The 82,674-nt window shown below is 68.9% G+C and carries 89 protein-coding genes, 1 tRNA gene and 1 pseudogene (1 of these 91 only partly in view); 55 read left to right on the top strand and 36 right to left on the bottom strand.

The genetic code is table 11. The annotated features are described in order from the left end of the window. The 29 genes and pseudogenes from ASG40_RS20245 to rplQ all read left to right on the top strand — a co-directional run. Positions 1-100: pseudogene (locus tag ASG40_RS20245) on the top strand (EF-Tu/IF-2/RF-3 family GTPase); the annotation flags it as partial. Between the two features lie 88 nt (positions 101-188). Further along, the gene (rpsJ, locus tag ASG40_RS05070; protein WP_018044230.1) at positions 189-497 is read left to right on the top strand and encodes a 30S ribosomal protein S10; all 309 of its coding nucleotides are present in this window, start codon (positions 189-191) and stop codon (positions 495-497) included. Between the two features lie 50 nt (positions 498-547). After that, a complete protein-coding gene (rplC, locus tag ASG40_RS05065) occupies positions 548-1,291 on the top strand; it encodes a 50S ribosomal protein L3 (protein WP_055881762.1) in 744 nt (247 codons plus the stop codon). After that, positions 1,291-1,911, top strand: coding sequence for a 50S ribosomal protein L4 (rplD, locus tag ASG40_RS05060; protein ID WP_055881760.1), 621 nt, complete (start codon positions 1,291-1,293; stop codon positions 1,909-1,911). The genes rplC and rplD overlap by 1 nt, the downstream gene beginning before the upstream one ends. After that, the gene (locus ASG40_RS05055) at positions 1,908-2,204 is read left to right on the top strand and encodes a 50S ribosomal protein L23 (protein ID WP_055881749.1); all 297 of its coding nucleotides are present in this window, start codon (positions 1,908-1,910) and stop codon (positions 2,202-2,204) included. Before rplD ends, ASG40_RS05055 begins: the two co-directional genes overlap by 4 nt. Positions 2,205-2,230: 26 nt before the next feature. Further along, on the top strand, positions 2,231-3,067 hold the full coding sequence (rplB, locus tag ASG40_RS05050) for a 50S ribosomal protein L2 (protein WP_055881725.1): 837 nt from the start codon (positions 2,231-2,233) through the stop codon (positions 3,065-3,067). 5 nt (positions 3,068-3,072) lie between these two features. Next, positions 3,073-3,351: a 30S ribosomal protein S19 gene (gene rpsS / locus ASG40_RS05045; RefSeq protein WP_018044225.1), complete on the top strand. Its 279-nt coding sequence runs from the start codon at positions 3,073-3,075 to the stop codon at positions 3,349-3,351. 1 nt (position 3,352) lies between these two features. Beyond that, a complete protein-coding gene (gene rplV, locus ASG40_RS05040) occupies positions 3,353-3,739 on the top strand; it encodes a 50S ribosomal protein L22 (RefSeq protein ID WP_055881711.1) in 387 nt (128 codons plus the stop codon). A 10-nt stretch (positions 3,740-3,749) separates the two neighbouring features. Further along, positions 3,750-4,484, top strand: coding sequence for a 30S ribosomal protein S3 (gene rpsC, locus ASG40_RS05035; protein WP_055881707.1), 735 nt, complete (start codon positions 3,750-3,752; stop codon positions 4,482-4,484). Between the two features lie 39 nt (positions 4,485-4,523). Further along, entirely contained in the window at positions 4,524-4,937 is a 414-nt protein-coding gene (gene rplP, locus ASG40_RS05030; protein ID WP_055881703.1) for a 50S ribosomal protein L16, read from the top strand. A gap of 14 nt (positions 4,938-4,951) precedes the next feature. Next, positions 4,952-5,167 carry a 50S ribosomal protein L29 gene (gene rpmC / locus ASG40_RS05025; protein ID WP_055881700.1) on the top strand — a complete coding sequence of 72 codons (216 nt, stop codon included), beginning with the start codon at positions 4,952-4,954 and terminating at the stop codon, positions 5,165-5,167. A 10-nt stretch (positions 5,168-5,177) separates the two neighbouring features. Continuing rightward, complete coding sequence (gene rpsQ / locus ASG40_RS05020; RefSeq protein ID WP_055881697.1) at positions 5,178-5,441, top strand: 30S ribosomal protein S17; 264 nt, start codon at positions 5,178-5,180, stop codon at positions 5,439-5,441. A 225-nt stretch (positions 5,442-5,666) separates the two neighbouring features. Next, positions 5,667-6,035 carry a 50S ribosomal protein L14 gene (rplN, locus tag ASG40_RS05015; RefSeq protein WP_055881693.1) on the top strand — a complete coding sequence of 123 codons (369 nt, stop codon included), beginning with the start codon at positions 5,667-5,669 and terminating at the stop codon, positions 6,033-6,035. Further along, positions 6,035-6,352 (top strand): 50S ribosomal protein L24, encoded by a 318-nt coding sequence (rplX, locus tag ASG40_RS05010; RefSeq protein WP_055881688.1) that lies wholly within the window; start codon positions 6,035-6,037, stop codon positions 6,350-6,352. Before rplN ends, rplX begins: the two co-directional genes overlap by 1 nt. Continuing rightward, positions 6,345-6,911, top strand: coding sequence for a 50S ribosomal protein L5 (gene rplE, locus ASG40_RS05005; protein ID WP_055881686.1), 567 nt, complete (start codon positions 6,345-6,347; stop codon positions 6,909-6,911). Before rplX ends, rplE begins: the two co-directional genes overlap by 8 nt. A gap of 40 nt (positions 6,912-6,951) precedes the next feature. Then, on the top strand, positions 6,952-7,257 hold the full coding sequence (rpsN, locus tag ASG40_RS05000; protein ID WP_055881681.1) for a 30S ribosomal protein S14: 306 nt from the start codon (positions 6,952-6,954) through the stop codon (positions 7,255-7,257). 12 nt (positions 7,258-7,269) lie between these two features. Continuing rightward, positions 7,270-7,665, top strand: coding sequence for a 30S ribosomal protein S8 (rpsH, locus tag ASG40_RS04995; RefSeq protein ID WP_055881679.1), 396 nt, complete (start codon positions 7,270-7,272; stop codon positions 7,663-7,665). A 23-nt stretch (positions 7,666-7,688) separates the two neighbouring features. Beyond that, the gene (rplF, locus tag ASG40_RS04990) at positions 7,689-8,222 is read left to right on the top strand and encodes a 50S ribosomal protein L6 (protein WP_055881669.1); all 534 of its coding nucleotides are present in this window, start codon (positions 7,689-7,691) and stop codon (positions 8,220-8,222) included. A gap of 12 nt (positions 8,223-8,234) precedes the next feature. Then, positions 8,235-8,597 (top strand): 50S ribosomal protein L18, encoded by a 363-nt coding sequence (gene rplR / locus ASG40_RS04985; RefSeq protein WP_055881666.1) that lies wholly within the window; start codon positions 8,235-8,237, stop codon positions 8,595-8,597. Positions 8,598-8,693: 96 nt separating this feature from the next. Next, the gene (gene rpsE, locus ASG40_RS04980) at positions 8,694-9,281 is read left to right on the top strand and encodes a 30S ribosomal protein S5 (RefSeq protein ID WP_055881662.1); all 588 of its coding nucleotides are present in this window, start codon (positions 8,694-8,696) and stop codon (positions 9,279-9,281) included. Between the two features lie 10 nt (positions 9,282-9,291). Then, positions 9,292-9,498 (top strand): 50S ribosomal protein L30, encoded by a 207-nt coding sequence (rpmD, locus tag ASG40_RS04975; protein ID WP_055881660.1) that lies wholly within the window; start codon positions 9,292-9,294, stop codon positions 9,496-9,498. Then, the gene (gene rplO / locus ASG40_RS04970) at positions 9,495-10,001 is read left to right on the top strand and encodes a 50S ribosomal protein L15 (protein ID WP_055881657.1); all 507 of its coding nucleotides are present in this window, start codon (positions 9,495-9,497) and stop codon (positions 9,999-10,001) included. The genes rpmD and rplO overlap by 4 nt, the downstream gene beginning before the upstream one ends. A gap of 123 nt (positions 10,002-10,124) precedes the next feature. Then, entirely contained in the window at positions 10,125-11,462 is a 1,338-nt protein-coding gene (gene secY, locus ASG40_RS04965; protein WP_055881653.1) for a preprotein translocase subunit SecY, read from the top strand. A gap of 106 nt (positions 11,463-11,568) precedes the next feature. Continuing rightward, on the top strand, positions 11,569-12,171 hold the full coding sequence (locus ASG40_RS04960; RefSeq protein WP_055881650.1) for an adenylate kinase: 603 nt from the start codon (positions 11,569-11,571) through the stop codon (positions 12,169-12,171). Between the two features lie 205 nt (positions 12,172-12,376). Beyond that, positions 12,377-12,745 (top strand): 30S ribosomal protein S13, encoded by a 369-nt coding sequence (gene rpsM, locus ASG40_RS04955; protein WP_055881814.1) that lies wholly within the window; start codon positions 12,377-12,379, stop codon positions 12,743-12,745. 172 nt (positions 12,746-12,917) lie between these two features. Beyond that, positions 12,918-13,307: a 30S ribosomal protein S11 gene (rpsK, locus tag ASG40_RS04950; protein ID WP_055881646.1), complete on the top strand. Its 390-nt coding sequence runs from the start codon at positions 12,918-12,920 to the stop codon at positions 13,305-13,307. A gap of 44 nt (positions 13,308-13,351) precedes the next feature. Continuing rightward, complete coding sequence (locus ASG40_RS04945; RefSeq protein WP_055881641.1) at positions 13,352-14,236, top strand: MBL fold metallo-hydrolase; 885 nt, start codon at positions 13,352-13,354, stop codon at positions 14,234-14,236. Positions 14,237-14,329: 93 nt separating this feature from the next. Beyond that, positions 14,330-15,385 carry a DNA-directed RNA polymerase subunit alpha gene (locus ASG40_RS04940; RefSeq protein WP_156387560.1) on the top strand — a complete coding sequence of 352 codons (1,056 nt, stop codon included), beginning with the start codon at positions 14,330-14,332 and terminating at the stop codon, positions 15,383-15,385. Between the two features lie 148 nt (positions 15,386-15,533). Further along, positions 15,534-15,944, top strand: coding sequence for a 50S ribosomal protein L17 (gene rplQ / locus ASG40_RS04935; protein WP_055881632.1), 411 nt, complete (start codon positions 15,534-15,536; stop codon positions 15,942-15,944). 91 nt (positions 15,945-16,035) lie between these two features. Here the strand turns inward: rplQ and ASG40_RS04930 are convergent, their stop codons facing one another. From ASG40_RS04930 to ASG40_RS04890, 9 genes are all read right to left on the bottom strand, one after another. Continuing rightward, positions 16,036-17,904, bottom strand: coding sequence for a response regulator (locus ASG40_RS04930; RefSeq protein WP_055881629.1), 1,869 nt, complete (start codon positions 17,902-17,904; stop codon positions 16,036-16,038). Between the two features lie 2 nt (positions 17,905-17,906). Next, entirely contained in the window at positions 17,907-19,634 is a 1,728-nt protein-coding gene (locus ASG40_RS04925; protein ID WP_055881626.1) for a response regulator, read from the bottom strand. Further along, positions 19,631-20,683, bottom strand: coding sequence for a chemotaxis-specific protein-glutamate methyltransferase CheB (gene cheB / locus ASG40_RS04920; protein ID WP_055881811.1), 1,053 nt, complete (start codon positions 20,681-20,683; stop codon positions 19,631-19,633). Before cheB ends, ASG40_RS04925 begins: the two co-directional genes overlap by 4 nt. A 32-nt stretch (positions 20,684-20,715) precedes the next feature. Continuing rightward, entirely contained in the window at positions 20,716-22,977 is a 2,262-nt protein-coding gene (locus ASG40_RS04915) for a hybrid sensor histidine kinase/response regulator (protein WP_055881623.1), read from the bottom strand. Positions 22,978-22,992: 15 nt separating this feature from the next. After that, positions 22,993-24,663: a methyl-accepting chemotaxis protein gene (locus tag ASG40_RS04910; protein ID WP_055881621.1), complete on the bottom strand. Its 1,671-nt coding sequence runs from the start codon at positions 24,661-24,663 to the stop codon at positions 22,993-22,995. A 64-nt stretch (positions 24,664-24,727) separates the two neighbouring features. Continuing rightward, positions 24,728-25,336, bottom strand: a complete 609-nt coding sequence (locus tag ASG40_RS04905; protein ID WP_055881617.1) for a chemotaxis protein CheW — start codon at positions 25,334-25,336, stop codon at positions 24,728-24,730. Further along, positions 25,333-26,778: a CheR family methyltransferase gene (locus tag ASG40_RS04900; RefSeq protein WP_055881616.1), complete on the bottom strand. Its 1,446-nt coding sequence runs from the start codon at positions 26,776-26,778 to the stop codon at positions 25,333-25,335. Before ASG40_RS04900 ends, ASG40_RS04905 begins: the two co-directional genes overlap by 4 nt. Continuing rightward, positions 26,778-27,281: a chemotaxis protein CheW gene (locus tag ASG40_RS04895; protein ID WP_055881613.1), complete on the bottom strand. Its 504-nt coding sequence runs from the start codon at positions 27,279-27,281 to the stop codon at positions 26,778-26,780. Before ASG40_RS04895 ends, ASG40_RS04900 begins: the two co-directional genes overlap by 1 nt. A gap of 212 nt (positions 27,282-27,493) precedes the next feature. Continuing rightward, positions 27,494-28,213, bottom strand: a complete 720-nt coding sequence (locus ASG40_RS04890; protein WP_055881610.1) for an RluA family pseudouridine synthase — start codon at positions 28,211-28,213, stop codon at positions 27,494-27,496. Between the two features lie 41 nt (positions 28,214-28,254). On the opposite strand from ASG40_RS04890, the gene ftsY reads away from it, so the two are divergent. Then, positions 28,255-29,628, top strand: a complete 1,374-nt coding sequence (ftsY, locus tag ASG40_RS04885) for a signal recognition particle-docking protein FtsY (protein ID WP_055881607.1) — start codon at positions 28,255-28,257, stop codon at positions 29,626-29,628. Here ftsY and ASG40_RS04880 read toward each other — a convergent pair. Further along, positions 29,625-30,017 (bottom strand): type II toxin-antitoxin system VapC family toxin, encoded by a 393-nt coding sequence (locus tag ASG40_RS04880; protein ID WP_244480530.1) that lies wholly within the window; start codon positions 30,015-30,017, stop codon positions 29,625-29,627. The two genes, ftsY and ASG40_RS04880, sit on opposite strands and share 4 nt — an antisense overlap. After that, a complete protein-coding gene (locus tag ASG40_RS04875; RefSeq protein ID WP_055881604.1) occupies positions 30,014-30,247 on the bottom strand; it encodes a type II toxin-antitoxin system VapB family antitoxin in 234 nt (77 codons plus the stop codon). The genes ASG40_RS04880 and ASG40_RS04875 overlap by 4 nt, the downstream gene beginning before the upstream one ends. A 102-nt stretch (positions 30,248-30,349) precedes the next feature. Here ASG40_RS04875 and ASG40_RS04870 point away from each other — a divergent pair, with 102 nt between their 5' ends. Further along, complete coding sequence (locus ASG40_RS04870) at positions 30,350-30,961, top strand: septation protein A (RefSeq protein ID WP_055881602.1); 612 nt, start codon at positions 30,350-30,352, stop codon at positions 30,959-30,961. Between the two features lie 3 nt (positions 30,962-30,964). Here ASG40_RS04870 and ASG40_RS04865 read toward each other — a convergent pair whose 3' ends face one another. From ASG40_RS04865 to ASG40_RS04860, 3 genes are read right to left on the bottom strand one after another with little or no spacing between them, the layout of a single operon-like run. Next, a complete protein-coding gene (locus tag ASG40_RS04865; RefSeq protein WP_055881600.1) occupies positions 30,965-31,552 on the bottom strand; it encodes a DsbE family thiol:disulfide interchange protein in 588 nt (195 codons plus the stop codon). After that, complete coding sequence (gene ccmD / locus ASG40_RS20240) at positions 31,549-31,716, bottom strand: heme exporter protein CcmD (RefSeq protein WP_082523907.1); 168 nt, start codon at positions 31,714-31,716, stop codon at positions 31,549-31,551. The genes ASG40_RS04865 and ccmD overlap by 4 nt, the downstream gene beginning before the upstream one ends. A 5-nt stretch (positions 31,717-31,721) precedes the next feature. Further along, complete coding sequence (locus tag ASG40_RS04860; protein WP_055881597.1) at positions 31,722-32,516, bottom strand: heme ABC transporter permease; 795 nt, start codon at positions 32,514-32,516, stop codon at positions 31,722-31,724. Positions 32,517-32,783: 267 nt separating this feature from the next. Between ASG40_RS04860 and trpS the strand changes: the two genes are divergently transcribed. Beyond that, complete coding sequence (trpS, locus tag ASG40_RS04855) at positions 32,784-33,842, top strand: tryptophan--tRNA ligase (protein WP_055881594.1); 1,059 nt, start codon at positions 32,784-32,786, stop codon at positions 33,840-33,842. 3 nt (positions 33,843-33,845) lie between these two features. Further along, positions 33,846-34,538: a haloacid dehalogenase type II gene (locus tag ASG40_RS04850; protein ID WP_055881591.1), complete on the top strand. Its 693-nt coding sequence runs from the start codon at positions 33,846-33,848 to the stop codon at positions 34,536-34,538. Positions 34,539-34,685: 147 nt separating this feature from the next. Here the strand turns inward: ASG40_RS04850 and ASG40_RS04845 are convergent, their stop codons facing one another. The 9 genes from ASG40_RS04845 to dapF form a co-directional block, all read right to left on the bottom strand. Further along, positions 34,686-35,339, bottom strand: a complete 654-nt coding sequence (locus ASG40_RS04845; RefSeq protein ID WP_055881588.1) for a pyridoxamine 5'-phosphate oxidase family protein — start codon at positions 35,337-35,339, stop codon at positions 34,686-34,688. A gap of 214 nt (positions 35,340-35,553) precedes the next feature. Continuing rightward, positions 35,554-36,573: a ketol-acid reductoisomerase gene (gene ilvC / locus ASG40_RS04840; RefSeq protein ID WP_055881585.1), complete on the bottom strand. Its 1,020-nt coding sequence runs from the start codon at positions 36,571-36,573 to the stop codon at positions 35,554-35,556. A gap of 132 nt (positions 36,574-36,705) precedes the next feature. Then, entirely contained in the window at positions 36,706-37,341 is a 636-nt protein-coding gene (locus ASG40_RS04835; protein ID WP_055881583.1) for a glutathione S-transferase family protein, read from the bottom strand. Positions 37,342-37,360: 19 nt separating this feature from the next. Beyond that, positions 37,361-37,723 (bottom strand): type II toxin-antitoxin system PemK/MazF family toxin, encoded by a 363-nt coding sequence (locus ASG40_RS20235; RefSeq protein ID WP_082494402.1) that lies wholly within the window; start codon positions 37,721-37,723, stop codon positions 37,361-37,363. Then, entirely contained in the window at positions 37,707-37,946 is a 240-nt protein-coding gene (locus ASG40_RS20230; protein WP_082494401.1) for an AbrB/MazE/SpoVT family DNA-binding domain-containing protein, read from the bottom strand. Before ASG40_RS20230 ends, ASG40_RS20235 begins: the two co-directional genes overlap by 17 nt. A gap of 51 nt (positions 37,947-37,997) precedes the next feature. Next, on the bottom strand, positions 37,998-38,540 hold the full coding sequence (gene ilvN, locus ASG40_RS04830) for an acetolactate synthase small subunit (protein ID WP_055881580.1): 543 nt from the start codon (positions 38,538-38,540) through the stop codon (positions 37,998-38,000). Positions 38,541-38,563: 23 nt separating this feature from the next. Further along, complete coding sequence (locus ASG40_RS04825; RefSeq protein ID WP_055881577.1) at positions 38,564-40,339, bottom strand: acetolactate synthase 3 large subunit; 1,776 nt, start codon at positions 40,337-40,339, stop codon at positions 38,564-38,566. A gap of 291 nt (positions 40,340-40,630) precedes the next feature. Then, positions 40,631-41,875, bottom strand: coding sequence for a tRNA (N(6)-L-threonylcarbamoyladenosine(37)-C(2))-methylthiotransferase MtaB (gene mtaB / locus ASG40_RS04820; protein WP_055881574.1), 1,245 nt, complete (start codon positions 41,873-41,875; stop codon positions 40,631-40,633). After that, positions 41,876-42,790 carry a diaminopimelate epimerase gene (gene dapF, locus ASG40_RS04815; RefSeq protein WP_055881571.1) on the bottom strand — a complete coding sequence of 305 codons (915 nt, stop codon included), beginning with the start codon at positions 42,788-42,790 and terminating at the stop codon, positions 41,876-41,878. A 246-nt stretch (positions 42,791-43,036) separates the two neighbouring features. Here dapF and ASG40_RS04810 point away from each other — a divergent pair, with 246 nt between their 5' ends. Then, entirely contained in the window at positions 43,037-43,798 is a 762-nt protein-coding gene (locus ASG40_RS04810; protein ID WP_443136582.1) for a GyrI-like domain-containing protein, read from the top strand. 40 nt (positions 43,799-43,838) lie between these two features. Next, complete coding sequence (locus ASG40_RS04805; protein ID WP_443136584.1) at positions 43,839-44,609, top strand: endonuclease III domain-containing protein; 771 nt, start codon at positions 43,839-43,841, stop codon at positions 44,607-44,609. Positions 44,610-44,618: 9 nt separating this feature from the next. Here the strand turns inward: ASG40_RS04805 and ccmB are convergent, their stop codons facing one another. The 4 genes from ccmB to relB all read right to left on the bottom strand — a co-directional run bounded on the left by ccmB (position 44,619) and on the right by relB (position 46,471). Beyond that, positions 44,619-45,287, bottom strand: a complete 669-nt coding sequence (gene ccmB / locus ASG40_RS04800) for a heme exporter protein CcmB (RefSeq protein WP_055881798.1) — start codon at positions 45,285-45,287, stop codon at positions 44,619-44,621. Next, entirely contained in the window at positions 45,284-45,925 is a 642-nt protein-coding gene (ccmA, locus tag ASG40_RS04795; protein ID WP_055881569.1) for a heme ABC exporter ATP-binding protein CcmA, read from the bottom strand. Before ccmA ends, ccmB begins: the two co-directional genes overlap by 4 nt. A 70-nt stretch (positions 45,926-45,995) precedes the next feature. Further along, positions 45,996-46,073: a hypothetical protein gene (locus ASG40_RS22040; protein ID WP_244480531.1), complete on the bottom strand. Its 78-nt coding sequence runs from the start codon at positions 46,071-46,073 to the stop codon at positions 45,996-45,998. A gap of 173 nt (positions 46,074-46,246) precedes the next feature. Next, positions 46,247-46,471 (bottom strand): type II toxin-antitoxin system RelB family antitoxin, encoded by a 225-nt coding sequence (gene relB, locus ASG40_RS04785; RefSeq protein WP_156387559.1) that lies wholly within the window; start codon positions 46,469-46,471, stop codon positions 46,247-46,249. 293 nt (positions 46,472-46,764) lie between these two features. Between relB and acnA the strand changes: the two genes are divergently transcribed. After that, on the top strand, positions 46,765-49,476 hold the full coding sequence (acnA, locus tag ASG40_RS04780; protein ID WP_055881563.1) for an aconitate hydratase AcnA: 2,712 nt from the start codon (positions 46,765-46,767) through the stop codon (positions 49,474-49,476). Positions 49,477-49,648: 172 nt separating this feature from the next. Beyond that, on the top strand, positions 49,649-49,837 hold the full coding sequence (locus tag ASG40_RS04775) for a YegP family protein (RefSeq protein WP_055881793.1): 189 nt from the start codon (positions 49,649-49,651) through the stop codon (positions 49,835-49,837). Positions 49,838-50,134: 297 nt separating this feature from the next. On the opposite strand, the gene ASG40_RS04770 is transcribed toward ASG40_RS04775, so the two are convergent. After that, on the bottom strand, positions 50,135-51,232 hold the full coding sequence (locus ASG40_RS04770; RefSeq protein ID WP_055881560.1) for an AI-2E family transporter: 1,098 nt from the start codon (positions 51,230-51,232) through the stop codon (positions 50,135-50,137). Positions 51,233-51,577: 345 nt separating this feature from the next. Between ASG40_RS04770 and ASG40_RS04765 the strand changes: the two genes are divergently transcribed. The 14 genes from ASG40_RS04765 to ASG40_RS04700 all read left to right on the top strand — a co-directional run bounded on the left by ASG40_RS04765 (position 51,578) and on the right by ASG40_RS04700 (position 70,664). Next, positions 51,578-51,898, top strand: a complete 321-nt coding sequence (locus ASG40_RS04765) for an acyl carrier protein (RefSeq protein ID WP_055881556.1) — start codon at positions 51,578-51,580, stop codon at positions 51,896-51,898. Positions 51,899-51,948: 50 nt separating this feature from the next. Beyond that, positions 51,949-52,416 (top strand): 3-hydroxyacyl-ACP dehydratase FabZ family protein, encoded by a 468-nt coding sequence (locus ASG40_RS04760; protein ID WP_055881553.1) that lies wholly within the window; start codon positions 51,949-51,951, stop codon positions 52,414-52,416. Further along, on the top strand, positions 52,413-53,558 hold the full coding sequence (locus ASG40_RS04755) for a beta-ketoacyl-ACP synthase (protein WP_055881549.1): 1,146 nt from the start codon (positions 52,413-52,415) through the stop codon (positions 53,556-53,558). The genes ASG40_RS04760 and ASG40_RS04755 overlap by 4 nt, the downstream gene beginning before the upstream one ends. 154 nt (positions 53,559-53,712) lie before the next feature. Then, complete coding sequence (locus tag ASG40_RS04750) at positions 53,713-55,008, top strand: beta-ketoacyl-ACP synthase (RefSeq protein ID WP_055881789.1); 1,296 nt, start codon at positions 53,713-53,715, stop codon at positions 55,006-55,008. Then, positions 55,005-55,763: an SDR family NAD(P)-dependent oxidoreductase gene (locus ASG40_RS04745; RefSeq protein ID WP_055881547.1), complete on the top strand. Its 759-nt coding sequence runs from the start codon at positions 55,005-55,007 to the stop codon at positions 55,761-55,763. Before ASG40_RS04750 ends, ASG40_RS04745 begins: the two co-directional genes overlap by 4 nt. 8 nt (positions 55,764-55,771) lie before the next feature. Continuing rightward, positions 55,772-56,050 carry an SH3 domain-containing protein gene (locus ASG40_RS04740; protein WP_055881543.1) on the top strand — a complete coding sequence of 93 codons (279 nt, stop codon included), beginning with the start codon at positions 55,772-55,774 and terminating at the stop codon, positions 56,048-56,050. Positions 56,051-56,160: 110 nt separating this feature from the next. Then, a complete protein-coding gene (locus tag ASG40_RS04735) occupies positions 56,161-57,183 on the top strand; it encodes a zinc-binding dehydrogenase (protein ID WP_055881540.1) in 1,023 nt (340 codons plus the stop codon). A 78-nt stretch (positions 57,184-57,261) separates the two neighbouring features. Further along, positions 57,262-58,203 carry a lipid A biosynthesis lauroyl acyltransferase gene (locus tag ASG40_RS04730; protein ID WP_055881537.1) on the top strand — a complete coding sequence of 314 codons (942 nt, stop codon included), beginning with the start codon at positions 57,262-57,264 and terminating at the stop codon, positions 58,201-58,203. 160 nt (positions 58,204-58,363) lie between these two features. Beyond that, the gene (locus tag ASG40_RS04725) at positions 58,364-59,989 is read left to right on the top strand and encodes a B12-binding domain-containing radical SAM protein (RefSeq protein ID WP_055881534.1); all 1,626 of its coding nucleotides are present in this window, start codon (positions 58,364-58,366) and stop codon (positions 59,987-59,989) included. 530 nt (positions 59,990-60,519) lie between these two features. Further along, positions 60,520-61,038 (top strand): 50S ribosomal protein L10, encoded by a 519-nt coding sequence (rplJ, locus tag ASG40_RS04720; RefSeq protein WP_055881531.1) that lies wholly within the window; start codon positions 60,520-60,522, stop codon positions 61,036-61,038. A 63-nt stretch (positions 61,039-61,101) separates the two neighbouring features. After that, positions 61,102-61,476: a 50S ribosomal protein L7/L12 gene (rplL, locus tag ASG40_RS04715; protein ID WP_055881528.1), complete on the top strand. Its 375-nt coding sequence runs from the start codon at positions 61,102-61,104 to the stop codon at positions 61,474-61,476. A gap of 251 nt (positions 61,477-61,727) precedes the next feature. Continuing rightward, positions 61,728-65,852 (top strand): DNA-directed RNA polymerase subunit beta, encoded by a 4,125-nt coding sequence (rpoB, locus tag ASG40_RS04710; RefSeq protein WP_055881526.1) that lies wholly within the window; start codon positions 61,728-61,730, stop codon positions 65,850-65,852. 180 nt (positions 65,853-66,032) lie between these two features. Beyond that, positions 66,033-70,241, top strand: a complete 4,209-nt coding sequence (gene rpoC / locus ASG40_RS04705) for a DNA-directed RNA polymerase subunit beta' (RefSeq protein WP_055881522.1) — start codon at positions 66,033-66,035, stop codon at positions 70,239-70,241. 337 nt (positions 70,242-70,578) lie between these two features. After that, a tRNA-Leu gene (locus ASG40_RS04700) sits at positions 70,579-70,664 on the top strand. 18 nt (positions 70,665-70,682) lie between these two features. Here the strand turns inward: ASG40_RS04700 and cckA are convergent. The 7 genes from cckA to flgB all read right to left on the bottom strand — a co-directional run bounded on the left by cckA (position 70,683) and on the right by flgB (position 77,041). Continuing rightward, complete coding sequence (cckA, locus tag ASG40_RS04695; RefSeq protein WP_055881519.1) at positions 70,683-73,385, bottom strand: cell cycle histidine kinase CckA; 2,703 nt, start codon at positions 73,383-73,385, stop codon at positions 70,683-70,685. A 150-nt stretch (positions 73,386-73,535) separates the two neighbouring features. Continuing rightward, complete coding sequence (gene flhB, locus ASG40_RS04690; protein WP_055881516.1) at positions 73,536-74,603, bottom strand: flagellar biosynthesis protein FlhB; 1,068 nt, start codon at positions 74,601-74,603, stop codon at positions 73,536-73,538. A 44-nt stretch (positions 74,604-74,647) separates the two neighbouring features. Next, on the bottom strand, positions 74,648-75,412 hold the full coding sequence (fliR, locus tag ASG40_RS04685; RefSeq protein WP_055881503.1) for a flagellar biosynthetic protein FliR: 765 nt from the start codon (positions 75,410-75,412) through the stop codon (positions 74,648-74,650). Positions 75,413-75,442: 30 nt separating this feature from the next. Then, positions 75,443-75,709 (bottom strand): flagellar biosynthesis protein FliQ, encoded by a 267-nt coding sequence (gene fliQ / locus ASG40_RS04680; protein WP_055881501.1) that lies wholly within the window; start codon positions 75,707-75,709, stop codon positions 75,443-75,445. A gap of 90 nt (positions 75,710-75,799) precedes the next feature. Beyond that, complete coding sequence (fliE, locus tag ASG40_RS04675; RefSeq protein ID WP_055881499.1) at positions 75,800-76,117, bottom strand: flagellar hook-basal body complex protein FliE; 318 nt, start codon at positions 76,115-76,117, stop codon at positions 75,800-75,802. Positions 76,118-76,151: 34 nt separating this feature from the next. Further along, positions 76,152-76,562 (bottom strand): flagellar basal body rod protein FlgC, encoded by a 411-nt coding sequence (gene flgC / locus ASG40_RS04670; protein ID WP_055881496.1) that lies wholly within the window; start codon positions 76,560-76,562, stop codon positions 76,152-76,154. A gap of 56 nt (positions 76,563-76,618) precedes the next feature. Further along, positions 76,619-77,041: a flagellar basal body rod protein FlgB gene (gene flgB / locus ASG40_RS04665; protein WP_055881492.1), complete on the bottom strand. Its 423-nt coding sequence runs from the start codon at positions 77,039-77,041 to the stop codon at positions 76,619-76,621. A 231-nt stretch (positions 77,042-77,272) separates the two neighbouring features. Between flgB and ASG40_RS04660 the strand changes: the two genes are divergently transcribed. From ASG40_RS04660 to recA, 3 genes are all read left to right on the top strand, one after another. Further along, positions 77,273-78,706 (top strand): hypothetical protein, encoded by a 1,434-nt coding sequence (locus ASG40_RS04660; RefSeq protein WP_055881490.1) that lies wholly within the window; start codon positions 77,273-77,275, stop codon positions 78,704-78,706. Between the two features lie 139 nt (positions 78,707-78,845). Further along, positions 78,846-79,565, top strand: coding sequence for a flagellar type III secretion system pore protein FliP (gene fliP / locus ASG40_RS04655; protein WP_156387562.1), 720 nt, complete (start codon positions 78,846-78,848; stop codon positions 79,563-79,565). A 132-nt stretch (positions 79,566-79,697) separates the two neighbouring features. After that, the gene (gene recA / locus ASG40_RS04650; protein WP_055881484.1) at positions 79,698-80,789 is read left to right on the top strand and encodes a recombinase RecA; all 1,092 of its coding nucleotides are present in this window, start codon (positions 79,698-79,700) and stop codon (positions 80,787-80,789) included. Between the two features lie 79 nt (positions 80,790-80,868). On the opposite strand, the gene ASG40_RS04645 is transcribed toward recA, so the two are convergent. Beyond that, the gene (locus ASG40_RS04645; RefSeq protein ID WP_055881482.1) at positions 80,869-81,285 is read right to left on the bottom strand and encodes an MAPEG family protein; all 417 of its coding nucleotides are present in this window, start codon (positions 81,283-81,285) and stop codon (positions 80,869-80,871) included. A gap of 208 nt (positions 81,286-81,493) precedes the next feature. Here ASG40_RS04645 and alaS point away from each other — a divergent pair, with 208 nt between their 5' ends. Continuing rightward, a protein-coding gene (gene alaS / locus ASG40_RS04640) for an alanine--tRNA ligase (protein WP_055881479.1) crosses the window boundary here: on the top strand, positions 81,494-82,674 show its 5' portion. The gene runs 1,504 nt beyond the window's last position; the window shows 1,181 of its 2,685 coding nt (coding positions 1-1,181); the start codon lies at positions 81,494-81,496; the stop codon falls past the right edge of the window.

The following is an 82,674-nucleotide window of genomic DNA, read 5'->3' as shown; positions in this document are numbered from 1 at the left end:
CCTGATCGTGCCGGTGGCCATGGAAGAGAAGCTGCGCTTCGCCATCCGCGAGGGCGGTCGCACCGTCGGCGCCGGCGTCGTCGCCGCCATCAACGACTAGTCTCGCTTAGCGATCACGTCTGCTGAGGAACGACCGAGGGGCGGGTCCTCGCGCCCGCCCCTTTCTCGTCCCGCCAAGGTTTCAGGTCATGAACGGTCAGAATATCCGCATCCGCCTCAAGGCGTTCGACCATCGTATCCTCGATGCGTCGACCCGAGAGATCGTCTCGACCGCCAAGCGCACCGGCGCCACCATCCGTGGCCCGATCCCGCTGCCGACGCACATCGAGAAGTTCACCGTCAACCGCTCGCCCCACATCGACAAGAAGTCGCGCGAGCAGTTCGAGATGCGCACGCACAAGCGTGTGCTCGATATCGTCGATCCGACGCCCCAGACCGTGGACGCGCTGATGAAGCTCGACCTCGCCGCCGGCGTGGACGTGGAGATCAAGCTCTAAGTCCCGCAGGGATTTAGAGCTTACCGTTTCATCGCGCGAGGGAGATACCTATGCGCTCAGGCGTCATTGCACAGAAGGTCGGGATGACCCGCGTCTTTACGGATGCAGGCGAACATATTCCCGTGACCGTGCTCAAGATCGATCAATGCCAGGTGGTCGCCCACCGCACCGTCGAGAAGAATGGCTACGTCGCTCTTCAGGTCGGCGTCGGCAAGGCCAAGGTGAAGAACGTGTCGATGGCCGAACGCGGCCGCTTCGCGATCGCCAAGGTCGAGCCCAAGCAGAAGCTCGCCGAGTTCCGCGTGTCCGAGGACGCGATGATCCCGGTCGGGGCGGAAATCACGGCCGACCACTTCATCGCCGGCCAGTTCGTCGACGTCACCGGCACCACCACCGGCAAGGGATTCGCCGGCGGTATGAAGCGCTGGAACTTCGGCGGTCTGCGTGCCACCCACGGCGTGTCCATCTCGCACCGTTCGATCGGTTCGACCGGTGGCCGTCAGGACCCGGGCAAGACCTTCAAGAACAAGAAGATGCCCGGCCACATGGGTGTCGACCGGGTGACGACGCAGAACCTGCGCGTCGTCCGTACCGACCCCGAGCGTGGACTCATCCTGGTCGAAGGTGCCGTCCCCGGCGTCGCCGGCGGCTGGATCCAGATCCGCGACGCGGTGAAGCGCAAGCTCCCCGCCGACGTGCCGCAGCCTGGCAAGTTCCGTGAAAACGGTTCCTCCGCTGCTCCCGCCACAGAAGCTCCGGCTCCCGAGGCTCCCGCTTCCGAGGAGAATGCGTGATGAAGCTCGATATCACCACTCTCGACGGCGACGGCGCCGGCTCGGTCGACCTGGACGAGACCATCTTCGGGCTCGAGCCGCGCGCCGACCTTCTTCAGCGCATGGTGCGCTGGCAGCTCGCCAAGCGTCAGGCCGGCACCCACGCCGTGAAGAACCGCTCGGACGTGAACCGGACCCGCAAGAAGCTCTACAAGCAGAAGGGCACCGGTAACGCCCGTCACGGCGCCGCCTCCGCTCCGCAGTTCCGCGGCGGTGGTCGTGCGTTCGGTCCGGTCGTCCGCAGCCATGCCCACGACCTGCCCAAGAAGGTCCGTGCGCTCGCTCTCAAGCATGCGCTCTCGGCCAAGGTGAAGGCCTCGACCCTCATCATCGTCGACGACGTGACGCTGGCCGACGGCAAGACCAAGGGTCTCGTCGAGCGGTTCGGCAAGATGGGCCTGTCGAGCGCTCTGATCATCAGCGGGGCCGAGGTCGACGTGAACTTCGGTCGCGCCGCCCGCAACATCCCGATGATCGACGTGCTCCCCGTGCAGGGCATCAACGTCTACGACATCCTGCGCCGCGACAAGCTCGTGCTGACGCGCGCCGCCGTCGATGCGCTGGAGGCGCGTTTCAAATGAGTGCCGATCCGCGTCACTACGACATCATCGTCTCGCCCGTGATCACGGAAAAGGCGACGAACCTCACCGAGCAGAACAAGGTCGTCTTCCGGGTCGCGCCGAAGGCCACCAAGCCGCAGATCAAGGAAGCGGTCGAGCGTCTGTTCGACGTCAAGGTGGTGGGCGTGAACACGCTCGTCACCAAGGGCAAGAAGAAGATCTTCCGCGGTCTGCGCGGGCAGCGTTCGGACGTGAAGAAAGCGATCGTGACCCTCGCCGAGGGTGAGACGATCGACGTCACGACCGGCCTCTGAGACAGTCGGGTTAAGGATTACCACCGATGGCCTTGAAGACATTCAAACCGGTCACGCCGAGCCTTCGCCAGCTCGTGCTCGTCGACCGCCGTGAGCTCTACAAGGGCAAGCCGGTCAAGAAGCTCACCGAGGGCAAGTCGTCGTCCGGCGGCCGCAACAACCTCGGCCGCATCACGGTCCGCTTCCGTGGCGGTGGGCACAAGCGCACCCTGCGCAACGTCGACTTCAAGCGTCGCGAGCAGATGGGCGTGTCCGCCACCGTCGAGCGGATCGAGTACGATCCCAACCGGACGGCGTTCATCGCGCTGATCACCTATCCGGACGGCGTGCAGAGCTACATCCTGGCTCCGCAGCGCCTGTCGCCCGGCGACAAGGTGATCGCGGCCGAGCAGGTCGACATCAAGCCCGGCAACGCCGGTCCGGTGGGCAACATGCCGGTGGGCACCATCGTCCACAACGTCGAGCTGAAGATCGGCAAGGGCGGTGCCATCGCGCGCTCGGCCGGCAACTACGCCCAGATCGTCGGGCGCGACCAGGGCTACGTCACCCTGCGCCTGAACTCCGGCGAACAGCGCCTGGTCCACGGCCAGTGCTTCGCCAGCGTCGGTGCGGTGTCGAACCCGGACCACATGAACATCTCGCTGGGCAAGGCGGGCCGGAATCGCTGGCTGGGCAAGCGCCCGCACGTCCGCGGTGTCGCCATGAACCCGGTCGATCACCCGCACGGCGGCGGCGAGGGACGGACCTCGGGCGGCCGCAACCCGGTCACGCCCTGGGGCGTGCCCACGAAGGGGAAGAAGACCCGGTCCAACAAGCGGACCGACGTGTTCATCCTGTCCAGCCGTCACAACCGCAAGAAGTAACCATCATGGCACGCTCGCTCTGGAAGGGGCCGTTCATCGACGGCTACCTCCTCAAGAAGGCTGAGACCGCTCGCGGATCCAGCCGCAACGAAGTCATCAAGATCTGGAGCCGCCGCTCCACGATCCTCCCGCAGTTCGTGGGGCTCACCTTCGGTGTGCACAACGGGCAGAAGCACATCCCGGTCTATGTCTCCGAGGAAATGGTCGGCCACAAGTTCGGCGAGTTCTCGCCGACCCGCACCTTCCACGGTCACGCGGCCGACAAGAAGGCGAAGAGGCGCTGAGATGGGCAAGCAAGCCACCCCCCGCGCGCTGCCGGACAACGAGGCGAAGGCCGTCGCGCGCATGCTGCGTGTCAGCCCTCAGAAGCTGAACCTCGTCGCCCAGCTGATCCGCAACAAGAAGGTCGATTCGGCACTCGCCGACCTCGAATTCTCCCGCAAGCGGATCGCCCGCGAAGTCAAGAAGTGCCTCGAGAGCGCCATCGCCAACGCCGAGAACAACCACAATCTGGATGTCGACGACCTAGTCGTCGCCCAGGCGTTCGTCGGCAAGGCCCTCGTGCTCAAGCGCTTCCACGCTCGGGCCCGCGGCCGCGGCGCCCGCATCCTGAAGCCCTTCGCGAACCTCACCATCGTGGTGCGCGAAGTCCCGACCGCCGAAGCGGCGTGAGGAGGACCTGATGGGCCAGAAAATCAATCCGATCGGTCTGCGGCTCGGTATCAACCGGACCTGGGACTCCCGCTGGTTCGCCCAGAAAGGCGAATACGCCAAGCTGATGCACGAGGACGTCGCCATTCGCGCGTCGCTTATGAAGCAGCTCAAGCAGGCGGCGGTCTCCAAGATCGTGATCGAGCGTCCGCACCGGAAGTGCCGCGTCACCATCCACTCCGGTCGTCCGGGCGTGGTGATCGGCAAGAAGGGCGCGGACATCGAGAAGCTGCGCAAGCTCGTCGGCACCATGACCAAGGCCGACGTGACGATCAACATCGTCGAGGTGCGCAAGCCCGAGATCGACGCCACCCTGGTGGCGGACTCGATCGCGCAGCAGCTCGAGCGCCGGGTCGCCTTCCGCCGTGCCATGAAGCGGGCCGTTCAGTCGGCCATGCGTCTGGGCGCCGAGGGCATCCGCATCAACTGCTCGGGCCGCCTCGGCGGCGCCGAGATCGCGCGCCAGGAATGGTACCGCGAGGGTCGCGTGCCGCTGCATACGCTGCGCGCCGACGTCGACTACGGCACCGCGACCGCCTTCACGACCTACGGGACGTGCGGCATCAAGGTGTGGGTGTTCAAGGGAGAGATCCTCGAGCACGACCCGATGGCGCAGGACAAGCGCGCTCAGGAAGAGGGTGGCCGTTCGGGCGGACGCCGTGAGCGCGATGGCGAAGGCGGCCGCGGTCGTCGCGATCACGCCTGATCGCTACCGCCAGCCCAAGGAAGGTGTTGAGAGGCTGCCATGTTGCAACCCAAAAAGACCCGATTTCGCAAGCAGTTCAAAGGCCGCATCCACGGTGCGGCCAAGGGCGGCTTCGATCTCAACTTCGGTAGCTTCGGCCTGAAGGCCATCGAGCCGGAGCGTATCACCGCTCGCCAGATCGAAGCGGCCCGCCGCGCGATCACCCGCGAGATGAAGCGCCAGGGCCGCGTCTGGATCCGGATCTTCCCGGACGTCCCGGTCACGGCAAAGCCCACCGAGGTCCGCATGGGCTCCGGTAAGGGCGCTCCCGAGTTCTGGGCTGCCCGCGTGCATCCCGGCCGGATCATGTTCGAAGTCGACGGCGTGGCCGAGGACATCGCGAAGGAGGCCCTGCGCCTCGGCGCGGCGAAGCTCCCGATCCGCACGCGCGTCGTTCAGCGTATCGCTGACTGAGGGAGGAGGGGATCATGAAGTCGTCGCAGAGACAATCGGATCTGGCCGCCCTGTCGCCGGATCAACTGAACGACGAGCTGCTGAACCTGAAGAAGGAGCAGTTCAACCTGCGCTTCCAGGGCGCCACCGGCCAGCTCGAGAACGTCGCGCGGGTCCGTGAGGTTCGTCGCGACATCGCCCGCGTCCGCACGCTGCAGCGTCAGAAGACGCTCGGCCAAGCGCAGGCCTGAGGAGTACACCATGCCGAAGCGCGTATTGCAGGGCGTCGTCGTCAGCGACAAGGGCGAGAAGACCATTGTCGTGAAGGTGGAGCGTCGCTTCACCCATCCGGTGATGAAGAAGACCGTCCGTCGCTCCAAGAACTACCACGCCCACGACGAAGCCAACGTCGCCAAGGTCGGCCAGACCGTGTCGATCGAGGAGTGCCGTCCGTTCTCCAAGACCAAGACCTGGAAGCTCGTGGAGGCCGCACAGGCCGCCGCCGTCGAGGCTCCCGCCTCCTGAGGGCTTGCATCGAACGTCGGTTCCCTGTAGGCGACCGACCTTCGCATATGTTTTCGTGACGACGGATTCGTCCTCACTTGGCTGCGGTGACCGCGCCGGCGCTTCCTAGCGCCGATAGCGCGGTCCGACTAATGGACGGGGGCATCAGATCCCCATCAGGCGTCGTCCGCCGGACAATACCGTCCGTGTGCGGAAACCCGTCTGAAACAAGGAAAGGTCACTCTCGTGATCCAGATGCAGACGAATCTGGACGTCGCCGACAACTCTGGTGCGCGTCGCGTGATGTGCATCAAGGTACTCGGCGGGTCGAAGCGCAAATATGCCGGCGTCGGTGACATCATCGTCGTCTCGGTCAAGGAAGCGATTCCGCGCGGCCGCGTGAAGAAGGGCGACGTCATGAAGGCGGTCGTCGTCCGCACCGCCAAGGAAGTGAAGCGTGCCGACGGTTCGGTGATCCGCTTCGACAAGAACGCTGCCGTTCTGATCAACAATCAGAAGGAGCCGATCGGCACCCGTATCTTCGGACCGGTGCCGCGCGAGCTGCGGGGCCGCAATCACATGAAGATCATCTCGCTCGCTCCGGAGGTGCTGTGATGGCTGCCAAGGTCAAGAAGGGCGACAAGGTCGTCGTCCTCACCGGTCGCGACAAGGGTCGCTCCGGTGAGGTGGTTCAGGTCATGCCGAAGGACGACAAGGCTCTCGTGCGCGGGATCAACCTTGTCAAGAAGCACCAGAAGCAGACCCAGAACCAGGAAGGCGGCATCATCTCCAAGGAGGCCGCCATCCATCTCTCCAACATCGCGATCGCCGACCCCAAGGACGGTCAGCCGACGCGCGTTGGTTTCCGCATTCTCGACGACGGCCGCAAGGTCCGGTTCGCCAAGCGCTCGGGGGATCTGATCGATGGCTGAGGCAAATGTTGACGGCTACGTGCCGCGTCTGCGCAAGCACTACGACGAAGTCGTGCGCCAGAAGCTGATCGAAGAGTTCGGCTACAAGAACCCCATGCAGGTACCGACGATTGAAAAGATCGTCATCAACATGGGTGTCGGCGAGTCGACCGCCGATTCGAAGAAGGCCACCGTTGCCGCCGGGGACCTGGCGCTGATCGCCGGTCAGAAACCGGTCATCACCCGGGCCCGCAAGGCCATCGCGACATTCAAGGTTCGCGAGGGCATGCCGATCGGCTGCAAGGTCACCCTGCGCAAGGCCCGGATGTACGAGTTCATGGATCGTCTCGTGACGATCGCACTTCCCCGCGTCCGCGACTTCCGCGGCCTGAACCCGCGCTCCTTCGACGGTCGCGGCAACTACGCCCTGGGACTCAAGGAGCACCTCGTGTTCCCGGAGATCTCCTACGACAAGGCCGAGGCGACCTGGGGCATGGACATCGTGATCCAGACCACGGCCCAGACCGATGCTGAGGCGCGCGCGCTCCTCACGCAGTTCCGATTCCCGTTCCGGCAGTAAGAACCCCAGCGGTCCTTATACGCGGACACCGGAGACAGACATGGCAAAGAAAAGCTCGATCGAGAAGAACAACCACCGCAAGGTCCTCGTGAAGCTCTACGCGTCGAAGCGTAAGGCCCTTCTGGCCACGGCCAACAACGAGTCCCTGGAGATGGAGGAGCGCTTCGAGGCGCGCCTCAAGCTCGCGGAACTACCCCGCAACTCGTCCGCGACCCGTGTCCGCAATCGTTGCGGCATCACCGGTCGGCCCCGCGCTTTCTATCGCAAGATGGGCGTGTCGCGCATCGCGCTGCGCGAACTCGGCAACCAGGGTCTGATCCCCGGTCTCGTCAAGTCGAGCTGGTAAGGAGCACGTACCATGGTCAACGATCCCGTGGGCGATATGCTCACACGCATCCGCAATGGACAGCAGCGTCGGCGCAACGTCGTGCAGACGCCCGGCTCGCGCCTGCGCGCCAGCGTCCTCGACGTCCTCAAGTCCGAGGGCTACATCCGTGACTACGCCACCACCGATTATGGGAACGGCCGCACGGAATTCGCGATCGAGCTGAAGTATTACGATGGCCAGCCCGTCATCCGCTCGATCCAGCGTGTCTCGAAGCCCGGCCGCCGGGTCTACTCGTCGGTCGGCGAACTGCCCCGCGTCGCCGACGGTCTCGGCGTCACCATCGTGTCCACCCCGCAGGGCGTCATGGCCGACCACGAGGCGCGCGAGCGCAACGTCGGCGGCGAAGTGCTCTGCAAGGTGTTCTGATCTCGGACGAAGGAGGAAAGGCCATGTCTCGCGTAGGCAAGAAGCCCGTCCCCGTCCCGTCCGGTGTGACGGCGACGGTGAACGGTCAGACGGTGACTGTTAAGGGTGCGAAGGGCGAACTCGCGTTCGTCGTTCCCAACCTCGTGAACGTATCGTTCGAGGACGGCGCCGTCTCGGTGCAGCCCAAGGACCAGACCAAGCAGGCTCGCTCGCTGTGGGGCACCTCCCGTGCCCAGGTCGCGAACCTGGTCGAGGGCGTGTCGAAGGGCTTCGAGAAGAAGCTCGAGATCACGGGCGTCGGTTATCGCGCGGCGATGGCCGGCAAGGCGCTCAAGCTCTCGCTCGGCTACAGCCACGACATCGAGTATCAGATCCCGGCCGGCATCACGATCGTGACGCCCAAGCCGACGGAGATCGTGATCTCGGGGATCGACCGGCAAGTGGTCGGTCAGGTTGCCGCCGAGATCCGCGACTATCGCGGCCCCGAGCCCTACAAGGGCAAGGGCGTGAAGTACGCGGGCGAGTTCATCTTCCGCAAGGAAGGCAAGAAGAAGTAAGGGCCGGCGATCATGTCACGCAAAATCGATGCACTCGACCGCCGCAAGGCGCGTGTGCGCCGCGCGCTGCGGGCCGCGGCCAAGGGACGTCCGAGACTCTCGGTGTTCCGCTCCTCGAAGCAGATCTACGTTCAGGTGATCGACGACGCCGAGGGCAGGACCCTCGCCGCCGCTTCGAGCATCGACAAGGATCTGCGGACCGGTCTCAAGACCGGCGCCGATGTCGCGGCGGCTTCGGCCGTCGGCAAGCTCGTCGCCGAGCGTGCCAAGGCGGCCGGCGTCACCCAGGTGATCTTCGATCGCTCGGGCTACCTCTACCACGGCCGCGTCAAGGCGCTCGCCGAGGCGGCCCGCGAGGGCGGCCTGGAGTTCTGATAACGGCGGGAGGGACGGCATTCGCCGTCCCTCATCGAAACGATTCAAGCGAGCGGACCCCGCCGTCCGCGCCAGTGAGATGGGATCAACAACGATATGGCACGTGAACGGGAAGGCGGGGGCCGCGGCCGCCGCGACGAGCGCGAGGAGCGCGACAGCGAGTTCGTGGACAAGCTCGTCCACATCAACCGCGTCGCCAAGGTGGTGAAGGGTGGCCGTCGCTTCGGTTTCGCCGCCCTCGTCGTCGTCGGCGACCAGAAGGGTCGTGTCGGCTTCGGCCACGGCAAGGCACGTGAAGTGCCCGAGGCTATCCGCAAGGCGACGGAAGCCGCCAAGCGTGGTCTCGTCCGCGTGGCGCTCCGCGAAGGCCGGACTCTGCATCACGACGTCCAGGGCCGTCACGGCGCCGGCAAGGTGATTCTGCGCGCCGCACCCCAGGGTACCGGCATCATCGCCGGCGGCCCGATGCGCGCCGTCTTCGAGACGTTGGGCATGCAGGACGTGGTGGCCAAGTCGCTCGGCTCGTCCAACCCCTACAATCTCGTGCGCGCCACCTTCGACGCGCTGAAGAACGAGGACAGTCCGCGCGCCGTCGCGGCTCGCCGTGGCCTCAAGGTCTCGGCCCTGCAGGCCCGTCGTCGCGATGCGGACGCTTCGGACCTGTCCGAAGCGGCCGTGGCTTGAGGAGGGTCCGATGACTGGCAAGACTCTCCGCATCGAACAGATCGGCTCGCCGATCCGTCGTGAGAACGACCAGCGCGCGACGCTGATCGGGCTCAAGCTCAACAAGCTGCACCGGGTTTCCACCTTGGAGGATACCCCCTCCGTGCGGGGCATGATCCGCAAGGTTCAGCACCTCGTGCGCGTCCTCGACGACGCGGCCAGAGGGAGGGCATCATGAAGCTGAACGAAATCCACGACAACGTCGGCGCCACCAAGAACCGGATGCGCGTCGGCCGGGGCATCGGCTCCGGAAAGGGCAAGACCGCGGGTCGCGGCGTCAAGGGTCAGAAGGCCCGTACCGGCGTCTCGATCAAGGGCTTCGAGGGCGGTCAGATGCCGCTTCACCGTCGCCTGCCCAAGCGCGGCTTCAACAACCTGTACTCGACGGACCTCAACGAGGTGAACCTCGGGCGCATCCAGCAGGCCGTCGATGCCGGTCGCCTCGATGCGTCCGCCACCGTGGACATGGACGCCCTCGTGGCGGCCGGTATCTGCGCCCGTGGCCGTGACGGCGTGAAGCTCCTCGGCGTCGGCGAGCTGACGGCGAAGCTCGCCTTCACCGTCACCCGCGCCTCGAAGTCCGCCATCGCTGCGGTCGAGAAGGCCGGCGGTTCGGTGACGGTCCAGTTCGCGGATCGGGTCTCCACCCGCGGCAAGGCTGCCGACGCCACTGTTGCGTAGGACGGTCGCGGACCTTAAGTCGAAGCCTGGAGCGGCGGCCCGTGCGACCTGCGCGTGGCCGCCGTTTCGCTTCGTGGTGGGTGCTTCAGGCACCTGAACGATTGGTTTTCAGGAACCGGTGACATGGCCTCAGCCGCCGAGCAGCTTGCCGCGAACCTCAATTTCGGGGCGATCGCAAAGGCCGACGAACTCAAGAAACGCATCTGGTTCACGCTGGGTGCGCTCGTGGTGTTCCGGCTGGGCACCTACATCCCGATTCCGGGCATCGACCCCGAGCAGTTCGCGCGCAACTTCCAGAGCCAGGCCGGCGGCGTGCTCGGCCTGTTCAACATGTTCTCCGGCGGTGCCGTCGAGCGCATGGCGATCTTCGCGCTCAACATCATGCCCTACATCTCGGCCTCGATCATCATCCAGCTCCTGACGTCGGTGGTCCCGACCTTGGAGACGCTGAAGAAGGAAGGCGAGTCGGGCCGCAAGGTCATCAACCAGTACACCCGCTACCTCACCGTGGTGCTGGCGCTGGTGCAATCCTGGGGCATCGCCTTCGGCCTCCAGGGATCGAGCGCGGCGACCGATCCGGGTCCGTTCTTCATCCTGTCCACCGTGGTGACCCTCACGGGCGGCACGCTGTTCCTGATGTGGATCGGCGAGCAGATCACCTCGCGCGGCATCGGCAACGGCTCCTCGCTCATCATCTTCGCCGGCATCGTCGCCCACCTGCCCACCGCGATCATCGGCGCGCTCGAGCTCAGCCGTACCGGTGCCCTGTCCACGGCCGTGATTCTCGGGGTCGGCGTCGCGGCGGCCGCGCTCGTCTACTTCATCGTGTTCATGGAGCGCGCCCAGCGCCGCCTGCTGATCAACTACCCCAAGCGTCAGGTCGGCAATAAGATGTACGAGGGCCAGACCTCGTTCCTGCCGCTCAAGCTCAACACGGCCGGCGTGATTCCACCGATCTTCGCATCCTCGCTGCTGCTGCTGCCGGCCACCGTCGCGAGTTTCTCGGCCAACCAGAGCGGCACCGGCGTGCTGGCGACGCTCACCACCTACCTCGGCCACGGGCGGCCGCTGTACATGGTGCTCTACGCGGCGCTGATCATCTTCTTCGCCTTCTTCTACACGGCGGTGGTGTTCAATCCCGAGGAGACGGCCGACAATCTGAAGAAGCACGGCGGCTTCATCCCGGGCATCCGGCCGGGAGAGCGGACGGCGAGCTTCATCGACAAGGTCCTCACCCGGATCACGGTGATCGGCGCGCTCTACCTCACCTTCGTGTGTCTCGTGCCCGAGATCCTGGCCTCCTACGCATCGGCCAGCCTCGGCTTCGGCGGTACCTCCCTGCTCATCGTGGTGTCCGTGACGATGGACACCGTGGCGCAGATCCACGGGCACCTGATGGCTCATCAGTACGAGGGGCTGGTGAAGAAGGCGAAGTTGCGCGGCGCCACACGCCGACGCTAACGACCGTCAAAACCGCTGCCATAACCGCTGCGGCGGCGTCCGGGAGGCGTCGCCGAGGACAATCAAGAGGCCCGGCCTGCGGGTTGCTCACGAGGACACGACGCCCATGCGGATCATCCTGCTCGGACCCCCCGGAGCCGGCAAGGGAACCCAGTCGGCCCGCATCGTCGAACGGTTCGGCATTCCGCAGCTCTCCACGGGCGACATGCTCCGCGCGGCCGTCGCCGCGGGGACCCCGGTCGGATTGGAAGCCAAGTCGATCATGGAGAGCGGCGGCCTCGTCACCGATTCCATCGTCGTCGGCATCGTCGCCGATCGCGTCGAGGAGGAGGACGCCCGCGGCGGTTTCATCCTCGACGGCTTTCCGCGCACCGTCGACCAAGCTGCGGCCCTCGACAGGATGCTGTCGGACAAGGGTCTGGCGTTGGATACGGTGGTCGAGTTCGTGGTGGACGAGGATGCCCTCGTCGGCCGGATCGCCAACCGGGCGGCTGAGACCGCGGCCCGCGGCGAGCCGGTCCGCAAGGACGATACGCCCGAAGTCTTCAAGACGCGCCTGGCCGCCTATCGGGCCCAGACCGCGCCGCTGTCGGCCTATTACGGCAGCCTCGGCATGCTGGAGACTATCGACGGCATGAAGCCCGTCGACGACGTCACCACCGACCTGATGGCGATCCTCGACAGTCACGCGAAGGCCGCGTCGGCCTGAGAGCCTCGCGGCAACGGGTTGACACGTCAGCCCTGCCGCGTTAACGGACCGACCTTCGTCCACACGCACCATGGGTCCGGGGTACCTCATCGAGGGGCCGCGGGCCGATTTGTCGTTATGGACGGCGTGCAGGGGCCGGCCTCCACCGGACGCACGTCTTATCATCCGGGCCGGGTTACGCCCGATCGCCCCATGGAGAATGACCTTGGCCCGTATCGCTGGCGTTAACATTCCGACCAACAAGCGCGTCGTCATCGCGCTGCAGTACATTCACGGCATCGGCTCGAAGAAGGCCGAGGAGATCACGACGAAGGTCAACATCCCGGCCGAGCGTCGCGTCAACCAGCTCACCGACGCCGAGATCCTCCAGATCCGCGAGACCATCGACCGCGATTACCTGGTCGAGGGTGACCTGCGCCGTGAAGTCTCGATGAACATCAAGCGCCTGATGGACCTGGGCTGCTACCGCGGCCTTCGCCACCGCCGCAACCTGCCGGTCCGCGGCCAGCGCACGCACACCAATGCGCGCACCCGCAAGGGCAAGTCCAAGCCGATCGCCGGCAAGAAGAAGTAATCTTTCCCATCCGGGAGGCCTCGCGTCGCCGAGGCTTCCCGACATTGCGTCGGGCGTCCCGTTGCGGGGCTCCCGTCAGGCGGAACGGCGATCGGAGCCAGGCCGCCGAACCCGATGAAGAATCCCGAGCGCCTGGAATGACGGGCGCGCTTGAAGGACGAGAGACGAGAGCATGGCCAAGGAAGCAACCCGCGTTCGCCGCCGCGAACGCAAGAACATCGTGTCGGGCGTCGCCCATGTGAACGCTTCGTTCAACAACACGATGGTCACCATCACTGACGCTCAGGGCAACACGATCTCGTGGTCGTCCGCCGGTGCGATGGGTTTCAAGGGCTCGCGCAAGTCGACGCCCTACGCCGCCCAGGTGGCGGCCGAGGATGCGGCCCGCAAGGCCTCCGAACACGGCATGCGCACCCTCGAGGTCGAGGTTTCGGGTCCCGGCTCGGGTCGTGAGTCGGCCCTTCGCGCCCTTCAGGCCGCCGGTTTCACCGTCACCTCGATCCGCGACGTCACCGCGATCCCGCACAACGGCTGCCGCCCGCGCAAGCGTCGTCGCGTCTGAGGACGGTATCCAAAACCGCTCGAAGCCGAAAATCGAAGACGGAGATGCCCGTGGCGGGCGATGCCTCGAAGCCCCTTCCCGGCGTGTTGCGTTGGACGATCGGTGACCTCACGGTCACCGCCCTCAACGACGGATACCTGCAGGGGTCCCTCGATCTCGTCACGGGGATCGCCAAGGAGGATGCCGGCGCGCTGCAAGCGGCCGGCTTTCGCGCGAACGATCCCCGCATCACCCTCAACGCCTTCGTCGTCACCGGTGCCGGTCGTGCCCCGGTGATGATCGACACCGGCATGGGCGGGTTCGGCGGCGACACCCTAGGGCGCGTGCCGGCAGCGCTTGCCGTGGCCGGTGTTCGTGCCGAGGAGGTCGAGTCGATCCTCCTCACTCATCTCCATCCAGACCACGCCGGTGGTTTGATCGATGGCGACGGCGTGGCGCGTTATCCGAACGCCGAACTGGTGCTCCACGAGGCGGAAGCCGGGCATTGGCTCGACGAGGCAGCCCTCACGCGGGCCCCGGAGGACGCCAAGTCGTACTTCGAGGCGGCGCAGAAGGCGACGTCTCCCTATGCGACGCGTCTACGGACGATGACCGGGGGCGAGGTCGCACCCGGCATCACCGCGGTGCCGCTGCCAGGCCACACGCCGGGCCACACCGGCTACCGGATCGTCTCAGGGTCGGCGGCCCTCTTCATGTGGGCCGACATCGTCCACCTTCCGGCGATCCAGTTCATGCGTCCCGAGGCCGGGATGACGTTCGACGTCGATGGCGACCGGGCGCGGGAGACGCGCAGGCGCATCCTCGACGAGGTCGCCTCCGAGCGCAGCCTCATCGCGGGCGCGCATCTGGAGTTCCCCGCGCTGGGCTATGTCGCCCGTGACGGCGGCGGCTACAGCTTCGTGCCGGAGCTATGGGTGGCGGCACACTGACTTATCCCGTCCGCTCTCGGCGGACGGACCAGGATTTCGAGGCCCTCCCGCGCATCGCGACGCGCGTTCGGGCATCACACGTGGTCCCGCGTCATGGGGATCGCGACAGGTAGTGCGAGAGGTAGGACCGTGGTCATTCAGAAGAACTGGCAAGAGCTCATCAAGCCGAACAAGCTCCAGGTCTCGACCGGACACGACCCCAAGCGGGTCGCCACCGTCGTCGCCGAGCCGCTCGAGCGTGGCTTCGGCACGACGCTGGGTAACTCGCTCCGCCGCGTGCTGCTGTCCTCGCTGCAGGGCGCGGCCGTGACCTCGGTCCAGATCGACGGCGTGCTCCACGAATTCTCCTCGATCCCCGGCGTGCGCGAGGACGTCACCGACATCGTCCTCAACATCAAGACCATCGCGATCCGCTCGCAGACCGAGGCGCCCAAGCGCCTGACCCTGCGCAAGACCGGCCCCGGCGTCGTCACCGCCGGCGACATCGGTGCGGTCGGCGACATCCAGATCCTGAACCCCGACCTCGTGATCTGCACCCTCGACGACGGCGCCGAGATCCGCATGGAGTTCACCGTCGCCACCGGCAAGGGCTACGTCCCGGCCGAGCGCAACCGCCCCGAGGATGCGCCGATCGGCCTGATCCCGGTGGACGCCCTGTTCTCTCCCGTGACCAAGGTCAGCTACCGCATCGAGACCACCCGCGAGGGCCAGGATCTCGACAAGGACAAGCTGACGATGACCATCGAGACCAACGGCGCCGTGTCGCCGGAGGATGCGCTCGCCTACGCCGCGCGCATCATCCAGGACCAGCTCCAGGTGTTCGTGAACTTCGAGGAGCCCCGCAAGGAGGAGGCGCAGCCGCTCGCGCCGCAGCTTCCCTTCAACCCGGCCCTGCTCAAGAAGGTCGACGAACTCGAGCTCTCGGTGCGTTCGGCGAACTGCCTGAAGAACGACAACATCGTCTACATCGGCGACCTCATCCAGAAGTCCGAGGGCGAGATGCTGCGCACCCCGAACTTCGGCCGCAAGTCGCTCAACGAGATCAAGGAAGTGCTCGCCGCCATGGGCCTCCACCTCGGCATGGACATCCCCGGCTGGCCGCCGGAGAACATCGAAGACCTCGCCAAGCGCTTCGAAGAGCATTACTAGCGCGAATGGCGAGATGGCGAATGGCGAGTGGGGTAACCGAGCCCGGCTCGACCTTTTCGCCGCCTTCCATTCGCCATTCGCCATTCGCCTTATCAAGAACGACGGCCGTACCGTGGCACGGCGGCCGCTATAATCAGGAGAGCCAATCATGCGTCATGGATTTCGCGGTCGTCGCTTCAACCGCACCACCGAGCACCGCAAGGCGATGTTCGCCAACATGTGCGCCGCGCTGATCAAGCACGAGCAGATCATCACGACGCTGCCGAAGGCCAAGGACCTGCGTCCGGTCATCGAGAAGCTGATCACCCTGGGCAAGACCGACACGCTGCACGCCCGCCGCCTGGCGATGTCGCAGATCCGCGACGCCGACATGGTCCGCAAGCTCTTCGCGGTGGTCGGTCCCCGCTACAACACCCGTCCGGGCGGCTATTGCCGCATCATGAAGGCGGGCTTCCGCTACGGCGACAACGCCCCCCTCGCCGTGATCGAGTTCGTGGATCGCGACGTCGAGGCCCGCGGCAAGGATTCCGGCCAGGCGCCCGTCGACGAAGCCGCCTGATCGGCGTTTTCACGACCGCAACGAAAGAAAAGGGGTGGCCGGTTCGGTCACCCCTTTTTCGTTCGTCCGAGAGGATCCGCGCAAGACACGGTCAGGCCTGGGGCGCCGCGTCGACGAGGCCGGCGACGATGGCCGCGAAGTCGCTGGATTCGAACGGCTTGGCGAGAACGGGCACGCCCTCGGGGATGGTCATCGCCTCGGCATGGCCCGTCAGGATCAGGACGGGAACCGCCAGGCCGCGCCGACGGATGGCGTCGAGGAGTTCGACGCCCGTCATCCCCGGCATGGCGAGATCGGCCACCACGAGATCGAAGGTCTGCGATTCCAGGAGCACGAGCGCCGCCGCGGCGTCCTGCGCCTCGGTCTCGTGGTAGCCGAAGCCGTTCAGGAACGACGCGGTGACGTGGCGGACCTCTGCGTCGTCGTCGACAACGAGGATCCGGGCCGACCGCGGTGCCGCGATCGGCTTCGGGGCGGTCGCAGGGGCTTCCTCGGCCGCCTCCTCGGCCCGCGGCAGGACGAGGGCGACCCGCGTTCCCTGGCCGACGGTGCTCTCGATGCGCAGGTGCCCGCTCGATTGCTGGGCGAGCCCGAACACCATGGCGAGCCCGAGCCCGGTTCCCTGGCCGAGGGATTTGGTCGTGAAGAACGGCTCGCACACCCGTCCCAGCAGTTCCGGCGGTATGCCGGCGCCCGTGTCGCTCACGCTCATGACGACGTAGTCGCCATCGGGCAGGTCGGGGTCGTCGGCGATCCGCTCGCTGCGGGTGGCGATCACGATCCGGCCGCCCTCGGCCATCGCGTCCCGGGCGTTGATGCACAGATTGAGGATGGCGAGTTCGAGCTGGTCGGGGTCGACCAGGGCGAGCGGCCGGCTCGGGTCGAGCTCCTTGCCGACGCTGACGAGGCCGCCGAGGCTGCCGCCGATCAGTTCGCCCATCCCGTCGATCAGGGCGTTGAGATCGACCGCACGCGAGCGCAGCTCGCGGGCGCGGCTGAACCCGAGCAGGCGCTTGGTGAGGGCGGCCCCACGCTGGGCCGCCTGGGTGGCGTTGCCGACGAGGCGCTGGACCCGCGGCTGGTCGACGATCTTGGGCGCCACAAGCTCGAGGCTGCCGAGGATCGCCGTCAGCAGGTTGTTGAAATCGTGGGCGATGCCGCCGGCCAGGGTGCCCAGGGCCTGCATCTTGTCGGATTGGCGCAGGCGCGCCTCGAGCATGCGCTGCTCGGTGACGTCGCGTTCGATCACGGCGAGGTGGGCGATCTGGCCCGTGCCATCGCGGATCGGCACCCGCATCACATGGCTCCAACGCTCGGCGCCGGTGGCGCCCTCGGCGGCCAGGCTCTCCGAGGGTGCCCCGCTCAGCATCGCGGCGGCGTCGGCCGCCGCCCCCTCCGACGACGCGGCGCCGGGATTGATCTCCCCCTCCGTCCGGCCGAGGCAGGCCTCGACCTCCGGCCCGAGGTGGGACGCCTTGCGGGCGTTGAGGCGCACGAAGCGCCCCTCGGTATCCTTGAAGGCGATGGCGTCCTCGGTGTGGTCGAGGAGGCCCATGAGGAGGGCGCGTTCCGTGGCGAGGTCGCGGCCCAGGCGATGGCGCTCGAAGGCGTTGCGCACGGTGTTGCGCAGCAGGCCGGCGTCCCAGGGCTTGGTGACGTAGCCGGTGATGCCGCCGCGGTTGAGGGCGGCGACGACGGCGCTCAGGTCGGCGTATCCCGTGAGCAGGATGGCCTGGGCGTCGTGGAGCGTGCGCGCCTGCGCCAGGAGCTGGTCGCCGGTCATGCCGGGCATCCGCTGGTCGGACAGGATGACCGCGATGTCGGGCTCGGCCATCAGGATCGCGAGGGCCTCCTCCGGGTTCGTGGTGGTGCGGACCCGGTACTCGTCCTCGAACAGGTCTTCGAGGGCGATCAGGATATCCGGCTCGTCGTCGACGGCCAGGATGGTCGCTTTGTCCATGCTCATGCCGTCTGCCGCGGTATGCCGATCACGAAGCAGGCCCCGCCCCCCGGCGCCGTTTCGACGCCGAGCGAGCCGCTATGGGCCTGGACGACGCTGTAGGCAATGGCAAGTCCGAGCCCGGTGCCGGACCCGACGGGTTTGGTCGTATAGAACGGCTCGAAGATCTTTTCGCGCAACGTCTCGGGGATTCCCGTCCCGGTATCGCTAATGCGGATCCAGTCGGTCTCGTCGGTACTGTGGGTGACGATGGAAATGGTGCCTCCGTCGGGCATCGCATCGGCGGCATTGCCGAGAATATTCATGACGACCTGGTTGAGCAGGGCCGGCGTGCAATGGATCTCCGGGCGGCCGGCCAGGTCGTGGGCCACCGTGATGCGGTCGCCGAGCTTGTGCTGGATCAGCGAGAGCACGGTCTCGATCGCCTCGGGGACGTTGACGCGGGTGCGCTCGCCCTCGTCGAGGCGGGAGAACTTGCGCAGGTTCAGGACGAGGTCCTGGATGCGTGTGAGGCCCATGCGCATCGAACCGACCCGGTCGCGGGCCTTGGCGAGGGCCTTGATCGCACCCGCGTCCCCTTCGGGCGCCGGCACTTCGCTGAGCAGACGCTCCACGGTGCCCTGGTGGGCGAGGATGAAGGCCAGGGGATTGTTGATCTCGTGGGCGATGCCGGCCACGAGTTCGCCGAGCGAGGCCATCTTGGCGGCCTGGACGAGCTTGGCCTGGGCGTCGGTGAGCTTGCGGTTGGCGGTAGCGAGGTCGCGGTTGGCCCGTTCGAGGGCACCGGCCAGGGCGGCGCGGGCCTCGGCCGCCTCCGCCTCGGCGCGAGCTCGTTCGAGGGCCTGCTCGCGCAGCCCGAACTCGCCGGCGATGCGCCGGTTGTCCTCCTCGAGGAGCTTGCGCCGGACGAGGCCGCGCACCCGCATCACCAGGATCTCGGCATCGGCCTTCGAGACGACGTCGTCGGCGCCGGCGGCGAAGGCCTGCACCAGGAAATCCTTGGCCGGGGCGCTGCCGGCGATGCCCACGAGCTGGAATGTCGGCGTCCCGGCCTCGCGGGTCTCGCGTTCGGCGGAGCGGTGCCTGTCGATGGCCCGGCACAGGGCGAGGCCGTCGTAGGCGTGGCCCATGAGGTCGACGGTGATGCAGTCGAAGGCGGCCTCCGGGTCCGCCAGGGCCCCCAGTGCGGCCGCCTCGCCCTCCACCGCCCGGACGGCGTGGCCTTCGTGGGCGAGCAGCCCGGCGAGGAAGGTGCGGTAGGTGGCGCTGCCGTCTACCACCAGAACCCGGCCGCGGCGGAAGGCGGAAATGCCCGGGCTCTCGGCCGGTGCCTCGCCGCCCCGCTCGCGCAGGAGGGCGCGGATGCGCAGGATGAGGATGTCCCGGTCGGCGGACTTGGCGACATAGGCGTCCGCGCCGCTGTCGAGGCCCTGGCGCTCGCCGTCGCGGGCACCGGTGAGCATCAGCAGAGGCAGGGTGCGGGTGCGCAGCGACAACCGCATCTGCCGGGTGAACTCGTCGCCGTTCATGCCCGGCAGGTGGTAGTCGGCCACCACGAGGTCGGGCAGGCCGGTGTTGAGGTGGTCGAGGGCCGCCTCGGCGGTGGCGCAGCGCGAAACGGAGAACCCCTGCGACTCGAGGAGCAGGCGCAGTTCGAGCGCCTGCGTCTCCGAATCCTCCACGAGAAGGATGCGCGGAGCCCGCGCGGCCGGGTCCGGAAGCGCCGTCATGCCCCGGGCTCGCTTTGGGCGAGCCGCATGAGATGGGCAGCGATGCGGTCGAGGGGCAGGATGCTGCGGGCGGCAGAGAGCCGGATGGCGGCGGCCGGCATGCCGAACACGACCGCCGTGCTTTCGTCCTCGGCCACCGTGGCGGCCCCGGTGCGATACAGGTCGAGCAGGCCCAGGGCCCCGTCCTCGCCCATGCCGGTGAGCAGGAGTCCGATGCCGCGCGCACCGGCATGGCGCGCCACCGACCGGAACAGCACGGTGGCGGCGGGCCTCTGCCCCCCGACCGGTGGGGCGTCCGAGATCCGCAGGACGAAGCCCGGCCCGAGTTCGAGATGGCGGTCGCCGGGGGCGACGTAGACGTGTCCGGGTTCGGCGCGGGCCCCGTCGCGGGCGAGCGCCACCGGCAGCGCGACGACGCCGTCGAGCCAGGCCGCGAACCCCTCCATGAAGGCGGGACCCATGTGCTGCACCAGCAGGATGGGGAGGGGGAAGTCGAGGGGCAGGGCGCCGATGACCCGCGCCAGCGCCGGCGGCCCGCCGGTGGAGGCCGCGATGGCGGCCACGGTGAAACTCTCCACCAGGCGGCGCGGCTCGACCGGCGCCGAGGGGTCCGCCGACCTGCGCCGCGACCACTCCGCGCCGATCGGCCGGCGCCGGATCACAGGGACCTCGGCCATGATGCGCAGTTGCGTGCAGATCTCGGCGGCCACCGCATCGTAGCCGGCATGCGTCGTCGCCACCGGTTTCTCGACCACGGAGAGCGCGCCGGCGCGAAGGGCGTTCATCGAGATCGAGAGGGAGGAATCCTCCACCGAATCGGCGATCACCACGATGGGCGTCGGCTGTTCGGCCATGATCCGGCGGGTGGTCTCGAGGCCGTCAATGCCGGGCAGACGGATGTCCATCGAGATGACGTCGGGACGCACCGTGGCGATCTCGGCCAGCGCCGCCTCGCCCGAGGCGACCGCCGCCACCACTTCGAGGCGCGGGTCGCGTCCGACGATGTGGGTCAGCAGCTGGCGCACGACGAGGGAATCCTCGACGATCATCACCCGCACCCGCGCCGCTGCGGTCGACAGGCTCACAGCAGTTGCCCGATCGTGTCGAGGAGCCGGCCCTGGTCGAAGCCCTGCTTGGTCAGGTAGGCGTCCGCGCCCAACGCGAGGCCGCGGGCGACGTCGTCGGGGTCACCCCGCGACGTCATGAGAACGATCGGGAGGCGCGCGAAGGCCGGCTCGGCGCGAAGGGCTTCGAGGAGGCCGAAGCCGTCGAGGCGCGGCATCTCGACGTCGGCCACCACGAGGTCCACGGGCTCGATCGCCGCCCGCAGGCGGTCGAGGGCATCCTGTCCGTCGACGCAGACCACCACGCGATACCCCGCCGCTTCCAAGATGCCCTTCTCCAAGGTGCGGGTGGTGATCGAATCATCGACGACGAGGATCGTCGAACGGCGGGCGGAAGCGATTGTTCCGCGCTGCGACAGGGCGGGCGCGGCCGCGGCACGGCTTTCGGCGGCCCGTCCCACCACCTCGTCGGGGTCGAGGACCAGGACGGGCCGGCTGCCGTCGACGATCACCGTTCCCACCACCAGCCGGCGGTCGCCGGTCACCGGCGGCGCCGGCATCACCAGCAGGGTGCGGACGTCGAGGAGTCGGTCGGCCTCCAGCACGCAGCGGCGCTGGCCGTCCCGCAGGAGGACGGCGTTCATCGCACCGGGCTCCGCCGCCTGCCGCGACTGCGGGGCTCCGCCGACGAGGTCGGCGAGGTGGGCGACGGGCACCGTGAGGCCGGCCTCGTCGGCCTGCGGGGCCGCCTCGGCCGCCAGGGTCAGGACGGAGCGCCCCATCACGCTCGAAACGCTGCCGCGTTCGATGCGCAGGAGCCGCTCGATCGACCGGCTCGGCAGGGCGTAGGTGGCCGATCCGGCCTCGACGAGCAGCAGGCTGCGCCGCGCCGCCTGCAACGGCAGGCTCATGACGAGGGCGGTGCCCCAGGGATCGCGCGGCTGCAACCGCACGGTTCCGTCGAGGCGGCGCACCGTGTCGGCGACCACCGAAAGGCCGATGCCGCGTCCCGACAGGGTGTCCACCCCCGTACTCGTGGAGAAACCGGGCTCGAACACCACCGCGAGCAGGGTCTCGGGATCGGACGCGCCCGCCAGGAGGCCGCGCCGCCGGGCCGTCTCGGCGATGGCGCCGAGATCCGGCCCGCGCCCGTCGTCGACGACCGTGACCATGAGGCGCCCGCCCCGGACCGCCACGTCGAGACCGATCGCCATGGCCGGGGGCTTGCCGAGGCGGGCGCGAACCGCGGCCGGCTCCGCGCCGTGGCTCAGGGCGTTGCGCAAAGCGTGCAGCACGGGGTCCTTGAGTGCCTGGAGCATGGCCCGATCCACCGGAAGGTCGAGGCCGGTGGCGCTCACGTCGACATCGGCCCCGGCGTCGCGGGCCATGTCACGCAAGACCCGGGCAAACCCGCCGAACGCCGCCTCCGCCGGCACCAGGGCGAGGCGCTCGGTCTCGTCGCGCACCCGCGAGGCCGCGGCCTCGACCGCCGAGGCCACGACGCTACGCTGCCGGGACAGGCTGGTCGCATCCCTGGCCAGTCCGAGCAGGCCGGCCTCCAGCACGCGCATCTCCGCCAGTGCCGCGTCGAGGGCCTTCGCGTCCACGGCCGCCGGCTGTCGCCCGGCCCCGTCGGCGGCGGACCGGAACCGCTCGGCCCGTCGGCCGAGTTCGAGGGCGCCGGACCGGATCCGCGCCAGGCCCTCGGCCACCGACCCTTCGCCGATCAGGGCGGTGCCGAGTTCGTGGGCGGCACGGGTGAGGGCCTCCACCGCATCGGCGGGCACCCGCAGGACCGTGGGGCCGGATTCCCCGGCGGGCTCGGGCGCGGAAGGCGGCGGGGTTTCGGCCGCCGGCTCCGCGCGGGCCGGTGGCGGGGCCGGGCCGGCCCGATCCGTTTCGCCCGGGCCGGCCAGACAACGGTCGAGGGCCGCCAGCGCATCCTGGGGAGGGGAGGGCGTCAGGCCCCGCTGCAGGTCGGCGACGCAGGCCTCAATCCGGTCGAGGGCGAGGTCCACCGCCGCATGGGCGGCCCGGTCGAGGGCGGCGGAGCCCTCGACGATCCGCTCGAACAGGGTCTCGAGGCGATGGGCCACCGCCTCCACCGCCGGCAGGTCCACCGCGCGCGACGCCCCCTTGAGGCTGTGCGCCCGGCGGAAGATGTCGTTCCAGTCCGGCGCGCGCGCCTCCGCGCCGGCGGCGAGCGCGGCGCGGATCACGTCCACGTGCTCGCGGTACTCGATGGCGAAGGCCTCGAGGAGCTGCTGTCGGATGTCCACGCCCGGCGGCCGGGCTCAGTGCCGGTAACGGTCGGCCAGGGTCATCAGCGCCTGGGCCAACTCGGTGAGGTTGGCCGAGGCCGCCTCCACCTCGCGGGTGCCCGCGGCGGTCTGCTGGCTCGCCTGACGGATGTTCTGGAGGGCGCCCATCACCTGCTCGATGCCGAGTTGCTGCTGGTTAGTCGAGGCGACGATCTGCTGGAAGGTCTGCACGTTCTCCTCGACCCGGGCGGTGATCTCCTCGATGGTGCGCTGGGTGGTGTCGGAGCGGGCCTTGCCGGCCGCCGCCCGCTTGACCGCCTCCTCCGTGAGCATCACCGAGGTGTTGATGCCACGCTGGATCTCGGAGAGGATCGTGCGCACCTGGCCGGTGGCGGCCTTGGCCTGGTCGGCCAGCAGCTTCATCTCCGAGGCGACGATCGCGAAGCTGCGCCCGCTCTCGCCCGCCGCCGCCGCCTCGATGGCGGCGTTGAGGGCCAGGAGATGGGTGCGCTCCGAGATGTCGTTGACCGTGGTGATGATCTCGCTGATGGCCTGCGTCTTCTCGCTGAGCGAGACGATGTTGCCGGCCGCCGCCTCGGCCTGCTCGCGGATCGCGTCCATGGCCTTGACCGTGTCGGCGACCGCCCGCAGGCCGGCGCGCGAGGTCTGGGCGGTGGATTGCGCCGTGGCGATCACCTCGGTGGCGCGCTTGCCGATCTGGGCTCCCGAATGGGTGATCTCGTCCACCGTGGCGGCGGTCTCCTGGACGGCGGCGAACTGCTCCTCGACGCTGGCCGCCTGCTCCTGGGCCGAGGCCCGGATCTGGGCTGCGGCGGCGTTGAGGTCGGCGGTGGCGGCCCGGTTGGTGCGCGCCAGGTCGGCCAGCCCCGACACCATGGCGTTGAAGGTGGTGCTGAGGCGACCGAACTCGTCCCCGCCGGTGCGCGCGAGGGTGCCGGTGAGGTCGCCGCCGCCGACCCGCTCGGCGAACACCATGACCTCCTCGAGGGGCGTCACCACCCCGCGCCGGATCAACGCGGTGACCACGAGGCTGATCACGATGCAGGCGGACAGGAACAGGGCGATCGACAGGCGGCTGAGGTCGTAGATCTCGGTGGACCGGCGCTGGCCGGCGGCGATGCCCTCGTCGAGGAGGTCGCGGGTGCGCTCGACGTCGCGCAGGAGTGCCTCCTGGGAGCGGTCGAGGGCCTCGGTCCGGCCCTCCATGCCGGCGGTGTCCCTGGCGGCGATGGCGGCGAGTTGGCCTTCGCTGGCCGCACGCAGCTGGCGGAAGGCGCCGACGGTCGTCGTGGACGCCTCGGACAGCCGCTTCCAGATCGCGGCGCGCTCGGGCGACGGGGCGGTGGCGGAGTAGTCGCTCGTGGTGCGGACGAGGTCCGCGATGATGGCATCGACCTCGTCGGCGGTGCGGCGCCAGCCGTCGGTGGTCACGGTCTGATCCGCGTCGGACCTGTTGCGCAACAGGCTGGCGATCACGGCGTTGCGGCGCAGGATGCCGAGGTCGCGGGCCTTGTTGGCCAGGTCGTCGAGCTTGCGCGCCACGGACAGGTCGCGGCTGATGATCGTGTTGGTATTGTCGCGCACGGCGCTGATCTGGGTGAGGGCGTAGGCGCCCAGAGCCACCATCACGAGGATGACGACCACGAAGCCGAGGAGGATGCGTCGTCCAATCGAGATCGTCACGCTTGCGTCCCTGCTCCTCTGACCGGATTCGCCGTGGATGCGCCGCCGTCCGACGGACGCGGGCTCACGACAGGTAGCGATGGATCAGCAGCCGCGGGTCGATGACCACGACCGCCCCGGGGTGCGATCCGCCCGCTTGATAGACCGAAACCGCTCCGCTTCCCAGGCTTGCCTCCCGCAGCCCCGCCGGGGCCTCGCCGCCGGCCGGAGCGGCCTCGACGGGAATGGCGATCACGGCCTCGACACGGTCGACCGCCAGGGCGATGGCCGCCCCGGTGCCGCGCAGCAACACGAAATGGCCGGTGGGCACCTCGCCGTCCGTTTCCCACCCAGCGTTGTCCGTCATCCCCGCGTGGCGTCCGAGCCCCTCCGCGGGGCGTCCCAACGCCTCGGCGAGGCCGATCACGCTGACGACGCGGCCCGAGAGCGCCACGAGGCCGAGCACCGCCGCGGGCGCGCCCGGCACGGGCGTGCAGGCCCGCGCCGGCATGACCTGGGCGACTTCGCCGAGCGGCAGGCCGTAGCGGTCCGGCCCGCACAGGCACAGGAGCACCGGGCGGGTCGCGACGCGGGTGCCCGACCGGCCGCGCCTGGCCAGGGTCGCGGAGCGCTCGTCGAGCAGCGCGTCGAGCCGCGCCTGCGTCCTGCCGTCGATCAGGGCCCCAGCCGTCACGTCACGTCCTCTCGAAGGCCGTCGCGGGCCAGGATGGCCGTCGCGACGAGTTGGCCCGCGCGCAGGCCGTCGCCCTCGGGCACCTCGTCCTCCGCCGCGAGGCGCCGGGCGATCCGGACGGCGTTGTCGAGGCTGCGCGCGGCCGCCTCGCGGCGACCCACCCCCGTCAACAGAAGGCCGAGCTGGTAATGGGCCATGACGAAGTCGCCGTCGAGGTAGATCGCACCGCGCAAGGCGCGTTCGGCCTCGACCTCGCGGCCCAGGCTCCAGGCGAGCAGCCCGTCGTAATAGTGGAGGGCGGGCTGCGTCGGCCCCTCGACGAGGGCCGTGCGCACCGCGCGCCAGGCCTCGGCGACCGCGCCGGTGTCGGCCAGGGTCCTGATCCGGTCGAGGGGGTCCGTCCGCGGCGGCGGCGGGGAGGCCGGTTCTGGGTGCGCCCGCACCGGGCTCACCCAGGTGGATTCCACCCGCACCGGTGCCGGGGGAGCGGGGAGGGGACGCCAAGGGGTGGGCGCGATGACGGCGGGCTGCGGCGCCCCCTCCGGCTCGGCCGGCATGGCCCCGCGGGGACGGTAGGCGACGGTGCCGGGCAGGTTGACGGGGTCGAGGATCTCGCAGAACGACGGGTTCGGCTCGGCATGGCCGAGGAGAAGCCAGCCATCGGGCTTCAACCGCCGGCCGAAGGCGTTCACGAGGTCGAACACGACCCGGGCCTCGAAGTAGATGAGGACGTTGCGGCACAGGATCAGGTCGACGTCGGAAAACCGCGGCAGGCCGTCGTCGAGCAATCCGAGGAGGTTCTGGTTCTCGAAGGTCACCATCCGCCGGAAGTGCGGACGCAGGGTGAAGCTGCCGTCCCGGGACGCGCCGGGCGCACCGGGGCCGGTGACGAAGAAGCGTTCCTGGTCCTCGACGGGCAGCGTCCGCAGCGCCCAGCGCCCGTAGGTCCCCGAGCGGGCCACGGCGAGCGCGGCGTCGCTGATGTCGGTTCCGGTGATGGCGATGCGCCAGGTCGGCAGGTCCTGGCCGAGGAGGTCGTGGAGCAGGATCGCGATCGAATGCGGCTCGGCCCCGGTGGAACAGCCCGCACTCCAGATCCGCAGGGTCCGGCTCTGTGCCCTGGCGGCGATCAGGCCGGGCAGGATGGTCCGGCGCAGGGCCGCGAACTGCTCGGCGTAGCGAAAGAAGAACGTCTCGCCGATGGTGATCTCGGATTCGAGGGCGGCCCACTCGGGCGGTCCCGTCTCCGGTCCGGAGAGATGGGCGAGATAGGCCCCGGCGTCGGTCAGCCCGCAGGCCTTGAAACGCCGGTACAGGCGGTCGAACAGCAGCCCGTCCTTGTCGCGGTAGTAGTGGTGGCCGGTGCGCGCGATCACCGCCGCCTTCAGGGCGGGATAGCCCGGATCGGTCTCCGGGCCCGGCCGGGTCGTGCGGGTCGCCATCACGCCGCCGGGAACGCCGCGAGGCGGTCGGCCTCGCGCGCGGCGAGGGCGGSGAGCCGGTCCCGCTCCTCAAGGGTGAGGATGCGCGGCACCGCGAGGATCGGTACGAGGCGGTCCTGCCGCGACAGTTCGGCGACGACGCAGCCGTTCAGCGTGCTCGTCTGCGAGATCGGGTGCACCGCCTCATCCCCCACCCGGACGAGGTCGTCGACCCGGTCGACCAGGAAGGCGGCGGCCCCGTCGGCGGCGAGCACCAGGTGGCGGTAGGGGTTCTCGTCCTCGGGCACCCGCGCTTCTCCCCGCAGGCCGAGCAGGCGCGGCAGGTCGATCACCGGCACCGGAAGGCCGCCGAGATCGAGGAACCCGGCCAGCATCGCGCCCGCCGCCGGCGGGCGGTGCAGGCGCGGCAGGGGCAGGATCTCGCTGACCTCGACCTGCGCCAGGGCGCAGGTGGTGCCGGCCAGGGAGACGACGAGGTAGGCCGAGGTGGGGGACGGTACCAGGACGCGGCTCCGGTCAGGACGAACGAAGCAGCGGCCGGCCGGCCGGCTGCGTCCTCAGATAGGACGGCGGGTGGAGGGAGAGCAAACCCGAAGATGTCTTCCCGCGAGACGATGCCTGCCCGCGAGACGATGCCTGCCCGCGAGACGATGCCTGCCCGCGAGACGATGCCTCGCCACGGGACGGTGCCTCGCCAGGACGAGGAGACCGGAGATCAGCTCTCGGATTCCCCCTGCCACCCGCATTCGGCGAGCATGGGCGCCATGTGCGCCGGGGCCGGGGCGGTGACGAGGATGGGCGGCTTCTTCGGATAGAGCGGCAGGCTCAAGGCCCGCGCATGGAGCTGCAGCCCAGGTCCGCCGAAGCGCGGGGCCGTGCCGTAGATCGGATCGCCGAGGATCGGCCATCCAGAAGCGGCGCAATGCACCCGCAGCTGGTGCGTCCGCCCGGTGACGGGGGTCAGCGCCAGCCAGGTCAGGGCCCGGTCGGGCGAGCGGCCCAGCACCTGCCACCGGGTCAGGGAGGGGTCGCCGGCCGGGTCGACCTTCATCCACCAGCTGCGCGGGTCGTCGGAGCGCCGGGCGAGGGGCAGATCGATGCTGCCGTCCGCCTCGTCCGGGCCGCCTTCCACCAGCGCCCAGTAGGTCTTGCCGACGCTTCCGCTGGCGGCGAACAGCTTGTTCAGGCGGGCGAGCGCCTTGGGATGGCGCCCCAGCGCCAGGCAGCCGGAGGTGTCGCGGTCGAGCCGATGGGCGACCTCGGGACGGCGCGGAAGGCCGAACCGCAGGCCGTCGAGGTGGTCGGTCAGGGTCTCGCCGCCCTTCGGGCCGGGATGGACGGGCAGTCCGGCCGGCTTGTCGATGACGAGAATCAGGCCATCGCGGTAGAGGAGGCGGGCGCCTATGTCTGCTACGAGGGCATCGGCTGGGGGCATGGTCTCGCGCTAACGCCGCCGGGACCAGGGAGCAAGCGGGAATGAGCGACGACAAGAGGCCGGGCTGGCTGCTGCGCCGGATGTTCGGCAAGAAGGAGGAGGCGTGGCCGCCGGAGCCGGTGCCGGTCCAGCCGCCGGATGCCAAGGCGGATGCCAGGCCGGAGCCCACTCCCGCAGCCGAGCCGGTGGCGCCGCCCCTCGATTCCCCTGCCTCGATCTCGGAAGGCCAGCCGGACTTCGCCACGGGCGCGGCGGACGTGGCCCATGTCCCGCTGCCGGCGAGCGAGCCGTCGCAGGCCGATTCCGACAAGAACGCCGTCCCCGACGAGATAGAGGGCGCCGACCTCCAGCCGGTGGAGGAGGCGGTGGAGGAGGCGCCGGCGACGTCCCTCCCGCCGACGCCGGAGCCCGAACCGGACCCCGCGCCCGGGGCGGTTCAGGTGGTCATGCCCGAGGTCGTCCTGCCCGAGGTCGTCCTGCCCGAGCCGGAGAAGCGAGGCTGGTGGAGCCGGCTGACGGGCGGCATGAAGCGGACCTCCTCCGCCCTGTCGGAACGGGTGACCGGCCTCTTCACCAAGCGCAAGCTCGACGCCGACACCCTGGAGGAACTGGAAGACGCCCTGATCCAGGCCGATTTCGGGGTCGAGACCGCCATGCGGATCTCGGAGGCCGTGGGCAAGGGCCGCTACGAGAAGGGGATCTCGCCCGACGAGGTCAGGGCCATCCTGGCGGCGGAGGTCGAGCGGGCGCTGCTCCCCGTCGCGTTGCCGCTGGTGGTCGATGGCGCGAAACGACCGTTCGTGATCCTGATGATCGGGGTCAACGGCGCGGGCAAGACCACCACCATCGGTAAGCTGTCCCTCAAGCTGAAGGCCGAGGGGCGCAGCGTGATGCTGGCGGCCGGTGACACCTTCCGCGCCGCCGCCATCGAGCAGCTCAAGGTCTGGGGCGAGCGCACCGGGGTGCCGGTGGTGGCGGGCGCGCAAGGGGCGGACGCCGCCGGTCTCGCCTTCGAGGCCTTCAAGGCGGCCAAGGCGGCGGGCACCGACGTCCTCCTGATCGACACCGCGGGGCGCCTCCAGAACAAGACCGGGCTGATGGCCGAGCTGGAGAAGATCCTGCGCGTGATCCGCAAGATCGACCCCGACGCTCCCCACGCGGTGCTCCTCGTCCTCGACGCCACCGTGGGCCAGAACGCGATCAGCCAGGTCGAACTGTTCTCGAAGGCCGCCAACGTCACCGGCCTCGTGATGACCAAGCTCGACGGCACGGCGCGCGGCGGCATCCTCGTGGCGCTGGCCGCCAAGTTCGGCCTGCCGGTCCACTTCATCGGGGTCGGCGAAGGGGTGGAGGATCTCGAGCCGTTCGCGGCGCGCGACTTCGCACGGGCGATCGCGGGGCTGGAGGCGGATTAGGCGATCGCGATATCGGTCCTGGCGAAGTCGGCGCCCTTGAAGAGAAGCGGCGCTCCGAGGGCCTGAGCCAGGGCGTAGGAAAAGCAATCGCCGAAGTTCAGGCCGGCCGGGTGCCGGCCTTTGCCGTATCTGGCAAAGGCATCGGCCGCGCGCTGGGCGAGGGCGTGATCGACTGGGATCACGTCGATGGCTTCCCGGAGCAGCCACGAATCGAGAGCCCCTCGGCCCTCCGACCGACGCAGGCTGATCATCGCGCATTCGAGGTAGATCGCAGCCGCCATGACCCGCCTCGGACGGGAGCGGATCGCAACGCTCCACCGATCCGCGTCAGGCTCGCCCAGGAGGATCGCGACATAGACCGACGTGTCGACGACGTGAATGTCACTCAACAGGGAAGCCCCTGCTCGTCGTAGGCGAGGATCGCGTCAATGGGTCTGTCGTCCACCATCGGCAGGGCCGTCCACTGACGATGAAGCAGGCGACCCGACTCGATCGCATCCAGCCGTTCCCGCTCGCGCCGCAGCAGGTCCACGAGCAGGTCGGTGCCGTTCCGCCCGGCGCTGGCCGCGACCTCGGCGAGCAGGGTCTCGAAATCGGGGTCCTCGATCGTGATCGACATCGGCGGGCTCCCGGGGCTGGCCGGTTGAGGCGGGGGCTCAAACCCGTGTACAGCGCGGGCGCCGGAACGACCATGCCGCGCCCGAGCGGCCGAGGACAGACCATGCAGATCGAAGCCGTCCCCCCGAAGCGTCATCTGCCGCCGTTCCTCAAGCTCGTGCTGGAACTCGGGCCGCTCGTGGTGTTCTTCTTCGCCAACGCCTATGCCGAGCGCTTCGGCGTCACGCCCGACCAGAGGCTGTTCGTGGCGACGGGCCTGTTCATCGCCGCGACGGTGATCGCGCTGTCGATCCACTACGCCCTGATGCGGCGCCTGCCGATCATGCCGCTGGTCTCCGGCGTGGTGGTGGTGGTGTTCGGCGGCCTCACCCTGGCCCTGCAGGACAAGACCTTCATCATGATGAAGCCGACCATCGTGAACACGTTGTTCGGGCTCGTCCTGCTCGGGGGGCTGGCCTTCGGCAAATCGCTGTTGTCGGTCGTGCTCGACAGCGTGTTCGCCCTCACCGAGGAGGGCTGGCGCAAGCTCACCTTCCGCTGGGGCCTGTTCTTCCTCGTGCTGGCGGTGCTCAACGAGGTGGTCTGGCGCACGCAGACCGAGGATTTCTGGGTGAGCTTCAAGGTGTTCGGCATCATGCCGCTGACGATCGCCTTCGCCCTGTCGCAGACGCCGCTTCTGATGCGGCACGAGCGCAAGGACGCGCCGGAGGCGTGAGGCTCAGCGCTTGTCGGCCACGGCCCTGATCCGTCCGAGGACGGAGGCGTAGTTCTCCGGCGTCAGGATGCCCACGAGCTTGTCGCGGATGACGCCGTCGGGGCCGATGATGAAGGTCTCGGGCACGCCGTAGACGCCGAAGTCGATGCCGGTGCGGCCGGTCGGGTCCATGCCCACCGCCTGGAACGGGATGCCGTTGCGGCTCAAGAACCGGCGGCCGTTCTCGGGCGAATCCTTGTAGTCGATGCCGACGAGGCGCAGGCCGGGCTCGCGGGCCAGCCGCATCAGCTGGGGATGCTCGATCTGGCAGGGCGCGCACCACGACGCCCACACGTTCAGGACCGTCACCTTGCCCTTGAGCTCGTCGCTCGACAGGCCCGGCACCGGACCGTTCTCGCCGACGAGGCCGGGCATCGCCTCCAGGGTGAAGGCGGGGGCCGGCCGGCCGATCATCGCCGAGGGCACCGCCGCCGGATCGGCCCCCGAACGCAGGCGCAGGAAGAAGATCACGCACAGGAGCGCGAAGGCGACCACCGGCAGGATCGTCAGCAGCGATCGGCGGGGCAGGGCGGCAGGGGTGTCGCGGCTCACGAGGGCTCTCCCGAAGGTCCGTCGGTCCGCTCGCCCTGCATCGCCGCCAGCGTCCGGCGCTGGGCACGCGCGTCGCGCAGGGCGTGCAGGATCAGCCCGCCGATCACCAGGGCGGTGAAGGCATAGGCTCCCAGGATGAAGCCCCCGTGCGGCCCGAGATCCATCGCGGTCACAGACCCGGGATCGCCCGATCGAGGGCGGGGGAGGACGCAGGCGCGGGCCGGCGCGCGCCAGCCTGGTCAAGGGCCTCGGCCTTGCGGATGGTCAGCACCCGCACCCGGCGGCGCAGGATCTCGGTGCGCATGCCCTGGAGGTGCAGGGTGATCCCGAGGAGGGTGAAGGCGAGGATCATGAGGAGCAGCGGGTAGAGCATCGAGCTGTCGATGGTCGAGCCGCCCATGCGCAGGATCGAGGCCGGCTGATGCAGGGTCGACCACCAGTTCACCGAGAACTTGATGATGGGCAGGTTCACCGCGCCCACCAGGGTCAGGATCGCGATGGCGCGGGCGGCCCGGTTTGGATCCTCGATGGTCCGCCACAGGGCGATGATGCCGCAGTAGATCAGGAACAGGATCAGCATTGAGGTCAGTCGCGCGTCCCAGACCCAGTAGGTGCCCCACATCGGCTTGCCCCAGAGGGAGCCGGTGACGAGGCAGACCAGCGTGAAGGCCGCGCCGATGGGGGCGGCGGCGCGCTGGGCCACGTCGGCGAGGGGATGGCGCCAGACCAGGGTGCCGATCGCCGAGAGCGCCATGGACCCGTAGAAGAACACCCCGAGCCAGGCCGCCGGCACGTGGATGTACATGATCCGCACGGTCTCGCCCTGCTGGTAGTCGGCGGGCACCACGAACCAGGTCAGGTACAGCCCGTAGGCCAGGAGCGCCGCCGACAGCCCGGCGAGCCAGGGCATCACGGGGGCGGTCCAGCGCAGGAAATGGCCGGGATGGGCGAGGCGGGTCCACATGTGCCGGCCTTAGCGCAGGGTGCGGTGCAACCGCAATGCGGAGGTTGGGCGCAGCCCGGTCGCCCGCATGGTTCGATGGGGCGGACGCCGGGCGTTCCGGGGCTGGACCGGGATGCCGCCGCGGGTCTGGCGGCGGGTGGCGACGGGCTTTCGCGCCTCGCCTTGACCCTCCCCGGCGGCCGGTCCAGAACCCGGCGCTCGCGCAGCGTCCCGACGAGGGAGGCACGCCTCGACTTTTCCCACACGAACCGCACGGGGACACGCGCGATGGCCGCGTTCAACGACCTGGTGTTCTCCGGCGTGCAGCCGACCGGGAACCTGCACCTCGGCAATTATCTCGGCGCCGTGAAGCGGTTCGTGGAGATGCAGGCGCGGGACGCGCAGTGCCTCTATTGCGTGGTCGACATGCACGCGATCACGCTGTGGCAGGATCCGGCCGAGCTGAAGACCCAGATCCGCGAGGTCACGGCCGCGTTCCTGGCCGCCGGCATCGACCCGAAACGCTCGATCGTGTTCAACCAGAGCCAGGTGCCGGCGCACGCCGAACTCGCCTGGATCTTCAACTGCGTCGCGCGGCTCGGCTGGCTCAACCGCATGACCCAGTTCAAGGACAAGGCCGGCAAGGACCGCGAGAACGCGTCCATCGGCCTCTACGCCTATCCGGTGCTGATGGCCGCCGACATCCTGGCCTACCGCGCCACCCACGTACCGGTCGGCGAGGACCAGAAGCAGCACCTCGAACTCACCCGCGACATCGCCCAGAAGTTCAACAACGACTTTTCGGGCTCGATCGCCGCGCACGGCCACGGCGACGCCTTCTTCCCCGTCACGGAACCGCTGATCGGCGGTCCGGCCGCCCGCGTGATGTCCTTGCGCGACGGCACCAAGAAGATGTCGAAGTCCGACCCCTCGGACAATTCGCGCATCAACCTCACCGACGACGCCGACGCCATCGCCAACAAGGTCCGCAAGGCCAAGACCGACCCCGAGCCGCTGCCCTCCGAGGTCGCGGGGCTCGCCGGGCGGCCCGAGGCCGACAACCTCGTGGGCATCTTTGCCGCCCTCAAGGACACCACCCGCGAGGCGGTGCTCGCCGACTACGGCGGCGGGCAGTTCTCCGCGTTCAAGGGCGCGCTGGTGGAGCTCGCCGTCGAGACCCTGGCGCCGCTCGGCGCCGAGATGAAGCGGCTCGTGGCCGAGCCCGAGCACATCGACGCCGTGCTCTTCGACGGCGCCGAGCGCGCCGACGCCATCGCCGCCCCGACCCTCGACGCCGTCAAGGACATCGTCGGCTTCGTGCGGCGTCCGCGCCTGCGCAGCGTCTGAACCATGGCGATCCGGGCTCTGGTCTTCGACGTCTTCGGGACGCTGGTCGACTGGCGCTCCGGTGTCGCCCGCGAGGCCGCGCGCCTCCTCGGTCCCGCTTGCGATGCCGGCGCCTTCGCCGATGCCTGGCGCGCCCGCTACCAGCCGTCCCTGGAGCCGGTGCGCGCCGGCCTGCGCCCCTTCGTCGACCTCGATACGATCCATGCGGAATCGCTCGGCGACGTGCTGGCGCAGTTCGGCATGGCGGATGCCTCGGATGCGGTGCGGGTGGAACTGGTCCAGGCCTGGCACCGGCTCGACGCCTGGCCCGAGGTGCCGGACGCCCTGCGACGCCTGCGCCAGAACCACCTGCTCGCGCCCAACTCGAACGCGCACGTCCGGCTGATCGTCGATCTCGCCCGCCGCAACGGGCTGATTTTCGACGCGATCCTCGGCGCCGGGTATTCCCGCGATTACAAGCCGAAGCCCGCCCTCTACCGCGACGCGGTGGCGGCCTTCGGCTTCGCCCCGGAAGAGACCCTGATGGTCGCCGCCCATTCGGGCGACCTCGCGGCGGCGACGCGCCACGGCCTCTCCACCGCGCACATCGCCCGGCCGCGAGAGCACGGGCCGGGTGGCGGGGAGACCGCGCCGGGTGTCCCGGTCACCATCGCAGCGCGGGATCTGGCGGATCTCGCCGACCGGCTCGGCTGCTGATCGCAGGAGCGAAGCGGGGACGCGGCGGCTCGCCGAGGATCTCGGTCGCGGGCCGGGCCATTCCAATTCCCTGTGATCGAGGGACGACGCCTGCCTGCCGTCTTGCAGGCGTTCGTCGTCGCCCGGCGGCCTCCGTCGCGGACCTCGTCAGCTCTCGCCGCGCGCGACCCGCGCCTCGTACTCCGGAAGGTCGAGCCGGCCCTCGCGCGCCACTCGGGCCCTGTCCTCGTCCGGGATCACGTCCGCGACCATGTCGAGGCGCTTCCACAGGGCGAGCGGGGTTTCCTTCTCGGGGGTCGGTACGTAGCGGTTCTGCTCGAGCTTCCTGTACTTGTGGATGTAGCGCGGGCAGTTCACCCAGGCCTTCGTGACCGCGATCTTCACGAGGTACTTGGCCTCGGTGTACTCGGCCATCAGCGGATCGTCGCGCAGCATCCGAGCGTGGCCCTGGACGCGGACCCGGTGCGGCGTCTCGAAGTCGATGAACAGCAGGCCGACCTTGGACTGCCCCTCGATGTTGCCCATCGAGTACCACATGCCGTTGCCGTCGAAGCCCGGGAACACGAGGGTTTTGTCGTCGAGCACCTTCACGAAGCCGGGGCTGCCGCCCTTGTAGGAGACGGTCGGCATGCCGTCGGGATCGACGGTGGACAGGAAGAACATGTCGCGACTGCCGATGAAGGCCGCCTCGTCCGGCGAGATGTGGTCGTGGACCCAGCCGGTATCGAGGCGCTCGGCGAGCTTGACGGTGTTGTATTCTTCCTGGAGCGCGCGATGTTCGTCGAAATAGAGCGATGCCATGCCGGATGTGTCCTCCCGTGTCTCGGCCGCACTCGGACGGGCAGCCGTTGGGTGGAATGATCGCGGGATTTTCCGCTCGGCACAACCTTGCGAGTGCCTCCTCCCGTTCCACCCACGACACGCGCACGCATGAAAAAGCCGGCGTCGCTCGCACGACGCCGGCGTCAGCCCTAACGCGCAGCCGAGCAAAGCACGGCTGCGAAATCCCAAACGATCAGTTCTTGGACTTGTCGACGAGCGCCTTCTCGGAGATCCACGGCATCATGCCCCGCAGCTTGGCGCCGACCTCCTCGATGGGATGGCGGGCGAGCTTGGCGCGGGTGGCCTTGAACGAGGTCTGGCCGACCTTGTTCTCGAGCATCCAGTCGCGGGTGAACTTGCCGGACTGGATGTCGTCGAGCACACGCTTCATCTCGGCCTTAGTCTCGGCGGTGACGATGCGCGGGCCGGTGACGTACTCGCCGTACTCGGCGGTGTTCGAGATCGAGTAGTTCATGTTGGCGATGCCGCCCTCGTAGATGAGGTCGACGATGAGCTTCACCTCGTGCAGGCACTCGAAATACGCCATCTCGGGGGCGTAGCCGCCCTCGACCAGGGTCTCGAAGCCGGCCTTGATCAGCTCGACGAGGCCGCCGCAGAGCACGGCCTGCTCGCCGAAGAGATCCGTCTCGCACTCTTCCTTGAAGGTGGTCTCGATGATGCCGGCACGTCCCCCGCCGTTGGCCGAGGCGTAGGAGAGGCCGAGATCGTGGGCGTTGCCCGACGCGTCCTGCGCGATGGCGATGAGGGTCGGCACGCCGCCGCCCTTGAGGTACTCGCCGCGCACCGTGTGGCCGGGGCCCTTGGGGGCGACCATCAACACGTCGAGGTCGGGGCGCGGCTCGATCAGGTTGAAGTGGACGTTGAGGCCGTGGGCGAACAGGAGGGCGGCGCCCTGCTTCATGTTCGGCGCCAGCGACTCCTTGTAGATGTCGCCCTGCAGTTCGTCGGGGGTGAGCATCATGACGACGTCGGCCTGTTTAGCGGCGTCGGCCACGTTCATGACCGTGAAGCCCTCGTGCTCCGCCTTCTTGGCGGTGGCCGAGCCCTCGCGGAGCGCGATGACGATGCCCTGCACGCCGGAATCGCGCAGGTTCAGCGCGTGGGCGTGGCCCTGGCTGCCGTAGCCGACGATGACGACCTTCTTGCCCTTGATCAGGTTGAGGTCGGCGTCGCGATCGTAATAGACCCGCATGGCGGTCCCTTCTCTTCTTAAGACGTGAGTGCGCCCCGGCGCCCTCATCTGAAACGACATCCGCGCGGCCGTGCGATGCCGGCTTTTAACGAGGCGATCCCCGCGACGAAAGGGGAATTGTTCCGTCGCCGATCACGCCGGCAGGTCGAGGCCCTCGCGGGCGAACACCGCCTGGACGGCAGGACGCCCGGCCATGGCGCGGGCATGCGCGGTCCAATGCGGGAACCGCGTCGCCATGTCGAAGCCCAGCGCCGGTCCGCGTCCCCACATCCAGAACAGCAGCAGATAGGGATCGACGACGCTGAAGCGGTCGGCCACCGCCCAGCCGCCGTTGGAGAGCCTGACCTCGGTCATCGTGAAGAGGTCGCCGCAGGTGTCTGCGCCCTTGGCGCGGATGCCGGCGAACGCCTCCTCGTCGGCGGTGTAGCGCTCGGGCCGGCGCACGTGGGCATAGGCGATGTGATGGTTCGTGGAGAGCCACCCGAGCCATTCGTCGGCCACCGCCTGATCGCGGGCAGACTCCGGCCACAGTGCCGGGTGACAGCGCCCGACATGGCGCAGGATGGCGCTGTTCTCGGTGAGGACCCAGTCCGCCTCGACCAGGGCCGGCACGCGACCGCGCTCGTTGACGGCGAGGTATTCGGGCGCACGCTGGTCGCCGGCCATCAGGTTGAGGCGGGCGGTCTCGAAGGGAGCGCCCGCCTCCTCGAGGGCGATGTGGGAGGCGAGCGAACAGGCGCCGGGGGCGTAGTAGAGGATGGCTGGCATCGGTCAGGTCACTTGACAGTCAGGAATCGAAACGGAGGCCGAGAACTTTAGCGATCGTATCGCGAACCTCCGTCAGGAGGTCGAACGGTACCGCCCCAATCGAACGAAAACCACGAGACGCCCGATCCACGCTGCGAATGTGATCGCAGAGCACAGCGCCTTTCACCGGCAGCCCGCTCGGAAGGATCACCTTTGTGGGCCAGGGCGCGATATTTCCCGTGATTGGACAGACGATGGCGATCGCATTCCGCTTATGGAAACCCTGCCCGGTGAGGACGAGGGCCGGCCGGACGCCGGCTTGTTCCCTACCCAGCGTAGGCCGAAAATCCACCCAGACGAGGTCACCGGCGTGGGGAAGCTGGAGATCATCGACTCCATTCATCGTCGATAATCTCCGCGCCGACGTCTTGCCCCCAATCGACGACTTCGGGACGGTTCGCGGGACCAAGCCGGTCCATCTCGGCCAGCATTTCCTCCAGCGTCAATGAGGGGGCGCGAGGACTGATTTCGACGGTTTGCCCGTCACTCAGGCCGTTTTCCCGACCTAGTTTTGCGGAAAAACGAATCACGAATTCCTCACCCGATTGCGTTAGCTTGGCTTTCATCGCTCACGGTCTCCGCGGAACCCCGTCGATATAGCACCGCGCGAAAAAACCTCACATCGCCTCCGCCCCACGCCCCATCGCCGCGATGCCGGTGCGCGAGATCTCGACGAGACCGATCACGGTCATCAGTCCGATGAAGCGGTCGATCTCCTCCGTCGTGCCGGTGACCTCGAACACGAAGGAGTTGAGGGTGGCGTCCAGCGTCTTGGCGCCGAAGGCGGCGGCCAGGGTCAGGGATTCTGTGCGGTGCTCGCCGGTGCCCGCCACCTTCACGAGGCAGAGCTCGCGCTCCAGTGCACGTCCCTGGAGCGTCAGGTCGACGACGCGGTGGACCGGCACCAGCCGGTCGAGCTGCGCCTTGATCTGCTGGATCACCGCGTCGGTTCCGGTGGTCACGATGGTGATGCGCGAGATGTGGCGCGCCACCTCGGTCTCGGACACCGTCAGGCTCTCGATGTTGTAGCCCCTCCCCGAGAACATGCCGGAGATCCGGGCGAGGACGCCCGGCTCGTTGTCGACGATGACGGCGAGGGTGTGCCGGTTGACGGCCTCGAGCCGGCCGGCGTCGGGATAGTGCGTGTTCATGGCGTTCATGACGTCTCTCCTCCGGGCCGGCTTCAGACCAGCATCTTGCCTTCCTCGGAGATCACGTCGCCGAGGTCCATTCCGGTCTCGCCGAGGTAGTCGGAGAGCAGCATCTCGTTGTGGGCCTTGCCCGACGGGATCATCGGGAAGCAGTTCTCTTTCTTGTCGACGACGCAGTCGAAGATGACCGGGCCGTCGTGGTCGAGCATCTCCTTGATCGCCGCATCGAGGTCACCCGGCTTCTCGCAGCGGATGCCCTTGGCGCCGTAGGCCTCGGCGAGCTTGACGAAGTCGGGCAGGCTCTCGGAATAGCTCTGCGAGTAGCGCGAGCCGTGCAAGAGCTCCTGCCACTGGCGCACCATGCCCATGTACTCGTTGTTCAGAATGAAGATCTTGACCGGCAGGCGGTACTGCACGGCCGTGGACATCTCCTGCATGTTCATCAGGATCGAGGCTTCGCCGGCAATGTCGATGACGAGCCCGTCCGGATGGGCGAGCTGCGTGCCGATGGCGGCGGGCAGGCCGTAGCCCATGGTGCCGAGCCCGCCGGAGGTCATCCAGCGGTTCGGCTCGTCGAACTTGTAGTACTGGGCCGCCCACATCTGGTGCTGGCCGACCTCGGTGGTGATGTACGTCTCACGGTCCTTGGTGGCCTCGTAGAGGCGCTGGACCGCATATTGCGGCTTGATGATCGTGCCCGAGGGCCAGTAGTTCAGGCACTCGCGCGCCTTCCAGGTGCGGATCTTGGCCATCCAGGCGTCGAACCGGTCCTGGTCCGGCGCCGTGTCGAGGGCCTTCCAGGCCGCGACCATGTCCTCGAGCACCGAGCCGCAATCGCCGACGATGCCGACGTCGACCTTGACGACCTTGTTGATCGACGAGGCGTCGACGTCGATGTGGATCTTCTTGGAGAACGGCGCGAAGGCGTCGAGACGGCCGGTGATGCGGTCGTCGAAGCGCGCGCCGACGCAGATCATCACGTCGCATTCGTGCATCGCGAGGTTGGCCTCGTAGGTCCCGTGCATGCCGAGCATGCCCAGGAACTTCTCGTCCGACGCCGGGAAGGCGCCGAGCCCCATCAGGGTCGAGGTCACCGGGAACCCGGTCATCGCGACGAGCTCGCGCAGGAGCCGCGAGGCGTGCGGACCGGAATTGATGACGCCGCCGCCGGTGTAGAAGATCGGGCGGCGGGCGGTCGCCATCAGCTCGACGGCCGCCTGGATGGCCGCAGCGTCGCCCTTGAAGGCCGGGCGGTAGGTCTTGTGGCCGTTGCGGCTCGGACGCTCGTAGATCCCGCTCGCGAACTGGATGTCCTTGGGCAGGTCGACGACGACGGGGCCGGGGCGTCCGTTCGAGGCGACGTAGAAGGCCTCGTGCAGGATGCGCGGCAGGTCGTCGATCGATTTGACGAGGTAGTTGTGCTTCGTGCAGTGGCGGGTGATGCCGACCGTGTCGCACTCCTGGAAGGCGTCGGTGCCGATGAGATGGGTCGGAACCTGGCCGGTGATGCAGACGAGGGGGATCGAATCCATCATCGCGTCGGTGAGCCCGGTGACGATGTTGGTGGCGCCGGGCCCGGAGGTGACGAGGACGCAGCCGACCTTGCCCGAGGCGCGGGCATAGCCCTCGGCCGCATGGACCGCGCCCTGCTCGTGGCGCACGAGGACGTGCTTGAGTTCTTCCTGGTGGAAGAGCGCATCGTAGATCGGCAGCACCGCACCGCCCGGATACCCGAACAGCGTATCGACACCCTGATCCCGGAACGCCCGGATGACCATTTCGGCCCCGGTCATGACCTCGCCGCTCATCGTCTCAACTCCCTCGAAGCCTTGGTCGAATCCCCGTGTCGCGTCCCGTCGCAGGCAACAAAAAAGGGCCCCGAAGGACCCTGCATGCGCCACCATCCGGATCGCGGTCCCTGCTGTCAGGACCGCCCCGTCGGTGGCGCTTTCGTTACGATGAGGATGGAACGCATCGACGTGAAGTCTTCTGTTCGGTCGTCCGCCGTCACGACGAATCGACAATCGTGACGCCGTCATTACCGGACCGGCGCAACCCGGTCAACGTGGCGCGAACGACCGGATCACGACGATCGCCCCTCAGGCCAGGGCCGCGCCCTGTGCGATCAGCATCCGTCCGTCGTGGCCCGCGATCGCGACCTCGCACAGGTGCCCGGCAGGTGTCCGTGCCTGCAGCCGGACCGGGGTGAAACCCTCCGTCCGGCCGATGCCGCCGCGCTCGGCCAGCACGCGGTGGCGGCGCCCGACCTCGCCGGACAGATGGCGGACCAGGGCAGCGGCTCCCGCCTCGCGCAGGCGTGCGGCGCGCTCGCGCACCTCCCCATCGGGCACCGGCGGCATGCGCGCGGCCGGGGTGCCGGGGCGGGGCGAATAGGGAAAGACGTGGAGGTGGGTGAGGCCGCAGTCCGCCACGAGGTCGAGGGAGCGCGCGAACTGCGCCTCGGTCTCGGTGGGAAAACCGGCGATGAGGTCGGCCCCGAACACCACCTGCGGGCGCAGCGCCCTCACGTCCTCGCAGAACCGGATGGCGTCGGCGCGGCTGTGGCGCCGCTTCATCCGCTTCAGGACGAGGTCGTCGCCCGCCTGCAGCGAGAGGTGGAAGTGCGGCATCAGCCGCGGCTCGTCGGCGATGGCCGCCATCAGGTCGTCGTCCGCCTCGATGGAATCGATCGAGGACAGACGCAGGCGGTCGAGGTCCGGCACGCCTGCCAGGATACGGCGCACGAGACGGCCGAGCGTCACCGGTTCGTCGTGGTCACGGCCGTAGGCGGTCAGATCGACGCCGGTGAGCACGACCTCGCGCCCGCCGTGCGCGACGATGGTGCGGACCTGATCGACCACCTCGGCAAGTGACAGCGACCGCGAGACGCCGCGACCGAACGGGATGATGCAGAAGGTGCAGCGATGGTCGCAGCCGTTCTGCACCGGCACGAACGCGCGGGTGTGGCCCGGCAGGTGGGTGATCCGCGTGGCGGCGGCGGCGCGCACGGCCATGATGTCGTCGACGGCGACGCGGCGGTTCCCGTCCGTCCAGGCCTCGGGCCGCAGCTTGGCGTCGTTGCCGACGAGGCGGGCGACCTCCGGCATCGTGGCATAGGCCTGCGTCTCCACCTGGGCGCCGCAGCCGGTGACCACGATCTCGGCCTGCGGCCGCTCCCGCGCGAGGCGGCGGATCGCCTTGCGCGCCTGCCGGCCGGCCTCGGCCGTCACCGCGCAGGTGTTGACCACGACGCGGTCGCGGCCGGGGACGTCGGCATGGGCGCGGATCGCTTCGGATTCCACCGTGTTGAGGCGGCAGCCGAAGGTCAGGGTCTCGATCGCCATTCAGCCGGCCCCGAAACGTGCGGGCTCCACGCCCTCGAGCGCGAAAATCCCGGGGGGAAACGCATCCTCCCATTCCAGCGCCACCGGCCCCGTCATCAGCACGTGGTCGTCGGCGCGCCATTCGATGACGAGGTCGCCGCCGGGCAGGCTGACGGTGGCCTGGCGCCCGATCATGCGCAGGCGCGAGGCCGCCACCACGGCGGCGCAGGCGGCGGTGCCGCAGGCCAGGGTCAGGCCGGCCCCGCGCTCCCACACCCGCAGGCGGATCGACTCCGGCCCGGTCACCTCGGCCAGCGAGATGTTGGCGCGCTCGGGGAAGATCGGGTGGTTCTCCAGCATCGGGCCGATCCGGCCGAGATCGTAGCCGGCCGGATCGCGATGGACGAAGAACACCGCGTGCGGGTTGCCCATGTTCACCGCCCCCGGCGAATGCAGCACGGGGTCGTCGATCGGGCCGATCTGCAGCTCGATCCGCCGGGTGTCGGGGAAGGGTTCGGCCAGCGGGATCTCGTCCCACCGCAACCTGGGGCGGCCCATGTCGACGGTGAAGGAGCGGTCGGCCATGCGGTTGACGGACACGAGGCCGGCGATCGTCTCCAGGGTCAGCCGGCCGCTTTCGGCGGGCCGGGCCATGGCCGGATCGTCGAGCATGGCGAAGGCCACGCAGCGGGTGCCGTTGCCGCAGGCGCCCGATTCCGAGCCGTCGGTGTTGTAGATCCGCAAGAACGCGTCCGTTCCCGGCGAAACGGCATCGTGGATCACCATGAGCTGGTCGAAGCCCGAGCGGGGATGGCGGGCGATGGCCTGCGCCTCCGCCGCGGTGACCCGGTGGCCCGAGCCGCGCAGGTCGAGGACGACGATCCGGTTGCCGGCGCCGTGCATCTTCAGGAAGCGTCGGTGGGCGAGGGGACTCATCGGGCGGCGGGGCCTTCTCAAACGCGAACCGGAGCCAAGGGCTGGGGCCTGCCTATAGGGCAAAGCCGGTGCGCACGCACGCGGGCCGCCCCTGCGTGCGTTGCAGAAGCGCCGCGCTCGCCCGGCATCTGGTGCCGGCGCGGCGGTGACGTCTCGCGGGTCTCACCGTTCGCCGGTACGATGGGGCGGGGCAACCAGCGCGCGACCGTTCTGGAAAGCCCCGTGATGCCGCCGGAGCGCCACCCCGTGACCCGACTTCGCCCCTCGCGCCGTTCGCGCCTGCCGTCTGCGGTGGCCGCCTCCCGATCGCTCGCGGCGGGCATCCTGCTGTGGGGAGCCGCGGCGACGGCACAGGAGACGGCGCCCCCCGCCGTCACCAACCCGCTGCCCACCACCACGGCGCCCGATCCGGCCAGATCCGCGCCCGTACCGGCGCCCGCCCCGGCACAATCGGTGGCGCCGGGACTGCCGACCGTACCGGGCTTGCAGACGACGCCCGCCGGCCCGGCGCGCCCACCCCTGGTGGAGACGCCCGGCGAGGCCAACGACGTCGACGACGTGACCCTGCCGGCCAAGCCCGCCGCGATCCTGGCCGGAACCGCCAAGTGGGAGGAGGCGGTGCCCACCCTCCAGGCGGCATTCAAGCGGATCGAGGCGGACCTCGCCAAGGCCGGTCTTCCCCCGGCCGGGCGGCCGATCGCGGTCTTCGCCAAGACCGACGACGACGGCTTCCAGTTCGAGGCGATGATCCCGGTGACGGCGATCCCCGATCCGGCTCCGGCCATCGGCGACGGCATCCGCTTCGGCTCGACGCCGTCGGGCCGGGCGCTGCGCTTCAACCACAAGGGCTCCTACGAGGAGATCGACGGCACCTACGAGACGCTCACCGCCTATCTCGATGCCAAGGACGTGGTGGTGCAGGACCGGTTCATCGAGGAATATGTCACCGACCTCACCGACAAGGCCGACGACAAGCTCGAGGTGAACATCTACGCCCTCCCGCGGTGAAGCGATCGGAACCCGGGCGAATCCCATGGATTCGCCCCTCATGGCCACCGCATCAGCCCCCGACCTCTTCGTTTCCCGCACCGGCGAGCGCCGCCCCGACGAGGCGACGCTGCGCGACAGGGCGCTGGAGATCCACCACCGTCTCTGCCCCGTCTACGGCTGTCCGATCCCGTATTTCCACAGCCTCGATCCGGTCAGCGAACTGGTGTCCTCGCTGCTCTCGCACCGGACGCGAAACGCGGAATCGGGCCGGGCCTTCAAGGCCCTGCGGGCACGCTACCCGGATTGGGCGGCCCTGATCGCGGCGCCCGTGGCCGAGGTCGAGGCGACCATCGCCGGGGTGACCTGGCCGGAACTCAAGGCGCCGCGCATCCAGGCGATTCTCCGCAGCGTCCGCGAGCGCAGCGGCGGCCTCGACCTCGGTTTCCTGGCAGGTCTCTCGGTGGCCGAGGCGCGGGCGTGGCTGGAGGCGATCCCGGGCGTCGGCCCCAAGACCAGTGCCGCCGTCCTTTCCTTCAGCCTCCTGCGGATGCCGGCCCTGCCGGTGGACAGCCACCACCACCGGGTCGCCCAGCGCACGGGGCTGATCGGAGCGAAGGTCGACGTCGGCCCCTCGCACCCGGTCCTGCGGGCGCAACTGCCGGACGACTGGAGCGCGCAGGCCCTCTACGACAACCACGAGATCCTGATGCTGCACGGCCAGCAGGTCTGCCACCACCGCGCCCCCGCCTGCGGCACTTGCGTGCTCCTCGACCTCTGCCCGACGGGGCAGATGCGGGAGGCGGAGAGGCCGCGCACGGCGAGGTCGTGAGGCGCGGCTTCACTCCGACCAGCGCAGGGCCGCCGCCGCCGCCAGGGTGCCGATCACCGCGGCGATGAGGCTCAGGGCGGCCAGGATGATCAACGGCGTCGCGAACGGCACGGTCCCGCCCGAGGCGGCCTGGCTCGCCGAGACGCCGAAGATCAGGGTCGGGATCATCAAGGGCAGCACCACTACGGCGAGGATCAACCCGCCGCGCCGGATGGAGGCGGTGAGCGCGGCGCCCACCGCCCCGACGAAGGTGAGGGCCGGGGTGCCGATCAGCAGGGTCAGCGCGGTGGCGCCCATGGCGGTGCCGTCGAGGGCCACGAGCAGGCCGAACAGCGGCGAGGCCAGCGCCAGCGGCAGGCCGGTGGTGAGCCAATGCGCCAGCACCTTGGCGAGAACCACGAGTTCGAGGGGCACCGGCGCCCCCGTCATCAGGTCGAGGGAGCCGTCCTCCTCGTCGGCCTGGAACAGGCGGTCGAGGCCGATGAGCGTCGCCAGCACCGCAGCCAGCCACAGGATCGACGGACCGATCCGGCTGAGCAGGTTCAGGTCCGGCCCCAGCGCGAAGGGCACGACCGCCACGATCATCAGGAAGAACACCAGCGACAGCGCACCCGAGCCGCCGACGCGGGCGGCGAGGGCGAGGTCGCGGCGGACGAGAGCGGCGAGCGCGCGGATCACCACCACACCTCCGTCGCCGGGGCGGCCCGGGGAGCCGGCGCGGCGCCACCGATGGTCAGCTCGCGGGCGTTCTCGAGGCCCAGCGACTGGTGGGTGGCGGCGACGACGAGGCCGCCCTCGCCGAGGTGGCGCGCCATGAGGCGCGCCAGCACGGCCTGGGAGGCGGTATCGAGGGCGGCGGTCGGCTCGTCGAGGAGCCAGAGCGGGCGCCGGCACACGAGCAGGCGGGCCAGCGCCACCCGACGCCGCTGCCCGGCCGAGAGATAGGCCACCGGCAGGTCGAGGGCATGCACGAGGCCGAGTTCCTCCAACGCCTCGCGCGGCTCGGCGGTGGGCGCGCCGAGGAGATCGCGGGCGAAGGCGAGGTTCTCCCGCGCGGTGAGCGGGCTCTTCAGCCCGTCGCGATGGCCGACCACGTGCAGGCACTCGGCCAGGGTCGCCTCGCCGACGTCCTCCACCCGGATCGTGCCGGCATCGGGCTTCAGCCGCCCGGCGAGGAGGGCGAGCAGGGTGGATTTCCCGGCCCCGTTCCGCCCGGTCACCATCAGCGCCTCGCCGGGGCCGAGAGTGAAGGACAGGTCCGAGAAGATGCGGCGGCCGGAGCGGCGGACGGCGAGGTCGGAGGCGGTCAGCCGCACGGGGCGTCTCGCCGACGACGGCCGACCGTCGCGGGAAAGCCTGCGCGGGATGATGCGTGTTCCATGGCGACTACCGATAGACCTCGCGACGATTGCCGATCCTGACCACGAGGATACGGACTGCGCCGTCTTCGATGGCGGCGATCACCCGATGGTCGTCGACCCGATATGTCCAGAATAGACCGAACGTCGACCCCTCCAGGGCTTGACCGATGGCGCGGGTTTTCGGGGAGGGCGACACGATCGTTCAGGAACGTCAGGATCCACTTGGCCGCCATAGGATCGAGCTTGGCGAGATCCCGCTCGGCAGACCGCTCGAAGTCAATGCTCCACGCCATACCGGACCAATAGGTCGACGAGCGGAACCGTGTCGCTGTCGCCACGCCGCAGAGCCTCGAGGCGCTGCTCGGCGATCGCGAGGTCGTCCAGGTCGTCGAGATGCCCGACGATGGCGTCGCGGGCATGGTCGATGACGCTCCGCCCGGTCCGCTGGGCGAGAGCATCGAGACGCTCCACGAGTTCGGGGGGCAGGCGAAGGGCGGTCACGGCGGTCTCCACGGCGTCAGCCTGCATATCGCGGGCGGCCGCACCCGTCCACGCGACACACGTCCGGCCCTGTCACCGGCTTCGGTAGCGGCCCGTTTCGAACTGTTCTATACCGATTCCAGGCTGCGCCGCGCGAACCTCTGGCGTCCAAATCGCCCCTCGCGCATCATCCTGTCCGGGCACCCCCGGAGCGGCGCGCGCTTTTTTGAAAGGCGCTCCAGCCGAACACGACATCCGTGGCGCGGGTCATGCCTGCGCGTGTTCGACAACCGCTCGTGAGGAAGACAAACGCCGTGGCATCGATCGACAGCTTCCGTTCCCGCCAGACCCTCACGGTCGGCGACAAGTCCTACACCTACTACTCGATTCCCCATGCCGAGAAGGCGGGGCTGGCCGACGCCACCGCGTTGCCGTTCTCGATGAAGGTGATCCTCGAGAACCTGCTGCGGTTCGAGGACGGCCGCTCGGTCAAGAAGGACGACATCTCCGCCACCGTCGCGTGGCTGGGCAACCTCGGCAAGGTCGAGACCGAGATCGCCTTCCGCCCCTCACGCGTGTTGATGCAGGACTTCACGGGTGTGCCCGCCGTGGTCGATCTGGCGGCGATGCGTGACGCGATGGTGGCGCTCGGCGGCGACCCCCAGAAGATCAACCCGCTGGTGCCGGTCGACCTCGTGATCGACCATTCGGTGATCGTCGACGAGTTCGGCACCCCCAAGGCGCTCGCCGACAACGTGGCGCTGGAGTACGAGCGCAACGGCGAACGCTACACCTTCCTCAAGTGGGGCCAGTCGGCGTTCGACAACTTCTCCGTCGTGCCGCCGGGCACCGGCATCTGCCACCAGGTGAACCTCGAGTACCTGTCGCAGACGGTCTGGACGAAGCAGGATCCCGATTCGTCGGACGGCACCGAGATCGCCTATCCCGACAGCCTGGTCGGCACCGATTCGCACACCACCATGGTCAACGGCCTCGCGGTGCTGGGCTGGGGCGTCGGCGGCATCGAGGCGGAGGCCGCCATGCTCGGCCAGCCCCTCTCCATGCTGATCCCCGAGGTCGTCGGCTTCAAGCTCTCGGGCAAGCTGCCCGAGGGCACCACCGCCACCGACCTCGTGCTGACCGTCACGCAGATGCTCAGGAAGAAGGGCGTGGTGGGCAAATTCGTGGAGTTCTACGGCCCCGGCCTCGACGACATGGCGGTCGCCGACCGCGCCACCATCTCCAACATGGCGCCCGAGTACGGCGCCACCTGCGGCTTCTTCCCTATCGACCGCAAGACCATCGACTTCCTGACGGTCACGAGCCGCACCGACGCGCGCATCGCCCTCGTGGAGGCCTACGCCAAGGCGCAGGGCATGTGGCGGGACGCCGAGACCCCCGACCCGGTCTTCACCGATACGCTGGCCCTCGACATGGGCGACGTGCGCCCCTCGCTCGCCGGCCCCAAGCGGCCGCAGGACAAGGTGCTGCTGGACGGCGCCAAGCCGGGCTTCGCCCAGTCCATGGAGACCGAGTTCAAGCGCGCCGCCGACATCGCCAGGCGCTACCCGGTGGACGGCGCCAACTACGACATCGGGCACGGCGACGTGGTGATCGCGGCGATCACATCCTGCACCAACACCTCGAACCCCAGCGTGATGATCGGCGCCGGGCTGCTGGCCCGCAACGCGGTGGCCAAGGGCCTGACCTCGAAACCCTGGGTGAAGACCTCGCTGGCGCCCGGCTCCCAGGTGGTGGCCGAGTACCTCGAGAAGGCGGGCCTGCAGAAGCCCCTGGACGCGCTCGGCTTCAACCTCGTCGGCTTCGGCTGCACCACCTGCATCGGCAATTCCGGCCCGCTGCCGCCGGCCATCTCCAAGGCGATCAACGACAACGACGTGGTGGCGGCGGCCGTGCTCTCGGGCAACCGCAACTTCGAGGGCCGCGTGAACCCCGACGTGCGGGCGAACTACCTCGCCTCGCCGCCCCTGGTGGTGGCCTACGCGCTCGCAGGCTCGATGCAGATCGACATCACCACCGAGCCGCTGGGAACCGGCTCCGACGGCAAGCCGGTCTATCTGGCCGACATCTGGCCGTCGACCGCCGAGGTCCAGTCCTTCATCGAGGCCAACATCACCTCGGCCCTGTTCAAGTCGCGGTACGCCGACGTGTTCGGTGGCGACCATTACTGGAAGGCCGTGGAGGTCACGGAGGCCGAGACCTTCGCCTGGGATTCGACCTCCACCTACGTGCAGAACCCACCCTATTTCGAGGGCATGCAGAAGGAGCCCGCCCCGGTCACCGACATCGTCGATGCTCGCATCCTCGGCCTGTTCCTCGATTCGATCACCACCGACCACATCTCCCCGGCCGGCAACATCCGGGCGAACTCGCCCGCCGGCGCCTACCTGCAGGAGCATCAGGTCCGCGTGCAGGACTTCAACCAGTACGGCACGCGGCGCGGCAACCACGAGGTGATGATGCGCGGCACCTTCGCCAACATCCGCATCAAGAACCAGATGGTCCGCGACGAGACCGGCAGCGTGGTCGAGGGCGGCTGGACCCTGTTCCAGCCCTCGGGCGAGCGGATGTTCATCTACGATGCCGCCCAAAGGTATCAGGCCGAGGGTACGCCGCTCGTGGTCTTCGCCGGCAAGGAATACGGCACCGGCTCGTCGCGCGACTGGGCGGCCAAGGGCACCAAGCTCCTCGGCGTGCGCGCCGTCGTCGCCGAGAGCTTCGAGCGCATCCACCGCTCGAACCTCGTGGGCATGGGCATCGTGCCGCTGGTGTTCCAGGGCGAGACCTCCTGGGCCTCGCTCGGCCTCAAGGGCGACGAGACGGTGAGCCTGCTCGGCCTCTCGGGCGACCTCAAGCCCCGCCAGACCATGGTGGCGCAGATCACCTCGGCCGACGGCACGGTTCAGGACGTGCCGCTCACCTGCCGGATCGATACCCTCGACGAGCTCGAGTATTATCGGAACGGCGGGATTTTGCCTTACGTGCTGCGCTCGCTGGCGGCGTAGACCCGCAACCCATCCGGCCAACGAAGGCCCCGCCCGAAAGGGCGGGGCCTTTTTTGTTTCGAGCACCCTACAAAACAGCGTTCAAGTTAATATATTGGTCAAATACCAACCTGAGGTTTGGTTGCCTGAAAGGCTCCTTCCGACGGCGGGGTCTATGACCACGGAGGAATCGATGAGCGCTGTGACCTACCCCTGCTACAAGCTGAAGAAGGATGGCCGAGGCGAGTGGTACTGGGTCTACTACGCCAGGAACGGCGAGGAGATCTCGAAGAGCAGCGAGAGCTACGTCGCCAAGTCCGATTGCGAGAACGGCATCAAGCTCAACAAGGCGTCCGCCAACGATCCGGTATTCCAGGTCTAGGCGCGATACCGAATAAGATCGATCCCTGCGGATCGAATGATCGCGACAGGCTCCCTCTCCTTCCAAGAGAGGGAGCCTGCGTTTCACCGTACCCCTCTACGATACGTCATCCCATTCGCGGTTGATCACTTCGTGATGCGGACATGGGCTTCGCTCAGGCGCCGCGCGGGCTCGGCGATACGGTTCCCGCTCGATCCAAGCGGAAACCGCATCACACGGACCAAACCGATCGGGCGAAAACCGTGGGTTGACCGCACCTTGACGATGAGTGGAACGGTTGAGACGCGGGAGTTCGCCTCAAGAAGCCGTCGCTTCGCCCCCGGTGAATTCCCGCCACAGCAGCATCAGCGCCGCCATCACCGCCGGTCCGAGGAACAGGCCGAGCAGCCCGAAGGTCTCGACGCCGCCGAGGATGCCGAGAAGCACCCACAGGAAGGGCAGGCGGGTGGTGCCGCCGATCAGCGCCGGCCGCACGAAGTGGTCGGCCACGAAGGTCACCACGAAACCGGCCACGACGACGATCGCCGCCGGCACCATCGCCGCCTTCGCCAGCAGGAGCAGGGCCGCGATGCCGAACACCAGCGGGGCGCCGAAGGGGATCATCGCGGCCACCGCCGTGAGGGCGCCCAGCAGCACCGGATGCGGCACGCCGGCGAAGTAATAGACGATCCCGAGGAGGAAGCCCTCGCCGAGCCCCACCAGCACGAGCCCGTCGACCGTTCCGTGGATGGAAGCGACCATCTGGCGGGCCACACGCTCGCCGCGCGGCCCGAACAGCTTTGCGCTGGCCGCGAGGGCCTGGCCCGTGACCGCCCGCCCGTCGCGGAACAGGAAGAAGAGCGTCACGAGGGTGAAGCCGAACAGTACCGTCCGGCGGACGATCTCGGAGCCGAGGCTCTTGGTCAGCCCGATCGCCGTGGAATTGTCGAGGCGGTGCAGCAGCTCCGAACCCGCGGACGGGTGGCTGAGGGTCCCGTTCCACCACGCCGTGGCCTGCGCCGCGCCCAAGGGCAGGTGCGACAGCAGTTCGGGGGCGGGGATGCCGGTCTGCTCCGCGGCTCTGGCCCAGGCTAGCGCATCGTGCGCCTCGCGGGCGGCCTGCACGCCGAGCACCACGAGGGGCGCCAGGAACACCAGGGCGACGAGCGCCGTGAACAGGCTCGGCAGCGCGATGTTGTGTCCACGCGGCGGGAAGCGCGCCTCGGCCCGGGCGTAGAGCGGCCACAGAGCGATCGCCAGGATGGCCGCCCAGACCAGGGCCGGCAGGAACGGGTGGAGGATCCAGAGGCCCAATGCGGCCAGGGCCAGCACCATGACGGTGCGGGCCAGGGCCTGGGACCGCTCGCGGAGGGAAACGGGTCCGGTCTCGGCGGCGGCCCGAACGGATGGTGGCATGGGTCAGGCCCTCGTCGGCGGCGTGTCGTTTCGAGGATCGCGGCGTGCGTCGCGCAGGGCCGTCCCGACGGCATTCCGCGGCAGCGCTTGCAGGCTGCGCAACGATGCAACCGGCAGCGGCCTCCATAGGCCGTGCGCCCGCCCGTGGCGAGGCCAAGGTTGCCCCTCTACCCCCCCTCGTGTATGGCACCGCGATCGTGCAAAGGCCTTGCCGAGCGAGGCGCCGCGCATCGCAGGACCGCACGACCGGGGGCACCGGGCGTCATGTGTCGTGCCCCGATCGCCGGACGTCGCTCCCCACGCGTGGCGGGGAATGCCGGGCGCGCGAGAAATCAGCGAGAACCCATGTCCGTTCCCTCCTCGACGTCCGTTCCCTCCTCGACCGCCACCTTCGACCGTGTCGCCGACATCATCGCCGAGACCGCCGACATCCCGCGCGACACCATCACGCCGGAGAGCCATGCGATCGACGACCTCGGCATCGATTCGCTGGCCTTCCTCGACATCGCCTTCGCGGTGGACAAGGCGTTCGGGATCAAGCTGCCCCTCGAGCGCTGGACCCAGGAGGTCAACGAGGGCAAGGTCCCGGCCGAGGAATACTTCGTCCTCGAGAACCTGTGCGCGCGCATCGATGCGCTGGTCGCCGAGAAGGCCGCCAAGGCCTGAGGGTCGCGAAGGTTTGAAGGTCCCCGCCTGCCGATCGTAGAGCCGGATTCATGCGCCTCGAGTATTTCGAGATGATCGACAGGGTCGTGAGCCTGGACCGCGAGGCCGGCCGGATCACGGCGCTGGCCGAGGTCCCGCGCGAGAGCCCGGTGTTCGAGGGGCATTTCCCCGGGCATCCGCTGGTGCCGGGCGTGCTCCTGACGGAGACCATGGCCCAGGCCTCCGGCTACCTCCTGCTGGCGCGGCTGAACTTCACGCTGATGCCGTTCCTGATGTCGGTGGAGAAGGCGCGGTTTCGCGGCTTCGTCGGCCCGGAGACGACGCTCACCGTTGAGGCGAGCCTCGAGCACGACGGGTCCGGCTATGCCGTGACCAAGGCGACGATCCGCAACGGCGCCAAGCTCTTGGCCGACGCCGAGTTGCGCTTCCGCACCATGCCATTCCCGGAGGCGCTGGCCGCGCCGATGCGCGAGCGCGCCGAGGCGATCGGCCTCGTGGCCTTCGAGCCGTTCGCATGAGCGGACCGGCGCGACGCGAGGTCGTCGTCACCGGCATCGGCCTCGTGTCCTGCGCCGGGGAGGGCATCGACGCGCATCTGGCCGCCCTCGGCACCGGCCGTCCGGCACGCACCGACACCGCCACCTTCGCGCCCTACACCGTCCATCCGGTGGCGCCCCTGGCACTCGACGGGCAGATCCCCAAGAAGTCCGACCAGCGCCAGATGGAGCCGTGGCAGCGGCTCGGCGTCTATGCCGCCGGCCTCGCCCTCGATTCGGCGGGGGTGAAGGACGATTCGACCTTCAAGGGCGCCCTGCATCTCGTGGTCGCCTGCGGCGGCGGCGAGCGCGACACCGCCGTCGACGGGGCGATCCTCACCGGCCTGCGCGACGCGCCCGATCCGGGCGCCTATCTCAACGAGCGCCTGCTGAACGACCTGCGCCCGACCCTGTTCCTGGCCCAGCTCTCGAACCTGCTCGCCGGCAATATCGCCATCGTCCACGGCGTCACCGGCGCCTCGCGCACCTTCATGGGCGAGGAACCCTGCGGCGTCGACGCGCTGCGTATCGCGGCCGCCCGCATCGCTTCGGGGCAGGTCGAGGCCATGCTGGTGGGCGGCTCCTACAGCGCCGAACGGCCGGACGTGATGGTGGTCCACGAGCTCGGCGGCTACCTGCGCCGGGCCGACCACAGCCCCGTGTTCTCCCGATCCGGCGACGGGGAGGGCGGCTTCATCCTGGGCAGCGCGGCGGCCTTCCTCGTCCTGGAGGCGGAAGAGGCGGCGGCGGCGCGCGGCGCGACCGCGCTGGCGCGCCTCTCCTCGGTGGCCAGCGACCGCCCGCGCCGGGTGCCCGGCAGCGTGGGTGCGAGCCTGTCGGCGCTGTGGCGGGACGCGGGCGTGACGCGCCCCGATGCGGTGATCTCGGGCGCCACCGGCGTGGCAACCATCACGGCCGAGGAGGGCGCGGCCCTGTCGGACCTGGCACCGGGGGCCCCTGTCACGGCGCTCGGCGACGTCAGCGGCCATTCGCTCGAAGTCACGGGGCCCTTCGGCACAGCCCTGGCCACGGCCCTGGTGGCACGGGGGCAGGCGCGGGAGGTGGCGGTGACGGTGGTGGGCCACCGGCGCGGCGAGGGCGTGATCCGGGTCAGCGCGGCGTGAACGATACGGCGGTGTGTTCTCTTCCTCGTGGCGGCCGAGTGAGACATCCACGATCGAGGACGACCACGGGAGGCGCAAGCGGGGAGCGGCGACGTGCCTCCCTTCAGACGATAGGTCTCGAGATGCGTGAATCCGACAGCTCTTGTACGGCGCGATGACTCATCCTTCTTCCCGTCTCTCTTCCCGCGATGCGAAGGGCCGGCCGCTGGTGGCGGTCACCGGGCTCGGCCTCGTCACCTCGGTCGGCCAGGGGCAGGCCGACACCTGGGCGGCGCTCACCGCCGGGCGCTCGGGCATCCGCACCATCGGCCGTTTCGCCACCGACGGCCTGCGCACCCGCATCGCCGGGACCGTGGATTGCCTCGACACCGATCCGTTGGTGGCGCCGGCGCTGTCGCAGCGCTTCGCCGAGGTGGCCGCCGAGGAAGCGGTGTCCCAGTCCGGGATCGGTGCCAAGGGCGATTTTCCCGGGGCCCTGTTCATCGCGGTGCCCCCCGTCGAGATGGAATGGCCGCAGCGCCACGCCCTCGCCGTGGCCTCCGGTCAGGCCGGCCCCATCACCTACACCGACCTGCAGCGGGCCGCCGCGAGCCGCCGCTTCGACGAGTGGCACGACCTCTTCATCTTCGGCACGGTGGCCGACCGGATCGCCGACCGCTTCGGCACCAGGGGCTCGCCGATCTCGCTCTCCACCGCCTGTTCGTCCGGCGCCACCGCGATCCAGCTCGGCGTCGAGGCGATCCGCCGCGGCGAGACGGCCGCCGCGCTCTGCATCGGCACCGATGGATCGGTGAACCCGGAATCGCTGATCCGGTTCTCGCTGCTCTCCGCGCTGTCGACGCAGAACGACACGCCCTCGGCCGCCTCGAAGCCGTTCTCGAAGAACCGCGACGGCTTCGTGATGGGGGAGGGCGCAGCGGCGCTGGTGCTGGAGGACGCCGAAGCCGCCCGGGCACGCGGCGCAAAAATCCTCGGCTACGTGCTCGGCTGCGGCGAGAAGGGCGACGGCTTCCACCGCACCCGGTCGAGCCCGGACGGCGCCCCGATCATCGCCGCGATCCGCGCCGCCCTCGACGACGCCGGCACGATGCCCGACGCCATCGACACCATCAACGCACACGGCACCTCGACGCCGGAGAACGACAAGATGGAGGCCATGGGCTGCATGGCGGTGTTCGGCGAGCGCATGCGCGACCTGCCGATCTCCTCCAACAAGTCGATGATCGGCCACACCCTCACCGCGGCCGGCGCCATCGAGGCGGTGGTCTCGCTGCTCACGATCCAGCACGGCCGCATCCCGCCGACCATCAACTACGCGCTGCCCGACCCCGCCATCCCCCTCGACGTGGTGGCGACCACGCGGGACATGGCGGTCTCGCGGGTGCTGTCGAACTCCTTCGGCTTCGGCGGCCAGAACACCTGTCTCGTGCTCGCGGGCGAGCCGGCATGAGCGAGGCGCAGCGCATCCTCGTCACCGGCGGCGGCTCGGGCCTCGGCGCCGCCATCGTGCGCCGCCTGACGGCCGCGGGCCACGACGTCGACTTCACCTATCGCTCGTCGGTCGATGCGGCCGCCGCCCTGGTGGAGGCGATGCGCATCGCCCATCCGGACCGGCAGGTGCGGGCCCATGCCCTCGATCTGGCCGATACCGCCGCCCTCGACGCCTTCTGCGAGGCGATGGAGGGTGAGGGTTTCCACGGCCTCGTCCACAACGCCGGCCAATCCTACGACGTGCTCGCCGCGATGATGGCGCAGGACAGGGCCGAGGCCGCCATGCAGGTGAACTTCTGGTCCCTGACCCGGCTGGCCAAGGCGCTGGTGCGCGGCATGATCCGGGCGCGCTCGGGGCGCATCGTCGCCATCGGCTCGGTGGCCGCACTCAGGGCCAACCCGGGCAACGCCGCCTATGCCGCCACCAAGGGCGCGCTCGTCGCCTATTGCCGGACGCTGGCGATCGAGACCGCCAAGCGCGGGGTCACCGTCAACGTGATCGCGCCGGGCTTCATCGACACCGGCATGATGGCGCCCTACGCCGCCCACCGCGACGGGATGGAACGTCAGATTCCGGCCGGGCGCTTCGCGCGACCCGAGGAGGTCGCGGCGCTGGCGGCCTTCCTGATGGGGCAAGAGGCCTCCTATATCACCGGGGCGGTGCTGCCGGTGGACGGCGGCCTCACCGCGATGATGGGCGTCCACCGGACCTGAGGCCGAGCATGGACCGTCGCGTCGTGATCCTCGTGGCCGCCCTGTCGTGGGCGAGCCCGACCCTCGCCCAGGATGCGTTCCGCGTCGACGGCCTGGCTCCGGGCGACACCCTCAGCATCCGCGAAACGCCGGACGCCGAAGCGCCGGCCCTCGGCCGGGCGCCCCTGGGCGCGCGTCTGCGCGGGTTCGGTTGCACGGCGGACACGCCGAGCGGGCTGACCTGGTGCCGGGTCAAGGCCGGCCCGATCCTCGGTTGGGCACGGCGGCGGTACCTGGCGCCGGAGTAGGGCGGGTTGATGCGGCGGGAGCGGCTGCGTACTGACATCGCTCGACGTGCCTTCCTCCCCCCTTATGCGGGGGCGGGGCCTACCGTGCGAACACACAACGACGGATCGTCATGCAAGCCCTTCAACTCTTCGGCGACCGCGACCTGCGCGTGAGCGACGTCGAGCCACCGGCCGCGCCCGGCCCCGGCGAGGTCCGCATCCGGGTGCGGGCGGTGGGGCTCAACTTCATCGACGTCTGGGGCTTTCGCGGCATGGCCTTCGCCAAGCGCAAGCTGCCGCTCACCGTCGGAGCCGAGGCCTCCGGCGAGATCGTCACGATCGGCGAAAGCGTGACGGACTTCGCGCCCGGCGACCGCGTCGTGATGTACGGCGCGCGGACGTGCGGACGCTGCAAGGCCTGCTCCCAGGGTCGCGACAACCTCTGCGAGGACGTCTCCGGCGTGATGGGCTTCCACCTCGACGGCTTTGCCCGCGAGTGGGTGACGATGCCCGAGCGCCTCGTCGTCAAGGTGCCGCACGGGGTGAGCTTCACCGATGCGGCCTGTGCGCCCATCGCCTTCGGCACCGTGCAGCACATGCTGTTCGACAACGCCAAGCTGGAGCCCGGCGAGAGCATCCTGGTCCATGCCGGGGGATCGGGCATCGGCACCGCCGCCATCAAGATGGCCAAGGCCATCGGCTGCACGGTCTTCACCACCGTGGGCGACGACGCCAAAGGCGAGAAGGCGGCGGCGCTGGGCGCCGACCACGTCATCAACTACCGCACCGAGCGGTTCGAGGGCGAGGTTCGCCGGCTGACCAAGCGCAAGGGCGTCGACGTGGTGTTCGAGCATGTCGGGCCCGAGACCTGGAACGGATCGCTGCTCTGCCTCAAGCGCGGCGGGCGCCTCGTCACCTGCGGCTCGACCTCCGGTGTCTCCACCACCATGAACCTGATGCAGCTGTTCCAGCAGCAGTACCGCATCACCGGTTCGTTCGGCTGCTCGATGGCCAACATCCGCGATGCGCTCGCCAAGATGGCCGAGGGCCTGACGCCCGTGGTGGACACGGTGCTGCCGCTCAGCCAGTTCGGGACGGGCCTGGAACGGCTGGAATCGCGAAAGGTGTTCGGCAAGATCCTGGTGACGCTGTAGCCCTGCCCGGGGTGGGCGAGACGGCCGATTGCCTTTAAGCGGGCCCGGACCGGCTGCCGCCCGCAACACGAGTTCGCCTTGCTCCGCCTCGCCCTGCTCCTGAACCGCCACCTGCCGCGCCTCGCCGGGCTGGCGATGATCCCCCTCGTGCGGGGGCTGTTCCTGCTGGCGCGCGCACTCGGGACGGAACGCGCGAGCCGGATCGGAGGCGCGCTCACCCGCACCGTCGGCCCGTGGCTGCCCTCGCATCGCATCGCCCTCGACAACCTGCGCGCGGCCTTCCCCGACCGCGACGAGGCCGCCATCCGCGCCATCGCCCGCGACGCCTGGGACAACCTCGGGCGCACGGCCGCCGAATACGCCCATCTGCACACGCTGTTCGACGTCGACCCGGCCGATCCGGCGAGCCAGCGCATGGAGGTCGAAGGCGAGACGCATTTCGACGCCCTGCGCGAGGACGGCAAGCCCGGCCTGATCTTCTCCGCCCATCTCGCCAACTGGGAACTGCCGGCGATCTGCGCGGCGAAATACGGCCTCGACGCCACCGCGATCTTCCGGCCGCCCAACGACGCCGCCAGCGCCCGGCTGGTGCAGGAGATCCGCCGCGAGACCATGGGCGGGCTCGCCGCCTCGGGGCAGGGATCGGTGTTCGCGATGCGGGGCGTGGTCGAGCGCGGAGGCCACCTCGGCCAGCTCATCGACCAGCATTTCACCCGCGGCGTGGTCGTCGAGTTCTTCGGCCGGCCGGTGCTGGCCAACCCGCTCCTGGCCAAGCTCGCCCGGCATTACGAATGCCCGGTCCACGGGGTGCGCGTCGTCCGGCGACCGGGCGTGCGCTTCAAGCTCGAACTGACGCCGCCCCTCGACCTGCCCCGCGACGCCACCGGCGCCATCGACGTCCAGGGCGCCACCCAGGCGATGACCCGGGTGGTCGAGGAGTGGGTGCGCGAGAACCCCGGCCAATGGCTGTGGATGCATCGGCGCTGGCGGCCGAACATGCTGCCCAAGCCGAAGGCCTGATCGCGGCGGACGCCGACGCCGGTTTCCATGCGGGCGGGGCCCGGAGACGAGGCCGCCCCAGACCCGGCGCCGTCGCGGCCGGCGGGCAGCGACAAAAAACGACGCATCCGACGCGAAAGCGGGGGGACGATTCCGGCTCGGGCTGTGCTAGACAGCGCGCATGCGATGCAACCTCCCGGTCACCTCCCGCCGACGCATCCTCTGCGTCTTTCCCGCCTACACACCGTCCTTCGGGACTTTCGCCCACGCCTATCCCCTCATGGGTGGCGTGAAGGCGTTCATGCCGCCCCAGGGGCTCCTGCTGATCGCGGCCTACATGCCCGAGGCGTGGGAGTGCCGGTTCGTCGACGAGAACATCAAGCGGGCCGGGCCGGACGATTTCGCCTGGGCCGACGCGGTGTTCGTGTCGGGCATGCACATCCAGGCGCCGCAGATCCGCGACATCTACGCCCGCGCCCATGCGGCCGGCCGGGTGACGGTGCTCGGCGGCCCCTCGGTGTCCGGCGCGCCGGAGGAGTACCCCGAGTTCGACTACCTGCACGTGGGCGAGATCGGTGACGCCACCGACCAACTCGTGGAGATCCTCGACGCGGACGTCTCGATCCCGGCCGCACAGGTGCGGCTGGAGACCAAGGAGCGCCTGCCGCTCTCCGACTTTCCCTCGCCCGCCTACGAGGCCGCCCCGCTCAAGCGCTACCTGATCGGCTCGCTGCAGTTCTCGTCGGGCTGCCCCTATCGCTGCGAGTTCTGCGACATCCCGCAGCTCTACGGACGCCAGCCGCGCCTGAAGACGCCCGAGCAGATGTGCGCCGAGCTCGACGCGATCATCTCCCAGCCCGGCCATCCCGCGGTGGTGTATTTCGTCGACGACAACTTCATCGGCAACCGCAAGGCGACCAAGGACATGCTGCCCCACCTGGTGGCGTGGCAGAAGAAGAACCACTTCCCGCTCCAGTTCGCCTGCGAGGCGACGCTGAACATGGCCAAGCAGCCCGACATCCTGGAATTGATGCGGCAGGCCAACTTCATGACCGTCTTCGTCGGCATCGAGACGCCGGAAGAGGAGGCGCTGGCGGGCATCGACAAGAAGCACAACGCCGCCGTGCCGATGTACGAGGCGATCGAGACCCTCAACAGCTTCGGCCTCGAGGTGACCTCCGGCATCATCCTCGGCCTCGACACCGACAGCGACGGCTCGGAGCAGAAGCTGATCGACTTCATCGACAAGTCGGCGGTGCCGGTGCTGACGATGAACCTGCTCCAGGCCCTGCCCAAGACCCCGCTGTGGGACCGGCTGACCCGCGAGGGTCGCCTCGTCCACGATGCGTCGCTCGAGTCCAACGTCCTGTTCAAGCGGCCGCACGACGACGTGGTGGCGAGCTGGCGCCGGGCCATCGCCCACGCCTACGAGCCCGCCCATCTGTTCGAGCGGTTCCGTCACCAGGTCGAGGTGACCTATCCGAACCGGATCAAGACACCGACCAAGGGCAAGCTCACCCGCACGAACCTGCGGCGCGGGCTCATCCTCGGCTTCAATATCGCGGTGCGGGTCGGGCTGCTGTCGGACTACCGTCGGGTGTTCTGGCGGGCGGCCGGCCACGCCCTGAAGCGCGGCCAGATCGAGGCGGTGTTCAACATGGGCTTCGTCGCCCACCACCTGATCCGGTTCACGCGCGAGGCGCTGCGGGGCGAGCACAACGCATCGTTCTACGCGGCCAAGGCCGACCAGCCGCGCACCGAGCGCGAGCCGTGGTGGCGCGCCGCCCGCCGCTTCCTCCCGACCTGAACGGCGCATGCGGAAGACGCAGAGGCGTCAAGGCAAATCGTAGCCTGCGACGCAATTATCGCATCGCAGCCCTTGGCACGCGACATGCGAGGCCTTATAGACGCCTCTCAACGTTTTCAGACACCAACCGGGAACCGACCGTCAGGTCGCCTTCCCGGAGAGACATCGTCCGGGCGACCGGGCAATGATGGCCGGAGGGTTTCGAGGGGCGCCAAGCGCTTCGGAACTTCCTCCGGCTATGTCCTGTCCGAGACTGCAGGCGCCGGGTCACCGGCTTAATCCGCCAAGCCTGCACAGACGGGGAAGACCGACTTCAACACCCTCGCTTCGCTGCATCGCGCAGCGTCGTGGGGCATCGGTTTGAACCATCTCGCCCGTGTCGTCCACCGTTTACGGGGGCGTCAGGGGACAGGGCCGTGAAGCGTCGTCCAGGACGTTCCGGCTTCTTTTTGAGCCGAGTTCCGTCCCGGGCGGCATGTGCAACCGGCGGACCCTCCTCGAGGGGGTTCCGCCAACCGGAGAGAGCCCCAGTGGACAGGACAGCCAAAGCTGATCTCGTCTCGACGCTCAACGGCGTGTTCGCGAACACGTCCGTCGTCGTCGTGGCCCACTACAAAGGCCTCACGGTCGCCGAGATGCAGAAGCTGCGCACGCAGATGAAGCTCGCCGGTGCCACCGTGAAGGTCACCAAGAACCGCATCGCCAACATCGCTCTCGATGGCACGGACGTCGCCTCCATCAAGCCCCTCCTGAAGGGCCCGACCCTGCTCGCCTATTCGAGCGATCCGGTCGCGGCCGCCAAGGTGGCGGTGGATTTCGCCAAGGGTAACGACAAGCTCGTGATCCTCGGCGGCGCCATGGGAACGACCGCCCTGAACCCGGATGGTGTGAAGGCGCTCGCCTCGCTCCCGTCCCTCGACGAACTGCGCGCCAAGATCGTGGGCCTCGTCCAGGCTCCCGCGACCAAGATCGCACAGGTCGTCAATGCGCCGGCGGCCAAGCTCGCCCGCGTGTTCGGGGCCTATGCCACCAAGGACGAAGCGGCCTGAGCCGCGCGGTCCTTCATCGTCAAACCGATCCGTTCAAACCGATCTTTACCAAGGAACCGAACCATGGCTGATCTCGCCAAGCTCGTCGACGACCTGTCGTCGCTCACCGTCCTCGAGGCCGCCGACCTCGCCAAGATGCTCGAAGAGAAGTGGGGCGTCTCGGCCGCTGCCGCCGTCGCCGTCGCCGCCGGCCCGGCTGCCGGCCCGGCTGCCGCCGTCGAGGAGCAGACCGAGTTCACGGTCATGCTCGCCGCCGCCGGCGACAAGAAGATCGAGGTCATCAAGGAGGTCCGCGCGATCACCGGCCTCGGCCTGAAGGAAGCCAAGGATCTGGTCGAGGCGGCTCCCAAGGCCGTCAAGGAGTCCGTGACCAAGGACGAGGCCGAGAAGATCAAGGCGCAGCTCGAGAAGGCCGGCGCCAAGGTCGAGCTCAAGTAACACTCCGTGTCGGGCCGCATCGGGCCCGATACCTCCGGCCGGTCCCTCGAGGGCCGGCCGGACACCGAGGCCCGCGGGTTCACACCCGCGGGCTAAGGCCGCTTCCGGCGGCCGGCGAACCTGAGGCCAGGTTCGGCGAGATCAATTCGGGTGGGTCGTCGTCCGGCGGGACGGGTCCATCGCCTGGTTGCGGGAGGCACATGGCTTTCCCCGGGCACCCGGCACGCTGAGATGGTGGAGCGAGGTCACACATGGCCAATACGCTGGTCGGTCGCAAGCGCATTCGGAAGTTCTTCGGAAAGATCAAGGAAGTGGCCGAGATGCCGAACCTCATCGAGGTTCAGAAGGCATCCTACGACCAGTTCCTGATGATGGACGAGCCGGAGGGCGGCCGCGGCGACGAGGGCCTGCAGACCGTCTTCAAGTCGGTCTTCCCGATCTCGGACTTCTCGGCCACGGCCCTGCTCGAATTCGTCAAGTACACCTTCGAACAGCCGAAATACGACGTCGACGAGTGCCGTCAGCGCGGCATCACCTTCGCGGCCCCGCTCAAGGTCACGTTGCGCCTCATCGTGTTCGATGTGGATCCCGACACCGGCGCCAAGTCCGTCAAGGACATCAAGGAGCAGGACGTCTACATGGGCGACATGCCCCTGATGACGGAGAACGGCACCTTCATCGTCAACGGCACCGAGCGCGTCATCGTCTCGCAGATGCACCGGTCGCCCGGCGTGTTCTTCGATCACGACAAGGGCAAGACCCACTCGTCGGGCAAGCTGCTGTTCGCGGCGCGCATCATCCCCTATCGCGGCTCCTGGCTCGACGTCGAGTTCGACGCCAAGGACATCGTCCACGTGCGCATCGACCGGAAGCGCAAGCTGCCGGTGACCTCGCTGCTGTTCGCGCTCGGCCTCGACGGCGAAGAGATCCTGTCGACCTTCTACAACCGCGTGATCTACGATCGCGACGGCGCCGACTGGCGCGTGCCCTACGACGCCGAGCGCCTGAAGGGCTTCAAGGCCTCGGTCGACCTCGTCGACGCCGAGTCCGGCGAAGTCGTGCTCGAAGCCGGCAAGAAGCTGAACGCCCGCAACGCCCGGCAGATCGCCGAGCGCGGCGTCAACTTCCTCAAGGCCACCGACGAGGACCTGATCGGCCAATACATCGCCGAGGATCTCGTCAACCCCAAGACCGGCGAGATCTGGGCCGAGGCCGGCGACGAGATTTCCGACAAGCTCCTCAAGAGCCTGGAAGAGGTCGGCATCACCGAACTGCCGCTGCTCGACATCGACCACGTCAACGTCGGTCCCTACATCCGCAACACGCTGGCCGTGGACAAGAACTCGTCCCGCGAGGGCGCGCTGTTCGACATCTACCGGGTCATGCGCCCGGGCGAGCCGCCGACGCTGGATACGGCCGAGGCGATGTTCCACTCGCTGTTCTTCGATTCCGAGCGCTACGACCTCTCCGCGGTCGGCCGCGTGAAGATGAACATGCGCCTCGACCTCGACGCCGAGGACACCGTGCGCACGCTGCGCCGCGAGGACATGCTCGCCGTCGTCAAGGCGCTGGTGGACCTGCGCGACGGCAAGGGCGAGATCGACGACATCGACCACCTCGGCAACCGCCGCGTGCGCTCCGTCGGCGAGCTCATGGAAAACCAGTACCGCCTCGGCCTGCTGCGCATGGAGCGCGCCATCAAGGAGCGGATGTCCTCGGTCGATATCGACACGGTGATGCCGCAGGACCTCATCAACGCCAAGCCCGCGGCGGCCGCGGTGCGCGAGTTCTTCGGCTCGTCGCAGCTGTCGCAGTTCATGGACCAGACCAATCCGCTCTCGGAAGTGACGCACAAGCGTCGCCTCTCGGCGCTCGGCCCCGGCGGTCTCACCCGTGAGCGTGCCGGCTTCGAGGTGCGCGACGTGCACCCGACCCACTACGGCCGCATCTGCCCGATCGAGACGCCGGAAGGCCCCAACATCGGCCTGATCAACTCGCTCGCCACCTTCGCGCGGGTGAACAAGTACGGCTTCATCGAGACGCCGTTCCGCCGGGTCAAGGACGGGGTCGTCACCACCGAGGTGTCCTACCTCTCGGCCATGGAGGAGGCGAAGTACTTCGTCGCCCAGGCCAACGCCCAGATGGATGAGAACTTCAAGCTCATCGAAGAGCTCGTGGTCTGCCGCCGGGCCGGCGACGTCATCGTCGTCGCCCCCGACCGCGTCGACCTGATGGACGTGTCCCCCAAGCAGCTCGTCTCGGTGGCGGCGGCGCTGATCCCGTTCCTCGAGAACGACGACGCCAACCGCGCGCTGATGGGCTCGAACATGCAGCGCCAGGCGGTGCCGCTGGTCCGCGCCGACGCGCCTTTCGTCGGCACCGGCATGGAAGCCGTCGTCGCCCGCGACTCGGGTGCGGCCATCGCGGCGCGGCGCTCGGGCATCATCGACCAGGTCGATGCCACCCGTATCGTCATCCGCGCCACGGAAGAGGCCGACGCCACCAAGCCCGGCGTCGACATCTATCGCCTGCAGAAGTTCCAGCGCTCCAACCAGTCGACCTGCATCACGCAGAAGCCGCTGGTGCGCGTCGGCGAGACCGTCAAGAAGGGCGAGATCATCGCCGACGGTCCCTCGACGGAGTTCGGTGAACTCGCGCTCGGCCGCAACGTGCTCGTCGCGTTCATGCCGTGGAACGGCTACAACTTCGAGGACTCGATCCTGCTCTCCGAGCGGATCGTGAAGGATGACGTGTTCACCTCGATCCACATCGAGGAATTCGAGGTGATGGCTCGGGACACCAAGCTCGGTCCGGAAGAGATCACCCGCGACATCCCGAACGTCTCGGAAGAGGCGCTCAAGAACCTCGACGAGGCCGGCATCGTCTACATCGGCGCCGAGGTCCACGCGGGCGACATCCTGTGCGGCAAGATCACCCCGAAGGGCGAAAGCCCGATGACGCCGGAGGAGAAGCTCCTTCGCGCCATCTTCGGCGAGAAGGCGTCGGACGTGCGCGACACCTCGCTGCGGGTTCCCCCGGGCGTGACCGGCACCATCGTCGAGGTGCGGGTGTTCAACCGGCACGGCGTCGACAAGGACGAGCGCGCCCAGGCGATCGAGCGCGAGGAGATCGAGCGCCTGGCCAAGGATCGCGACGACGAGCAGGCGATCCTCGACCGCAACACCTACGCGCGCCTCGCCGGCGTGCTGATCGGCCAGGCGCCGATCGCCGGTCCGAAGGGGTTCAAGAAGGAGACCACGCTGTCGCGGGAGATCCTCAACGAGTATCCCCGCTCGCAGTGGTGGCAGTTCGCCGTGGTCGACGACCGTCTCATGACCGAGATGGAAGCGATGCAGAAGCAGTACGACGAGTCGAAGAAGCGCCTCGAGCAGCGCTTCCTCGACAAGGTCGAGAAGCTGCAGCGCGGCGACGAGCTGCCCCCCGGCGTCATGAAGATGGTCAAGGTCTTCGTGGCGGTGAAGCGCAAGATCCAGCCGGGCGACAAGATGGCCGGCCGTCACGGCAACAAGGGTGTCGTGTCGCGGATCGTGCCGATCGAGGACATGCCGTTCCTCGAGGACGGGACCCATGCCGACATCGTGCTGAACCCGCTGGGCGTGCCCTCGCGCATGAACGTCGGCCAGATCCTCGAGACCCACCTCGGCTGGGCCGCCGCCGGCCTCGGCCGCAAGGTCGGGCTCGCGGTGGACGCCTACCTGCGCTCCAACGACATCGCGCCCCTCAAGGCGGAGATGCAGGCGATCTACTCGCCGTCGGAGCTGGAGGGCTTGTCGGACGAGGACATGGCGGAGGCCGCCAACAACGTGCGCCGCGGCGTGCCGATGGCCACCCCGGTGTTCAACGGTGCCAAGGAAGCCGACATTGAGACGATGCTGGAGATGGCCGGTCTCGACCGGTCGGCCCAGTCGACCCTCTACGACGGCCGCACCGGCGAGCCCTTCGACCGCAAGGTGACGATGGGCTACATCTACATGCTGAAGCTGCACCACCTCGTGGACGACAAGATCCACGCCCGGTCGATCGGGCCGTACTCCCTCGTCACCCAGCAGCCGCTGGGCGGAAAGGCGCAGTTCGGTGGCCAGCGCTTCGGCGAGATGGAGGTCTGGGCGCTGGAGGCCTACGGTGCCGCCTACACGCTGCAGGAGATGCTGACGGTGAAGTCGGACGACGTCGCCGGCCGCACCAAGGTCTATGAGGCGATCGTGCGCGGCGACGACACCTTCGAGGCGGGCATTCCCGAGTCGTTCAACGTGCTCGTCAAGGAGATGCGCTCGCTCGGCCTCAACGTGGAGCTCACCTCCACCAAGAAGAGCGCCAACGACCAGCTCGAGCCGCCCGCCGAGGCGGCCGAGTAGTACGACACCAGACGCTCCCGCGCCGGCCAGACGGGTCGGCGCGGTGCGAGCGGGGAGGGGAAGCGCCTCTCGGATGGACGACGGCCAGCGGCGACTGAGGCAGTCGCGGCGCCGACCTTGAGTTTTCAGCACGCGGTAGCCCCTCGGCGGAGGGCGCGCCCCGTCAGCAGGAGTTGATCCATGAACCAAGAGGTCATGAATCTTTTCAACCAGCAGTCTCAGCCTCAGAGCTTCGACCAGATCAAGATCTCGATCTCGTCGCCTGAGAAGATTCTGTCGTGGTCCTTCGGCGAGATCAAGAAGCCCGAGACGATCAACTACCGCACGTTCAAGCCCGAGCGTGACGGTCTGTTCTGCGCGCGCATCTTTGGACCGATCAAGGATTACGAGTGCTTGTGCGGCAAGTACAAGCGCATGAAGTACAAGGGCGTCATCTGCGAGAAGTGCGGCGTCGAGGTCACCCTCGCGCGCGTGCGGCGCGACCGCATGGGCCACATCGAGCTCGCCGCCCCCGTCGCCCACATCTGGTTCCTGAAGTCGCTGCCCTCGCGCATCGGCCTGCTGCTCGACATGGCGCTCAAGGATCTCGAGCGCATCCTCTACTTCGAGTCCTACGTCACCATCGAGCCCGGCCTCACCCCCCTGAAGGAGCGTCAGCTCCTGTCCGAGGAGGAGTACCTGCGCGCCCAGGAGGAGTACGGCGAGGATTCGTTCACGGCGATGATCGGCGCGGAAGCCATCCGCCGCATCCTGCAGGAACTCGACCTCGACGGCATCGCCAACAGCCTGCGCGAGGAGATCGCGACGACGACGTCGGAGCTCAAGCCCAAGAAGCTCCTCAAGCGCCTGAAGATCATCGAGGCCTTCCAGATGTCGGGCAACAAGCCCGAGTGGATGATCCTCACCGTGGTGCCGGTGATCCCGCCGGACCTGCGCCCGCTCGTCCCGCTCGACGGCGGCCGCTTCGCCACGTCCGATCTCAACGATCTCTACCGCCGCGTCATCAACCGCAACAACCGCCTCAAGCGGCTGATCGAGCTGCGCGCGCCCGACATCATCATCCGCAACGAGAAGCGCATGCTTCAGGAGGCGGTCGACGCGCTGTTCGACAACGGCCGCCGCGGCCGCGTCATCACGGGTGCCAACAAGCGTCCGCTGAAGTCGCTCGCCGACATGCTGAAGGGCAAGCAGGGCCGGTTCCGCCAGAACCTGCTCGGCAAGCGCGTCGACTACTCCGGCCGGTCGGTCATCGTGGTGGGCCCGGAGCTGAAACTGCACCAGTGCGGCCTGCCCAAGAAGATGGCGCTGGAGCTGTTCAAGCCGTTCATCTACGCGCGCCTCGACGCCAAGGGTTTCTCGGCCACCGTCAAGCAGGCCAAAAAGCTCGTCGAGAAGGAGAAGCCGGAAGTCTGGGATATCCTCGACGAGGTCATCCGCGAGCACCCGGTGATGCTCAACCGTGCGCCGACGCTCCACCGCCTCGGCATCCAGGCGTTCGAGCCCAAGCTCATCGAGGGCAAGGCGATCCAGCTGCACCCGCTGGTCTGCGCCGCCTTCAACGCCGACTTCGACGGTGATCAGATGGCCGTGCACGTTCCCCTGAGCCTCGAGGCTCAGCTGGAAGCGCGCGTGCTGATGATGTCGACCAACAACATCCTGCACCCGGCCAACGGCCAGCCGATCATCGTGCCCTCGCAGGACATCGTGCTCGGCCTCTACTACCTGTCGATCGTCGGCGAGGGGTTGGTCGGCGCGTTCAACGCCGACAACCCGAAGAACCCGATGCAGGGCGTCTACGGCAACGTCGGCGAGCTGGAGCACGCGCTGGCTGCGGGCGCCGTCAAGCTGCACTCCAAGATCAAGTGGCGCTGGAAGGGCATCGGCCCCGACGGCGAGCCGCTGACCAAGACCTACGATACCACTCCGGGCCGCGTGATCCTCTCGGGTGCCCTGCCGCTGCACAAGAACGTGCCCTTCGACGTCGTCAACAAGCTGATGACCAAGAAGGAGATCTCGGCGATGATCGACACCGTCTACCGCCACTGCGGTCAGAAGGAGTCGGTGATCTTCTGCGATCGCATCATGGCGCTGGGCTTCAACCACGCGTTCAAGGCCGGCATCTCGTTCGGCAAGGACGACATGGTGGTGCCCGACAATAAGTGGCCCATCGTCGACGACACCCGCGCGCTCGTGAAGGACTACGAGCAGCAGTACAACGACGGCCTGATCACCCAGGGCGAAAAGTACAACAAGGTCGTCGACGCCTGGGCGAAGTGCTCGGACAAGCTCGCCGCCGAGATGATGCTGCGCATCTCGACCGTGCAGAAGGACGAGAACGGCGCCGACAAGCAGATCAACTCGATCTACATGATGAGCCATTCCGGTGCCCGCGGTTCGCCGGCGCAGATGAAGCAGCTCGCCGCCATGCGTGGCCTCATGGCCAAGCCCTCGGGCGAGATCATCGAGACGCCGATCATCTCGAACTTCAAGGAAGGCCTCGACGTGCTCGAGTACTTCAACTCCACCCACGGTGCCCGTAAGGGCCTCGCGGACACGGCGTTGAAGACCGCCAACTCCGGCTACCTCACCCGCCGTCTCGTCGACGTGGCGCAGGACGCGGTCATTCGCGAGGTCGATTGCGGCACCTCCAACGGCATCAAGATGCGCGCCATCGTCGATGCCGGCCAGGTCGTGGCCCCGCTTTCGATCCGTATCCTCGGTCGTGCCACGGCCGAGGACCTGGTCGCCCAGGACGGCACCGTCATCGTCAAGACCAACGAGACGATCGAGGAGAAGCATCTGCCGGCGATCCAGGCCGCCGGCATCCAGGAGGTGAAGATCCGCTCGGTGCTGGTCTGCGCCACCAAGAGCGGCGTCTGCGCCACCTGCTACGGGCGCGATCTCGCCCGCGGCACGCCCGTCAACATGGGCGAGGCGGTCGGCGTCATCGCGGCGCAGTCCATCGGCGAGCCGGGCACCCAGCTCACGATGCGCACCTTCCACATCGGCGGCGCGGCGCAGATCGCGGATTCGTCCTTCATCGAGTCGAGCTTCGAAGGCACGATCAAGATCCGCAACCGGGCGCTCGCCCGCAACACCGACGGCGACCTCATCGCCACCGGCCGTAACGTCGCCGTCGTCATCGTCGGTACGGATGGTTCGGAGCGGGCGGTCCACCGCCTGCAGTACGGCGCGCGCCTGCGCGTCGACGAGGGCGATCAGGTCAAGCGCGGCCAGCGTATCGCCGAATGGGACCCCTACACCCGTCCGATCATCACCGAGACCGACGGCGTGGTGGCCTACGAGGACCTGATCGACGGCCAGTCGATCACCGAGACCACCGACGAATCGACCGGCATCGCCAAGCGCGTCGTCATCGATTGGCGCGGCACCGCCCGCACCGCCGACCTCAAGCCGGCGATGCTGGTGCTCGACAAGGACGGCAAGCCGATGAAGCTGCCGCGCGGCTCGGACGCGCGGTACTTCCTGCCGGTGGACGCCATCATCGGTTACGATCCGGGAGCCTCGGTGAAGGCCGGCGACATCCTCGCCCGCGTCTCCACCGACTCGGCCAAGACCCGCGACATCACCGGCGGTCTGCCGCGGGTGGCGGAGCTGTTCGAGGCACGCCGGCCGAAGGACGCGGCGATCATCGCGGAGAAATCCGGGACGATCCAGTTCGGGCGCGACTACAAGAACAAGCGTCGCCTGACGCTGACCCCGCACGACGGTTCGGATGCGGTCGAGTACCTGATCCCCAAGGGCAAGCACATCCACCTGCAGGACGGGGACGTGGTGGAACTCGGCGACTACATCGTCGACGGCAACCCGGCGCCGCACGACATCCTGGCGATCAAGGGCGTGGAGGAGCTCGCGGCCTACCTCGTCAACGAGATCCAGGAGGTCTACCGGCTCCAGGGCGTGTCCATCAACGACAAGCACATCGAGGTGATCGTCCGGCAGATGCTGCAGAAGGTGGAGATCACCGACGGCGGCGATTCCGAGATCCTGACGGGCGACCAGATCGACCGGACGGAACTGGCCGACATCAACGAGAAGCTTCTCGCCGAGGGCAAGAAGCCGGTGGTGGGCGTGCCGGTGCTGCTCGGCATCACCAAGGCGAGCCTTCAGACGAAGTCGTTCATCTCGGCGGCCTCGTTCCAGGAGACCACCCGCGTCCTCACCGAGGCGGCGGTCAACGGCAAGATCGACTACCTCGAAGGCCTCAAAGAAAACGTCATCGTCGGGTCGCTGATCCCCGCCGGAACCGGATCCATGGCGGCCGACATCCGGGCCGTCGCCCGTCGCCGCGACACCCTGATCCTGCAGCAGAAGGCCTCGGAGAGCGGCGCCCGCACGCTCGACGAGCTGCCTTCGGCGGCCGAATAGAACCGACCGCAGAACCATCGAAACGCAGAAGGGGTCGCCGAAAGGCGGCCCCTTTTTCGTGGACCCGTGCGCTTTTGTGCGTCGGCTCGCTGGTCACCAATCCGGAGTGGAGCGTCTCGCGACGGATCGAGGGACCGGGTCGAACCACCGCCGGGTCGCGGGCGCCGTGCTCATCGCGCAGGGCAGGGGAGAACGCGCGCTGAAATCCGGGGCCGCGATCGGCCTATCGGACGCCTTGCCGAGCTCGGGGCGTCGATCGCGCAAACCCCGGTCGGCACGGCCACGCTCGCGTTGTCCTCGCCCGGGTCCATGCGCTATGACGGGACCGGTGTGACAGGGCCGCTTGCCGAAACTGGTAGACGGAAGGCACTTAAAATGCCTCGGGCCATGCCCGTGTGGGTTCGACTCCCACAGCGGCCACCACGACCCTTCACCGCCGCCTCAGCGGGCGATGATCTCCTTCACCGTCTCCACCAGCTGCTTCAGGCTGAAGGGTTTGGGCAGGAAGTTGAAGGTCTCGCCCTCGGGCAGGTTCTTGCGGAAGGCGTCCTCGGCATAGCCCGAGACGAAGATCACCTTGAGGTCGGGCCGATGCTTGCGCAGCTGGCGCAGCAGGGTCGGACCGTCCATCTCGGGCATCACCACGTCCGAGACCACGAGGTCGATCTCCTGGGTCTCGTCGGCGATGATGCGCAGGGCGTCGAGGCCGGAGGCGGCCTCGAGCACGGTGTAGCCGCGGGCCGAGAGCGCGCGCATGTTCACCGCGCGCACGGGGTCCTCGTCCTCCACCAGCAGGATGGTGCCCTGACCGGTGTGGTCGGTCGACGGTTTTCGCGCGGGCGCCCCCTGGCCGTCCGTGCCGGTCCTGCCCTTGGCCGCCGCGGAGGAATCGCCGGTCGACGGCGCAGGCAGGTCGAGGGAGCGGGTCAGGGGCGGGGCGATCTCGACGACCGGCTCGGCCGCCGGCTCGTGGCGCGGGAAGTAGATCCGGAAGGCGGTGCCTTCGCCGACCTTCGACTGCACGTCGATGGTGCCGCCGCTCTGCTTGACGATGCCGAACACCGTCGAGAGGCCCAGGCCGGTGCCCTTGCCGATCTCCTTGGTCGTGAAGAACGGCTCGAAGATCTTGTCCATCACGTCCGGGGGGATGCCCTCGCCGGTGTCGAGCACCTCGATCAGGACGTGGTCGCCCGACGGGGCGCCGGTGCGGCCCTCGCCGGCCTCCGCGTCGCTGTGGACGACGTTGGCGGTGCGGATCCGCAGGCGCCCGCCCTCGGGCATCGCGTCGCGCGCGTTCACGGCGAGATTCACGATGACCTGCTCGAACTGGTTGACGTCGGCCTTGATCGGCCAGACGTCGCGCCCGTGCTTGAGGTCGAGGTCGACCCGCTCGCCGAGCAGGCGCTTGAGGAGGAGCGTCAGGTCGGAGAGGGCCTCGCCGACGTTCATCACCTCGGGCCGCAGGGTCTGCCGACGCGAAAACGCCAGGAGCTGCCGCACGAGGCTCGCCGCCCGGTTGGCGTTCTGCTTGATCTGCATGATGTCCTGGAAGGCCGGATCGGTCGGCCTGTGGCTCGCGAGCAGCAGGTCGGAATAGCCGATGATGGCCTGGAGGACGTTGTTGAAGTCGTGCGCGATGCCGCCGGCGAGCTGGCCGACGGTGTCCATCTTCTGGGTCTGGGCGACCTGCTGTTCGAGCTGGCGCTGGGCGGTGGTGTCGAGGGCGTAGAGGATCACGCGCTCGCGCTCGGATTGCGCGGCGGCGCGTTCCTCCGCCGGGTCGCGCTCGCGGCCCGGATCGGCGGCGGTCGCGGCCTCGCCGCCGGCCGGGCTCAGCCAGACCCGGGCCGAGCGGTTGCCGGTGCCGGCGACGGTGACCTCGATCGGCACCACCTCGGCCAGACCGCTCACCGCCTTGGCCAGCGCCCCTTCGAGCATCGGCCGGTCGCGCTCGGCCAGGGATTCCCAGATCGTCGGGTCGCTCGACTCGGCGAGATCGTCTGGCGCCTGGCGCGGCATGCCCCCGAACAGGCGGGCGAAGGAGGCGTTGGCCCGGGCGATGCGGCCGGTGCCGTCGAGGGTGGCGATGGCGATGGGGCTGCTGTTGAGGAAGCGGGCGAGCCTTACCTCGGCCGCCCGCTGCGGCTCGTCGCTCTCCGCCCCCGCCGAGCGGTTGAGGACGAAGGTGCGGGACGGGCCGGGCTTGGCGTCCTGGCCGAAGGCCACGCGGTGGTAGAGCCGGGCAGGCAGGGGATGCCCGTTGCGCCGGCGCAGGTCCATGTCGAAGCGGTCGGTGCGGACCTCGCCGGGAAGGCCGGCGGCCGCCACCAGGATGTCGGCCCCCGGCGCGATCTCGGACAGGCGCAGCCCGCCGGAGCCGACCGTGGCGAGGTCGTACCCGAGCCAGGAGGCCAGGGTGGCGTTCATGTAGACGATGGAGCCGGCCGGATCGATCGACAGGAAGCCCGCGGGCGCGTGGTCGAGGTAGTCGATGGCGTGCTGGAGTTCCTGGAAGACGTTCTCCTGGCGCTCGCGCTCATGGGTGATGTCGCTCACCATCCAGAGCGCGGCGGGGCGGCGCGGCCGTTCCAGGGGCCTCACGCCGATGCGGAACCACGCGAAGCTGCGGCCGGTGGCGGTCTCCGGCGGCGGCGACAGGCGGATCTCCTCCACGTGGCTGCGCCCGTCGCGGGCGCCCTGCGCGAGGCGATAGATCGCCTCGGAAACCTCCGGCGAGCCGACGAAGACCCGCTCCACCGGGCGCAGGTTGCTGAAGGTGTCGCCGCCCGCGATCCGCAGGTAGGTCTCGTTGGCGTAGATGATCCGGCCGCCGTCCTCCACGACGATGACGCCCTCGGGCGCGGCGTCGACGATGCCCTTGGTGATGTCGTCGCGCCCGGGCTGGCCGCTGAACTGGATCGCGCCGATGGCCAGGGCGAACAGGAAGAACACCCCCGCCATGGCCAGCAGCGCCAGGAGGCCGAGGATCAGCGGCTGGGCCTGGTCGTTGGCCACGAAGGACAAACCGACGGAGGCGCCCACCAGCACGCCGGCCAGGACCAGGAGCAGGCCGACCCGGCCCGGCCGTTCCGAGCGGTCGATGGAACTCGACGGCGGCGGCGTTGGCCCACTCAACTCAGACATCCGGTGTCAACCCAATCGACCGCAGGCATCGGTTAGCGCCCCGGCCGCGGCGACGGCAAGGGGTATCCGCGCCAAGGTGCGGAAAAGTCTCGCGAAAGAAAGTGCATAATCGCGCACCGCGGGCGGGCCTGCCCCGCGGCGCGGCAACCCTCATGCGGCCCGGCGCCTGAGGCGCATGACGAAGCCGATCACCTCGGCCACCGCGCGGTAGTGCTCGGCCGGGATCTCGTCGTCGATCTCGACGGTGGCGTGCAGCGCGCGGGCGAGCGGCGGGTTCTCCAGCACCGGCACGCCGTTCTCGGCGGCGATGGCGCGGATGCGCAGCGCCAGGCTGTCGACGCCCTTGGCGACGCAGATGGGCGCGGCCATGCCGGCCTCGTAACGCAGGGCCACGGCGTAGTGGGTCGGGTTGGTGACGACCACGGTGGCCTGCGGCACCGCTGCCATCATGCGCTTCTTCACCCGCTGGGCTCGGATCTGGCGCATGCGGCCCTTCACCTCGGGGCTGCCTTCGCTCTCCTTGTGCTCCTGCTTGATCTCCTCCTTCGACATCATCAGGCGCTTGCGCCAGCGATGGCGCTGGTAGAGCGCGTCGGCCAGGGTGATGGCGACGTAGATCGACAGCACCCCGGCGAGGAGCTTGAGGGTCATCGACAGGATCGCCTGGAGCGTCGCGGTGGGATCGAGCCTGACGAAGAGCTCGAACCGGTCGCGCTCGCCCCACAGGATCAGCCCGGCGACGATGCCCACCGTCGAGAGCTTGGCGAGCCCCTTGAGGAACTGCACCATGGCCTCCATCCCGAAGATGCGCTTGGCACCCGACATCGGCGAGATCCGCTCGAACTTCAGGCCGACCGCCTCGGTGCTGAACACCGGCGGATGCTGGGCGAACCCCGCCGCCAGCCCGGCCACCACGATCACCGCCACCGGGACCGCCAGGGCCTGGGCGCAGATGAGCAGCCCGCGGATACCCATCGCCTCGTAGGCGTGCGCGTCCGAGGGCACGGCGTGGGCGTTCATGAGGAAGCCGCGCATCGACACCAGCATCGCATGCGCGATCGGGCCGGCGGCCAGCAGCATGACGAGGGTGAAGGCGGACAGGATGAAGAACGTGCCGATCTCGGGGCTGTTGGGCACGTTGCCCTGTTCGATCGCCTTCTCGATGCGTCGCGGGGTCGGCTCTTCGGTCTTGTCTTCCTGTTCTGCGCCCTCGGCCACGGCTCAGGCTCCCTGCCCAGGTCGGGTCAGATCTCCGGCGGGCATCAGCGCCCGGTGAGGTCGCCGAGGTAGCGGCCGATGTCGTCGAGGAAGACGCCCATCATCACGCCGAGGCTGCCGAACAGCACCAGCATCCCGATCAGCACCGAGGCCGGCACCGCCACGAAGAACACCTGCATCTGCGGCATCAACCGCGACAGGATGCCGAGGCCGAAGTTGAACAGGATGCCGAAGGCGATGAAGGGCGCCGCGATCTGCACCGCGAGGCTGAAGCCGCGGGCCACCGCCTTCAGGGCGAGCTGGGCGGCCTCGCCCATTCCCGGCACGCCCACGGGGGGTAGCAGCGTGTAGCTGCGCGCTACCGCGTCGAGGGCGACGTGATGCAGGTCGGTCGCCAGGATCAGGGTGATGCCGAGCAGCTGCAGGAAGTTGCCGAGCGCGGCCTGCTGCCCGCCCTGCGTCGGGTCCACCGTCATCGCGTAGGACAACCCGAGCTGCTGCGACACGATCAGGCCCGCCGTCTGCAGGGCGGCCAGCACCATCCGCACCGTCAGCCCGAGCATCAGCCCGATCAGCAGCTCGCCGATGAGCAGGGTAATCAGCCCGGTACCGGCCAGCGCCCCGCCCTCCGTGGGCAGGAGCGGGCGCGCCATGGGAAACAGGATCAGGCTCACGAGGAGCGCGAAGGCCAGGCGCAGGCGCGGCGAGACCATGTTCTCGCCCAGGCCCGGCATCAGCATCATCAGCGTACCCACCCGTGCGAACACGAGCAGATAGGCCGCCGCGATGCCGGGCAGGAGGAGATTCATGCCCTTCCCATAGCACGGCCGATGCCGCGCTCACTGGCCCGAGACGATGCGGGCGGCGATGCGGGTCATGTAGCCGGCGAGCGCATCGCCCATGAACGGCAGCATCAGGAGGAGGGCGGCGAAGACCGCGACGATCTTGGGCACGTAGATGAGGGTCTGTTCCTGGATCTGGGTGAGGGCCTGCAGCAGCGAGACAACGAGGCCGACCACGAGGGCGACGATCATCAGCGGCCCCGCCACCTTGAGGAAGACGAAGATCCCGTCGCGCGCGACGTCGAGGATGGCGAGGCCGGTCATGGTGGGGGCAACTCGGTTGTCATGTGCGAAAAGAGGAGCGGTGAGCGCGCACTCCCTCCCCACGAGGGGGCGGAGGGTCCCGCGCCAGATCTAGATCTGCATCCGCATGATCTCCTCGTAGGCCGAGATCACCCGATCGCGCACGGCGACCAGGGTCTGGATCGCGGTCTCGCTCTCGGCCACCGCCGTGACGACGTCGACGACGTTGGCCTTGCCGCCGGCCACCGAGAGGGCCTGCGCGTCGGCCTTGGCGCCGGCGTCGCCGACCTTGTCCAGGGCCGAGGCGAGCAGCGAGGAGAACCCGCCCTCGGCGCCCGTGGCCGGAGCGATCTTGGGCGCGCCGCCCTTGGGCCCGCCGATGTTCTGGATGGCGGCATAGGCGCCGGCCGCAAAGGCGTTGGTGGCCATGGGGAGGGACTTTCGGAAAGCGAAGCCGGCCGGATCAGGCCTTGAGGATCTCGAGGGTCTTGGAAATCATCCGCCGGGTGGCGGTGATCATGTTGAGGTTGGCCTCGTAGGAGCGCTGGGCCTCGCGCATGTCCATGTTCTCGATCAGGCTGTTGACGTTGGGCATCCTGATCTCGCCGCGCTCGTTGGCGGCCGGGTTGCCCGGGTCGTACTTCGTCTTGAACGGGGCGATGTCGCGCTGCACCCGCCCCGCCTCGATGACGCTGGCGCCGGTCTCGCGGTCGACGTGCTGGCGGAAGGTCGGGATCTTGCGGCGGTAGGGCTCCGCGCCCGGTGCGGGGGCGCCGGAATCGGCGTTGGCGATGTTCTCGGAGATCACCCGCATCCGGCTCGACTGGGCCTTAAGGCCGGCCGCCGCCACGGTCAGGGATTTGAGGAAGTCCACGGCGATGTCTCCGTCGCGTCGGGCGAAAAGGGTCGCGATCAGCGCTTGCCGCGGGATCAGCGCTTGCCGATGGCGATCTTCAGGGTCTCCATGCTCTTCTGGTAGAGCGTGGCGGCGAGCTGGTAGTCGGCTTGGTTGTCGCCGGCCTTCATCATTTCTTCCTCCAGGTTGACGCCGTTGCCGCTGGGGCGAATCTCGAAGCCCTTGAAGCGGCGCGGGTCGGCACCGGGCCCCTCGGGACCGCCGATGGCGATATGGGCGGGGCTGGTCTGGGCGAGCCCGGCACTGCCCGTGAGCGCCCCGACCGGCTGGGCGAGGCCGGCACCGGGCCGGCCGAGATCGGGAGCGGCGAGGTCGCGCGGCCGGAAGCCCGGCATGTCGGCGTTGGCGACGTTCTCGGCGAGCAGCTTCTGGCGGGTCTGGTGCCACTGCATCCGCGTGCGCAGCATGCCGAAGATGGGCAGGTCGGTGACGGACACGGCGCTGACAGGCCCCCCGCGCACCCGCTCCGGGTTCGACGCGCTGGGCAAAATCTGCCGCCTCCATGGTTAACGGGCGGTTAAGTCTCCGTCAGTCAGGGCAGATTGAGGCGGACGGAAGTTCGCTGTTAACGAAGTCTTAACGATGTTGCCCGGCGCGCCGGTCACCGTGATACTACGGTCTCGGTACTGCGTCGGGCTCGCGTGGCCCCCCAGCGAAAGTTATCCGCGTTGTCAGCGTTCTTCGGTTCGGAGGGGTCGTCCCCCTTCCAGTTCGCCATCATCTTCGTCGTGATCTTCGCGGTCCTGGCCGGGCTGGCTCTGACGATCCGCCGTTTCACGGGCCGCAACCAGGCGCAGCTCGCCAAATCGGGGTCGCGTCCGCGCCAGCCGCGGCTAGGCATCGTCGACGTCTACGAACTCGACCGGCAGCGCCAGCTCATCCTGCTGCGGCGCGACGGCGTCGAGCACCTGCTCCTCGTGGGCGGGCCCAACGACGTGGTGGTGGAACGCAACATCAGCCGCAGCGCCGGCGTGCGCCTACCGGCCGAGGAGGACGCCCGCACCGAGGAGCCGCCGCCGCCGGCGCCCGTCTTCCCCCCGCGCGACCCCGCCCCCCTGCCGGAGGCGGCGCCGGTGCTGCAGGCGGCGCCGGCCCCGCAGGAGGCCGCCCCCGACCTCGTCGCGGACCGGAGGAGCCCGAGCGAGCCGCCCTTCGCGATGCCGCTCGTGGTGCCGCCGCCGGCCGCCTTTCCGGCGCCGCCCCCGCCCATCCCCGCACCGGTCCGCCCGATGCGATCCGAGGAGCCGGCCCGCCGGGTGCAGCCGGACGTGCAGCCGGCGCGGGTGATGCGGCGGACCCCGCCGCCGCTGGTGAACCCGAAGCCGGACGTCGCCTCCGAGCGCACCCGCCCGCCCGAGGCACCGATGCCCGCCGCGGCGCCGGCCGAGAAGGCGGCGGCGCAGGAGCCGGATTTCGAGGCCGCCTTCGCCGCGGCCCTGTCCGCACCGGTCGCGGCGGCGCCGCCGCCGGCCGTCACCACGGTACCCGAGGCACCGGCTGCGCCGGTGGTCACCGTCCCGGCGACCGAGCCGACGCCCCCGGCCGAAACGGCGGACACCAGGATCCTCGCCGACATGGCCCGGCAGCTGGAGGATGCGTTGCGCCGCCCGTCGTCGGCCGTCACGCCAACGCCCGCCGCGAGCGTTCAGCCTCCCGCCCCGCAGCCGGACCCGTCGCCGGCACCGGAGCCGGCCCCCGAACCCGACGTGGCGGCCGTGGCCGTCCCGGACGTGGCACCGCCCACCCCGGCGCCGGAAGCGGAACCGGCCGACATCGTCGCCCCCGAGCCGCCCGCACCGCCGGAACCCGATCCGGTGGCGGCTGCCATGGCGAGCGCTGCCGAAACATCCGCCGAGACGACGCCCGTCGAGACGCCTCTCGTCGAAACGGCGCCCGCTGACGGCGACGGCCTGTTCGAGGAACCCACGCCTGCTCCCGAGCCCACGCCGGAGCCGGAGCCGGAGCCGGCTCCCGCGCCGCCACCGCCGCCTCCGCCCGCGCCGGCCAAGCCCGCGTCGGCGGGTACCAACCCCTTCTCGGTGGAGGAGATCGAGGCGGAGTTCGCGCGCCTCCTGGGGCGCCCGCTCGATCGCAAGGGCTGACGTGCGGCAAGTGCCGCGTGGAGGATGTCGCGGCCTCTCGTCGCTTGCGTCGTGGCCTCGTCCGACGCAGGTTGCCGGCGTCATGATCCCGCAACGCGCCGATCCGGCGACGACATCCCGCCCCTGGCGGCCCTGGACAATGCGCCTGTCCCTGGCGGCCGCGCTCCTGGGTGCCGGCACCTTCGGGGCCGCCGGGCAGAGCGTGTCGGTGGATCTGGGCACCGGCGGCGTCACCGAGCGGGCGCTCCAGCTCGTCGCCCTCATCACCGTCCTGGCGCTGGCGCCCTCGGTGCTGGTGATGGCGACCTCGTTCACGCGGATCGTGGTGGTGCTCTCGATCCTGCGCTCGGCGCTCGGCACACAGACGGCGCCGCCCAACACCGTGATCGTCAGCCTCGCCCTGTTCCTCACCGCCTTCGTCATGGCGCCGGTGGGCCGCGAGGCCTACCGCAACGGCATCGAGCCGCTGCTCGCCAACCAGATCACGCAGGCCCAAGCCTTCGAGCGGGCCTCGGCGCCGTTCAAGACCTTCATGCTGAAGAACGTCCGCGAGAAGGACCTCAAGCTGTTCCTGGATCTTGGCAAGATCCCGACCCCGGCCGGGCCGGAGCAGGTGGGGCTGGAGGTGCTCACCCCCGCCTTCATGATCTCGGAACTGCGCCGCGCCTTCGAGATCGGCTTCCTCCTGTTCATCCCGTTCCTCGTCATCGACCTCGTGGTGGCCTCGATCCTGATGGCGGTGGGCATGATGATGGTGCCGCCCGCCACCGTGGCGCTGCCGTTCAAGCTGATCTTCTTCGTGCTCGTCGACGGCTGGACCCTGGTGGCCGGATCGCTGGTGCAGAGCTACGGCACCTGAGCGCGGGTGCACGGCCGGAACGGCAGGGAACAGGCGCAGCAGCCCTTGTGCGGTGAGAACAAAACAGGTACAAAATCGGCAGCAGCGGCGCCTTGAGCCCCGCGCCCGCCCCCTGCATAAGGATGCCGACGAATGGCCCAGCCCGCGCTGAAGATGGTGGAACCCACGATGGTGGACAAAGACAAGGCCAAGGCGATCGATGCCGCCTTGTCCCAGATCGAGCGGGCCTTCGGCAAAGGCTCGATCATGCGGCTGGGCAAGAACGACAAGATCGCCGAGGTGGAGGTGGTCTCGACGGGCTCCCTCGGCCTGGACATCGCCCTCGGGGTCGGCGGCCTGCCGCGCGGCCGCGTCATCGAGATCTACGGGCCGGAGTCCTCGGGCAAGACCACGCTGGCGCTCCACACCATCGCCGAGGCCCAGAAGAAGGGCGGCGTCTGCGCCTTCGTCGACGCCGAGCACGCCCTCGACCCGATCTACGCCCGCAAGCTCGGCGTGCAGCTCGACGACCTCCTGATCTCGCAGCCCGATACCGGAGAGCAGGCCCTGGAGATCACCGACACCCTGGTGCGCTCGGGCGCCATCGACGTGCTGGTGGTGGATTCGGTGGCGGCCCTGACGCCGCGCGCCGAGATCGAGGGCGAGATGGGCGACAGCCAGCCCGGCCTTCAGGCCCGGCTGATGAGCCAGGCCCTGCGCAAGCTCACCGGCTCGATCTCGCGCTCCAAGTGCATGGTCATCTTCATCAACCAGATCCGGATGAAGATCGGCGTCATGTACGGCTCGCCGGAGACCACGACAGGCGGCAACGCCCTCAAGTTCTACGCCTCGGTGCGCCTCGACATCCGCCGCATCTCGACCCTCAAGGATCGCGACGAAGCCATCGGCAACCAGGTCCGCGTCAAGGTCGTCAAGAACAAGGTCGCGCCGCCCTTCAAGCAGGTCGAGTTCGACATCATGTTCGGCGAGGGCGTCTCGAAGGTCGGCGAGCTGATCGATCTCGGCGTCAAGGCCGGCATCGTCGAGAAGTCGGGCGCCTGGTTCTCCTACAACAGCCAGCGCCTCGGCCAGGGCCGCGAGAACTCGAAGGGGTTCTTGCGCGACAACCCGGACATCGCCGCCAAGATCGAGGCGTCGATCCGCCAGAACTCCGGCATTCTCGCCGACAAGATCCTCGACACCGCCAAGCCCACCGACGACGACCTTGACGAGGGCGAGGCCTGATCGCAGCGGCTCGTTCGCCGCAGCAGACGACGCCCGCCGCGATCCCTCGCGGCGGGCGTCGTCGTGAGGGGAGCCGCCGTCAGCCGCTGTAGGGCAGGATCTTGATGAACAGGCCCCACAGCACCATCAGGATGCCGGCGATCGAGACCAGCCAGACGAGGCTGCGGACCTTCGGGATGCCGACGCCGTAGATCGGCAGGTAGGCGAGGCGGGACCAGAAGTAGAGGTGCGCGCCGATCACCACCGCGGTGTTGTGGCGTCCCGTGGCGACGGAGGCCAGGACCAGGGCGGCGAAGATCGGGAAGGTCTCGAAGAAGTTCTTGGACGCTTTCTCCAGTCGCGCCGCCGCCCCGGTCACCTGCGGCGTCGCGCCCTCGCGGTTGCCCGAGGCCCAGGCGAAGCCCCCGCGCTGCTGCACCCCGCTCATCGATGCGGCGATGACGTGGACGAGGCCGAGCAGGCAGGACCAGGCGAGGAGGCGGATTTCGACGGGCATGGGATCGGGTCCTTTTCGGCATCGCGCCGGATCTGTCCCGCCTACGTAACCCGCCGGGATCGCGATGCGAAACCGCCTCCGGCGCACGGACCGTCACCAAGGCGTGACTCGGCCGCGCTTGATCCCTATGAGGGCGCGAGTGCCACCCGCGCCGGGCCCCGCCGATCCGGCGGCCTACGGTCGGCCCCCGATGCAAGAGTCAATTGCGATGAGCGGCGTCAACGAGATCCGGTCGACCTTCCTCGATTACTTCGCCAAGGCCGGCCACGAGCCGGTGGCGTCCTCGTCGCTGGTGCCGCGCAACGACCCGACGCTGATGTTCACCAATGCCGGCATGGTGCAGTTCAAGAACGTCTTCACCGGCGTCGAGAAGCGCCCCTACAGCCGCGCCACCACCGCGCAGAAGTGTGTCCGGGCCGGCGGCAAGCACAACGACCTCGACAACGTCGGCTATACCGCGCGGCACCACACCTTCTTCGAGATGCTCGGCAACTTCTCCTTCGGCGATTATTTCAAGCCGGATGCGATCGAGTTCGCCTGGACCCTGATCACCAAGGAATTCGGCCTGACCAAGGACCGGCTCCTGGTCACCGTCTACGCCGACGACGACGAGGCGGCCGACCTGTGGAGGAAGATCGCAGGCTTCTCCGATGAAAAAATCATCCGGATCGGCACCTCCGACAACTTCTGGCAGATGGGCGACACCGGCCCGTGCGGGCCATGCTCGGAAATCTTCATCGACCAGGGTCCGGGCCTCCAGGGCGGGCCGCCCGGCAGCCCGGACGAGGACGGCGACCGCTTCCTCGAGTTCTGGAACCTCGTGTTCATGCAGTACGAGCAGGTCGAGCCGGGCAAGCGCCTCGCCCTGCCGCGCCCGTCCATCGATACCGGCATGGGCCTCGAGCGCATGGCCGCGATCCTCCAGGGCGTCACCAGCAACTACGACACCGATCTGTTCCGGGCCCTGATCGACGCGGTCAGCCATGCGGTCGGGCGGCCGCCGGAGCCCGGCACACGGGCCTCCTACCGGGTCGTCGCCGACCATCTGCGCGCCTCCGCCTTCCTCGTCGCCGATGGGGTGCTGCCGGGCAACGAGGGCCGCGGCTACGTCCTGCGCCGGATCATGCGCCGGGCGATGCGCCACCTCGAACTGCTGGGGTCGCGCGAGCCGGTGATGTTCCGCCTCGTGCCCACCCTGGTGCGCGAGATGGGCCAGGCCTACCCCGAACTCGCCCGCGCGGAGGACCTCGTCGCCGAGACCCTGCGCCTGGAGGAGACCCGGTTCCGCCGCACCCTGGAGCGCGGACTCGCCATCCTCGACACCGAGACCCGCGAGCTCTCGGCCGGCCAGAACCTGTCGGGCGAGACCGCCTTCACCCTCTACGACAC

Origin of the sequence: Methylobacterium sp. Leaf399, assembly GCF_001424525.1 — a bacterium.
Lineage (GTDB): Bacteria > Pseudomonadota > Alphaproteobacteria > Rhizobiales > Beijerinckiaceae > Methylobacterium.
This window is presented reverse-complemented; position numbering and strand designations above follow the sequence as displayed.

What these genes read in the sequence shown, in the direction of transcription:
- fliP (WP_156387562.1), top strand. Translation starts at nt 78,846, where the DNA reads ATGCGCCTGTCCCTGGCGGCCGCGCTCCTGGGTGCCGGCACCTTCGGG.
- rpmD (WP_055881660.1), top strand. Translation starts at nt 9,292, where the DNA reads ATGACTGGCAAGACTCTCCGCATCGAACAGATCGGCTCGCCGATCCGT.
- ASG40_RS04750 (WP_055881789.1), top strand. Translation starts at nt 53,713, where the DNA reads ATGACTCATCCTTCTTCCCGTCTCTCTTCCCGCGATGCGAAGGGCCGG.
- ASG40_RS04770 (WP_055881560.1), bottom strand. Translation starts at nt 51,232, where the DNA reads ATGCCACCATCCGTTCGGGCCGCCGCCGAGACCGGACCCGTTTCCCTC.
- ASG40_RS04900 (WP_055881616.1), bottom strand. Translation starts at nt 26,778, where the DNA reads ATGGCGACCCGCACGACCCGGCCGGGCCCGGAGACCGATCCGGGCTAT.
- ASG40_RS04745 (WP_055881547.1), top strand. Translation starts at nt 55,005, where the DNA reads ATGAGCGAGGCGCAGCGCATCCTCGTCACCGGCGGCGGCTCGGGCCTC.
- ccmD (WP_082523907.1), bottom strand. Translation starts at nt 31,716, where the DNA reads ATGGATCTCGGGCCGCACGGGGGCTTCATCCTGGGAGCCTATGCCTTC.
- trpS (WP_055881594.1), top strand. Translation starts at nt 32,784, where the DNA reads ATGGCCGCGTTCAACGACCTGGTGTTCTCCGGCGTGCAGCCGACCGGG.
- recA (WP_055881484.1), top strand. Translation starts at nt 79,698, where the DNA reads ATGGCCCAGCCCGCGCTGAAGATGGTGGAACCCACGATGGTGGACAAA.
- rpmC (WP_055881700.1), top strand. Translation starts at nt 4,952, where the DNA reads ATGAAGTCGTCGCAGAGACAATCGGATCTGGCCGCCCTGTCGCCGGAT.
- rplQ (WP_055881632.1), top strand. Translation starts at nt 15,534, where the DNA reads ATGCGTCATGGATTTCGCGGTCGTCGCTTCAACCGCACCACCGAGCAC.
- ASG40_RS04805 (WP_443136584.1), top strand. Translation starts at nt 43,839, where the DNA reads ATGGCCACCGCATCAGCCCCCGACCTCTTCGTTTCCCGCACCGGCGAG.
- rplL (WP_055881528.1), top strand. Translation starts at nt 61,102, where the DNA reads ATGGCTGATCTCGCCAAGCTCGTCGACGACCTGTCGTCGCTCACCGTC.
- ASG40_RS04755 (WP_055881549.1), top strand. Translation starts at nt 52,413, where the DNA reads ATGAGCGGACCGGCGCGACGCGAGGTCGTCGTCACCGGCATCGGCCTC.
- rpsC (WP_055881707.1), top strand. Translation starts at nt 3,750, where the DNA reads ATGGGCCAGAAAATCAATCCGATCGGTCTGCGGCTCGGTATCAACCGG.
- ASG40_RS04960 (WP_055881650.1), top strand. Translation starts at nt 11,569, where the DNA reads ATGCGGATCATCCTGCTCGGACCCCCCGGAGCCGGCAAGGGAACCCAG.
- rpsK (WP_055881646.1), top strand. Translation starts at nt 12,918, where the DNA reads ATGGCCAAGGAAGCAACCCGCGTTCGCCGCCGCGAACGCAAGAACATC.
- dapF (WP_055881571.1), bottom strand. Translation starts at nt 42,790, where the DNA reads ATGAGTCCCCTCGCCCACCGACGCTTCCTGAAGATGCACGGCGCCGGC.
- rpsN (WP_055881681.1), top strand. Translation starts at nt 6,952, where the DNA reads ATGGCAAAGAAAAGCTCGATCGAGAAGAACAACCACCGCAAGGTCCTC.
- ASG40_RS04945 (WP_055881641.1), top strand. Translation starts at nt 13,352, where the DNA reads ATGCCCGTGGCGGGCGATGCCTCGAAGCCCCTTCCCGGCGTGTTGCGT.
- ASG40_RS20235 (WP_082494402.1), bottom strand. Translation starts at nt 37,723, where the DNA reads ATGAATGGAGTCGATGATCTCCAGCTTCCCCACGCCGGTGACCTCGTC.
- ASG40_RS04845 (WP_055881588.1), bottom strand. Translation starts at nt 35,339, where the DNA reads ATGGCATCGCTCTATTTCGACGAACATCGCGCGCTCCAGGAAGAATAC.
- rpoC (WP_055881522.1), top strand. Translation starts at nt 66,033, where the DNA reads ATGAACCAAGAGGTCATGAATCTTTTCAACCAGCAGTCTCAGCCTCAG.
- rpsE (WP_055881662.1), top strand. Translation starts at nt 8,694, where the DNA reads ATGGCACGTGAACGGGAAGGCGGGGGCCGCGGCCGCCGCGACGAGCGC.
- ASG40_RS04925 (WP_055881626.1), bottom strand. Translation starts at nt 19,634, where the DNA reads ATGACGGCGCTTCCGGACCCGGCCGCGCGGGCTCCGCGCATCCTTCTC.
- rplD (WP_055881760.1), top strand. Translation starts at nt 1,291, where the DNA reads ATGAAGCTCGATATCACCACTCTCGACGGCGACGGCGCCGGCTCGGTC.
- ASG40_RS04760 (WP_055881553.1), top strand. Translation starts at nt 51,949, where the DNA reads ATGCGCCTCGAGTATTTCGAGATGATCGACAGGGTCGTGAGCCTGGAC.
- rplF (WP_055881669.1), top strand. Translation starts at nt 7,689, where the DNA reads ATGTCTCGCGTAGGCAAGAAGCCCGTCCCCGTCCCGTCCGGTGTGACG.
- fliE (WP_055881499.1), bottom strand. Translation starts at nt 76,117, where the DNA reads ATGGCCACCAACGCCTTTGCGGCCGGCGCCTATGCCGCCATCCAGAAC.
- fliQ (WP_055881501.1), bottom strand. Translation starts at nt 75,709, where the DNA reads ATGACCGGCCTCGCCATCCTCGACGTCGCGCGCGACGGGATCTTCGTC.
- ASG40_RS04940 (WP_156387560.1), top strand. Translation starts at nt 14,330, where the DNA reads ATGGGGATCGCGACAGGTAGTGCGAGAGGTAGGACCGTGGTCATTCAG.
- secY (WP_055881653.1), top strand. Translation starts at nt 10,125, where the DNA reads ATGGCCTCAGCCGCCGAGCAGCTTGCCGCGAACCTCAATTTCGGGGCG.
- fliR (WP_055881503.1), bottom strand. Translation starts at nt 75,412, where the DNA reads ATGAATCTCCTCCTGCCCGGCATCGCGGCGGCCTATCTGCTCGTGTTC.
- cckA (WP_055881519.1), bottom strand. Translation starts at nt 73,385, where the DNA reads ATGTCTGAGTTGAGTGGGCCAACGCCGCCGCCGTCGAGTTCCATCGAC.
- ASG40_RS04735 (WP_055881540.1), top strand. Translation starts at nt 56,161, where the DNA reads ATGCAAGCCCTTCAACTCTTCGGCGACCGCGACCTGCGCGTGAGCGAC.
- rplR (WP_055881666.1), top strand. Translation starts at nt 8,235, where the DNA reads ATGTCACGCAAAATCGATGCACTCGACCGCCGCAAGGCGCGTGTGCGC.
- ASG40_RS04870 (WP_055881602.1), top strand. Translation starts at nt 30,350, where the DNA reads ATGCAGATCGAAGCCGTCCCCCCGAAGCGTCATCTGCCGCCGTTCCTC.
- ASG40_RS04890 (WP_055881610.1), bottom strand. Translation starts at nt 28,213, where the DNA reads ATGCCCCCAGCCGATGCCCTCGTAGCAGACATAGGCGCCCGCCTCCTC.
- ASG40_RS04645 (WP_055881482.1), bottom strand. Translation starts at nt 81,285, where the DNA reads ATGCCCGTCGAAATCCGCCTCCTCGCCTGGTCCTGCCTGCTCGGCCTC.
- cheB (WP_055881811.1), bottom strand. Translation starts at nt 20,683, where the DNA reads ATGATCGTCGAGGATTCCCTCGTCGTGCGCCAGCTGCTGACCCACATC.
- ASG40_RS05055 (WP_055881749.1), top strand. Translation starts at nt 1,908, where the DNA reads ATGAGTGCCGATCCGCGTCACTACGACATCATCGTCTCGCCCGTGATC.
- rplV (WP_055881711.1), top strand. Translation starts at nt 3,353, where the DNA reads ATGGGCAAGCAAGCCACCCCCCGCGCGCTGCCGGACAACGAGGCGAAG.
- rplX (WP_055881688.1), top strand. Translation starts at nt 6,035, where the DNA reads ATGGCTGCCAAGGTCAAGAAGGGCGACAAGGTCGTCGTCCTCACCGGT.
- rpsJ (WP_018044230.1), top strand. Translation starts at nt 189, where the DNA reads ATGAACGGTCAGAATATCCGCATCCGCCTCAAGGCGTTCGACCATCGT.
- mtaB (WP_055881574.1), bottom strand. Translation starts at nt 41,875, where the DNA reads ATGGCGATCGAGACCCTGACCTTCGGCTGCCGCCTCAACACGGTGGAA.
- ilvN (WP_055881580.1), bottom strand. Translation starts at nt 38,540, where the DNA reads ATGAACGCCATGAACACGCACTATCCCGACGCCGGCCGGCTCGAGGCC.
- ASG40_RS04740 (WP_055881543.1), top strand. Translation starts at nt 55,772, where the DNA reads ATGGACCGTCGCGTCGTGATCCTCGTGGCCGCCCTGTCGTGGGCGAGC.
- ASG40_RS04875 (WP_055881604.1), bottom strand. Translation starts at nt 30,247, where the DNA reads ATGTCGATCACGATCGAGGACCCCGATTTCGAGACCCTGCTCGCCGAG.
- rplB (WP_055881725.1), top strand. Translation starts at nt 2,231, where the DNA reads ATGGCCTTGAAGACATTCAAACCGGTCACGCCGAGCCTTCGCCAGCTC.
- rplC (WP_055881762.1), top strand. Translation starts at nt 548, where the DNA reads ATGCGCTCAGGCGTCATTGCACAGAAGGTCGGGATGACCCGCGTCTTT.
- ASG40_RS04850 (WP_055881591.1), top strand. Translation starts at nt 33,846, where the DNA reads ATGGCGATCCGGGCTCTGGTCTTCGACGTCTTCGGGACGCTGGTCGAC.
- ASG40_RS04825 (WP_055881577.1), bottom strand. Translation starts at nt 40,339, where the DNA reads ATGAGCGGCGAGGTCATGACCGGGGCCGAAATGGTCATCCGGGCGTTC.
- rpsS (WP_018044225.1), top strand. Translation starts at nt 3,073, where the DNA reads ATGGCACGCTCGCTCTGGAAGGGGCCGTTCATCGACGGCTACCTCCTC.
- rpsH (WP_055881679.1), top strand. Translation starts at nt 7,270, where the DNA reads ATGGTCAACGATCCCGTGGGCGATATGCTCACACGCATCCGCAATGGA.
- rpsQ (WP_055881697.1), top strand. Translation starts at nt 5,178, where the DNA reads ATGCCGAAGCGCGTATTGCAGGGCGTCGTCGTCAGCGACAAGGGCGAG.
- ASG40_RS04775 (WP_055881793.1), top strand. Translation starts at nt 49,649, where the DNA reads ATGAGCGCTGTGACCTACCCCTGCTACAAGCTGAAGAAGGATGGCCGA.
- rplE (WP_055881686.1), top strand. Translation starts at nt 6,345, where the DNA reads ATGGCTGAGGCAAATGTTGACGGCTACGTGCCGCGTCTGCGCAAGCAC.
- ASG40_RS20230 (WP_082494401.1), bottom strand. Translation starts at nt 37,946, where the DNA reads ATGAAAGCCAAGCTAACGCAATCGGGTGAGGAATTCGTGATTCGTTTT.
- ilvC (WP_055881585.1), bottom strand. Translation starts at nt 36,573, where the DNA reads ATGCGGGTCTATTACGATCGCGACGCCGACCTCAACCTGATCAAGGGC.
- ASG40_RS04835 (WP_055881583.1), bottom strand. Translation starts at nt 37,341, where the DNA reads ATGCCAGCCATCCTCTACTACGCCCCCGGCGCCTGTTCGCTCGCCTCC.
- rplO (WP_055881657.1), top strand. Translation starts at nt 9,495, where the DNA reads ATGAAGCTGAACGAAATCCACGACAACGTCGGCGCCACCAAGAACCGG.
- ASG40_RS04860 (WP_055881597.1), bottom strand. Translation starts at nt 32,516, where the DNA reads ATGTGGACCCGCCTCGCCCATCCCGGCCATTTCCTGCGCTGGACCGCC.
- rpoB (WP_055881526.1), top strand. Translation starts at nt 61,728, where the DNA reads ATGGCCAATACGCTGGTCGGTCGCAAGCGCATTCGGAAGTTCTTCGGA.
- rplP (WP_055881703.1), top strand. Translation starts at nt 4,524, where the DNA reads ATGTTGCAACCCAAAAAGACCCGATTTCGCAAGCAGTTCAAAGGCCGC.
- ASG40_RS04725 (WP_055881534.1), top strand. Translation starts at nt 58,364, where the DNA reads ATGCGATGCAACCTCCCGGTCACCTCCCGCCGACGCATCCTCTGCGTC.
- ASG40_RS04930 (WP_055881629.1), bottom strand. Translation starts at nt 17,904, where the DNA reads ATGGACAAAGCGACCATCCTGGCCGTCGACGACGAGCCGGATATCCTG.
- ASG40_RS04765 (WP_055881556.1), top strand. Translation starts at nt 51,578, where the DNA reads ATGTCCGTTCCCTCCTCGACGTCCGTTCCCTCCTCGACCGCCACCTTC.
- ftsY (WP_055881607.1), top strand. Translation starts at nt 28,255, where the DNA reads ATGAGCGACGACAAGAGGCCGGGCTGGCTGCTGCGCCGGATGTTCGGC.